Origin of the sequence: Bartonella vinsonii subsp. vinsonii, assembly GCF_902825235.1 — a bacterium.
Classification (GTDB): Bacteria; Pseudomonadota; Alphaproteobacteria; order Rhizobiales; family Rhizobiaceae; genus Bartonella; species Bartonella vinsonii.
Map to the genome: position 1 here is coordinate 54,899 of NZ_CADEAJ010000002.1, position 115,343 is coordinate 170,241.

The window sequence follows — 115,343 nt, forward strand, 5'->3', positions numbered from 1 at the left end:
CCGAGCAGCTCAAATATGTATCTGGAATAAAACAAAACATCCAAAAAGAAATAGAAAATCCGTCCGAAGGTTTTGTTCGTGTTGCTTGTGCGGATGTTTATGAAGGGCGCCTGACTGCTAATGTCTTAGAAATGCTCACAGGTGTTACTAAAAATGCGTTTCGCGAAGTAATATCTGATGCGGTAAAAAGTCGGCTTTCTAGCGCTTTACAAACAACAACTGAAACCGACAAGCAAGATAATATTGCTACATCTATTGGTAATGAACATGCCATAATAACGACCGAAGAGGAAGTTGAAGGCTTCATGATTGTCAAGGCAATTGCGCGTGAAGTTATTTCTGCCGACCGTATTGTTATCAGAGATGCAAAGTCGTACTGCGCCATTTTAATTGACAATAATAACAGAAAGCCGTTGGTTCGACTGCACTTTAACAGAAAACGTAAGCAACTAGCCCTTTTCGATACTGATATTGATGAAAAAGTCGGTATTGAAACGCTAGATAATATTTATGATTTTGCAGACAGAATAAGAGAAACAGCAAAAAAATATTTATAAGATATTCTAACAACCTATGTATGCCCCGCTGAAGCGGGGTTTTTTTGTTCGTCCGCAGTTTTTATAAAAAAACTACGGCGTTATCTACCCATCGATTGGCTCTGTCTGCACACTGCCCCAATTTTTCCTGCATATAAATTTCAAATACAGCTAACTGATTTATTTTTTTACGGGATACTAGGAAGTATCATGCCTCTACACTGAACGCTACAATACCCAAACCGATTCGTAATAAATATTAAAGTTCATTTATAAAAAACCATTTTAGCATAAAATGACTTGACTATAATAATCCTTTACGGTATACTCCTCTATAACAACATATCACGAAGAAGCAAAAGCCGATCTGGTGTAGATTAAATTACATTGACACAAACAATCGCTATTAGGCGTTAGGGAGGGGAAATTATGGATAAGCCAATTCTTATAAATTCTGATGAAATTTTATTAGTTGTCTACAATGATGATCAACACATAGGGCAATCGGGTCCACTTGATGAAAACCAAGCTTTAGCAATTGTTGACGAGGCAGATGATGCTATACAAATCCTTCGCATAAATCCTTCTGAGAACAGTTGCGAAGATATCTCTGAAGATATTGCAGAAGCATATATAAAACAAAACATAGATTTTCTCGATGAGGACAGCAAGGTTGATTATTATATCTATCAAAGCAATGCTTACCATAGGCTTTTAGACGATATCGCAGACGAAAAATATAATGATAAAATGTACGGGACCTATGAACAGCAACACCGTTTGCGTCCTTGTGATGTGCTTTAAATTCTGAGGGCGTTTTCTCAAGCGCCCCTTTCAATCCCATCAATATGAGGTCTATCATGGAAAAGCTTATTCCTACTCAGTACAATATTATTCAACATCAAAAGGTTCAAACTATTAGCGCTCGTGATTTATATACCTTTTTAGAGGTAAAAACCGAGTTTAGAAAGTGGATAACAAACTGTATTAAAGAACTTAGTTTTAGAGAAGATGTCGACTTTGTACTTTCTACTAAAAAATTATCAAACTCCTCACACGGAAATCCTTTTAAAGATTATGCTCTCACTTTAGACACGGCAAAACACATTGCCATTTGTGAACTTGGTCTCAAAGGTAAACAAGTTCGTAAGCATTTTCTCGAATGCGAAAAAAAAGCAAAGCTGCAAATCGATTATTCAAATCCTGAAACATTAGAAGATTTCTTAAGACATCTAAGACAGCAAATTAAGCACAATGACAATGTTGTCACAACGAACGGAGTGAAGCATGCATAATTTTATCACAGCAGCAGAAAATAATTTTAACAATCAAACCGTTCCAACCATGTCAAGTCGTGAAATTGCAGAATTGTGTAGTAAACAACATAAACACGTTATGCGTGATATTAAGCAAATGCTTGAAGAGCTACACTCTAAAAGTACTGAGCCCAAATTTGGGCTGAGTGAATTTGTAGGTTTTTACAAAGATTCAACAGGTCGCACTCTCCCTTGTTATAATCTTCCCAAGCGTGAATGTTTAATTCTTGTCTCAGGTTACAGTATGACATTACGTGCTAGGATTATAGACCGTTGGCAAGAATTGGAAAAGCAAGCAGTAATACCACAAATCGATTATTCAAGTCCTCAGGTTATGCTTGGTGTTTTAACTTATCTCAAAAGTGAAAATGAACAAAAAGATAATATGATTGCTGAATTAAAACCAAAGGCTATGGCTCTTGAAAGCTTGCAACGCAATGAAGGGCTTTTTGGTCTCACTGAAGCCGCTAAAATACTCGAGATGCAACCAAAACAGTTCATTCTCTTCTTACAGAAAAAAGGTTGGGTTTACAGACGAGCAGCAGGTGGAAATTTGCTTCCTTATCAAGACAAAATCCAAAAGCAACTTATGGATTGTCCAACTATCACACTCCAAACCGCAAGTGGAATAGAAAAAAATATTCCTTGCGCAAAAATCACAGCAAAAGGAATTGGTGTGCTTTCTCAAGAGCTTAAACGACAAAGCATGCATTAAGAGCAATAATCATGGAAAAGAAATACGAACTGACTGATGAAAAAACTGAAGCTTATGGACGAACACTTTACCGTATTAAAGCCTTAAGAGACTTTGGATATATCAAAAAAGGGGACCTCGGCGGTTTTATAGAAAAAGGGAGCAACTTAAGCCATAAGGGAAACTGTTGGATTTTTGGCAATGCACAAGTTTACGATAATGCCAAAGTTTATAATGATGCACGGGTTTATGGGGATGCAAAAATTTCTGGAAATGCACAAATTTCTGATTATGCCGAAGTTGATGGTGCTTTTGTTAGAGAGGATGCCAAGGTTTTTGACTATGCGCGGATTTATGGCAATTCTGTTATAGGGGAAAGTGCACACGTTTACGGAAATGCTAAAATCTACAATCAAGCATATATTTGCTGTCGTGTAGACATTGGTGGAGATTGTAAAATTAGTGGATCAACCGTAATCATAGAACGTAAGAAATAGTAATCATGGAAAAGAAATACGAACTTACTGATGAAACAATCGAAATTGGGCGCAAAACGCTCCGCCGTATTCGTGCATTGAAAAACTTCGGTGATATTAAAGTTGGTGATTTAGGTGGTTTTATAGAGCACGAAGGCAACTTATCCCATGAGGGCAATTGTTGGATTTGGTATAAGGCTTGTGTTTTTGGAGATGCACGTATTTATGGCAATGCACTTGTTTTCGATGAAGCAAAAGTTTCCGATAATGCACATGTTTGCGAGAGCGCACACGTTTATGATGAAGCGCGCGTTTACGGTCGTGCAGAAATTTATGGAGAAGCAAAAGTTTACGGTGATGCAGAAGTTTACGGTAGGGCAGAGGTTTACGATTGTGCACTTATTTTCGATGAAGCACGTGTTTACGGTAAGGCAGAGGTTTACGGTTGTGCACGCGTTTACGGTGAGGCATGCGTTTCCCATAATGCAGAGGTTTACGGTTATGCCAAGGTTTTTGGTGAGGCGTTAGTTTTTGGCAATGCACATGTTCATGGGCGTGCAAAAGTTTATGATGATGCACGCGTTTACGATGAAGCACGTGTTTACGATAAGGCAGAAATTTACGGAGAAGCAAAAGTTTACGGTGATGCAGAAGTTTACCGTAGCGCACACGTTGATGACTATAACGCCATATCAACCGGAGAAAAGACCAGATGAAAAAATACGAACGACTAATCTTATAGTATCTCTATAAGCCGTTTCTAATCACACAACCAACTTTTAAAACAAGCGTGATTCACGCCACGGGAGAATTGCGTGCAATGGAGGAAATCAAGATGAGTGAACAAAACACTAACCTAACAGAAATTGAAGAAACACATCATTTAGCAGCCAAACAAACTGCTATGGAACGCATTTTAACCAGAGCCTTAGAAAGTGACGTCGATATGGACCGTCTCGAGCGTCTCATTGCCTTACGAGAAAAAGAAATAGAAAGGCAAAACTACGAAAGATTTGCCAGTGATCTTTCGAATATGCAAACAGAATATCAAAAAATACAAAAAAACTCTACAAACACCCATACCAACAGCCAATATGCAACCCTTGATCAGTACATTGATGCTGTAAAGAATACTCTTGCAAAACACCGGTTTTCTTTGTTTTCTCGTATCAAAGAACAGAGTTCAGACAGTATAATTATAGAAATGACTTTGACACATCCATCTGGGAATAAAATCTCAACAGAGGGAAAGTTTCCTTATGACACTAAAGGATGCAAATCAACTATACAATCGGTTGGTTCTGCAATCACATACGCACGCAGATATCTCTTAGGTATGCTTCTTAATGTCGTGAGTGAAGATGATGATACGGATGGGAACGCACCTATTAAAAAGGCTTTTCCGCAACAGATCAATGAAATCAGAAGACTTATGGTACAAACAAATACAGAAGAAGAAAAAATACTTGCTTATGTCAAAGTCAAAAAGCTTGACGATATGTCTGAAGGACAAGCACAAACGGTGTTACATCTTTTGAAAGATAAACAAAACAAACAAAAGGTAGAAACAGATTCTACTATACAAGACGCCGATATAGTAACACCACACGAACAGGGAACGGCGGTGTGAGATGGAACAAAGGACAGCAGAATGGTTTCAAGCGCGCTTAGGCAAAGTCACTGCATCAAACATTTACAACATACTCAGTAAGACAGCAAAAGGTTTGCCTACAAGCAAATATGAAGACTACAAAATGAAACTCATGACAGAGCGCTTAACAGGAGAAATAAGTCAATCTTATACAACACCTGCTATGCAATGGGGCATTGAACATGAGGATAATGCCTTGAAAGAATATGAACTCATTTATGACACCAATGTTACAAGATGCGGGTTTATCCCACACCCAAAAATGGAAATGGCAGGGGCTAGTCCTGATGGGTTTGTTGGTGATGACGGTTTAATTGAAGTCAAATGTCCACAATCAACGACTCATCTTCGCTTTTTTATGGATAACGAAATCAAGCCTGAATATCACGCGCAGATGCAATTCCAAATGGCATGCACAGGACGCAAATGGTGTCATTTCATGAGCTATAATCCAAACTTTGTAGGCAAATCTACTGGTTTGAGAATGAAAATCAAACGCATCCTCCGTGATGAGAAACACATTGAAGAGATTAACAAAGCAGTTGAAGTCTTTTTAGGGGAAATAGAACAAGAGATGCAAAAGATTTTGACAAAAGCTGCTTAAACTTATGGGGGTGCTCTTCTCCTCCCGAGCATCCCCGCCCATTTAATTAATATAAAAAAGAGAAAGGTAATGAGATGATATTTGATGATGGCGATAGATATGTAACGACACGTGAATGTGCGGAGCTTTTTAGCGTATCCACAACAACGATTCGCAATTGGGTGCTTCAAGGAGAGTTTCCTGAGCCCTATAAACTAGGTAGAGCAGTGAGATGGAGAAAGAAAGAGATTTTGGCATTCACTCCAAAGAAAAATAAGGAGCAAATAAGAACAAATTAGATAAAGTTATATAAACTATAGAAGGTGGTCTAAAAGGTGGTCTAAAAATTACCAATTAAAGAAAAAACTTATATATTTCAATATGTTCAAAGCAAAAAGTGGTGCCCAAAAGAGGACTCGAACCTCCACGCCTTGCGGCACAGGTACCTGAAACCTGCGCGTCTACCAATTCCGCCATCTGGGCTATAAAATTGATCTAAGCTTGTAAAACAACTCTGTCAATAAAATTATAGAATTTATTCTGTAGCGCAAAATGATTGAATTGGATTCTTTGAACTTACCACGATTTTAGAAATTTAAGGTGTGATGATTGTTTTTGCCGCAATTGTTGAATCAGAATGAAATCTATAAATAATAGGAATGCCGGTCGCTAATTCTTGAGAGATAATTTCTTCACTATTTAGACCTTCAAGCGCCATTATAAGAGCACGAAGTGAGTTGCCATGCGCTGCAATCAAAACAGTTTGAGAGCGTAATATATATGGCTGAATATGATGAAGATAATAGGGTAAAACGCGAGCACAAGTATCACGTAGGCTTTCTCCATTTGGGGGCGCAATAGCATAGGAGCGACGCCATATTTGCACTTGCTTTTCTCCCCATTGTTGGCGCACTTCATCTTTATTCAAACCAGAAAGATCACCATAATCTCGTTCATTCAATGCCGGAGTTTTTATCAGTTCTAAATCTGATTGTCCCATTTGGTCTAAAATATGTTGAGCCGTTTTTTGTGCACGCTGTAAGGCAGATGTATAAGCGATATCAAACTTTAAACCAGCTTCTTTAAGTTTTTTTCCTGCTGCACTTGCTTCTGCACATCCCTTTTCTGTCAAATCAGGATCTTTCCAACCGGTAAAAAGATTTTTGAGGTTCCATTCACTTTGTCCATGACGAATGAGTACAAGCGTGCGTTCCATTACGAATTTCCTGAATTACATTGATTGTTGACAACTATCGTCCAGTCCTAAAACATCAAGCATTGAATAAAGACCATTTTTATGGTCTTTTGCCCATAAAGCTGCTTTTAAGGCGCCATTGGCAAAAAGAGAACGTTCTTGTGCTACATGTGAGAGAATAATACGTTCATTTGGACCGGCAAAAGTAACAGTGTGGTCACCAATAACTGTTCCACCTCGTGAACAGGCAAAGCCAATTGTGCCTTTTTCGCGTTTACCTGTATGGCCATCGCGACCACTGACACGCACATTTTGGAGCATAACATTGCGACCTTCGGCTGCGGCTTGCCCAAGAAGAAGAGCTGTTCCAGAAGGGGCATCAACTTTACCAGAGTGATGCATTTCGTAAATCTCAATATCAAAATCATCAGATTCTAATGCTTGTGCAGCCTTTTTTATAAGGTTTGCTAAAAGATTTATTCCAAGGCTCATATTCCCAGATTTGACAATAGTTGTATATTTCGCAAAATCTGCAATTTTTTCTTCTTCTGTTTTACTAAATCCCGTTGTGCCAATAATATGGACAAGACCTTTTTGTGCCGCATAATTGGCATAGAGAAGACTGGCTTCTGGCTGAGAAAAATCTAAAATCCCTTCTGTATGAGAAAACGCGCTTTCGGGATCATCCGTAATGCGAATATCAAGAAAATCTGAACCAATGAGTGTGCTTGCATCTTTGTTTACAAAAGGCGATCCTTTGCGCACAAGGACAGAACTCAGTTCTATGTCTTCTCTACGCTGGATAGCTGTAATGAGCTCGCGTCCCATTTTTCCATTCGCACCAACAACTGTAAGGCGCATATTTCTCTCCTTATGACACTTGACTTTTGTAGTATAGGCAAATTCCTGTCTTCTTTCCAATGGTTCTTTTTCTCTATAAAAGAAAAATTTTGCTTTTTTATTTATGAAATTTCAGTTGATAGAAATGCAGGATGAGAAATCTTTATTTTCATTAGAGAAGTCAAAAATGGGATATTACGCAATATGTTTTTTATATGTATTGGGTAGCATGGATGAACACGCCAGCTCTATTCTTCCTTTTTGGTTCCCATTCACGTTATAAATGATGCATTATCCTTATAAGTTAAGGCTCTCGTGCGGTGTGTAACATCATTGAGATTTTATTGATGAAGAAGCATTTCTCTATAATGTTAAGAGTGCTTCTCCTTGTCAAGAGAGGTGATTAGAAATCAAGATCTGTATAATGAGGACTCGCTACAATTCCTCGTACGCGATCTGTTAAAAGAGAGCGAAAAGAGGGGCGGGATTTAATTCGCATATACCAGTCTTTAGCAGCGGGTGATTGTTCCCAGTCAATTTCTCCCAGAAAATCAAGCACAGAAACAGAAGCTGCGGCTGCTAGATCCGCATACGATAATTCAGAGCCGACTAACCAGTCGCGAGATGCGCAGAGCCAATCGAGATAGTTCATATGAGGAAGAATATTGGCGCGCGCATTGCGCAAAATTTGTGAATCAGGAGCACCACCGCCAATGGCAAGGGGCATTTCACGTTTATAGATTCGTTCCCGTACAATATGGCGTATCGCTTCATTTTCAAATTTATTTAAAAACCAGTCATTAAGACGACGGACTTCGGCACGGCCTAAAGGATTTTCTGGAAAGAACTTATTTTCTTGTCGTAAACTTCCATGTGTTTCATCTAAATATTCATAGATAACAATGGCTCCTGATAATGGGACTTCATGTTCATCAAGAAGAACAGGAACTTGACCCGCTGGATTAAGTGCAAGAAATTCGTGTCTTCTAGCCCATTCATGTTCTTCAATCAGTTGAATGGTTATGCCATATTCTCCAAGAATGAGGCGTATGAAGCGCGAGGAAGAGGATAGGGGAGAGTGAAAAAGTGTCAACATAATCTACACTATCAAATAGAGTTAATGAGAATTCTTTCAAGTGATAGGAAATTTTATAAAGATGCTTTACGAGAAGTACAAGATTATTAACAGAAGCTCACAGTTATGTTTAATAAACCCTTAAGAACAAGAAGATTATACTGCAATCGCTTGCAAAATAGCAGCACGCAATTCTTCTAAACCGAATGCTTTTTCTGAAGATGTTACAAGAAGTTCAGGATAAGCTGCTGGACGTTTGAGAAGCTGTGTTTTTGTGGTTATTGTTAATTTTTCAAGGACATTCGATTTTATTTTATCACTTTTTGTTAAAACAATCTGATAAGAAACGGCAGCTTTATCGAGGAGATCGAGAACATCAGAATCATTCTTTTTGATTCCATGACGTGAATCAATCAAGACATAAACACGTTTTAGAGTTGTACGTCCCCGTAAATAGCTAAAAATCAATTGTGTCCATGCATCAACCAGATTTTTAGGTGCTTTTGCAAAACCATAGCCTGGCATATCTACGAGTGCAATAGGGGGGAGATCTCCTGCTTGGCCACTAAAACCATCAGGTACAAAGTAATTAAGCTCTTGAGTTCGCCCTGGTGTATTTGAGGTGCGCGCTAAGTTTTTTTGTTCGACAAGTGCGTTGATGAGGGAAGATTTCCCAACATTCGAACGTCCTGCAAATGCAATCTCAGGTGGTCCTTCTGGTGGAAGAAAGTGTATTGCAGGCACACCACGAATAAAAATCCAATTGCAAGAAAAAATTCCAGAAAGAGAAGAACATTTTGTCATTCATGTATTTCTTTTTTTTGGTGATTTTTTCCATATGGCTTTAAGATTATCGAAAAGCTCAATTTTGACACCTTGACGTTTCATCATGATACTTTGTTGAATGATCGATAATATATTGTTCCATGCCCAGTAAATGACAAGACCAACAGGGAAGGATGCTAGCATAAAGGTAAAGATGACAGGCATCCACGCGAAGATCATCGCTTGTGTTTGGTCTTGAGGCGTTGGGTTCATACGCATTTGTAAAAACATTGTTATTCCCATGATTAAAGGCCATGCACCAATCATAAGAAATGTTGGAGCTGCGTATGGCAAAAAGCCAAACAGGTTAAAAAAGGACGTTGGATCTGGCGCTGCTAAATCTTTAATCCAGCCAAAGAAAGGGGCATGCCGCATTTCGATGGTAATATACAGAACTTTATAAAGAGCGAAAAATATTGGAAATTGAACCAACATTGGCCAACAACCGGCAAGAGGGTTAATTTTTTGTGTTTTATACAACTCTATGATTGCTTGTTGTTGTTTGGTTCTGTCATCAGGATATTTTTCTTTTATTTCCAGCAACATTGGTTGTATAAGTTTCATACGCGCCATAGATTTGTAGGACTTATTTGCTAGCGGGAAGAGAAGTGTTTTCAAGAGCACTGTGACAAGAAGAATAGCGATACCGAAATTGCTAGTTTGCTTATAAAGAATATCAATGAGGGAGAACATTGGTTTGGTGATAAAATCAAACCAACCCCAATCGATTAAAAGAGCGAATTTCTTAATTTTCAGGTCATTTTGATAGTGGTTAATGATTCCAACTTGTTTTGCACCAGCAAAAAGACGATTTGTAACAGTTTTTGTTTCATTAGGGGCAATCGTTAAAAGCGACCCGAGCAAGTCAGATTGATAATGCGTCTGTAAGCGATCAAAATAAATAAAGCGGCTGGTATATTCTTTATCTTGTTGAGGAATAACCGCTACAGCCCAATATTTATCAGTAATGCCAATCCAGCCTCCTGTTACTTTAGAGAAAGTCATACTTTTTTGACCATTCTCAGGATTGGGATCAAGTTCTGCTAGCGTTTTATATTTCTCAGTTTTAAGTGAAGCACCAGCGATACCTATCATGCCTTCATGAAGTAAATAGGTTGCATTTGTGTGTTCTGGTGGAGCTGCACGTGCAACGCGGGCATAGGACGAGAGATATATCGGTTTATCTCCTTCATTGCTGATAGAATCTTCAATGGTAAACATGTAATGATCATCAACAGAAAGGGTACGGCGGAAGATTTGTCCCTGTCCGTTATTATAAATTAAAGTAACGGGCGTTGAAGGAGTCAGTGTCGTATTATTTCCTTCTATTTGCCATTGGGTATCAGATTGTGGCAAAGCTTCTGCTGACAAAGATGAACTTGTAAAACCAAATTCGGCAAGGTAGGTCGTTGTGAACCCCTTGGGATTCAGTAGAGCAATTTCGGGTGATTCCTTCTCTACTGTCAGACGATATTTTTTGAGGAGAAGATCATCAAATTGTGCACCAACAAGATTAATAGAGCCTTCTAGTTCATTGGTTTTGATGGCAATACGGTTTGTTTGAGCCAACACAACTTTCCGTATTTCAGGAGTCATTTTGTGGTCAATGATAGATGCTGATGGGTGCATTGGTGCAGCATCAGAGGAATTTTGAGTAGGAGTGGAAAGTGCGGATTGTTGTTTAGACAATTGTTGTGCAATGACTTGTTGTTTTTGTAATTCAGCCTGTTTTGGAATAACATGAAGAAACTGCCATGCGATAAGCACGATAAAAGATAATCCAATGGCGATAAAGAAATTGCGGTTATATTCCATTCGTACACCCGTGTTGGCGTTGCTGATGTTTTGTTTTTGGTTTTATTCGTCGGTTTAATTCACTGATCAAAGATGTAAAAGGCGCATGAAGTGCATCAGGACGTGCTACAATAACATAGTCTGTTCCTGCTTCCATGTTATCTGTTAACCCAACTCTCACAGCTTCACGCAGACGTCTTTTAATACGATTGCGTTTGACGGCGTTACCGTTTTTACGTGTTACCGTGAAACCCACACGCGCAACAAGAGGAGATTTCATCTCTGCTGTTTGCTGATGAGACTTAACTTCCAGCAAAAATAAAGGACCACGTCGCTTTTCTCCTGTGCGTACAGACAAAAAATCTGCTCTTTTGCGAATGCGGCAGGGAGGTTTTTTCTTCATAAAGAGCGTTTCGCAATTTTACTAATGCCTGCAAAAGCAGGCACTGGAGGTTCATAACGAAAGTTCCACAACGAAGAAATGATGAACACTCTTCAACTCTTGTGAAAATTTATGGTTAAGTTAAATGCTTAAGCGGATAACCGCTTACGCCCACGAGCACGCCTTGCAGCGATAACTTTACGGCCACCGGCTGTCGCCATACGAGCACGAAACCCATGGCGGCGTTTACGGACCAATTTAGATGGTTGGTAAGTACGTTTCATTTATTTAAATACCGCGGAGTGCGGCCCTTCTTAAATTCTATGGGCAAAACTATGCGCTAGATGAACAGTCTTATCCTATCATACGATTGCTAACCCATAGGCAAAAACATAAAAAAAGTCAATCTCAGTTTCTTTTTCGCTCTTTTTAAAAATACAAAAAAATCCTTCGAGGAAGTGATTTTGTTCGTAATACTTAAAAACAGTTAAGGAAAATAATTGCTGGTTACAATGAGGTATTTTACAATTATTTCTGTTGTAACACAAGTGGATACTCACAACGTTATAGAAAGAGTGGAGAAAAAATCGTGATTTGTTATTGTATAATGATGACGTGTGCTTGTTGTAGATAAGAAGTTTGCGTGAGTTTTGCCTCTTAAAGGCTTTAGAACATTTATAAAGAGAGAGCCTGATAACCATCATTTAAGAGGATTTTATAGTCGAGTTTTTTATTTGAGGTTTGTTTAGTGTTTTAAAAGAGATATAAAGAGAGAGAGTATAAGATAATTTACATTTTGTCATTCTCATAAAGTGAGAAGTTTCAGATGATGAAGTTGAAGTGTTTTTCGTCCTTATTGTCCTATTTTCTGAAATTTATATAGAGAGGAAAGAGTGTGAGTCCTATCACAAGTGAGGCTATTCGCAACGCGTTACATAAAATCAAAGGACCGGATTTTGAAAGTGATATTGTATCCTTGGGGCTTCTTTCAGAAATATTGATTGCTCAGGGAAAAGTTTTCTTCTCCATTACAGTTCCAGATGGGCGTGTGCAAGAATGGGAGCCGTTGCGTCGTGCTGCTGAAGAAGTGGTGTGTGTTATGGAGGGGGTCGAATCTGTTGTTGTCACACTTACGGCAGAAAAAAAACCAACGGTATCTTCTCAGGTTCATAAAGATACAGTTTTTTCTACACCAAAACGGAGAACACATGCATTGCCTGTAAAAATGCCAATAGAAGATGTTCGGCATGTGATTGCCGTTGCTTCTGGAAAGGGGGGCGTTGGCAAATCTACAATGGCAATCAATATCGCTCTTGCTTTACAAGATTCTGGTTTCAAAACGGGGTTGATGGATGCAGATATCTATGGTCCCTCTTTGCCGCGTTTGACAGGGCTTGTTAACCAAAAACCGCAACATATCGAAGGGAAAAAACTTCGACCTCTTGAAAAATTCGGTCTTAAATTGATGTCAATGGGATTTTTGGTTGAGGAAGAAAAGCCGGTGGTCTGGCGTGGTCCCATGGTTATGGCGGCTGTGACACAATTGCTGAGAGATGTTTTATGGGGACCTCTTGATGTTTTGGTGGTTGATATGCCGCCGGGAACAGGGGATGCACAATTGACACTTGCTCAACAAGTGCCATTGACGGGTGCGTTGATTGTTTCTACTCCGCAGGATTTAGCCTTGGTTGATGCACGTAAAGCGATAGAAATGTTTATGAAGGTGGATGTTCCCATTTTAGGACTTATTGAGAATATGAGTTATTTCATTGCTCCTGATACGCGAAAACGCTACGATATTTTTGGTTATGGTGGTACGCGTGCAGAAGCGGAACGCCGAGGGGTGCCTTTCTTAGCAGAAGTGCCGCTTGATGCGGCTTTACGGTCTTCTTCAGATGAGGGCGTGCCAATTTTTGTTGCTAAACCTGGTGAGGAGCACGCTAAGCTTTATCGTGCGATTGTTGATCAAGTGAAAAATAGATTTTTTTAAATTTACATTTTTTTTAAGAGGGGGAGGATACAATATTGAGAAAAATATAAGGGCTTTTTTTCTGAAGGAAAGGAATTGGTTAAAGACTTTGTTCAGGTACGAGGAAGTATTTTTCAATATCAAATTGTTGGATGTTGATTATATCGATGCGAAAACCGTGGAAAATATTCCAAAATAAGATGTGGTAATGCGAACGCTCTCTGTTTATTCAAAAATGGTGCAGTTGTTGTGAGAAAACAGTTCATGTTTGCTTGGAGGATGGTTTTGTCATTGGTAAAAAAGGCTGACTTTAAAATACTGTCTATGAAATCATTTAGAATATTGCGCTCTTAAAAAACGGAATTAGATTAAAATCTAGGCGGATATAAAAATTGCTCGTCACTTCAGGGAAAAGTTTTGCGAGAATTATAGAAGCTTATTGTGCTGTAAGAAGGGGGAATTTATTCTACTGGAAGCTATGATGATCACAAACGCGTTATCACACTCAGAAAATTCGACATTGGTGTAAGCTCTTTTGTTATGGTACGAGTGATTATTGGAGTCATTGCTCTTTTGATGGTGGCAAAAAAATGGCAGAAATGGATGATGTTCACGCGTTTAAGATTTTAGTAAAATCTGATGAAGAAAGGTTCTTTGTCGATGAAAGAAGAGCATGTGTGAAAAAACATATTTTATAGGCACGCATGTTTATTCTGCGCCTGTCATAGAACCAGCGCTTTATCTTGTGTCAACACCTATCGGGAATCTTGGAGATGTTACTCTACGTGCTTTGCAAGTGCTTGCAGGCGTTGATGTTTTAGCTTGTGAGGATACGCGGGTGACGCGTGTTTTGTTGGAACGCTACAGTATTCAGAAAAAATTGTTTCTTTATCATGAACATAATGCACAAAGGGCAGGACCGAAATTATTAGCAGCTTTAGCCGAAAATAAAAGCGTAGCGCTTATCTCAGATGCGGGAACACCGCTTATTTCTGATCCTGGATTTCGATTGGTAGAAGAGGCGCGTAAAGCTGGTTATAAAATCGTTCCGATTCCTGGAGCATCCGCTCTTTTAGCTGCTCTTGTCACGACAGGGCTTCCCACCGATAGTTTTTTCTTTGCAGGTTTTTTAAGTGCGCGTAAGGTTCAGCGTCAAAAGCGTTTAGAACAATTAAAAGCCATTCCTGCCACGTTGGTTTTTTATGAATCACCCCATCGTCTTGTCGAGACTTTACAGGATATGGTTTCTGTTTTTTCGGCTGATCGTCCTGCGGCAATTTGTCGTGAATTAACAAAAAAGTTTGAAACAATAGATGTTTCCAATTTAGGAAATTTATTTGAAAGTTACAGAAAACAGGACCATATTCGGGGGGAAATCGTTGTGCTTGTTGGGGAGGCTCTTTCCTCTTTGGACGTGATGAGCAATCAAGAAATTGATGAAATGTTATTGGAATTGGCGCGTACACATTCTGCAGCTCAAGCTGCTGCTTTAGCGGCTAAGAAAACAGGTTTAAAAAAGCAAGACCTTTTCCAGCGGTTGATTTTTTTGAAAGATGCGTAAAACTTTAAAGGATGCGTAAGTTTATGCAAAAAGAGCGCAGACAAAAGTCTTTTTATCGAGGTGTTCGTGCAGAAAAATGGGCTGCTTGGTGGTTGCGACTTAAAGGATTTCATATTGCTGAAATCCGTTTTAAAACAAAGTGTGGTGAAATTGATTTAATCGCGCGGCGCGGAAATCTTGTTTTAATCGTGGAGGTTAAAGCACGTTCAACCTTGGCTGAAGCAATGGCTGCGGTTTCTCGGATGAATGAGAGGAGAATTGAAGCAGCAGCCGATATTTGGCTCGCACGACAAAAAGATCATGCTCTTTTATGTGTACGCTTTGACCTCATAGCAATTTTGCCGTGGCGTTGGCCCCAGCATATTCCTGCTTTTTTTACATCTGATAAATAAGAGTTCCTACATCATTTTAACCATGGTAGATGAAAAACATTTTGTTTTTATAGACAGATGGGGTAGGAAACAGTGCGTCACAATTTGAGCGTTATGAGGAGCGAGATATGGACGATTATGAAAAATTTGCAACGGGTTTGTTGATTGTTTTTGGAGCGCTAATTATTGGTGGTTTAATGGCAATGCATATTGTCCTTATGAACAAACCAGGTTTTTTATTTGCACTAGCGGCTGCTATCGTTGGTTGGTTTTCTGCTTTTGCGGTTCTCTTTGATAAGCCTAAAGTCTATTTGGGATTGATTATTCTTGCTATGTTGTGTGTTGCTTCTTCAATTACTATTTATGTGAGTTAATGCGTTAAAATGTATGCGTTGTTGGTGGAATCTTCCTTTAGAATGATAAGAGATAAGGAGTAGAAATGAAAATTGGCTTTGTGGGAACAGGTAAAATCAGTTCTTCAATGATTGATGGCTTAATGAAAAGTGCTTTTGATGTTCCTTCTCTTATCATTTCACCACGGAACGCACAAAGTGCAGAGTATCTTTCGCACAAGTATGATAAGGTTATCATTGCTGAAAATAATCAAGCGTTGCTGGATGTGAGTGATTGCGTTTTTCTTTGTTTGCCTAACCAAGTTGCTAAAGAAGTTTTAAGTTCTCTTCGCTTTCATCCCAAACAGCTTGTTGTTTCTGTACTTGCTATGGCAAAAGCAGCAGAAGTTGAAGAGTGGATCAACCATAAGGTTTATCGTGCTGTTCCGCTTCCTTTTGTGGCAGAATGTAAAAATTTGACACCAATTTATCCTGATCATCCCTTTTTACGCCGTTTATTTGATGCGTTGGGAGGCACGTTGGTACTGGATGCAGAAGAGCAGTTTAATCTTTTCATGACGGCTGGCTCACTTATGGGAGTTTATTTTAATTTTATAGAAACAGCACATCAATGGTTTGTAATACAGGGGTTAAAGAAGCAGCAAGCAGCGGATTTTCTTGCTATGATGTTTGGGAACCTTACGGATGAAATGCGCAGAATTACAGCAATGGATGGTCCATCCTCTCTTGATTTTGCATTGCTTGAGAAAGAGTTTTCAACAAAGGGAGGTACAAATGAACTTTTGTCGAACTGTTTTTCTCGCCAAGGGGGAAGGGACGCTTTAATAACAGCTCTCGAGACTACTTTGCAAAAAATGAATGCTTCGTTCTCTCATTAAAATGTTTGATTTGTATTTTTTGATTTTAATGAAAGAGGTATTAGGGCGTGTATTGAGAGTGACGTGAACGCGGTTTTACCGGATCGTCTGCTATAAACATTTTAAAAGCAAGCAGAATTTTTTCTACAGTCATAAGTTGATAGGTAAACAGTCTTTAAGAACAGAATATTATAGTTTTTTTCTGATAAAAATGATGTGGTTGTTGAAAGTATTTTGTTGTGGGAGTGATAATAAAGCGTGTCTTACTTGTGAAGGAAAACATGCATTGAAAGACACAGAAGAGGTTCTGATTGGAGAGGCTCCCTTTGTTGATTGTGTTTTGTACACTCTCATTTTTGTGGAATGAACAATGATCACATGTTCAAATACAAGGGACCCTCGCTGCCTTGCGGACAGGTCCAATGAATATTTTGGTTGGGATCTTTGATATCGCACGTTTTACAGTGTATACAGTTTGAAGCGTTGATAACATAAGTTGTCTGATCATGATGGTTTAGCCATTCATAGACAGCAGCAGGACAATAGCGGGTAGAAGGTCCTGCATAAATTGCGTATTCAGAGTCTTTTTGTTTTTCTAATGAAGATATTTTTAAATGGCATGGTTGATTTTCTTCATGATGCGTATTGGAAAGTGCAACACTGGAAAGGCGATCAAAGGTGACAATACCATCTGGTTTTGGATAAGCAATGGGTTTAAATTTTTCTGCTGGTTCAAGACATGCATAGTCTGCTTTTCCGTGGGAGAGTGTTTTAAATAAAGAAAAGCCAAAAAGTTGTTGCCACCATATATCAAAGCCGGCAAGTTTAATCCCGTATTTTGTACCATATTTTGCCCAAAGTGGTTTGGCATTGCGCACTTTATAAAGATCTTTGCCAATGGGCCCTTTTCGCCAATGTTCTTCGATTTCTTTGACTTCATCATGAGCACGTCCTTGCGCAAGAGCTGTAGCAATCTTCTCGGCTGCTAATATGCCAGATAAGATGGCGTTGTGTGAGCCTTTGATACGAGGAACATTGACAAAACCAGCAGAACAGCCAATAAGCGCTCCTCCAGGAAAGGTCAGTTTTGGTACAGATTGCCACCCTCCTTCGCTAATAACACGTGCCCCATAGGAAAGGCGTTTTGCGCCTTTGAAGATCTCATAGAGTTTGGGATGTGTTTTAAAACGTTGAAATTCTTCAAAGGGAGAGAGATAAGGATTTTTATAATCTAAATGGACAACAAAGCCTACAGAAATTAAATTGTTTTCCTGATGATAAAGAAAGCCTCCACCGCCGGTATCATCCTCTAAGGGCCACCCCGTGAAATGCTGGACTAAACCGGATTTATGTTTTTGGGGATCAATTTCCCAGAGCTCTTTGAATCCGAGACCAAATTTTTGTGGTTCACGGTTTTTGCTAAGATCAAATTTTTGTATCAGTTGTTTGGCAATGGAACCACGTGCGCCTTCTGCAATGAGAATATATTTTGCCAATAAAGTCATACCAGGCATGTAATTTTTCCCAGGAGTTCCATCTTTGTTAACGCCCATATCACCTGTAAGAACACCGATGATGGCTCCTTTATCATTTTGGATGGTCTCTGTGATCGAAAAACCAGGATAGATTTCTACGCCTAGTGCTTCAGCTTTTTTGCTAAGCCAACGGCAAACATCACCGAGCGAAACGATATAGCATCCGTCATTGGATAAGATTTTAGGGTAAAAAATATTGGGAAAGAGTGTGGCGTGTTTTGGCTTTAGAAAAAAAAATTGATCACTGGTGACAGAGGTTTTGAAGGGATGATCCTGTTCATTTCTCCATTCTGGCAAGAGTGTATTAATGCCAATGGGGTCAACAACTGCCCCTGATAGAATATGTGCACCAACTTCGGTCCCTTTTTCAACAATTGTGACAGAAAGTTCGGGATTAATCTGTTTGAGACGAATTGCTGCCGAAAGTCCTGCGGGACCCGCTCCGACAATGACGATGTCAAATTCCATACTCTCACGTTGTTGATGCAAAGCTGCATTCATGGCTTATAAAGCTTTCTCCAGTTCAGGAATAATATGGTGAAGATCGCCTACAAGGGCATAGTCAGCAATTTGCATGATGGGGGCTTCTGCATCTTTATTAATCGCTACGATAATTTGTGCATCCATAATACCGGCTAAATGCTGGATTGCACCGGAAATGCCAACAGCGATATAAAGTTCAGGGGCAACGATTTTTCCTGTTTGTCCAATTTGCCAATCATTGGGAGCATAGCCAGCATCAACGGCTGCACGGCTGGCACCCAGAGCAGCTTCTAGTTTTTTTGCAAGGGGAAGAAGGAGTGCCATGAACTGCTCTTGTGAACCAAGACCGCGTCCGCCTGATATAATAACACGTGCTGAAGTAAGATCAAGGCGATTGCTTTTGTTGGTTTCTGCTTTCACAAAAGAAGAAAGATTGGGGTTGGGCGCTGGTGTTATTGTCTGAATGGGAGCAGAATTATCATTGTGAGAAGCCGTTGGTGTGAAAGCGGCGGTACGAACTGTTATAACTTTTTGATGATCATTGGTGCGTACAGTTTCGAGAGCATTTCCTGCATAAATTGGTCGTTTAAAGGTATCTGGTGCAAGAACTGCGATAATGTCTGAAATTTGCATGAGATCAAGAAGAGCAGCTACACGGGGCATTACATTTTTGCCGATACTGGTAGAGGCAGCCATGATCACATCATAATCTTTTGCTAATTTGACAATTGTATTTGCCATAGGTTCAGCCAGTTGATGGGCTAAATAATCAGCTTCTGCGATAAGCACTTGGCGCACACCAGTGAGTTTTGCATGGCTTTCGGCAATTGCTTGGACGTTTATTCCACAAACCAAAATATCGATTTCGTTATTGATTTCGTTAGCGGCGGTAAGTGCTTTTGCGGTTTGCTCTGTATTTTGTTCGGCCAATAAAAGAATTGCCATACCTTTTTACCTTTTTACGCAGTTTTTCTTTTGATCACTTTGTTCTCAAATATTAAATACAATTTGTTCGTTTTAGAACACTTACAAGTTCTGCTACATGAGCCATTTTAACACCGGGTTGGCGGGGTTTTGGTTCTTCAACGCTTAAGGTTGTTAAGCGTGGTTGCGTATCTATGCCAAGATCAGCAAGTGCTTTTTGTTCGATGGCTTTCTTTTTTGCTTTCATGATGTTGGGTAGAGAAGTATAACGCGGTTCGTTTAAGCGTAGATCAGCGGTCATCACTATAGGAAGGGGGAGGCGAATGGTTTGAGTGCCGTTATCTACTTCGCGGGTAACTGTTGCATGCCCGTTTTCTATGTTGAAATGCGATGCAAAAGTTGCTTGCCCCCAGCCAAGAAGAGCTGCTAGCATTTGTCCGGTTTGGTTGTTATCATCATCAATGGCTTGTTTTCCCAAAAAGACCATATCTGGTTTTTCTTCATGAACAATAGCTTTAAGAATCTTAGCGATTGCTAAGGATTCGAGTGTTTTTTCCGTTGTTACAAGGATGGCACGATCAGCACCCATTGCGAGTCCCGTTCTCAAAGTTTCTTGTGCAGCTTCTGGTCCAATTGAAACGAGAACAACTTCGGAAATTTTGCCGGATTCTTTTTGGCGAATTGCCTCTTCCACGGCAATTTCGTCAAAAGGGTTCATAGACATCTTTACGTGGGATAAATCAACGCCTGTGCTATCAGGTTTGACGCGTATTTTGATATTATAATCAACAACACGTTTGACAGCGACAATTATCTTCATGATGATCCTCTTTGTTTTTTGACTACAACTTTATAGTAATCTTCACAAGAAACCAAATCGTTTAGAATTGAATTTCATTTATCATTGATTTTCCCATTATATAAGCTTTCTTGCATCTGTTTATACCTTTTTCTCAATGTTACGCGTCTCTCATTTTGTTTTTTGTGCACTTTAAATAGTTGTTACCTTTGCTTGAATAAAAAGAAAAAACAATATGCCTTTATTTGAAATAAATGCGTTGGTCATAGTTTATAAGATAGTGTTAAAGAAACTTAAAATAAAAGCGATGGAAAATAGTATCCAAAGAGCAAAATGAAAAGAGTCTTTTTTTGTTCCGCATGTACAGTTTGTGGTGGGATAAGAGTTCTTGAATATAAGGACAAAAGGGTGAAAAAGCTAAAAAGAGGCATGATTTTTCCATTTAGACTTTAGGAAAAGTAAAATCAAATATGGTTTATTTGAATATTTTTAGAAGTTCTTAAAGCTCTATTTACTAAAGTAGAGCACATTTCTCTATCATTTGTGCGATTCTTTGCAAAAAAATAAGAAAGCGTAGCATTTGTAAGGATAATGAGGGAATAGCGTTTTTGAATACCAAGAGTCATACTATAAAGCAGGTTAAGCATGACAACCCTTCTTTTTTTGTTGTTGAACAAAAGGAGGGGAAGGACACGTCTACGGAAGTAACGATGTCGGATATTGCTAAAAAATTACGCTCTGTTTATGCACAAATGCAAATGAAGCACACGCCTCGTCATTCGGTATCGCAAAGTCCTGTGGAAGAGGATTTTAAATCTTACTTGGATGATATTAGTCGGGCAATTTTGGCTGAGTATTCTATGCGCCGTCAAAAAGAAAAAAAGCTTTTTGCGTGTTTAGAGCAGATTAAAACGCTTGTTCAGGGATTGCAGAGCGAAAAGAAAATCTTAGAAGAAGCAGTGATAACACGGCGTATGTCTCGTTCAAAATCATCTGATTCTGTTGTGCAGCACCTGGCTCATATGGCATGTGAAAAAAATCAAGAACGCTCGATGCTTCAAGAGGGAGCAAATTTTTCTGGACAAAACATCATAACGCCAAATCCCAAAAATGTTGAAAATATTTTGCAACAAGGGAATAAAAGCTCTTTACCAAGTGATGTTCTGAAGACTCCTTCAAAAGAGACTGTGAAGCTTGTGGGGCATTCCGCAAGAGAAGAAAGGCGCTCGGATGTTCAAGAATCTGGTCATTGCACTGAGAGTGAATCGTTGTCTTCCTTAAAGGTAGAGCCTCAGAGGCATTTTTCTTTTTTACGTTTTTTTGTAAAAAAAATACTTCCTTGTTTTTTAGTCGTTGCATTTATGGCTGTGATAACGGTATGCTTTTATGACTTTTTAAGAGGGGCTCTTTTAAATTTTATGATTTAGGGTCATTGATATAAGATGTTTTGCACACATGATTTTGCAAAAGCATGGATGGCATCTTAAATTATTTTTTAAAATATGCGACAAAGAGTATTGAAGAAGGGGATTGTTGGAGAGGGGCTCTCTATCTAAAAACCTCAAAAGATCTTGAAGGTTCTGTAAGTGAGTATTTATTTACCAATTGCTGAAATGTCACTCAACATGCTAATCTTGATTGGTATGGGGGGGGTTGCTGGTTTTTTTTCAGGTCTTTTTGGTATTGGCGGCGGGTTTCTCATCACGCCTTTATTGATTTTCTATAATATTCCTCCTGCTATTGCTGTTGGAACAGGAGCCAATCAGATGATTGCATCATCTGTGACAGGGGCCATTACACATTTTAGAAGACGCACTCTTGATATCAAACTTGGTCTTCTTTTAGCAGTGGGAGGGGGAATAGGCTCTGTCATCGGGATACAGATTTTTTCTGTTCTGAAAAAATTGGGGCAATTAGATCTCATGATTTCGCTTCTTTATGTGATTCTTCTTGGAAGCATAGGAAGTTTGATGATTATTGAAAGTTGGTGCGATATGCTGCGCCAGCGCAAGGCACCCAAAATCAATATGCGTCTTGCTAAGAGGCATAATTGGATTCATCGTTTGCCATTCAAAATGCGTTTTCGGACATCTATGATATATGTCAGCATCATTCCAGTTTTAGGGATTGGTCTTATTGTTGGGTTATTGTCTTCTATTATGGGAATTGGCGGGGGATTTTTTATGATACCAGCGTTGATTTACCTTTTGCGTGTTCCAACCAGTGTGGTGATTGGAACTTCACTTTTTCAGATTACATTTGTGTCCTCTTTCACGACCGTTTTACAAAGTGTGAGTAATCAGTCAGTTGATATTGTTTTGGCTTTTTTGCTGATGCTTGGGGGAAGTATTGGGGCACAATATGGAACAAGGGCTGGACGCAAGTTGAAGGCGGAACAATTGCGTATGGCACTTGCATTTTTGGTGTTGATTGTATGTATGCGTCTTGCTTTTCAATTATTTGTACGCCCCGATAATCTTTTCTCTCTGGATATTCTGATGAGATGAAAATGGGTAGATTATTTTCTTTATGCATTTTTACTGGTTGCTTTTTTGTGGTGCCTTTTTCTACGTGGGCAAATGTTGGGGCAAAAGCTGCATTTGTTGATCAATTTGATCACGAAACTATCCAAATTATCGTAACAACTAAGACAATTACGGTTGATGCACATTTTGATGGTCGTGATCTTTATATTGCTGGTGTTTTGGAAAATATCGATCCATTACATTCTCAACAGAGCCGTTATGATGTTGTTGTCAGCCTAGAGGGGCCGGCTCGGACTATGGTGATGCGGGAAAAGAAACGGAATGCTGGTGTTTGGGTTAACACAGATTCCCTCACTTTTAAAAATGTTCCTCTCTTTTATTCTATGGTCACGACGCGTGAGATTGATGAGATTACTAGCGTTGAAGATTATAAACGCTTGGGGTTAGGATTATCTTATTTGTTGTTGCAGACGGATGAACAAGATTTGGGGAAAGTACAAATTTTTCGTGATGAACTTATAAAATTGCAAAAGACCAAAAATCTTTATCATGAGGAAGTGGGTGGTGTGCGTTTTGGTTCTGGTGCGCTTTTTACAGCACATTTTCGGTTGCCGGCTAATACGCCTGTTGGACATTATCAGGTCCGCGCTTATCTTTTTCGCGATGGGCAATTTATTGATCGTGCAACCACAACTCTTGAAATTGTTAAAGCACATATTGCTTATACAATTTTTCACGCTGCCCACAAATATAGTTTCTTATATGGTGTTGTGGCCGTGATTGTAGCTGTTAGTACAGGCTTTTTATGTCGTTTGATTTTTCAAAAAGATTAGAAAAAGGCAAAAGCTAAGGCATTTATTTTTTATGCAAAATGCGTAAAAGAAGAAAAATAGGCACAACAATGATGGCTCCCATCATGGTCATATGGAAAAAGTTTGTAAGAGTTATAAATCCTGTTTCCCACAAAGATTTAAAAAATTCTGTTATTGTTCGCACAAGACTTCGAGGAGTCCATCCGAGAAAATTCAGCACGATACCAACAAGAAGTGAAAGCATGAGCAGCTTGATAGCAACACGCCCTAATGTTCCTCCAAGAAACGCGTGAAAAGAATTGGACATACATATTTTTCCTTTTGTTCATTTGGATATATCTTTAGATATATTGTGTTTTCCTTGCATCATATCATGGAGGACTTATCCTCAATAAGAAATGTTTCTTTTGTTTCTCCTTACTTTCTTTTCGAGCTCGCCGCCTTTTAATACTGGTGTAACCTCTGTGCTGGTTTCTGAAACACGCTCGTGTTCTGTAGGCATTTTTCGAGATATTTTCATAGTATTCCTTTCATTAACTGATGGATATTCTTTTATTTCCATAAATTCGCAAGGGAATTTTATAATGTTTCGACGTTTGGCATGATGATGAATTTTTTAGTGCGTCGAATATTTAATATCTTTATTTTATAATAGATTAATATGTTGTGTACAGAATGTAATTTCAAGACATTCTCTTTTGGAAAGAGACTATTATCCTTAATAAAACTATGATTATATAAGTATTAAGATTAGATATTATAATCTCTATAAATTAAAATACTAAATTTGTTTGTTAAAAAAACAGGCATAACAAGTGTAATAGAGTTGAATGTTTCTAAAAGAGTGGGGGGGAGATTGTAAAATGTATTGTTAAAAAAATTAGTTATGTGCGGGTGTGGGGGAGATATCAGGGTACGACCGTGTTTATACTTCAAGTCCTACTCATTTTTTTCTTAAAAGATGGGGGATATGAAGGGTTGTTATTGGCGTGAAGTTATGGAAAACTAAAATTTCCTTCTGAATGAAGGGTTGGAAATGGTTATTTTAGCAACTTACGCCTTATCCAAACTGTTAAAATATCAAATCATGATTGGGGCTTTTGAAACAACTGGGGGCAATTTAATGATATTTCTAAAAAATTGATGACACTTCTAGAAAATCGCAAAACGAAATTTGAAGAAGAGAATCTGTTTGATGAAGCAAAAAAGGAACCTTTGTTTTCTATATCCTCAGTTATAATGTGACATCATTCATTAAAGTGCTGTCATTCGTAATGTTTTCATCCTGTATCAGATTTGTTTTCATTGCATATTTTGTTTTTTCTCTCTCGTGTTTTGGAGGAAATGCGTGTTTGGCAAGAGGCTGCTGCTCTTGGAGGTTTTGGTATTTTGCCTTTAGGAGATGTGCTTTCTAAGCCTGATTTTATTTGTTTTGCATGTTGTTGCATGGAAAAATTATCCAATAATCTTAAAAGGAAAAGTCTATGAATTTGAAAGGAAAAATATTGAAAGGGAGCAGTTCTTTTGTTGCTGCTGTTATTACACTGGGGATGTTTGTGCAACAGGTTTCAGCAAAAACACCTGCCGATACCCTTGTCATGGCTTGGAATCTCGATCCAATAAGTACATTTGACCCTGCACAACTCAATGATCGCTATGGAATTGAAGTGGTGAACAATATTTGTGATAATTTAGTCGTTTCTGCTACCGATGATGCAGCTAAAATGGTTCCTTCTTTGGCAAAGAGTTGGGATGTTTTAAGTGATGGCCAGAGTACGGTGATTACTTTTCATCTGCGCGATGGTTTAAAGTTTAATGATGGTCGTCCTGCTCTTGCCAATGATCTTGTTTGGGGTATGAGGCGAGTTGTTAAATTGAAATTGTCCAATGCAGCAACATTTAATGAATATGGTATCACAGAGCAAAATGTTGATGAGGCTTTTCAAGCACCAGACGACAAAACGGTGGTGATGAAATTCGATAAGCCTTATCCAGCAGAGCTCATTCTTAGCAATATTTCCACCAACCGCACTGGTGCCTTGCTTGATCGTGAGACAATTATGAAATACGAACAAGATGGAGATATGGGAAACCGGTATTTGGCTAGCCATTCTGCTTGTGTTGGTCCTTATCAGCTAAGCAGTTGGCGTCCTGGAGAAGCTCTTTTATTGCGTGCAAGTTCCAATTATTGGGGGGAAGCACCTAAATTGAAGAAGATTTTAATTCGCCATGTTGCTGAGCCAGGGACTCAACGCTTATTATTGGAAAAACACGATATTGATGTGGCACGTAATCTGATGCCAGAGGATTTGACAGATCTCCAAGCAACAACAGATATTAAGGTTGAAAAAGTGTTGGCACCCTCCGTGATCATATGGGGTTTCAATACGACAAACCCCATTTTTGCCAATGAAAAAGTGCGTTTGGCGATGCGCTATCTTATTGATTATGAAGGTCTTGGAAAGACCCTTCTCAAAGATGTTGGTATTCCGCGTGCAAGCTTTATTCCTCTTGGGACTCTTGGAGCTTTGGATGAAAAAGAAGGACAACCCTTTAAACTTGATCTTCAAAAAGCAAAACAACTTTTAACAGAGGCAGGTTATCCGGATGGTTTTGAGGCCAATATTTTTGCAGGAGCCTCTCCTTACCCGTTTGCTTTGCCCATTGCTCAATCACTCCAAGACAATGCAAAAAAGGTGGGTGTGCGCTTTAAAATTGAACGTTTTGTAGGTACGTTGTTGTTTTCAAAACTTTACGCACGTGGTTTTGATACGATTTTTTTCGGATGGAATAATGACTCTGCAGATCCTTATACAATGGCTTCACGCCTTATTTACAACCCTGATAATCGGTTTGAGGCGAAAAATACAGGCTATCCTAGTTGGTGCCATGGATATTTTGATAAAACTATGAATCAAAAGGTTAAGGACGTGTTGTTTGAAAAAGATCCACAGAAGCGAGCACAAATGTACGCTGATTTGCAGCGTGAATTTATGCAAAAAGGACCTTATGCTTTCATCTATCAGACATATAGTATTGTCGCAATGACACCTGATGTTAAAAAATGGGTTTGGAATAGTGCACCACGTATCTTTTATAGTGCGATTGAAAAATAAGGAGTTTGAAGTATTGTAAAATACAACAAGAGTATCATCATGCTCTCTTCGACGTTTTGTCTATAGTTTAAAGGCTTTACAAAACGTCGAAGTTTAGTGGTAATGGGTTGATATGTTGTGTATAGAATAATATTTCAAGACACTCTCTGTTTAGAGAGACATTTCATTTTCATTAAAGATATGTTTGTGTGAGTGTTAAGATTGATCTTTCAACTTCCGTGAATTGAAAAATGGTAAATTTTTTTGATGAAAAAGCAAGTGCAACGAATGTAGCAGAATTCAGTGTTTCCGAAATAGCAGGGGCTTTGAAGCGCATTGTTGAAGAGAAGTTTGGTTATGTGCGGGTGCGTGGAGAGATATCAGGTTATCGTGGTGCTCATGCTTCAGGGCATGCTTACTTTGCTTTAAAGGATGATAAGGCGCGGTTGGAGGCTGTCATTTGGCGCGGCATTATGGAAAAGCTTAAATTCCCTCCAGAAGAAGGGATGGAAGTGATTGCTGTTGGTAAACTGACAACTTATCCAGGGTCATCGAAATATCAAATTGTTATTGAAGCGCTGGAGCCAACGGGAATTGGGGCTTTGATGACTCTTCTAGAAAATCGCAAGAAAAAGCTTGCGGATGAAGGTTTATTTGACGAAGCCAAAAAGAAACCTTTGCCTTATATGCCCCGAATTATAGGTGTTGTCACATCACCAACAGGCGCTGTTATTCGCGATATTATTCATCGTATATCAGATCGTTTTCCGTTACATATTTTGGTTTGGCCGGTTCGTGTACAGGGGGAAACAAGTGGGAGGGAAGTAGCTGCTGCTGTTGAAGGGTTTAATGCTCTCCCTTTAGAGGGATTTGTGCCAAGACCTGATCTTATTATTGTTGCACGGGGAGGGGGAAGTTTAGAAGATTTGTGGGGATTTAATGATGAAGCCGTTGTTCGTGCTGTTTATGCATCTGCTCTTCCGGTTATCTCTGCTGTTGGGCATGAAACAGATTGGACTTTGGTTGATTATGTTGCTGATTGGCGTGCTCCAACTCCTACGGCAGCAGCAGAAAAAGCTGTTCCTGTCAAGCTTGATCTCGAAGTGTATGTGGCGTCGCTTGGTGCACGTTTGCGTAAGGGACTCGTGCGTTATTTTGATTTTTATCGACAAAAATTGCGTGCTATTATACGGGGGCTTCCGGTTGTTGATCAACTTTTTGCTCTACCACGGCGTGGTTTTGATGAAATTTCAAGTCGATTGCAGCGTGCGCTTTGTGTGAGTTACGATAAAAAACGTTTTTATTTTCATGCACTTGGTATCCGTCTTGCACCGCGTTTGCTCAATACTGAAAAAGCACAACGCAATACAAAAGAATATACTGCGCGTCTTCATCGTGCTTTTATTTGCAATGTAGAAAAACAACGTGCTCGACTAGAGGGCGCGTTTAGACTTTTAAAAAGTACTTCGTATCAAAATATTTTAGAACGTGGATTTGTTTTGGCTTTGGGGCAAGATGATAAGCCCATCAAACGGTTGAGGCAATTTCCCGAAACGGGGCAAATAAACTTACGCTTTTTTGATGGTGAAATTAGCGTTTCAACACATGATCATGCTCTCAACCGATCTTCAAAATCAAAACGGATAAAATCGAAGCAAGATGATCAGGGAACGCTCTTTTAATATGGATAATGGGATGCTTGATGAAGGGCTCCTTATGGGAGAAGATGGAAAAGTTCGTTGTGCGTGGGCAGGAACAGATCCACTTTATTGTGCTTATCATGATCATGAATGGGGAAAACCTGTTTTTGAAGATCGCCGTTTGTTTGAAAAAATTTGTCTTGAAGGTTTTCAGGCAGGGCTTTCTTGGTTCACAATTTTAAAAAAACTCTCTTCTTTTCGAAATGCATTTGATGATTTTGACTTTGAAAAAATTACGCATTACGATGAAAAAAAGGTACAAATATTGATGCAGGATAAAGGCATTGTTCGTCATCAAGGAAAAATTCGGTCGGTGCTTCATAATGCCTTTAGAGCACAGGAAATTATAACAGAGTGGGGGAGTTTGTCCCGTTATTTTTGGTCTTTTCAACCTCCACAATCGGAGCGTTATGAAAAGATAGATTTTCAAACACTGTTGGCTAACCCCATAACACCTGCTTCTCTTCGTCTTTCTAAAGATTTGAAGAAACGCGGCTGGACATTTGTTGGTCCCACAATTTGTTATGCTTTTATGCAGTCTGTAGGGATTGTTAATGATCATCTTGAAGGTTGTTTTTGTCGATAAGTTTGCAAAGCCTCCCTTTGTTTCAAAGAGATAGTTTAAGAAGAAAATAAAAGACTATTCCATAGTCTTTTGATGATTTGCTTGTTGTCTATTGACTCATCATTTCTGGCGTGATGGTATAGTATAGAATGCATTTTAACGGATACAGTGATTTCAGAAAATGTAAATAAAATCAGTGAATTATTTTTCAGGAATAGTTTTTAAAATTTTTATTCCTAAAAATATGATGTGTGCCATCTATATCATTGTTTTTATTAAACTTTGTTTAATGATGTTTGTATGGCGCTTAATAATAATGGCAGTTATTTTATTTATAGTTTTTGATGAAGATAAAGTAGTTTTCAAGTTTTTCGATCTGGAGCTATTATTGTATTGCTCTACTTTTTGAATTTAAGGAAATATATTTATTGAATATAGAGCAATTGAGCATATTTGTATGGTGTTTCATTACCAAATGCTTGTGTTGCGTTTTATTATCTGATAGCTCTCCTTTTTGAGGAGTAATTTTTCTGCGTATGGTTCCAGTTTTTAGGAGGATGTTTAAGCTCGGACGGAGTTGTATCCACTCAATTGCTGAGTTGAATCTCTTAATGTGCCGCTGGAAAGAAGAGTTGCTACGGTATGTTGTTTAGGGCCTTATTTTTAGTGCTTGCACAGTAATGATGGACCTCGAAATTGGAATTTTATAGTCAGTCTGTTTATTCAATCTTTGTTGTTATAAATTTGCCGTGCCATTTGAGAATAATGAATTGATAAAATAACTTTAAAAGGAAAAGTCTATGAACATGAAAAGAAAGATCTTGAAAAGCAGTACTTCTTTTGTTTCTGCTGTTATTGCTCTGGGGATGTTTGTACAACATGTTTCAGCAAAAACACCTGCTGATACTCTCGTGATGGCTTGGAATCTCGATGCAATAAATACATTTGATCCAGCGAAAGTCAATGACGTTTATGGAAATGAAATTGTTCTCAATGTTTGTGATAATTTGGTCAGCACTGCAACAGATGATCCAGCGAAAATTGTTCCTTCTTTGGCAACCCATTGGGATGTTTCAGGTGATGATCACAGTACAGTGCTTACTTTTCATTTACGCGATGGTTTGAAGTTTAATGATGGTCGTTCTGCTCGTGCCAGTGATCTTGTTTGGGGCATGAAACGGATTGTTAAATTAAAAATGGCGAAGGCGGCAACCTTTAATGAATATGGGATTACAGAAAAAAATGTTGATGAGGCTCTGCAAGCGCCGGACGACAAAACGGTGGTGATGAAATTTGATAAGCCTTATCCAGCAGAGCTTATTCTTAACAATGTTGTTGCAGGTCATGCTACTGCTTTGCTTGATCGTGAAACAATCATGAAACATGAGAAAAATGGTGATATGGGAAACCAATATTTGGCCAGTCATGCTGCTTGTGTTGGTCCTTATCAGTTAAGCAGCTGGCGCCCTGGAGAAGCTCTTTTATTGCGTGCAAGTTCCAATTATTGAGGGAAAGCACCTAAATTGAAGAAGATTTTAATTCGCCATGTTGCGGAGCCAGGAACACAACGCTTACTGTTGCAAAAACATGATATTGATGTGGCACGTGATTTGACGCCTGTGGATATCGCAGATCTCCAAGCAAAAACAGATATTAAGGTTGAAAGAGTGTTGGAGCCCTCCATGATGTATTGGGGATTCAATATGACGAACCCTATTTTTGCTAATGAAAAAGTGCGTTTGGCGATGCGCTATCTTGTTGATTATGAAACTCTTGGAAAGACCGTTCTCAAAGGTGATGGTATTGTTCGTGCAAGCTTTATTCCTCTTGGGAACTTTGGAGCTTTGGATGAAAAAGAAGGACAGCCCTTTAAACTTGATCTTCAAAAAGCGAAGCGGCTTTTAACAGAGGCGGGTTATCCGAATGGCTTTGAGGTCAATTTGTTGGTAGGAACATCTCATTATGCTTTGTCCATTGCTCAGACACTCCAAGACAATGCAAAAAAGGTTGGGGTGCATCTTAAAATTGAACGTTTGGCAGGTACGCAGCTGTTTTCAAAACTTTATGCCCGTGCTTTTGATACGATTTTTGTTGGCTGGAATAATGATTCTGCAGATCCTCATTCAATGGCTGCGTACGTTATTTATAATCCTGATAATCGATTTGAGGCTAAAAAAACAGCCTATCCGAGTTGGCAGCATGGATATTTTGATGCAGAGATGAATAAAAAGGTTGAAGATGCATTGTTTGAAAAAGATCCACAGAAGCGGGTACAAATATATGCTGATTTGCAGCGTGAGCTTATGCAAAAAGGACCTTATGCTTTTATCTTTCAGAAATATGCTGTTGTCGCTATGACACCTGATATTAAAAAATGGGTTTGGAATAGCGCACCACGTATTTTTTATAGTGCAATTGAAAAATAAGCGCGTATAAAATATTGTAAAAAACAAAAAGAGCGTGATCATAACGTAAATTATGAAAAAATATCCTCCCGCGTAGAGTCTTTAAAAGCTCTTTAAGCTATGAAACTGTGGGGGGATATGAGTCTATGATTAAGGGCAGTTTATTGGGGATAAGTAATGTTGAATAGTATGAAGTAATATTTCTTGAGATATCTGTTTACTGTGGTATAGTTAGTATGTAGCTCGATTATAGTTTAATGCTTGAAAGAGTATTTTACGGATGTTTGATCAGTGAGAGTTGATGTTTTTATTATGCTGCTCGAGTGATGAAATAAAGAAATCAGAAGTACTTTTTGTAAAAAAGATAAAATAAAATGCAAAAGGAAAGGATAAAATGAGAAAAAAAGCGATGTTGAAAAACTTTTGTATTTTATTAGGCCTTATCGGTTTTTTAAATGGCTCTCTCTCATCGGGTTTAAGTGCATCCTCTAAAGATACATTGATAATGGCATGGAATATTGATTCCATTAGCAGTTTTGATCCAGCGCAAACGGTTGAAGTTGTAACGAGTGAACTCTTGACGAATATTTGCAGTGCGTTAGTGCAATATGATAAGCATGATCCCACAAAAATTCGTCCTGCTATGGCAAAATCTTGGGATGTTTTCGATAATGGGAAAAGAATAGTTTTTCATCTTCGTGATGATTTAAAGTTTGATGATGGAAGGGCTGCAACAGCACAAGATCTCGTGTGGTCAATGCAACGAATTGTGAGATTAGGATTGAACTATGCGCAATCTTTGATGGATTATGGATTTACGAAAGACAATATCGAAACAAATATTCAGGCTCTTGATGATAAAACGTTACAATTAAAATTGGATAAGCCTTATCCTGTCCAACTTATAATGACAGTGATTGGGCAATCTTATGCTTCTGCTTTGCTTGATCGGCAAACAATTGAAGCAAAGAGCGTTGATGGGGATATGGGGAATAAATATCTGGCTACCCATTCGGCTTGTGTTGGACCTTATAAATTGGCACGCTGGTCTCCAGGAGAAAAAGTTGTCTTGCACGCTACCCAACATTATTGGGGAGGGGTGCCTAAAATTAAGCGGATTTTTGTGCAGCATGTTGCTGAATCAGCCAGTCAGAGACTTCTTTTGGAAAAAGGTGATGTGGATATCGCACGTGATCTTTCTTCAGAGGATGTTTTGGATATTGAAAGACGGGGGGGACCTGTCAAAATTAGCCGTGTGTTGCGACCACAGATTATTTATCTCTCTTTGAATAATAAAAAGGCAATTTTTGCTCAGGAAAAAGTCAGATTGGCGTTGCGTTATTTGATTGATTACGAAAGTCTTGGCAACACTGTTTTAAAGGGTATAGGAATTCCACGTGCGACTTATATGTCGTTAGGAATCCCAGGCGCTTTGGATGAAAAAGAGGGATTGCCGTTTAAGCTAGATTTAAAAAAGGCAAAACAGTTGATCAGTGAGGCGGGTTATCCTGATGGTTTTAAAGCTAATCTTTTAGTTGGTAGTCTTAGTTATATGTCATCTGTTGCGCAGTCTATTCAAGCCAATGCGCGCAAAATTGGTGTTGAGCTTACAATTGAAAAAATGGCACAAAATCAATTGTTGAATCGTGTGCGTGGTGGAAATTATGATACTGCTCTTATGGGGTGGGGGAGTGCTGATCCTGATGGGCATCCTGCTTCATTAAATCATGTTTTTAATCCTGATCCAACATTTACAAAAAAGCACAATATGTATTTGGCTTGGCGTGCTGGATATTATGATGAAAATATCAATAAAATGGTGATGGATGCTTTGTTTGAACAAGATCAAAAAAAGCGTATTTCACAATATCGTGCTTTACAGCATTATGTGTTTGAACATGGACCTATGGTTTATTTGTTTCAGACATATTATACCGTCGGTATGAGCGCTGCAGTAAAAAAATGGGTTTGGAATAGTTTTAGACTCTACTACAATGATGCAGAAAAATAGAGCCGAGCATGTTCATGTAGAGCATGTTTTATGAGGATTTTCTTAATTATATAAAAAGGTGTTAGCTTTATGTTTGGTCGCTATGGAGGGGGATATTATAATGGTTTTGCCATTTCCAGAATCTGAAAGAGCAGTATCACAAAAGCAGAAAAGAATGTTTGTATGGGACTTTTTTTTCAAGGGATTAAAATTGCTTCTTTCCGTTTTTATCACATTGCTTGGTTTAGTGACGATCACTTTTTTTATTGGTCATTTGCTCCCTTTAGATCCTGTCCTTGCTATTCTTGGTGATAATATCAGTCAAGAAGCTTATGATGCAATGTTTTATAAGTTGGGTCTTGATAAGCCATTGATTGTTCAATACTGGAATTATCTTCACAAGATATTTTTGTTTGACTTTGGAGATGCTTTAACTTCAGGGCGTCCTGTCTTGAAAGATATTATGCGCGTCTTTCCTGCAACGTTAGAGCTTTCCACAGTTGCTATTATTATTGGTACGAGTCTTGGTATTCCGTTTGGTGTTTTTGCCGCGATGTATCGTGATTCATTTATTGATTATTTTGTCCGTACTTTTACACTTCTCAGCTATTCTACTCCGACTTTCTGGCTTGGACTAATGGCGTTATTGGTATTTTATGCCAAGCTTAGCTGGATTGGTGGTCCAGGACGTATTGATTTTATTTATGAATATTCTTTTGAACCCAAAACAGGATTTTTTCTTTGGGATACTGCTCGTCAGGGTCAGTGGGAGGCTTTTGGAAATGTCTTCAGTCACATCATTATGCCTGCTTTAATTTTAGCATTTGGTGCTATGGCTTATATTAGTCGTATGACTCGTGGGTTTATGATTGAACAACTCAATCAGGAATATATCATTACGGCGCGTGTGAAGGGATTATCGTTAGCGCGAACGGTTTGGGGGCATGCTTTTCGTAATGCTGCTGTTCAGATTATCACTGTGGTTGCGCTGTCTTATGCTTTTTTATTAGAAGGTGCTGTATTAACAGAAACGGTTTTTGCTTGGCCTGGTTTTGGGCATTACTTGACAAATGCTCTTTTGGCTGGAGATATGAATGCAGTTGTTGGATGTACTCTACTTGTAGGTTTTTTCTTTGTTATCATTAATTTATTTTCTGATTTGCTTTATCGAATCTTTGATCCAAGGACACGTTGAATATGACAATAATGAATCATCATAAATCGCAATCGTCATTTTCTTTGGGCGGTTGGTTAAATGAAGCTGTTCCGCGATCAATGTTTCAAGCTAATGTGCAAAGATTTTTTCACGCATTCATAAAGTTTTCGCATAATTTTTCGGCAGTAGTCGGACTGATGATTATTCTTGTTATTGTCTTGTGTGCACTTTTTGCGCCTTGGATTGCTACCAATGATTTTGTGAGTAATGACTTAGCACATCGATTGCAGCCACCCTCTATGTTGCATTATTTTGGGACAGATGAGTTAGGGCGTGATATTTTTAGTCGTCTCATTTTTGGTGCACGTATTACTCTTTATATTGTTTTTCTCACTACAATTATTGTGGGACCAATAGGACTCATTGTTGGAACTGTTTCTGGCTATATAGGAGGATGGGTTGATACTGTATTCATGCGCATTGTTGATATTTTTCTCGCTTTTCCAAGTTTGATTTTGGCTCTTGCTTTTTCAGCAGCATTGGGACCAGGTATTGAAAATGCATCTATTGCAATTTCAATTGCAGCGTGGCCGCCAATAGCGCGTTTAGCGCGTGCTGAAACTTTAACGATACGCTCTTCTGATTATGTTTCTGCTGTTCGCTTGCAGGGAGCTTCTACTTTGCGAATTATTTTGTTTCATGTTGCACCAATGTGTATTCCTTCAGTGATTGTCCGGTTAACGTTAGATATGTCTGGAATTATTTTAACGGCTGCTGGTCTCGGCTTTTTGGGGCTAGGAGCTCAACTTCCAAGTCCTGAATGGGGTGCAATGCTCTCATCTGGGCGTGAATTTATGATGACAAATTGGTGGTTAGCGGCAATACCAGGTTGTGCAATATTGTTAGCAAGCCTTGCTTTCAATCTTTTGGGTGATGGGCTTCGTGATTTATTGGATCCACGTAATGGCTAAAAAATTATTAGAGATAGAAGATTTACGTATTTCTTTTCCTACGACACTCGGTCTTTCAGAAGTTGTGCGTGGTGTTAGTTTTTCTGTGGGAAGGGAAAAAATTGGCATTGTTGGCGAATCTGGGTCTGGAAAATCAATGACTGGGCGCGCAATACTCAAGTTGAGTCCAAGAGCAGCAATTGTCAAAGCTAAAAAAATGCGCTTTGATGGTATCGATTTATTGCGTGCAAGTGAACCTCAGATGCGAACTATTCGGGGTAAGCGTATTTCAATGATTTTACAGGATCCGAAATATTCACTTAATCCGTTAATACGGATTGGGCAGCAAATTATGGAGGCTTACCGTATTCATTACCGTGTTTCAAAAGCTGATGCACGGAAAAAGACAATTTCTATGTTGGAATCTGTTCATATTCGTGATCCTGAACATGTGATGCGTCTTTTTCCTCATGAAATATCAGGTGGTATGGGACAGCGTGTAATGATTGCTATGATGCTTATTCCTAAACCTGATCTCATTATTGCAGATGAGCCAACTTCTGCACTTGATATTACAGTAAGGCGTCAAGTCTTATCAGTGCTGGATGAACTTGTGACTAAATCTGGAACGGGACTTATTTTTATTAGTCATGATTTGAATATGATTGCTGATTTTTGTGATCGTGTTTTGGTTATGTATGCGGGGCGTGTGTTAGAAGAATTGCCTGCGCGTGATTTGTCTCGCGCTTGTCATCCTTATACTAAAGCTCTGCTAGCAAGTTTGCCACGGCTTGATAATCCTGTTGATGTCTTGGCTGTTCCTGAACGTGATCCTGATTGGTTGCATAATCCTACAATTGTTAATGGTGTTGAAGGAGTTGCTCCATGACCCATTGTGCGAATATACTTGATGTGTCTAATTTATCTGTAACCTTTGGGCATAGACATAAGTCCGTAACGGTTGTTAAAAATGTTAATTTTCATATTAAGCGTGGTGAAGCTTATGGGTTGATTGGTGAGTCAGGATGTGGAAAATCAACTATTTTGAATACATTGGTTGGACTTATTTCAGACTATAGTGGGCGTTTTATTTTTGATGGAAAAGAGGTAGAAAAAAAAAGGAATAAGGAGTCTCTACGCCGAATTCAAATGGTATTTCAAGATCCTTATGCTTCGCTGCATCCAAGAAAAATGGTTCATACTGTTCTTTCTGAATCTCTCAAAATCCATGGTATGGATAATCCAAGAGAGCGAGTACGTGATGCTTTAAATTCTGTTGGTTTAAATTCGTCATTTCTTTATCGTTATCCGCATGAATTATCTGGAGGACAACGTCAACGTATTGCTCTTGCGCGTGCTTTGATTATTGAACCAGAGGTTTTGCTGCTTGATGAGCCGACATCTGCTTTGGATGTATCGGTACAGGCCGAAATTTTAAACTTATTGAAATCATTACGAGAGGAAAAAAAGCTCACTTATTTGATGGTATCCCATGATCTTGCTGTTGTTGCACACATCTGTGAACGTGTTGGGATTATGCATAAAGGGGTTATTCTTGAAGAGCTTAGCAATGATGATTTGCGTAATTTGCACGCACAACATCACTATACAAAGATGTTTTTTGAAGCAAGTATTGAACCTATTATTCATTAGAGAAGAAAGAGTATGAGAGCTTCTACAGAAGAGAAAATACATTGCTTTCTATTTTAGTTTCTGGAGATGTTCTATATCGTTGTTGGAATATAGGTTTTTGTATTCTGTTCTTATATTATAGGATTTTTATCAGTGATAAATTTTCTGAGAGAGTTTTCGCTATATATTTTGATACTCTGAGGTGTAGCGTGTTGTAAGACATACAGATGACTTATAGCCTGTATGATTTTTCTGATATGATGGCACTGTTTTTTCTTATAAATTTCTATTCATAAACTTTTATTGTATTAAAATAAGTATTTATCATAATAAATAACAATTTATATTTATTAAATATATTTTTTATAAAATTATAAGGTCATTATTATAGTATAAATTTATTTTCTCTTTATTAAAAATTGATATTTTATTTATCAAGTAAGGAAAAGTTTTTTGAAAAAGAAACTTATTAATCATTGTATTAATGATTAATAACAGTTGTTAAAATATGCTGGCTGAGTTCACATTTTAAAAGTGAGAAGAGCTTTTTAAAAGAAAGAAAAATAAGTTTTATAAACAAAGGGCAGCACATTGTGCTGCCCTTTGTGATAAAGAAATAACAAGAGGTTTGTTGTTACAGTCTTACTTTAAAACTGATAACGTATTCCTTCGGAAAAACTTGCTCCAGATATACCGGTTTTTTTGAAGCTTTTGTTGATAATTGACATCACCATGAAGAGAGAAATTATGGGAGAGTTGCGCATTAATGCCAACGCTGCCTTCAATTGCAGTTCCCATAGGATCAAGGTCAAGGTCTCTGCCAATCTGGATGGTACCATCATCACCAAATGTTTTGAGTAAGTTGACTTTTCCATAGAAAGACATCGGACGGTTGTTTTCAGTGGAAAGGGTTTTGGTCAAACATCCGCCAACACGGATCATCCATTGATGAGGGTTGTTCATATCAATGGTGAAATTATTGACATCGGTGATGGTGTCAAACATCAAATGTTGATAGGCAAGCTGTGCTTGTGGTTCAAATGTTAAACCTTCCGTTCCGGTGGCAAATTGTTTGCCAACAGTGGTGGAAATACTCAACATCTTGGCATTTTTCAATTTTGCTGTTTTGCCTTTTAACTCGATCATGCTGTCTGTGTCATCAGCTTTTGCCCCACAGTGCCCATGTCATACGTTATGAAAGCAGCATCTATGACATCAATTTGTCCACCTTTTTCTGCTAATAATGCAGCTTTTTTCCCAATTATGGTTTTTCCTGTCATTGTGATCTTAGATTCTGAATCCTCTGCATGGAGTCCATTGCTATCAGATGAGGAAAATGTCGTATTGTCTTCTAAAATAATGGTGCCGCCGTTTTGAACATATACCCCATCAGTTTTCCCCTCAAACGATCCTCGAAAGGTTGTTATTGTGGAATCATTATCTGCAAATATGCTTGTTTCTGCTTGTGTGATGGTTACATTGTTTAAAGTCACAATGCTTTTGTCGGCACTTATCCCCTTATCCATCAAGGACTCATCTTTACCGCTCGATATTTTCATATTTTCCAGCGTGTTCATACCATTCTTGCTAGAACTGAAAGAAGCATCAATTTCAGAAGCCGTAATGGAGCCACCAGTCATGTTGATTATGCCGCCATTTTGGGTCTCAAGTCCTTTTTTGAATTTTTCAATGGTTGTTGTGTCCTTTAAATTAATTTCACTACCAGAATTATTCGACCCTACAGCAGTGGTGTTTTTTCGGGATCAGAAGAAGTTATTTTTTAAACCTTGGCCGTTGATTTTTCTACCGTTTGTTGCCTTAATTGCATCATAGAATTATAGGATTTTCCAGATTCATTTTTTACTTCTCCACTATCAGCATTAAGAATTTCGGCATATGCGTTGAAATGAATGCCAAGCAGTATGACAGCTATAGCAGCTGTACAGAATAAAAGAGATTTATTATACATTGATATTTTCCTTACTTATAATCCCCATACATTTTTCCCTCCGCTTACAAAAAGGATATCAAATGAATGCTTATCTTCGTATGACATAGATTGTTTTAATTTTTATGTCAAAGTATAATAATAACTTTATATTAAAATATAGAATGTTTTATTTAACTTTATAATTTATTATATTTTGATTAATATTGATTCTATATTTAAAATATGAATTAAATTATTTTATAATATTTATTATTATTGTGATATTTTTATTAATGGGAGGTATCTTTTTGTATTAATCTTCATTTAGCTAAAATTAAGAGAGAAAATAATTAGTGAACATAACGGTATTTGCGTGACTGTAACCGTGCAAATGAAAGATTTTTGATGTTGCCATTTCAAAATCAGATGGGAAAAGATTTTTGAAGAATTCTTACAAAAATATCAGGAGGTTTAAAGTGATCTTTGCCCCCCTTTGAGAGCCTCTTGAAAATTCTTTGAAAAAACAAATTAATATAATATTTCGTATTAAAATGTACAAAGCCTAATGACAAACTCTATACAGCCGACAAGCTACAAAAAACTTTTTGAAAAATAAAATGGTAGCGGAGGAGGGATTTGAACCCCCGACACAAGGATTATGATTCCTCTGCTCTAACCTACTGAGCTACTCCGCCAAATCTGCAACTCATTTCACTTTTGCGGATATAAGAGGTAGAATAGTAAGATGTCAAGCATCGTTTTTAAGCTTTTCTCTTGTCATTCTATTTCATCCCCGATATGGAATGAAGAGAAATATATTTTTTTATTGATGGGCAGGGGTAAAGCATAAAAATGGTGCCACGTGTAGCGGTTTTAGGATGCGGTCATTGGGGTGGGAATCATATACGAACACTCCAACAACTTGGGGCTTTAGCAGCAGTTTCTGATATGAATGTGGAGCGTGCTGAAAGCTTTGCTTGCATGTATGGGGTTGAAGCCATTGCGCCTGAAGATCTTTTTATTCGTAAAGATATTGATGCATTGGTTCTGGCTTTGCCTCCACAATTTCATACAGAAAATGCCCTGTGTGCTCTCAAAAATGGTAAGGATGTTCTGGTTGAAAAACCAATTGCATTAAATGTAGCAGATGCTGAACATCAAGTCCAAGTTGCTGGTGAATATGAGCGAATTTTTATGGTTGGCCATATTTTACGGTTTCACCCTGCTTTTGAAAAAATGTGTGAATTGATAGCAAAGGAAGAATTGGGAGATATCCGTTATATTTATTCTCACCGGTTAGGTTTTGGAAAATTTCATACACAAAGTGATGCCTTATGGGATCTTGCTCCTCATGATCTCTCAATGATTTTGGCTTTGACAGGATGTGAACCTTCTGAGGTTCGTGGCGAGGGGACTGGTGTCATTGATCAGCATTCTGACTTTGCTCATATTCATATGACTTTTCCAAATGGTATAGGGAGTCATCTTTTTACTTCACGTTTTAGTCCCTATCGTGAAAGGCGCTTAACGGTTGTTGGCACAAAAGCTATGCTCGTTTTTGATGATATGGAACCATGGAACCGTAAATTAGCCTTGCACCCTTTTGCTGTTTGGAAAGAGAATCAAGAGTGGGCTTTTAGCACTGATGCGTTGAATTACATTGATGTTTGTGAAGGCTTGCCACTTACTTGCGAATTGCAACATTTCCTTGATTGTGTTGAAACGCGTCAATTGCCTCGCACAAATGGCGATGATGCTATTGCTGTTTTACGGATTTTAACTGCTGCTAGTGTCAATTCTTGTTAAAGAAAGTATCAATTCTTATTAAAATAGAAGAGAAGTAATGCTCGTACATTATTGTGATGATCAATGGAGTTAATATGCAATTCATCGACCTTGGAGCGCAACGTGTGCGCATTGAAGATAAAATTAATTCTGCAATTGCGCATGTGGTCGCTAGTGGACAGTATATTTTAGGGCCAAAAGTCACAGAGTTTGAAGAGCGATTAGCAGATTATCTTGGGGTTAAACATGTGGTTGCATGCGCTAATGGAACCGATGCATTGAAAATGCCTCTTATGGCTCATAATATCGGTCTAGGGGATGCTGTTTTTTGTCCTAGTTTCACGTTTTCCGCAACCGCTGAAGTTGTTGCTTTAGTCGGAGCAGAGCCTGTTTTTGTGGATGTTTTGCCTGATACATTCAATATGGATGTTGAAAAACTTTGTGAAGCAATCAAAATGATTAAAGAAGAGGGGCGCCTTCAACCAAAGGCAATTATTGCTGTTGATTTATTTGGGCTTCCTGCTGATTATGCGCAAATTGCTAAAGTCGCGGTAAAGGAAAATCTTTTTGTTATTGAAGATGCTGCTCAATCGATGGGGGGAAGAAGCGATAATATTATGTGCGGAGCTTTTGGTAATGTTGCCGCGACAAGCTTTTATCCTGCAAAACCATTGGGGTGTTATGGCGATGGAGGCGCTATGATGACCAATGATGATAACTTGGCAGCACTTTTACGTTCTATTTTGTTTCATGGTAAAGGTGAAACGCAATATGATAATGTGCGTATCGGTATGAATTCACGTCTGGATACTCTTCAGGCTGCAATTTTGCTAGAAAAACTTGAGATCTTTGAAGATGAGATGGAAAGGCGAGTGGCAATTGCTCGACGTTATTCCGAGGGGTTAAGAGATATTGTCACAGTTCCAGAAGTGGGAGAAAATGTGCGGTGTGCCTATGCACAATATACGATTAAGGTGGAAGAACGTGATAAATTGAAGGACTATTTACAGAAAGAATCTATTCCTACAATGGTTTATTATAAAACTCCATTGCACCAACAGCCCGCTTATAAACACTTTTCTTCTGTAAAAAATTCTCTTTCTGTTTCAGAGTCTTTAGGGAATTGCGTTTTAAGTTTACCGATGCATCCTTATTTAACGCAAACTGATCAGGATATGGTTATCCAGAAAATAAGAGATTTTTATTATTCTTGAGAGGATATTTTATTTTTAAAGGTCGTTTAAGAGTGGGTTTTGGTTTTGTCCCATCTTGAAAAGTATTTTTGATTTGTAATTAAAAAAAAGTCAGAATGAGTAGCTCTTTTGCTAAGAGAATAGCTTACCTCTCTGTATGAAACCATTAGTGTTTATCATTCTCGATCTTCACTTAAGGAGTTTTAAAAGACAATTTAAAGAGGTGTTTTTTTGCTGGAGGCTATTTTTTTCTGAATATGTGAGGCTAGGTCATTTTTACTTTTAGAATTTTGGGTCAATATGTTGATGGGAGATGATTCACCCTCTTGTAATGCTATTTGAGCAGCTAATGTTGCTGCTAATTCCTTTGTTTCTTCACGCAATTCATTTAGGAGTTTTTGGTTCTTTGTGCTGTCAAGTTCGTTGGTTTGAATTTTTTCTAAACATTTCTGATAATGTGCAATTTTTTCATGCATAGTTTTTAGTTCCATTATAAAAGTATTTGTTGCATCAGAATTTTGTTCGATTGCGGATGCTTTTTGGGGGGAGGAAGAGGGGGCTTGTGTGGAAAGACATAATCGATAAAGCTGCTCTGTTAGTTGGCTAAGCTGCATTTTTTGTTGAGCATATTTTTTTTGCAAAGAATCGTATTTTTGTTCGTTGTGTACTTGTTCCACAGCATGTTGTGCACGAAGAAAATCGTAGTTTGCTTGCATCTCAGTGTGTGATAACGGGATTTGTGCAGAAACATATTTCTGCGCAAAATGAATAGCTCTGCGCCAAATAAGAGGAGCAAAAAGCACGAGTAACCAAGAGGTAAAAGCGACACCAAAAATAAAAAAAAGAAACGATTGGATAAGCATAAAACCTCTTTATTAGTAAAAGTTCGTTTAAAACGGGTTCCATGTTGGTTTGGGCGTTAATTTTAAATATCCCACATTAATGCCAAGACGTGCGCCAATTCCTGTACGTACTGGAACTAATAAAACATTGTGGCGTTTAAGAACATGAAAGCCAACACCTGCAATTAAATAGGCCGAACCTGAAATACCGCCATAGCGTCCCCATAAATTATTTATAGTATTAAGATTGTAAACTAATATCATTAAACGAGAACCTTGTCCGCCAAGATCCCATCCCACAGAGGGACCTTGCCAAAAAACTTTATGTTGACCATAGTTTTTGGTAAAAAGTTTTCCTTCACCATAGGTTAAGCCAGCAAAAAAAGCACCAGAAGCTTCTTCCCCTAATATATAGGCATTGGGATAACCGTATTGTGAAAAGATATTTTGAATTGCTACAGCTATACTGCTGGCAGTTTTTCCAAAAAAAGTATGACCGGAATCGATAATTTCTTGCAGCGAATAATGGGGTTCATTTCGTTCTATTGGTCGGAGTTGAGCATTTGCAGTGTTTATGATGACGAATAAAAGGAAGATGATAGATACAATATTTTTGTTCCAGCGCATGAGAAGAGAGAGATTCATAGAGTTTTTCCCTTTTATTAGTTACAAACAAAAAGATAATATTAGGATTTTTATTCTATTCAAATAAAAAATAAGATATAAATTTGTTTCAATTCTTGAATTTGTTTCTGAAAAAAATGATCCTGATTGTTAAAGTTCCTTGTATATATGCATTGGATGTTAAGAGTTTTTCTTTAAAATGAAGTTTATTTTTAAATCTAGGAGTTCTCAATAATTATGACGTTAGCTGTTTCTTTGAAGCCTACCGATCTTGCTGCTTTGCTCTGTAGTCGTATTTGCCATGATTTGATTTCACCTGTTGGCGCTATTCAAAATGCGATGGAGCTCTATGATGAAGGAGGAGCTGAAGAAGATGCTTTGCAATTGGTGCGTTTGTCTGTTTCAAGCGCTTCTGCACGTCTACAATTTGCGCGATTGGCTTTTGGTTTTGCAGGAGCAAGTGGGGGACAAATAGATACACGTTCTGCTGAGCAAGTCGCACAACAATATATGAAGGAAGAAAAAGCAATTTTAAAATGGAAGGCACCTTCTCTGCTTTTACCAAAAAATGATGTTAAGCTTTTGCTTAATTTATTATTGATTGCAAATGCAACAGTTTCTCGTGAAGGAGAAATCGTTGTTATGATTTTGCAGGATGAAAAGAAGCTTTCTTTTCGATTTGAGATTTCCGGTAAAATTTTACGTATTCCGTCTCATTTTATTGCGTTATATAAAGGAGACATTCAAGAAGAATTTGTTGATGCTCATGCCATCCAATTTTATTACACACTGCTTCTTGCTGAGATAACAGATATGCAAATAAATATCGAGGAAACAGAAGGCTGTATTATTTTGGAAAGTGTAAAAGAGAAGCACTAATGCTCTCCCTTTAGGGGGAGTTGTGCCAAGATCTGAGCTTATTATTGTGGCACGAGGAGGAGGAAGTTTAGAAGATAAGCCATGTAAGGAAAAGAGGGCTTAGATTGTATCTGCAAACCGGATGTCTGGACTATTAAAGCCTTAAGCATTTTCTATACACAAGAGATTATTTGTGTGCGAGCCGTTCCTTGTAACAGAGAAAAAATCTCGGCCCGCTACACTCCGAGATTTTACAATGTGCATTTCACTGCTTAAGCGGTTTTACGGACGTTCTCTTCAATCGGATCACGTAACACATAACCACGTCCCCAAACGGTATCAATGTAGTTTACATGAGAAGAGATTGCTTCCAGTTTCTTCCGCAGTTTACAGATAAAGACATCAATAATTTTAAGTTCTGGTTCATCCATTCCACCGTAAAGATGATTGAGAAACATTTCCTTGGTGAGTGTAGTACCTTTGCGTAGAGACAGAAGCTCTAGCATTTGATACTCTTTACCAGTTAAATGAACAGGATGCCCAGCAACTTCTACGGTTTTTGCGTCAAGGTTAATGGTGAGATCGCCAGTAACAATGACCGATTGCGCATGCCCTTTAGAGCGACGAACAACCGCATGAATACGCGCAATAAGCTCATCTTTATGGAATGGCTTCGTCATATAATCATCTGCACCAAAGCCAAAACCACGGACCTTATCTTCAATGGCATTCATACCAGAAAGAATGAGGACAGGGGTTTTTATTTTTGCCAATCTTAGGGTTCTCAAGACATCATAGCCTGATATATCAGGGAGATTTAGATCAAGCAAAATAATATCATAGTCATAAAGCTTACCTAAATCGACTCCTTCTTCACCTAGATCAGTGATATAAACATTAAAGTTCGCTGACTTTAGCATTAACTCAATGCTTTGAGTCATCGCTTTATCATCTTCAATTAATAATACGCGCATTTTAGATCCCTCACTTTAACTCCTTCGAATCAAAAGGAGCATTTTTTTATCAATAGCATTTTTACCAGCCGTGATAAAAAATAATCCATGAAATCAAACACTTACAACATAAAGTGTCTATGAATATTTCAGTAGTACGCGTAACAATCACCACTGAATTTCCCACTATCTATGATAGTGGTTAACAAAATATTTTTATTTTTGAAAGAGGTTACAAAATTATTTTAGAAATAACCGCATATCTTTTCATTCCATGAAAAATGAAGCACTTTTTCACTTAATTTTTAACTTAAAAAAGATCTTATAAGAGATCATTTTAAATTACTTTTTTACAATTTCAGTTTTTATTTACTGAGCTTTAAACCTCTTCATTCTATAGTGCAGGTGAAAAGTAAAGAAAGAGTTATATCTTTTTAAAGCAGGTTGTGTTCACCGATGCTTTAAGGATGTCGAGAAATTATAGTTTTAAATTACAAAAAGGACTGTTTTCGTTAGAAAGAGTATAACGAGAAGTTCATGTAAGAATGCGAAGACGCGTTTTGAGTTGGCGCAATCGAGGAGTAGTGAGTATGAAGCCACGGGAAAGTATGGTGCGATTAAGGATGTTTCAAGTGCGTGGAAAGCGTCGTGAAATTGCACAGCTTGAGATGATGATCGCAGAATTTGAGCGAATGGTGTTAGAACTGGAAGCACAAATTATTAATGAAGAGCGCAAATCTGGAAATAATGATGTAAACCATTTTGCTTATTCTGCTCTTGCTCGTGCGGCGCGGAAAAGGCGCGATAATCTTATAAATTCGATTCGTGATTTGCAGATTCAAAAAACAAATGCTGAAATTGCGCTCCATGAAATCAATACAGAGTTGCAACATGCACAGCTTCTTGAGGCACGGGAAAAGAAAGCAATTGTGGATGATGATTCAATTCATTCTCACTCAATGACTGGATGATAAAAGTGAGTTTTTGAAAATAAGTTCTTTGAGATGCTTATATACTGAAAACACAAAAAAACAGCCAAACTTGTTAAAAGGTTGGCTGTTTTAAAGTGTTTTTGAGCCGCTATTAAATCATTATCAATGGCAGCTAGTACCTGTAATGTTGGATTCTGGTCGTTCGTAATCCAGCTAAACCGTGTTCATCAATTAAACTTTGCCATGAAAGAAATTCTTCTACGGTCAAAGTATAGCGTTGACACGCTTCATCAAGACTTAACAACCCACCTCTCACAGCTGCAACAACTTCAGCTTTGCGACGGATTACCCAGCGCCTTGTTGTTTTCGGCGGTAGATCGGCGATTGTAAGTGGACTTCCATCTGGCCCAATAACATATTTCATTTGTGTTTTTATCAAATTGGTCATTGTATCCTCTACTTTGAGTCAAGGACTTGATTCGTTTTTAAAACATGAAATTTAAAAAAGAGCTAAACACGTCGAAAGAAAAAATTAATAAAGTAAGCTAGTGCATAAAAATAGGATGCCAAATGACGTGCGTAGAAGAGCCTATTGCAATGTTTTTATCGGATTTTTTAAAAGAGCAAAAAGGATTTTCATTGTGCCTTATTTCTATCATTCTTTTTTTGTTTGCAGGCTCTTTTAGGAAAATGATACTCTTGGTTGTGGAAAGGGTAAAAAAACAATATAAAAGAATAATGAAAAGCGCCCATAAGAACATGAAGCAATGGGTATCCATTAATAGAGAATGAATATATGTTTTTAAACAGTCTTGATTTACCAGGACAACCTGAGAATTCTCGCGTTGTTGTAGCAATGTCGGGGGGGGTTGATTCATCCGTTGTTGCAGGCCTTTTGAAAAAGGAAGGGTATGATGTCATTGGGATTACGTTACAGCTTTATGATCATGGTGCTGCAACGCATCGGGTGGGGGCGTGTTGTGCTGGGCAAGATATTGAAGATGCCCGCCGCGTAGCAGAGACATTGGGGATACCCCATTATGTTCTTGATTATGAAAAGCGATTTCGTGAAGCGGTGATTGATCCTTTTGCAGAAAGTTATGCACACGGTGAGACACCAGTACCCTGTGTCGCGTGCAATCAGACGGTTAAATTTGCTGATTTGTTAGCGACAGCGCGCGAATTGGGTGCAGATGCTTTGGCAACGGGACATTATATTCGTTCGCGCCCCCATGGTGTGCATCGGGCACTCTTTCGTCCTCTCGATAATGATCGTGATCAGAGTTATTTTCTTTTTGCAACGACACAAGAGCAGATTGATTATTTGCGTTTCCCACTGGGGGATCTTCCGAAAGCGCGTGTTCGTGAAATAGCCGCGGAAATGGGCTTTGTTGTTGCTCATAAACATGACAGCCAAGATATTTGCTTTGTCCCGCAGGGCAAATATTCAGATGTTATCACAAAATTGCGTCCAGAAGCCGCCAATCCTGGAGTTATTGTGCATATTGATGGGCAGGTTTTAGGAAAACATTCGGGGATTGTTAATTATACTGTTGGTCAACGTCGCGGTATTGGTGTTGCAACGGGGGAGCCACTTTATGTGGTTTATCTCGATGTAGAAAATGCGCGTGTTATTGTTGGTCCGCGTGAAATGTTGGAAACACATAAGCTTTTTTTGCGTGATGTAAATTGGCTTGGCGATGAGCGGTTGGATAATTTCCCTCCTGAGGGTGTTGAGGTGGCTGTAAAAGTTCGTTCAACGCGTCCTCCACATCTTGCCCGCTTACATTATCAAGAGGGGGTTTTTTCCGTTGACTTGTTGGAACGTGAGAATGGTGTAGCACCAGGTCAAGCTTGTGTTCTTTATGATGGAAATGGTGATGCAGCACGTGTTCTTGGGGGTGGGTTTGTGACACATTCGCAACGTGCTGCTGATACTGAAGTGATGTTGAAGCGCATTTTGTGCAATCTGGAAACAAAAACAGCTGTTGCTTTCCAAACTTAAACCGCTTTTTATGAAGAGAAGTGGTATGATTGGGGGATATTTTCCTCCACTTGAACTGTTATCATGATTAGTGAAGTTTAGCAAAATCACAAAAATGGGCGAATCCAATAGCTGAGGCTGTCGCAACATTGAGGCTATCGAAACCGCAAGCCATGGGAATACGTAAAGTTTCTGATTTTTCTAGTACATGGGATGGCAAGCCATCACCTTCTGTTCCCAAAATAAGCGCGGTTCTTTTGGGTGTTTTTGCTTGCTTGAGAGTGCATGACGCAGACGGGGGAAAGTGCATAAGTATGAAAATTTGTATTATGGAGAGTTTCTAGAATGTTACTCATATCAGCACCTCGTGTATAGGGTACCTTTAGAGCAGTGCCAGCAGAAACTCTGATTGATTTACGGTAAAGGGGATCGCATGAGGTTTTGTCAACTATAATGCCATTATTGGCAAAGGTTGCTGTGTTGCGAAAAATTGCGCCCATATTATCATGATTAGAGATACCGCATAAAACGAGAATCAAAGCTTCTTTTGATAAATCTTGTAAAAAATTTTGTAATGACGGTAACATTTTGCGTTTACCTATACCGGATATACCACGATGAATATGGAACCCTACAATATTGTCCATAATTTTTTGCGAAACGCAATAAATGGGACATGTTGGTTGTGTTTGCTCCAAAAGAGGCATAAGTTCAGGAAGGCGTTCTGTTACTATTAGCAGGAAGAGAGCAGAAAATTCTTTTGAATGCAGTAATGCTGACAATATAACCTTACCTTCAGCAATAAATTGCTGTTGCCAACCAACAAGATCTTTTTCGTGGATGTTCTGATAGTCTCTCAAACGTATATCATCAGTTTCGGAGATTGTTGTAATATTCAAATGTATAGGCGGATTTTAGTGCTTTTTTTAAAATTGCTAGATTTTAAATGTTTGCTTTATTTTGAAGAGAGAGAGACGAAAAAAATATTATTATAAACCTATGGTAGAATTTGTGTTGACAAAATACAACCATTGGTATATTAAGAAGATACCGAGTGCGATACAATTAGTTTTGTTCTCGTGTCGGGTGCAGGGTCTTGGGTCCCCGCTATTTCCTAAGCTCTGCATACCCTTAAATTTCTAAGGGAAAAGAATCTGGGTCCCCAATGCCCAGATTCTTTTTGGGGAGTCATTGTCTTTCTTTTTTTCTGAAAATAGTTTTTTAAATTGTTTTAGCAGTCATATTTTTCTGACATGTTGAGGTGTAAGATTGCAGCAGAATGCTAAGCGATCTTTTTTGCTGATGCGCAATTATGCTGCTCTCTCAATGCGTTTGATATGCGTAAAAGTTTGATAAACGGCATATGAAATACAATAAGGTTGAGAAAAGATAACAGATGTTTTTGCGATTATAGGAACTTAGCGGTATTAAGCGACTCAAGAATTTATTGATCATGGAGGTAATGGGGGTGGTCTCTTTTGAGAGAATTCTTTTTTCTTGTTTGAGTCATATCCACATGATTCTATGTGTTATGTTATATCCTATAGCTTGGCTGTTGTTGCAAGACAATGATGCGCTCTGGGAGATGTTTATTGTATAATAAGCTTTTGTGATATTGAGAAAATATTGGTGACATGTCAAAAATATCATAGGGCATGTGGTTGAAAGTGTTCTTTCTTATTGAGTGAAGAAGAGGGTATGGTTATGAATGTAAAAACCAATATACAAAGCTTAACTTTATACTCTATTTTCGTTGCTTGTATCGTTTTTGCTTTGAAATATTGGGCGTATCACATTACTGGTTCGGTTGCGCTTTATTCTGATGCATTGGAATCAATCGTCAATATACTTGCTACATTCGCAGCGTGGTGGGCTGTGAAAGTCAGTATGAAGCCTGCGGATCATGATCATCCTTTCGGACATCATAAGGCGGAATATTTTTCTGCGATTCTTGAAGGAATTCTGATCATTATTGCAGCAGTTATCATTTTAAGAGAAGCATGGATAGCTCTTTCGACCGTTAAGTTATTACAAAAACCCGGTATATGGTTGGTGATTCATCTTGTTGCAAGTATCATCAATTACGTGTGGGGTTTTGTTCTTATTCGACAGGGGAATATTCACCGTTCACCGGCTCTTAAAGCTGATGGGGTGCATTTCATAACGGATGTTTTTACTTCTGTTGCCATTTTAATTGGTTTGGTTGCTGGTTTTATGGGGGGATGGAGTATTTTAGATCCGATTCTAGCAATCATTGTTGCTGTTAATATTCTTTTGCAGGGTTGGAAGGTGATTAGCAGTGCCGTTCAAGGGCTCATGGATGTTGGTGTTGAATTGAATGAAACTATGCGGATTCGTGAACTTATTTCTGCAAATGCACAGGGTGCGCTTGAAGTCCATGATTTGCTTACGCGTGTTTCTGGGAGAGTCACTTTTATAGAGTTTCATTTGGTTGTACCAGCTGTAATGTCTGTAGGAGAGGCACATCAGATTTGTGACAAAATTGAAGCTGTTCTGCAAAAAGAATTTGATAATGTGCGTATTTCTATTCATGTTGAGCCTGAAAATGAGGCTAAGTTGCCTCTCGGTACAACGGTTGTTCCTTTTATATAAAAAAATTCCCTCATTGTTTATAGTATCGTAGAATATTGTGTTTCAGGAGAGTTATAAGGATGCATCATATGTAAATAATGGTTGTTTGTATCTCATTTTCGTTTTCTTTTGCATCAAGTAAACATAAAAAAATAATGTTAAACGGAATATTTAAGGAGGGATTCACTCGTAGAGCTTGTGGAGTGAATACAGCATTCTCATTAAGTGATCAGAAGATGAAATACACCTCAAGAGAAAGCAATCTATCATCAGATTGGTGGTTTACCTTAGAAGTGAGGAGGAGAGACTTAATAAAGGGATATGACGCAAAAATATTTTTGTTTTTTGCTTGTTTTAGCAACTTTGGGAGTGTTTTTGTAAAGTGTTTAAAGATTCATTATTTCAGTGCAGGCTATTTCATTGTTTTGATTGATAAGACTATAACGTTGCAATTGGCAGCTCCATTGTTGGTGAGAGCCTTCAATAGCAAATAAATTGAAGCCTGCGGGTGGTTTTTTATCACCAAAAGCTTGCGATGCAGAAGCGACACCAACAACAGGAATTGTTCCCCTTATTCCTTTAAGAGTATGCAATGTGGGAAGATGGGTATGACCGTGAAGAACGAGTTCGCAACCGTGGTGTTTGATAACATCTAGGAAACGATCAATGCCCCATAATTTTTTATGCCAAGAGGTTGCATGATGAAAGGGAGGATGATGTATCATGACAACCCGAAAAAGATTGCGTGTTGCAGCTTCGTTTAAAAGTTTTGATAAAGCTTGCGCTTGCCTTTTGCCAAAATAACCAGAAGCTTGAAAAGGGGGGGTAGCGATGGCTGAGGAAGTTCCTATAATGGCGACATTCTTGCGAACGCGCATATAAGGAAAGGGAGGGTTTTGAGGGAAATCACCTGTCATCCACGGTTGAAAGAAAGTACAGGCTTTTTGGAATGCTCCACGGACATAGGCGTCATGATTGCCAAAAATTATAGAAATATTTTGAGGCTGGCCTTGGGTAAGCAACCAATTGCGTGCTTGTTCAAATTCTTTATCCAGAGCAAGATTAACAAGATCACCAGAGATTACAAGGTGATCAGGATTTGTTTGTTTTAAGGTATCCATTAAAGTTTCTAGAACATTTGTAGCCATTTTGTGCTTGCGTTTTTTTTGCCAATTAAGATAGCCGGTAAGACGTTTCCCACAAAGTTCAAATAAAGAAGGTTGTGGCAGAGGTGAAAGGTGCACATCTGATATATGGGCAAGGTAAAACATAGACGATAGCATAACGTTGAAAACGATTTAGGCAATAAAAATATAAGACAAATGAGAATATTTTTGAAGCAAGAGAGGCTTGCAAAATGAAAAACAATTTATTGAAAATGTAAAAAAGCTTGCGGGAAATTGATTGGTTTTGCAATAATAAAAAGATGACATCCTATATCATGTTTTTCGTTATCTTATCAGGGCGTAATTTTCCGTAAGATATGCTATATTATAAGATTATAGCATAAATTCTTAAGGCTTCTTAACGGCTTTCACGATACCACATGCTGTTCAAGAATAGAAGACAACAAATGAGCGCAAAAAAACCAGAAAAGATCGCAAAATAGAAACGATCGATTAAACGGCTTTCCGTTGCGTCTTTTAGAACAATTGAATGAGCGGGAGAAAATGTTCGATCTGTTTGTGATTGAATAATTTTAAGTGGAGGAAGATGAAAGTCATCTTTTTCTTTGTTGTGTAAACGCACGGTATATCCTCCCGTGTGTTTACTGATGGGAGCGAGTTTTTCTTGTGTGGAAATTAAATCAAACAATTCGAGATTATCAACTATCCCGACAGAAGAAAGTACTGTTAACTCACCATTTTGGATGGTAAAAATTCCTGTTTCATCCGTATGAAGAGTTGCTGTAAAGACGCCTTCCTGCTCTTTTGTAAGGATGATATTTTCTTTTTTTCCAGAAGGAAAAGTTATTTCAGCTGGCTCTGGATGATCTTTGAGTGTTTGGCGGCGAATTGCTAAGAGATTATGGTTGCTGGTAGCAGTTAATTTTTCCTCTTCAAGTTCTGGCTCTTTCATAAGCCAATGGGCAATGCGGCGATAAAGAGCTGCATAAGGGCCACCACCTTCGAAACCTCTTGCCCAAAGCCAGCTTTCATCGGAAAGCAGCATGCCTACACGCCCTTTCCCAACATGGGAAAGAAGTAAGAGTGGTTGTTCGTCAGCGCCTTTCATGAGAGCAGTGCCTTTGTGTGGGTTTTGAATGGCGATTTGTCGTAGCCATTGTCCCCACTGAGAAGCTGGATAAGCAGGAGTTGCAAGATCTCTTGTAACGGGATGACGTTCCCCCTCTTTGGTTAATTGAGGGCGAAAAGACTTTTGGAGAATAACACCATTCGGTAATGCGGGGAGGACACTGATTAAAGGTGTTTTCGCCAGCGAGTTTTCTTTGGTAAATTCGGGTCCTGTTACTATCAGCAAAGCACCGCCCTTTTGGACATATTGGGCAATATAATCATAATAGATTAATGGGAGAACGCTAGAATGTTGGTAGCCATCAAGAATGACGAGATCAAAATTATCAATCTCTTCAACAAAAAGCTTTCTTGTGGGAAAGATCACAAGGGACAATTGGCTTGATGGTGTATTGTCTGCTTTGTTGGGGGGGCGCAAAATAGTAAAATGAATAAGATCGATATTGGAGTCACCTTTCAAAAGATCACGCCATGTCCTTTCACCATTGTAAGGCGCGCCTGAGATAAGAAGGACACGTAAGTTTTCTCTGATTCCCTCAATAATCGCTACGGCGCGGTTGTTTTCAAAGCTTAATTCACCTTTATGTACATCAGTAGCAACTTGAATGATATTTTTTTCAGCATGAGAAAGAGTGATTTCAGTTTGAAAAATAATACCAGGGGTTACAGAATAATGGCCCACTTCTTGTCCATTGATGCTTACAGTAACATTTGCTTGCGCTGGTAGAGATTCTTGAGGGTGCCCTTTATCTTCTACCAAAATGGAGAGCATTTGTGGTTTATTGACAAGGGCAAAGCGAGGAGGAGAAATGATTTTGATTTGGCGGTCAAATTCATTTGCTCTTCCTGTTATAAGAGCATTGACAGGTGCTTTATGATGAAGGTCTGAAATTTGAGAAATGTCATGCACTTGTCCATCGGTGATCAAAATTGTTCCTGCATAACGTGTCGGTGGGACGTCAGAGATAGCTTGTGTTAAAGCATGAAACAAATTTGTTGAGGGGGCGTATTGATGATCGGCAAGTTGTCCAGCTTCAATAAAGCGTGGTTCAAATTGTGGATAATGTGCCAATGCATTGGTTAATTGTGTGCGTGCTTTATCAGTATCGTTTGTACGTGTACCAAATGTTTGGCTTTTGCTGCGATCAATGACAATGCCTACGGTGCTTTTAAGTGGTTCACGCTGCTCTTTTATAATCATTGGATTCAGCAAAGCAAGGATGAGTGATGCCAATGCCATGAGGCGTAATAAAGATCCTTGACGCTGTGTAACGAGACCAATGATGACAAAAAGGGTAGATATCCCCCCTAAGAAAAGAATCCAAGAGAGAGGTAAAAAAGGCTGCAAAGTGAAAAATGGTATCATTGCCTTCTTTCTCTTTTAAAACGTTCTAAGAGAGCTGGAACATGAACTTGGTCAGCTTTATAGTTTCCTGTAAGCACGTAGATAACAATATTTAATCCTGCACGAAATGCCCATAGGCGCTGCATGGGGTCATTGGGAACAAGGGGGTATTTCCACATGCCTTTTTCGTCTAGAGCCCAAGCCGCCGCAAAATTATTTGCGGTAATCAGGAGAGAACTTACATTATCACCGAAGCCGAGAGAATTTTTTTCTTTTTTGTTGGTTGATGATGATTCAACCCACAAAGGTGAACCACGGTAGAGACCGGGAAAATCCGGCATAATATAAAAAGAGCGTGCAACAACATGGTCCGTTGATGCTGGTTCAAGGGCTGGAATATTTAATCCCTTTAAAATGATCCGTAATCTTTGTGTGGCTGGGGGGGCTGCTCCTTCAAGATTAAGGTTGCTCTTTATCTGATCGCGTGTGTCGAATAAAATAGTGCCTCCATTTTTCATAAAGCTATTTATTTTTTCAAGGCTCTTTTGTGTTGGGAGAGGACTGTTCGCATCAATGGGCCAGTAAATCAGAGGATAGAAAGCAAGTTCATCTTTATCGAGATCAAGTGCTTTCACAGAGCTGGGCGAAAGCATTGTCCGTTCCGCGATAAATTGACTGAGGGCTTCTAGACCATTCTTGCTCGTTGTATCAATTTCACGATTATGCGTTACAACGTAAGCAAGATGCGTCGCGCCCGCTGCTTGAATTATGTCCTCATTATGATTTTCTGTGTCTTTTGCATAAACTCTTGGAGTATGGAGAAAAAAGGCAAGGAAACCTATTGTAAGGGGGAGAAAAAGGAGCATATTGCGCTGTCGGTTAAGAAAAAAAGCGCCTCCCATCCATAAAGTCAGAAAATTGTCAAAGGCAAATAATAAGATGGCTAATCCTAAAAGTGGACCAATAAGATGTTTTTCTTTTGTGTCATAAGATAAAGGATTTCCACTTAAGGAGGGGGACAATAGTGATTGTTTCACCAAGTGCGATGGATGATTGAGGAGATTGAGTGCATAAAAATTATTTTTGACGCCGTAGAGTCCAGGTGGAGTATGATAGGAGGGACGAGGTGGATTTTGGGCATCAAGGATCAGTGGAACAACAGAAGAGGGAGGTGTTTGTAATTGTCCATCAGTGGTTATTGTTCGCCAAGGGTTTTTTATTGTTGTTTCTTTTTTTATGGGTGTTGGATTGGTGTTTTGATAGGCACTCAATGTGATCAATTTTTGCAACATTTGTGCAAAAAAACCAGAGAGTGGAAGATTGGACCATGTGGGATCGGGAGCAATGTGAATAAGGATGAGTGTTCCTTTTCCACGTCCAGTTGCTGTAATGAGGGGGGTTCCATCAGAGAGACTAAGCCACGTTTTTTCAAAAAGATCTGGGCTTGGTTCTGCTAAAATTTGGCGTGAGACAGTGACTTCTTCTGGAAAAGGAAGATCAGAGAATATGCTAGTCTTTGCAAATGGTGCTAGTTTTTGCGGTTTTGTCCAAGACATAATACTACCAAGTGAACGTTTACCATAACGCAGTGGCACCGGAAGCAGACTATCATAGTGTTGTGCGGTACTCAGGTTTTCTCCTGCAAAGCGGATGAGTGTTCCCCCTTTATTCACAAAATCAGACAGTTTTTTTTCTGCTTCTTCTGACATGTTTATAATGTCACCTATAATGATAGCAGAAGGATTTTGTTTGAGTAAATGATCGAGATCCGTTGAAAGTTCTCCTCCTCCAGCTGTTATAAGCTGTGTATAGCCTTCTAACGCTTTGATAATATAGTAAAATGGAGAAAGCAAAGGTTGTGCCATTTCACGCGTATTGGGTGAAAGGAGAGCAACACGACTCATCTTATTGTGGCTGTCCACTAAGAAGGTCGCAGCAGCATGGTTTTGGTTGTTAATTTTTATCCAAGCAATGTCGTTGCGTAGTTCAAGTGGTACATTAAACGGAACAAGCGTTGTTGTTTCTCCTTCAAGGAATTTTGTTGTAAAATGATCAAGAAGTTGATTATTTGCATCATAAAGATTTAGTGTGATGGGAGTCTCGTTGTGTGTCGTTGAACGGATGGCGCGTGCTACCATGTTTCCATTGTTATTTTCTATGGCTGTTATGGCGGTTAAATCGGAAATATCAGGTGAGTACCATAAGAATGTTTTGGGGTTTAATTGTTCAATCAGCGCAAAAGTTTCATCATTTTCGTGTGTTTGTAACCCATCACTTAAATATGCAATATCAAGAGGTTTTCCTTTGGCTCTTTCCATCAGTTTTTTTAATGCGTCCATACGATTGACAGACCAAGGACGGGGTTGCAAATGCATTAAATGTTGTTTTATGGTTTTCGCAGGGAGAGGACCTATATTGGCAGTATCATTTTCAGCTGTGGCAAGAAAATAAATATCTTTTTGGTGCTTTTCTGCTTGCGTAAGGAGGGATTCGGCAACAGAGAGGCGTTTTTTCCATTCTTTCACTGATGCCCATCCGTTATCAATAATGAGTGCAAGTGGTTGAGAGCTGGAAAGTGTTATTGGTTTTTGATTCCAAGTGGGGCGTGCCAAAGCGATGATAATGAGCGCTGCTATGGTTAAGCGTAATAACAGTAACCACCAAGGTGTATGTTTTGCGCTTTCTTGTTGATGCGTTGGTTTTGGTAGAAAGCGCAAAGGAGGAAAGGGTTCTTTATGCGGGGATGGAGGTGTTATCCGTAACAACCACCAAATGACGGGTAGCGATAAAAGTCCTAGTAAAAGAAACGGAGCAGCAAAACTCAAGACAACCTCCTAGAGTGAGATGGAGTGCTCCCCATTTTGTTTGCAAGATGCAAAATGGTTTCTGTGAAGGGTTGATTTGTTCTACTCACGTGATAGGTCCATCCTTGGCGTGCGCAAAAATTTGCTAATTCTTGTCGTCTTGCTTGATACAGTTTGCAATAGTGTTTACGAAGATTTTCTGCTTTTCCAAAAATATGCTTTTCTTTTGTTTCAGGATCAAAAAATTCTGTATGACCTGTGTAGGGAAAATTTTCTTCTGCGGGATCAGCAATTTCAATTAAATGAGCAGTGATCTGTTTTGTGGATAAAAGGGTTAAATGTTTGATGATTTTTTCAGGATGATCGAGAAAGTCACTTACTAGAATGGCGTGTGAAAAACGCGTAAGAGTTGAAAAATTTGCAAATGGATTTTCACTGTGATGATTTGCTAATGCTAGCGCTACGCGTTCTAATATATTGGATGCTCTCGTGGGGGGCATTAAAGTAGGGATAGCAATATGTTCGCCGCTATGTGTAAGTAGGGATGCCAATATGAGGGTAAGAATGATGGCATAATCACCCTTAGAGATTTTGGAAAAGCGTGAACAATAATGCATGGAGGCACTTTGATCAGGGCAAAGCCAAACTGTCTGTGTCACTTGCCATTCATTTTCGCGTAGGTAAGTATGTTCATCACGTGCTGAGCGACGCCAATCAATGCGTGTAATGGATTCCCCTTCAACATAAGGTCGAAATTGCCAAAAATTTTCCCCGTTACCCCGTTTACGTTGTCCATGCCATCCAGTTATCAATGTATTTGCAATGCGACGTGCTTGTAGAAGAAAAGACGGCATCTTCGCAACATCTTCATGCAGTTTAGCCGCAAGTGACATGGGGGGCTTTGGGGAAACTTTTTTGCCAATAGCCATTTAGAGAACGTCTTTCATGAGATTATGAATAATATCTTTTACGCTGATATCTTCAGCATGTGCAGAAAAATTAAGTGCCATGCGGTGTTGTAATACAGGAAGAGCTAATGCTTCAACATCATCAAGAGAAGGCGCTAAACGCCCATAATAAAGTGCACGCGCACGCACACAAAGTGAAAGTGCTTGTGAAGCGCGTGGGCCAGGCCCCCAAGCAACATAAGTATTTGCAAGAGTGTTGTCTTTATGAGGACGGGCCAAACGGACAATCTTTAAAATGGCCTCTACAACATTTTCTGAAAGGGACATTTTACGAACGATCTTTTGAATTTTTTGTAGTTTTTCTGTTGACAAAATCGGTTTTGCGTTTTGTTTTTTTTCTTTTGTTGTTTCTAAAATAATCCGTCGTTCTGTTGTTAGATCAGGATAGTCAATATCAATTTGCATCAAAAAGCGATCGAGCTGTGCTTCAGGAAGTGGATAGGTCCCTTCCTGCTCGAGAGGATTTTGGGTTGCAAGCACATGAAAAGGTTGTGGCAAATCGTAACGGGTCCCAGCAACGGTGACATGGTATTCTTGCATGGCTTGTAAAAGAGCTGATTGCGTTCGAGGAGAGGCACGATTAATCTCATCTGCCATAAGAAGTTGGGTAAAAATAGGACCTTTAACGTAGCGGAAGGAACGTTTACCACTTTTATCCGAATCCATAATTTCAGAACCGATAATGTCTGAAGGCATTAAATCTGGAGTAAATTGGATGCGTTTTTCATCAAGTCCCAATACTGTTCCCAAAGTTTGAACAAGACGTGTTTTAGCAAGTCCTGGAGCACCAACAAGAAGAGCATGTCCACCGGCAAAAATAGCTATTAAAGCATATTCAATCACATGATTTTGTCCAAAAATGACTTTGTCAATTTCTTGTTGTAAAATGTTCAATTCTTTATGTGCTGCATCAATATCATCAATGATCGCTTGGGCTTCATCCTTGATATTGACCTTTTTAAGAGAATTGGATGATGTATCACATTGGCTCATATTGCTTCCTTAAGGCGTTTGTCGCAAAATCGGTAATTTTTTCTGCATGATAATAAATATTTTATAATTTGTAGCAGAAAATGAGAAGAAAAGAAGTGTAATATATTGTTTTTTCGTATTCTCTACATACAGATCATTTTTGGGGGGAAATAAACAGATATATTGAGGACTTTCTTAGAAAATTCTCATGAGAATATCTGTTTAAGGCAATGAGAGCAATTTTTTGAAAGGTTAAAGGGTGAATATAAGACAAAATTTCAAACACGTTAAATGGTTACAGCATAGTGATATCCAAACACTTCTTCGTGTTTTGTCTTTGGGTGATGAAGAGGCCCGTATTGTCGGTGGTGCTGTACGCAATCAGCTGTTAGGGCAGCCTATTAGTGATATTGATATTGCCACAACCTGTTTGCCACAACAGATTGTAATGCGTGTAGAAGAAGCAGGATTTAAGGCTATTCCTACAGGGATTGCATTTGGTACTGTAACAGTGGTTTCTCCTTCATGTTCTTATGAGGTAACAACGCTTCGCTGTGATATTGAAACGGATGGTCGTCATGCAAAAGTGGCATTTGGTCGTGATTGGCAAAAAGATGCGGAACGGCGGGATTTTACGATTAATGCACTTTATTGTGATGCTGCTGGCCGCCTTTATGATGATGTGGGAGGTTTGAATGATATTGCCAGCCGAACAGTACGTTTTATAGGTATTGCAGAAAATCGTATTCGTGAAGATTATTTACGTATTTTGCGGTTTTTTCGCTTTTTTGCTTGGTATGGTGCAGGACGTCCTGATGTGCAAGGATTAAAAGCATGTGTGAGTTTAAAAGAGGGGCTACAAAAACTTTCCTCTGAGCGTATTTGGGCAGAGATGAAAAAACTTCTCACTGCTTCAGATCCAACACGTGCTCTTTTATGGATGAGGCAAAGTGGAGTTTTAACACGCATTTTTCCGGAAACAGAAAAATGGGGCATTGATGCAATTCACTCATTGGTAAAAGCAGAAAAAGCTCTTGGTTGGAAAATCGATCCATTGTTACGGTTGGAAAGTCTTCTTCCTCCTGATCCTATACGCCTTCATGAAATGGCGCAGCGTTTGCGTCTCTCTCATAAGGAAACAACGCGATTAAAGGAATGGGCAGAGTTAAAAATGATTCACCAAAACTGTGCAGAGGGAGAGGTGCAAAAACTGATTTATTTTCATGGTCGTCAGCCAGTTTTAGATCAATTATCCTTGCGGATGGCAGCAGCGCATGTCGATGTTCTAGAAGGAGAGGAGGCTTTGCAAAAAGCAGAAAAGTATACGAAGCTTTATTATCTTGCTCAAAAATGGCAGATTCCTACTTTTCCTGTTAATGGCAAGGATTTGATGGAGAAAGGTTTGTCTAAAGGGGTGCTTTTGGGGAAAAAGCTCAAAGAGCTGGAAGGGATATGGATTGAAAGTGGATTTTTATTGGATCGTAATGCATTGTTAGAAAAAATTAATGTGTAATATGGGTTTTTATAAAGAAGCTTTTGTTATTTTTAGAGGAGGGGGATTTGTCGCGTCTTGAGTATTGGTAGTGGAAATGGTGCGATGAAGTATTCTAAGCCCATTATATTCTTCATAGTTTTTCTGATGATTTATAAAAGCGTTCTGTTGTTATTCTAGAAGCATAATTGAGAAGTGTAAGATTTTCATGCTCTTTTCAAATTCTAAAAATATGATGATTTCACTCTTTTAAAAACCGTTTATTATCCACAGAATATTGATATTTTTATCAATATATTGAATCACGCAATAAGATTTTTGTCCTTTTTATAAAGTTTCTCTTTTTTCGTAATAACCAATTTGGCGAAGTGCTTCCCCTGTCGTTATGGCTACGCTCATTGCAAGATTTAAAGAGCGCGCATGAGGTTGCATGGGAATTTTCAATGCACCATCAACAGCTTCATGAACATAATCTGGAACTCCTGCTGACTCACGACCAAAAAGTAAAACATCATTTTTCTGGTAGCATATTTGTGTATAGCATGTTTGTGCTTTTGTGCTTAAAAGCAAAAGACGACGGTTACAGTATTTCATGCTATGCATAAAATGTTGCCAATCCATGTGTCTTTCTAGCGAAGCGTATTCGAGATAATCCAACCCTGCGCGCTTAAGGTTGCGATCCGACAAATTAAAGCCGGCTGGTTCAATAATATGTACATGTAAACCAAAGCAAGCGCTAAGGCGCAAAATTGTTCCCGTGTTACCAGCAATATCAGGTTGAAAAAGAGCGATGTGAAGTGTCATATGCTCTATGGTATGATTTTTTCTTTATGTTTGTAAAGAAGCTCTGTTGCTTATTCAAAATATAATTCAGAAGCATGGTTTTTGGGCGTGTAATGATCATTTTATTCTGGATTTTAGGAAAAAGTTACGTTCCCAAGTTTATGATGAGATGTGCAGAATGGTTATCAATGAAGGATAACGACAAGTAATACATTTCGATAGGGATATGAATCATTACAAGAACGCGTTCTCTTTAAAAGTATTCAGGGCTATTTTCTTTGTATAACTTTATTGGTCATTAAAATAACGTGTGGGGGAATAGCGCTTAAAAATAAGCATTCGTCTTTATCCGTACCAATGGAACCCAAACTCTATGATTTCGACAAAGCATTATATTGAATGTAAAATTTAGGTCTTGTTTGTAGAAGTTTGGTAGTGAAAGGGGAGTATAATTGTTTCCTATGAACAAAAACTTTTGAGTTGAGAATGGATGGTTGGAACGTGGTTTGAGTTGAAAGAATTTCTAGTCTTCATAATCAGTGTGGTAGTAGAGAATATATTTGATTATTCTTTTATATTTGAGGGAAATGAAGACGGAAGGTAGAAAAAACAGGGCAGAGTAAGCAGCATTTTTGCGAATGGGCGTCATAATTTTTTTCTAAGAGAAGACAGATCACAAAAATAGTAGAAAGTTTTTAAGGGATTTTTTCATGGGTTAGGGAACTGAATGATCAGGGATTGTGCAATGGAGGAGGGTGTAGTAAAAGAGTATTTTGAAGAAAGAGCTCTTTTGTTAAGGTAATGAGTGAGCAAACAAGGCGCGATTTTTTGTTTTTGCTAACAGGTCTTACAGGGGCGGTTGGATTGGGTGCCGTTGCATGGCCTTTTATTCGTCAGCTGTCTCCAGATGAGGCCGTTTTGGCTTCTTCTTCTGTTGAGGTGGATCTTTCGGGGATTGAAGAGGGCATGTCGGTGACGGTTAAGTGGCGTGGACAGCCTGTCGTCATCCGCAATCGCACTGCAAAAGAAATTGCTGAAGCGCGTAATACCGAATTGAGTATTCTGAGAGATCGTCAAGCACGCAATCCTAATCTTGAAAGTGAAGAAGACGCGACGGATTTCGCGCGTTCAGCAGGTGAGGGACATGAGAATTGGCTTATTATTATTAATCTTTGTACGCATCTAGGTTGTGTAACACTTGGACAATCAGGGAAATTTGGAGGGTGGTTGTGTCCATGTCATGGATCTGTTTATGATACAGCTGGAAGAGTGCGCTCAGGGCCAGCTAACTATAATTTAGCTATTCCACCTTATCGATTTCTTTCTGATACCTTGCTGAAAATAGGATAAGGTAATGACCAAATTTTCTCCCTATATTCCCAAAAATGCTGTTGCCCGTTGGTTTGATAAGCGTTTACCTGTTCCCCGTTTTTTTTATAATGCATTTGTTATTTTTCCGGTACCCCGTAACCTGAATTATTTTTATACATTTGGCGGTATTTTGACCGTTATGCTTTTATCACAGCTTTTGACCGGTATTGTCTTGGCGCTGCATTATGTGCCAGATGTTCATTTGGCTTTTGAAACGGGTGAACGATTTAGACGTGAGGGGCAGTTTGGTTGGCTTTTTCGTCCATGGCATTGTGTAGGATCTTCGTTCTTTTTTATTGCTGTTTATATCCATTTAGCACGTAGCCTTTATTATGGTTCATATAAAAATATGCGAGAAATGGTTTGGATCACGGGCATTTGTATCTATATAGTCATGATGGCAACAGCATTTTTTGGTTATGTGCTGGTTTGGGGGATGGTGTCTGTTTCTGCGGCTTCAGTGGTTGCTGGACTTGTAAAAGCTATTCCTTTGGTGGGGACATGGTTGCATGAGGCATTTCTTGGTGGTTATAGCGTAGGACAACCGACGTTGAACCGTTTTTATGTTTTTCATTATTTTTTGTCATTTGTTTTGCTTTTTCTCGTTGGGCTGCATATTTGGGCACTTCACCAAGTTGGACAGAGTAATCCGGCCGGTCTTGCAATACAATCAGAGAAGGAAATTGTTCCTTTTGCACCTTATGCGCTTATCAAAGATATTTTTGCCATCATAGTTTTTTTAATCTTTTTTTCTTGGTTTTTGTTTTATATGCCCGATTATATGGGACAGGCTGAAAATTATAGTGTTGCTGATCCTTTAAGGGCTCCTCTTCGTGTGGTACCAGAGTGGTATTTTTTGCCTTTTTATGCAATGCTGCGTGCTATAACTTTTAGTATTGGTGCTCTTTCATCAACTTTTTTGGGCGTTGTGATATTAGCTGGTTCAGTTTTCGTTTTGATTTTTGTTCCATGGTTAGATCGCTCTAAAATATGCTCTGCAAGATATAGGCCTCTTTATAAGATTTTCTTTTGGGCATTCATTATTGATGTCGTTTTTCTTGGTTGGCTTGGGTCAAGAGAAATCAGTGACAGCACTCTTTTATGGACGCAATTGGCCACAGTTTATTATTTTACATTCTTTTTGATTGTTTTGCCAATTCTACCGACTTTTGAAAAGGGACATTCTCTTCCTTCTTCAATTACTGAAGATATGAAACAGAGAAAAAATAAATTATGGTGAATGCTTTTATTGGGTTGATTTTTATCGCAATGATAAGTTTTTATTTTCAGAGTGTTGCGAGTCATACCTCTGATAAGAAAGAAGAGTTTGTTTCCTTTCCTTTACAGGTTCCTAAAAAACAAGAATGGAGTTTTTCAGGACCATTTGGAGTTTATGATAAGGCACAGCTGCGGCGTGGGTTAAAGGTTTATAAACAGGTTTGCTCCAGTTGCCATGGACTGAAATATGTGGCTTTTCGTGATTTAAAAGTGCTAGGCTATGATCAGAAACAGATTCAGACTTTTGCTAAACAATATGAAGTGAGCGATGGCCCTAATCGAGAAGGGAGATTTGTTAAACGCGCTGGTGTTGCAACAGATAGTTTTCCTTCTCCCTTTGTTAATGAAGAAGAAGCAAGATTTATTCTTCATGGTGCTTATCCTCCAGATTTATCACTCATGGCACGTGCGCGCGCCATATCTTTGCCATTTCCTGCTGTTATCTCTGATGTGCTGACTCATTATAATACTGCTGGTCCAGATTATATTACAGCTCTTTTAACAGGATATCAGAAGGCGCCAGAGAACACAAAAGTTACTGAGGGTTATTGGTATAATCCTTATTTCATTGCAGGGAGTTCTTTAGCTATGGCACCTGCATTGAGTGATGGTATTGTTTCTTATGAGGATGGAACACCAGAAACGGTTGAACATTATGCGCGCGATGTCTCTGCTTTTTTAATGTGGGCTGCTGATCCCCATATGGAAATTCGGAAAAAAACCGGTTTTCGTGTCATCTTATTTCTCATCATTCTGGGAGGGCTTGTTTATATTTTAAAAGTCCGTATCTGGCGTGGTTTAGAAGAAAAATTGGGAGAGAGGACAAAAGACTGAAAAGGAGAAAAGGCTAGAGATACTGATCTTGAAAGAGCGTAGGGAACAAATCTGTTTATGATGCATTGAGTTTTATAAAATAAAAGCAAAGTGAAAACGGAGATGTTAAAATGAAGAAAATTGCATGTACTACTCTTATGTCAGTTTTGATGGTTTCTAGTGCATATGCCCAGTCTTTCGCAGTACCTTCTGAACCAGAAATGATTTCTGCGACGGGCATCGTACAGGTGGGGTCAGATATGTCTGCGCGTTATGTTACACCTCTAGCAACTGATTTTGTTGCTTCAAGCCTTATTGGTGCGAATATATACAATATAGAAAATGAAAATATTGGTGAAGTAAAAGATATTATTTTGCGTGAAAACAACATTGCGGGATTTGTTATTGCTGTTGGTGGTTTCCTCGGGATAGGAGAAAGTTATGTGGTAATTTCTCCAGAAACAATCCAGATGATAAATGATTATGGTAAATGGAAGCTTATTACCAATGCAACAAAGGATTCTTTAAAAGAAGCTCCAACATTTAAGTACGAAGGACGTTGGACGCGTTAATTTTGTATTTCCATTCTCTCGTGACAGAACAGTGCTGCCATAATATGACGGCACTGTTTTTTTATGGTCATACAACAAGTTTTCCCTATGAAATTGTTATATTCTTCAAGATGAAATATTAAAACGAGGTGGGGTTTAAGTATTATGTTTAAACAGCATGATATCGCCGTCTTGTACAATGTATTCTTTACCTTCATCGCGGGCTTTTCCAGCTTCTTTTGCGCCGTTTTCTCCACCCAGAGCAATATAATCCTCATAGCTGATAGTTTGGGCGCGAATAAAGCCACGTTCAAAGTCTGAATGGATCACACCAGCTGCTTGAGGAGCTTTAGTACCACGCGTAATTGTCCAGGCTCGTGTTTCTTTAGGTCCACAGGTGAAATAAGTAATCAGGTCAAGCAAAGAATAGCCAGCGCGAATGAGGCGATTGAGGCTCGGTTCAAAGAGCTCTAGAGCATGAAGATATTCTGAGGCTTCTGCATCATTAAGTTGGGTGATTTCAGCTTCGATAGCAGCAGAAATGATAATGCTTTGAGCATTTTGCTCTATTGCCATTTTTTCAACCATTTTGGTAAAACTATTTCCATGAGCAGCGTCATTTTCGCTCACATTGCAGACATAAAGTACGGGTTTGGAAGTTAAAAGATTCAAATTATCGAGGATGCGACGTTCATCGGGAGAGATTTCTTTGAGGAGTAACCGGACAGGGCTTCCTTTCTGCAATAGATTTAATGCTGCTTCCATCATAGGGAGAATTGTGAGAGCTTCCTTATCTTTTCCCGTTGCACGTTTACGAATTTGTATAATTCGTCGCTCTAAGCTTTCAAGATCTGCAAGCATAAGTTCTGTGTCAACAGTTGTGGCATCAGAAACAGGATCAATGCGTCCTTCTACATGGGTAATATCATCATCTTGGAAACAGCGTAAAACGTGGATAATAGCATCAACTTCACGGATATTGGCTAAAAATTTATTGCCTAAACCTTCGCCTTTTGAAGCGCCACGTACAAGTCCAGCAATATCAACAAAACTGATGCGTGTGGGAATGATTTCTTTTGAACCAGCGATAGATGCAATTTTTTCCATTCGCGAATCTGGAACAGCGACTTCACCGGTATTGGGTTCGATTGTACAAAAAGGATAATTAGCAGCTTGTGCTGTAGCTGTTTTCGTTAATGCATTAAAAAGAGTTGATTTACCAACATTAGGTAATCCCACAATACCGCATTTAAAACCCATGAGTGTCTTCTTTTCTATTCATTTTATGATCAAGATTTTTATTGATTTTATGGTCAAGATAAAGTGTCTTTGACGTTTTTATAGCACATTTTAAGAAGAGTCATAGTCTCCTGTTGCTGTAGATAAGAAAAAAGTCTACGTTAAAGAGGGCGTTTGCCTTTTTTGATCATGTTTAAAGGCTTTTTCTCTCATAATAAGGGATTTTCAAATTAACGTTAATAATACGCTAAGTTTTTCATAGTATGCCAATCCGCATAAAGAATTAATTGGAGAAAATATAAGAGTGTTATCTCGTTGTGCTTTTTTAATTGCAGTGCCTTTGGCTTTGGTTGGATGTGCTACACGTCATTCAGATATGTCGGTTGTTCCTTCTCAACAAGTTCGATATGTTCCAGCAGAAATGCAGGCTTTGTACGGACCTGTAACCAATGAGCCTTACTTATTACCTGCTATCGATCTTTCGACTATTGATCCGAAGTTTTGGCGCCAAGAAGTGCTTTATTATACGTCTTATCCACCTGGGACATTGGTTATAGATACTCAGGAGTGTTTCCTTTACCTTATTGGTCAAAATGGAAAAGCTTTGCGTTACGGTATTGGGGTTGGTAAAGAAGGACTAGCATTTGAAGGTGAGGGGGTTGTGCAGCGCAAGCGCCGGTGGCCAAATTGGGCTCCTACGGCAGCAATGATGGCGCGAGAACCAGAACGTTATGGTCATTTGGGGAAAGGAATGCCACCAGGAGCTGAAAATCCATTGGGTGCACGAGCGCTTTATCTTTTCAAAAATGGACAGGATACACTTTTCCGTATTCATGGTTCACATGAGTCATGGTCAATTGGTCGTGCTATTTCAAGCGGATGTATTCGTTTGCTTAATCAAGATATCATTGATCTTTATGATCGTGTTCCTGTTGGCGCGCGCGTGGTGGTATTGCAACGCAATGACTCTGCATCCAGAGTTTTAAGTCAACAATCAAATATGTATGATCCGCTACAGTCTACTATTAATCCAGATGGATTTTTTTAATTCCAAGCAGGATGCGTAACATCATTTAATGGTTTTTGTTTTTTTGCGCTATGCTCTTCTTTTCAAAAAAAGAGAGCATTCTGCACAAGAATTGTATGACGTGTGATTTATTTTGTCTCTCAGAGAATGGATTATGAGAGCAGATCTTTGTTTTTTATTGCTTGTGCGATTTCATTCATAAAAAGACATTGATCACCTTTTATGAGAAGCGTAATGTTTTTTGCAATTGCCTCTAAAAGAGGGGACAGCCATTGTTGATCGGATTTTGTAAAATTTCCCAAAACATGCTGATGAACAAGTTCTTTGGAATTGGGGCGTCCAATCCCTAAGCGTATACGGCAATAATCAGTACCACAATGGGCATCAATGGATTTTATACCGTTATGTCCATTATTGCCTCCACCAATTTTTACACGTACTTTTCCTGGTGGTAAGTCTAACTCGTCATAAATGATAATCAAATTCTTTAAATCTAATTTATAAAACCGCAAGGCTTCACCAATGGCTTGGCCAGAGAGATTCATGAAAGTTTGAGGTTTTATAAGAAAAGTTTTTTCATCATTTATAAAACCATTGGAGATTTCGGCTTGAAATTTTTTTGACCATGGAGAAAAAGAGAAGGTCTGATAAATGGCATCAACAGCCATGAAACCGATATTATGGCGGTTATTTTGATATTGTGAACTAGGATTGCCAAGACCAGCAATAAGCCACATGTGCACCTTCAATAAAGAGTGAGGGATTAATAAATGTCTTATAAGTTAAGGCGGGAAAATTCCCGCCTGCTAAAATGATCAATTTTTTTCGTTGTTTTCTTCATTCTCTTGTTCGGGAGCTTCATCAGCGATTTCCAGACCAGCAGGAGCTGCGATAGTTGCAATGGTAAAATCTCGATCTTGGATGACTGGAGTAACCCCTTTTGGCAGCTGAACCGCTGAAATATGGATAGAATCACCAATAGAATAGCTGGCGAGATCAATCTCAATCGCTTCAGGAATAGCATTTGCTGGAGCGGTACATTCAATTTCGTGGCGGACAATATTGAGAACGCCTCCCTTTTTAAGTCCGGGAGCTGTGTCTTCATTGAGAAAGTGTACAGGAATATTCACTTCCACAACAGATTGCGCTGAAATACGTAAGAAATCTACGTGTAAGGGAAAGTCACGGACTGGATCGAGTTGGTAATCTTTTGGTAATACCGTAATTTTTTGTTTGCCAATGACAAGAGTTGCAATGGTAGTACGAAAGCCACCAGCATGAATTTTGTAGAAAATTTCTTTATAGGGAACTGTGATTGCCAAAGGGGGCTGCTTTTCACCATAAATGATAGCAGGAATAAGACCGTTACGACGAAGTTCACGGGAGGACCCCTTACCAACCCGTTCGCGTATTTCGGCCTTAAGAGTATAGCTTTTGCTCATAATTTAAGTCCTTTTATGTGATTGGAGATCCATCAAAAACCAACAGTAGTCTTTGTATGAATATGAAGATATACGCTGTTAAGTAGCGATTGCTCCATCCTGCGCTGCCTCCAAGGGTGTCTACGCAGAATTTTTTCTATAATTCAAACTCTTCACAGATGCAAGAGTTGTGGGAAAAATTGATGTTTTCTATCGTTGGATAAGAGGAAATGTTACAAGCATGGTTGTGATGGAGAATAAAATAAATCCTAGCTGATATATTCAAAATCAAATACTGGAGATGTTATGAAGGTTGAGATTGCCTTGGGTGAGACGGCAGAATGTAGAGCTTTGCATAAATCAGAGCCGGCATTTGTCGATTTGGAAGAATTATTGGCGACGCGTCTTCTTGTGCAAGGCAATTCTGGTTCAGGAAAATCACATCTTCTTCGTCGTCTTCTTGAACAAAGCGCTTCATGGGTGCAACATTGTGTGATTGATCCAGAGGGTGATTTTGTAACTTTAGCAGATAAATTTGGTCATGTTGTCGTTGAAGCGCAACGCAGCGAACTCGAATTGACACGTATTGCTCATCGCATTCGCCAACATCGGGTTTCGGTGGTGTTCAATCTTGAAGGTTTGGAGACTGAACAACAGATGCGCGCTGTGGGTGCTTTTCTTGGTGCACTGTTTGATGTGGAACGTGATTATTGGTATCCCATGCTTGTTGTTGTTGATGAAGCACAATTGTTTGCTCCAACTGCGGCAGGAGAGGTTTCTGATGAAGCACGTAAGATTTCGCTTAGTGCTATGACCAATCTTATGTGTCGAGGGCGCAAACGTGGTCTTGCCGGTGTCATTGCGACTCAGCGTTTAGCTAAGCTTGCCAAAAACGTAGCTGCTGAAGCATCAAATTTTTTAATAGGGCGGACTTTTTTAGATATTGATATGGTTCGGGCTGCTGATCTTTTGGGAATGGAGCGTCGCCAAGCGGAAATGTTTAGAGATCTTGAGCGAGGGCATTTTATAGCTTTGGGTCCCGCTTTATCACGACGTCCTTTATCGATTATCATTGGTCCTGTTGAAACATTGGCACGGTCTTCTAGCCCCAAATTAATGCCCCTTCCAACAGAGCGGGTTGATGCAAAGGAACTCGTTTTTACTGCTTCGCCGGAAGAAGTTTTAATTCCCTTTAAGCAATCACGAGAGCCGGTGAGAGAAAAATCAATTCATGAGATGTTAGAAGAGGCAGTGCATAAAAAACAAGAATCGTTAGAAGAGGAACCAAGCTTATTTCCTGAACTTTCTGTTGTTGATCGTGATATCCAAGCAGAACGTGTTATTCGAGAAATTCTTGATGATCCTGAAGCTTTTTATCGTTCAACAGCGGTGCTTTATCAAGATTTCTTGGTTCGTTGCCGTATTCATGGTCACTCAGGGGATCTTTTGAATCTTTCGCAATTTCGGCGTAAGTTGGCTATTGCTCAGGCTTTCGTTGATGAAGAAACCGCGGTAAGTGAAAATTGGAAACGCATTTTGCATCTCTCAGAAAGTTTGGAAGATGATGTTCAAGGCGTTTTTTTGCATGTAGCACAGGCTGCTTTAGGTGGAAAACCATGCCCATCAGATGCATTTTTGGCACGCCTTTATGGGACACATTCTTTAAGCCGTGCTCGCCGACTTTTAACTTACTTTGAAGAACGCGGATTCATTGTTATTCATACACATTTCAACGGTCAGCGCATTATAGCTTTTCCTGAACTTGGTGTAGAAACAGCACCAGGGGATCCCAAGGGACCAGCTTAACCAAATAAGCTTGAGACAGATTGTTCTGCTGCTGTTCTTGCAATTGCTTCTCCAATGAGGTCGGCAATTGGTAAAACACGAATATTATACGCATTTTCAATTGCTTTTGTTGGCATAATTGAATCTGTAATAACCAATTCTTTCATTTCTGAGTTGGTAATGCGTTCGATAGCACTTCCAGAAAGAACACCGTGTGTAATGTAAGCTGTAACACTATTGGCACCATGCTTAAGGAGAGCGCTTGCTGCATTACAGAGAGTTCCACCTGAGTCAACAATATCATCAAGCAAAAGACAATCTTTTCCGGATACATCTCCAATGATATTCATAACTTCTGATTCACCAGGACGTTCACGACGTTTATCAACAATGGCTAGCAAACTGTTCAAACGTTTGGCAAGCGAGCGTGCGCGTACGACACCACCAACATCAGGAGAAACAACAATAACATTTTCAAGAGAGTAATGCATTTTGACATCCCGTGCAATAACCGGAACAGCATAGAGATTATCCGTTGGAATATCGAAGAAACCTTGAATTTGTCCTGCATGGAGATCCAATGTTAAAACGCGGTGTGCTCCTGCTTCAGTAATGAGATTGGCAACAAGTTTTGCGGAAATGGGGGTCCGTGGTCCAGGTTTACGATCTTGGCGGGCGTAACCAAAATAGGGTATAACAGCCGTGATACGGCGTGCCGAAGAACGGCGAAGCGCATCAATCATGATGAGCAATTCCATCAGGTGATCGTTTGCAGGATAAGATGTGGATTGCAAAACAAACACATCTTGTCCGCGTACATTTTCATGCAATTCTACAAAGATTTCTTGATCAGCAAAGCGTTTCACAGTCGCTTTGCCTAAGGGAATATTTAAATAATTTGTAACATCTTCAGCAAGGCGTGGATTGGAATTGCCGCAGAAAAGTTTCATAGTAGAACCTCTGAATGATCACGGTAGAGACGGTTTTTAATTTCTTGTTACCAAAGCTAAGGAAACAATTACAAAAGCATTACAATTTTATCTCTCATTGTTAAAGAGTTATACGTTTGGTTTTCGCTTTTTCCAAAATTTTTGTTACTTTTAAAGAAAAGTTTTTTGACTGTGAGGTAAGGAAATACGTCTTCATGAAGCTTTTTTACTTTATAAAAGAACGGTTTCAATATGTGTACTGTCTTAAAATATATGAAATGTTTTGTGTTTCCTCACAACCAACTCTTGAAAATAATCCGAGCAAAAGCGTTCGTATCCTGTAAGTTAAGGGACCATTTTTTGATAAAAAGGTACAGTATAAGAAAGCTTCTTGTTTTATTGAGATAAGCAAATTTTTGGGTAGTTTTGCTATTCTTTTTAGTCAAAAAAGACGTTTATCTATCATTTTTCAGTATAATAGCAGAAATTTGCCGTCCATAATCAGGTTCGTTGCGGTGTATTGCACGACGATAGGAGAAAAAGCGCTGTTCATCTTGATAGGTACAAAGCTCTACACAAGAAGCATGGATTCCTGCTTCTTTTAATTGCTCCATAATGAATGCCCATAGGTTAAAGCGAAGATGATTGACGTTATCTGTTTTTAAAAAATATTTTTCAAACTTGCTGTGGCAATCAATAAATTGGTTGTAAAATTCGCTTGTTACTTCGTAGTGACAAGGACCAATACAAGGTCCAAGGACTGCAGTGATTGATTGTCTTTTTGCTCCTTGTTCTTCCATAACCGAAATTGTTTTTTCTATAATTCCATTTAAACTTCCTCGCCAGCCAGCATGTGCTGCGGCGATGACACCTGCTTGTGGATCAGCAAAGAGAACTGGACCACAATCTGCTGTAAGAATGCCAATGAGGAGTCCTTGTGTGGTGGTAACAAGAGCATCTGCTTTAGGAGGAACATCAATAAAAGCTTGATCAACGACGATAACATCACAGGAGTGTATTTGATTGACAGTAACTAAATCTTGCACGTCAACACCAAAATAATCAGCAATTAAAAGACGATTTTGTGCAATATGTTCAGGTTGATCATTGGAACTTTTGCCAACATTAAGACTTTGATAGAAGCTTTGTGAAACACCACCTTGACGTGTAAAAAAACCATGCTTTATCCCTTGCGGGTGTAAAGCAGAAAGCTCTTTTGCAAGGATAGGAACAGGGACGGAATTCATAAAAGTTCCTTAAGTAGGGTCATTGTTTTCAAAATAAGAATGGTGTGTGTGCTGCATTTGTCAATAAGCATTATTGCTGGTCATTAAAATCGAGGAGGTAAAGGTATATTTTTATCACTCACATATAAGACTTTAAATAATTTGCCCATTTGATCTGGACCGGCTAATCGTTCAATATGTTGGCAGATCTTGTCTTGCTGTGTAGCACTTTTACCTGCTCCAAGCTGTTTTGCGCGTTCCAGTAGCCCCATTTTTAAAAGAAATTCTCCTTGTTCTAGAATTTCAGCAAAACAGCCTTGTTCAAGGGCTATTTTTTTTAAAAAAGAAAACCCAACATGGGATGTTAAATCATGTTCGCCTGGAGCTTCAAAAATATCACGGAATTTATGTTTTGAGACAGCTTGTAGCGTATCGCCAAAGGCAAGATCAGAAGCGCCGTAATCGATAAGCAAAGCAGAACCTTTTACTTGGACTAAGTGGTGACTTATCTGTTGCATTAATTGATGTCGTGCAGGCGCATGTTCAAAAATTGTTCCGTCAGGTATTTCAGAACAATAGGACTGTAAGCAAGAAGAAGGAAGTTTATCTGGAACAGCAATAAAGATGAAGTTTCCATCTTGATTCATTGAAATACGACGTTCTTTCCATTTTCCCTTGATTTTAATATATTGGTTGATGGGGAGTGTATCGAAAAACTCATTGGCAATTAAGAAGAGAGGCTTTGAGGGGATTTGATCAAAGCTTTGAATATTATAGATTTTTTTTTGATATGAAGAAAGACATTTTTTTTGTTCTTCGATGAGCTTTTTGCTTATTTCAATAAGAAAAATTTCAGCCGCATGAAATGCTGCTGTCGATAATTTTTGAATAGTACGCAGAACATCATCCATGAGTGTTCCACGTCCTGGCCCCATTTCAGCGAGAATGAAAGGTTTAGGACAACCTTGGGCTTTCCAGCTTGCGAGAGTCCAAATTCCAATCATTTCTCCAAATAATTGGCTTATTTCAGGTGCGGTAATGAAATCACCGGTACGTCCAAAAGGTGTTTGTGTTTGATAATAACCAAATTGAGGATCGGTAAGTGCCAACGTCATATATTGGCTAACAGTGATTGGTCCATTAAGGGCAATAATTTCTTTAATCTTTTCTTTTAGATTGGCCATTTTCTGTCGATTTATATTTAAAGGCGTGGAGAAGAAGATAAAACCCTAAAAGAAGCATAGGAAGAGATAAAGCCATGCCATAGGTAAAACCAGTAGAATGGAAAAGGGTAGAAAACCATTCTGGATCTTCTTGAGGCGCCCGGTAAACTTCTGAAATGCTGCGTGCTATTGCGTAGCCTATAATAAATGTTCCTGCAACAGCTCCAGGGCGTTTTAACGCTTTGAAAGCAAAAATAATAAAGGATAAAATGATAAAGAGAACAAACCCTTCCATGAATGCTTCGTAAAGTTGGCTTGGATGGCGCGGTAAATAATAGGGATCTAGTGGAAAACAAACCGCCCAAGGCATTGTGGTCGCGTTGCCCCATAATTCTTGGTTAATGAAGTTACATATTCTTACAATGCTGATACCAATAGGAGCACCTGCAGCAATGATATCAAACATTGCTCGTATCTTGATATTGTTTTTGCGGGCAAACCAGATCATTGCAATAATGATGCCTATCAGTCCTCCATGAAAGGACATTCCTCCATCCCATACTGCAATGATGGCACTAGGATGGTTAAAATAATAAACGGGATCCCATACAAGCACTTGTCCTAAGCGACCACCAACAACGACACTGATGGCAGACCAGACAACAAAGTCCCCTATTTTTTCTTCATTCATAGGAGCATGATTTGCATACCATAGGGATTGTTTTCTTAATAATTTTTGTGCATACCACCAAGCAAAAAGAATGCCCACTACGTAGCCAAGTCCGTACCAATGAAGTGATACGGGGCCTAACTGTATAATTACGGGATCGAGAAAAGATGGAAAAGCAATGGCTGGACAAGAAAGATTGTTCATGGAGTTAAGCATTTCACATTATATAGGGTTATAGATAATGGTCAGAAATAACACAGGAATGACAGATGAATGCGCAATGGTCAAGCTAGGAGAGTGGTGGGTTTCCACTGGTTTTAGAGCTAAAACTTGATGATGGTAAAAGAAGTATAAAAAAACTTTAAGTAAAATCAGCGTGGTGAAATAAAATCCGTAGGATAGAAGGAACAAAAATCATATCTAAATGTTATGAAAATACGCTATAATGCGTGTGTTAGTCATTTCAATTAAAGGAAAATCTCATGCGTAATGGATCAAATCGTATTCTTGATGAATTAGCAAAATTAGCAACGGATGCAGCTGGTGTTGCACAAGGTATACGGCGGGAAGCAGGAACAGCTTTTCGTTCGCAAGCTGAAAAAATAGCCAATAAACTTGATCTTGTGTCACGTGAAGAGTTTGAGACTTTTAAGGAAATGGTACTGAAAATGCATGCCGATAATGCTGATTTGAAAAAACGTCTTGACGCATTAGAAAAAACAAAGACACAAAAGAAATAACAGTCTTAGAAAAAATATCCCCAATTTTCCCCTCAATTTTTCAATGTGGTGCGTGAACTAAAAAATGCTTAATCCTGAGTCTGTTAGAGCAGATTGCCTCTTTATTTTTTGATTTGTTTTTTGTAGAAAACATTTTTTTTCAATTAGGGGGGCTGGTACTCTGAGATTGTATCAATACACTGGAAGAGCTTGATGATTCGTTTTGTTATTATCGAGCTGCCGCGAGAAGCATTCTTGTGTTCTGGGTAGTGCGTACTGTCGATTGTTTTTAATGTGTATTTGTTTGGTGTAAAAGCTTTGATTGTAGCAAGATGTTGTTACAATTTAGGTGGTTTATGTTCTGTTGACAATGTTTTAATATAATAATTGAGGGTTTATGATGAGGCTTGCATTTTGCGCCACAGAAAGGGAAGAGCATCCTGTTGACTTTATTGAACAGATTGCCTGTAAATATGATTGGTCATTTGAGCGCGATGCACAAGATGAGATCAGTGTTTGTGTGGAAGGGAAGCGGACAAATTATCGCCTCGCTTTTTCATGGATGGAAGAGCAGGAGGCTCTTCATTTAGCTTGTGCTTTTGATCTTGCTATTGAGAGTGCTCGAACAACAGAAATGCATTGCTTATTGCTGGCAATTAATGAAAAATTGTTGCTCGGACATTTTGATTACTGGCAAGGGAATAATTCGGTTATTTATCGGCAGGGGCTTCTTCTGGCTGGTGGGGTGCATCCATCTCATGTACAGGTTGAAACATTGTTGATACATGCACTTAAAATCTGTGAAAGCTATTATGTTGCATTTCAGATGGTTGCTTTGTGCGGGGAAAGTGCTTGTAAGGCACTGCAATACACTTTGTTTGAAACTGTAGGGAATGCCTAAATTATCAAGTTTATTTTACAGTTTTTTGATAGATAATTTGTATAATATTTTAGAGGGGGATATCAAGAATAGCGTGCAATCCCCCTAGAGGGCTATCATTTAATTGAATGTTGCTTCCATGGCTACGTGCTATATCTTGAGCAATAGAAAGGCCAAGACCCGTTCTACTTGCATCTTGATTGCGTGCTTTGTCGAGTCTAAAAAATGGCTTAAAAACTTCTGTACGCATATTTTCATGAATTCTAGGACCATCATCGTCGATAGTCATGATGAGGGATTTTTGTTTGGATATGGTTGTTAGGTGGATAGTGTTCGCATAACAAAATGCATTTGATACAAGATTATTAATGAGGTGGGTGAAGGCACGAGGGCGGACTTGTATGTGTGTAGGACTTTCAACACTATAGGAAAATTGACGTTTGTGAAGATGGGCATCGGCGGGAATTTTTGCATAAGAGCATTTAAATCAAAAGTCTTGACACTTTCACTTCCTTCACCATGGGCAAAAGCAAGATAATCTTCTAACATATTTTGCATGTCACTTACATCTTGCTCAAGCGGTTTAATATCAAAGTCAGTATTTGCTAATGCTAGCTGAAGTTTAAAGCGTGTAAGAATGGTTCTTAAATCATGACTTACACCTGAGAGCATCATAGTGCGTTGTTTGATTTGGCGTTCAATACGTTTACGCATGCGTAAAAAAGCAATGCCAGCACGACGAACTTCATCAGCTCCTTGTGGTTGAAATTCTTTTGGTAAAGGACGACCGCGTCCAAAGCTTTCTGCTGCTTCAGCCAATTGTTGAATAGGTTTGATTTGATTGCGCAAGAAGTAAATTGCTATCAGCAATAAAACGAGAGCTGTTCCTACCATCCAGCTTAAAAAAAATAGCCGTATTGGAAGCGTAGGCTTGGCTGCGTGGAGCAAAGACACGCAAGATATTATGACCAAGGTGGATACGGATTTCAACAAGATCAGAATCTCCTACGGTATCGATCCAGAAGGGACGGTTAATTTGGCGGGTAATTTCTTCACTTAAAAAATAGTCAAGAATGGCAAAAAATGGCTTAGGTCCTAGAGGGGGAAGAGGAGTTGGGGGTAGGATAGAAATGTTTAATCCCATGTGCTGTTGTGCAATACGCTTAATCTCTTCATAGTTCTCTTGTTGCGGATAGGTTTCAATAATATCAATAATTGCAGAAATATCATGCACGACAGCCATTGAAAGACGCTTGGTTACCATTTGCCAATGGCGTTTCATAAAGACATAAGCAATGACTGTTTGCAGAAGTACCATGGGAGCGATAATAATGATCAAAGAGCGAGCATAAAGCCGTTTAGGTATTTTTTTCGTTAACCATCGAAGAAAAAATCTTAAAGATTTGATCATTCTTGTGCCTATTCAATAGAGAGTTTGTACCCTATTCCTCGCACGGTTTGGAGCCATATAGGCAGTGCTGGGTTTTTTTCGATTTTACGACGAAGGCGGTTGATCTGTACATCAATGGCACGTTCACTTATATTGCTGTCATCGGTCGCGAATTTATGGCGTGGAATTGTATCGCCTGCATTTTCAGCAAAAATGACCATCATTTCTTGTTCTTTATCTGTTAATTTAATAATTTCTCCCCCTTTTTTGAGTTCGCGCCGTGAAATTGAAAATATATAAGGTCCAAAAACGATCTGCTCAATTTTGGGTTGGTGAGGGGGAAACCACGTCGTAAAATGGCATTGATACGAAGGAGAAGCTCACGAGGGTCAAAAGGCTTAGCAAGATAATCATCTGCACCCGCTTCTAAGCCATGGATACGATTGTCTATTTCTGATAAAGCTGTGAGCATGAAGATAGGAACATCCTTTGTTTGGCGGAGTGAATGAGTAAGATCAATACCGTTTTTACCAAGCATCATGACATCAACAATAAGAAGATCAAAATCTAAACTTGCCAACAGTCGTCTTGCTTCATTAGTATTGGCTGAAACTGAAACACGAAATCCATTTTTAATGAGAAACTGAAATAAAAGATTGCGGATACGAGTGTCGTCATCAATCACAAGAAGGTGAGGTGCGTCATCACACAAAACTTGAACATGATCGGACATTCTTAAAAACCTTGACAAAAATTTAGTTTACATAAAATGCAAGTTTACATAAGTTGTATAAAGCTGTTGAGCATCACCTTTACCTTAAAGGAGAGAGAATAAATTTAAAAAAGTTATTTTTGAAAAGGATATTATGGGTAGTCTTAATATACATATTATTCCAGTTACGACATTCCAACAAAATTGCACTTTGCTTTTTGATAGTGAATGTAAAACGGGGGTTCTCGTTGATCCTGGTGGTGATTGGCCGCGGATTCAAGACGTAATCGAAAAGAATGGCGTTATCGTTGAGGCTATTTGGATAACACATGGTCATTTTGATCATGTGGGAGCAGCAATGCAAGCGAAAGAAGCGCTTAATGTAAAAATTATCGGTTCACATCGCGATGATAAGCCTGTGATGGATGCCGTGAGCGAAAGCGCAAAAAATTACGGCATCACTGATGCTTGCACCTGTATTCCTGACCAATGGTTAGAAGATGGTGAGTGCGTTCATTTTGCTGGACATGTGTTTAAGGTTTTTCACACCCCAGGACATTCTCCTGGTCATGTTATTTATTTCAATGAAAAAGAACGCTTAGCTCTCTTGGGTGATGTGCTTTTTCGTGGTTTTATTGGACGCACTGATTTCCCCTTCTGTTCTCATGAAAAATTGATGCAATCTCTTCGAGAAAAAGTTTTACCCTTAGGCGATGATGTTTGTTTTATCTGTGGGCATGGTCCCAAAAGTAGCATAGGCTATGAGCGCCAAAATAATCCTTTTCTTCAAGATTTTAATATATGAGCAAACAAAAAAACGCTTTGAAGCGTTTTTTTGTGCCATTTAAGACTTTTTTAGTAGAACAGAAGTTAATTTATTGGGGCATAACAAATGTGTTCCACACCATTACGGTCTCGAAAAGTCCCTGTTTTAGGGTTGAAGGAACGGTATTTTTTCTTGCAATAATTGAGCCAATCAGATTCTAATGATTGCTGGAGTGGCTCATATTCCACCGTTTGCTGCACTTGATAAACTCTTTGATTTTGCGGAACCTTTTGATAGATCACCTGATTTTGTGGTACTATTTGATAAACCACTTGTGGCTGTTTTGGTTTTTTTAAAATTGTACCAAGAATACCCACTGCTAAAGCATCTCCTGAATTGTCTATATGATTATTACTGTGTTTTGTCTTTTTGCTCTCGACGTAATGATATGTTTTGTTTTCAACATGATGATGATGATGATGATGATGATGATGATGATGATGATGGTGTTGTTGTTGTTGTTTCTTGCTTTTGTCGTTTTTATTAAAACGGTGCTTGAAATCATCAATAAACTTTTGGAAATCAGCAGAATGACAGAACTCTTTGCTATCAGAACAATGGGAGGTAGAAAAACGGGAACGCCAGATATCATCAATTTTCTTATCAATTTCCCTTGTCGCATCATCTCTTTCTTTACGCATCTTCCTCTTCATATCATCTATTTCTCTCGTGAGAGGGTGAGTAAGGTCCCATGCCATATCCGCAAGCGTTGCATTTAGCGGCATGAAAACGGTTGCAGTTGACATTGCTGATAATACCGCTAACCTAATCACTTTTTTCATAATGATGCTCCTTGTGTAAATTCGTATTTTTCACATCCTACACGTTTCAAACTGAATAGAGCCTGAATAATTTTGGACTTTATTGTGGCAAAACAAATGAAAATTCATTTAGTTAAACCTATCCTAGATACAGTAAAGTAAAATCATGACAGAATTTTGATTTCAATTAATGTACTCTGCTTGAGGTTAATTAATAAGTTTGTATTGAGAGTCCCAGATTTTTTACTATGGAATATAAACTCTTTATTTAGGGATATTTTTTGTATCACTTGATACAATATAAATTGAATAATAGATACATGAATAAAAGTTATCATTTTTTATCATAAGCTTATGGTACTATGATAAAGTCTTGTTTTACTTTATTTGTGTTATAGAACAGTGTCCTATTTAAATATTCTCTTGTGATGATAAGTAATATTTGAGTTCGATATCAGAGTATAACTGTATAAAGATAATACATTTTATGATTTTTTTGATATATATATAAAACATTCTCTTTAAATTTGTCTGCTTTTTTAGAGTTTAGAATTTTTTTACATTTTTAGGGATTTTTTATAACGCGGTTTAACAAGAAAAATTGCTTAAAAAGTCAATAAAGTTTAGGCATTTTTTGTAAAATGTTCTCTCTCATGGTGTTTTAGATAAATTGGAGCACCCTTGATGTTTGAGGTTGTCTGTTTTGCGGATAACGCTGTTTGCTTTTGAGCTTTAGTCGTTTTTTTAGAAGAGCTGAAGATTATTTTAGGCGGTTTGAAATTTTTTGCTCCTTTGTTGATTGCGTTTTTTTCCGTTTTATTGTTGCTTGATTAGGGGTGTTTTTACCAGATTTTCCTTTTCGATTTTCCAAAATACCAGTGTCCGTGGTTGGTCCCATATGTGCAAGGTCTGGTTTGGAGAAAAGACTTGGTTGTAACACGGGCTCATGGGTGGATTGTTCGCTATGATGTGTTAAGGGGTTCTCAGCGATTTCTAGTTCTATCTTTTGTAATTGTTTGATTTCATCGTGAAGTCGCGCTGCTTCTTCAAAGTTGAGATCAGCAGCCGCTTCATGCATTAATTTTTCAAGGTGTTTAATATGAGATGCTAAATTGTTGCCAATCATATTTTCTCTCTCGATGACATCAGAGATATTTGTGCGAATATGGTTGTTTTCATAGCCTGAATTGAGAATATCTCCGATATTTTTTTTGATACTTTTGGGTGTGATATGGTGTTCTTCATTATAGGCGATTTGTTTTTGTCGACGTCTTTGTGTTTCCTGTAAGGCTCGTTCTATGGAGCCTGTGATTGTATCTGCGTAGAGGATGACACGGCCATCTACGTTACGTGCTGCACGTCCGATTGTTTGTATGAGGGAAGTTTCAGAGCGCAGAAACCCCTCCTTATCGGCATCTAGAATGGCGACAAAACCACATTCTGGAATATCTAAGCCTTCTCGAAGCAGGTTGATACCGATGAGGACATCGAAGGTGCCAATTCGCAGATCGCATAGAATTTCAATGCGTTCTAATGTATCAATATCAGAATGCATATAGCGTACGCGGATACCTTGTTCGTGGAGATATTCTGTCAAATCTTCGGCCATACGCTTTGTGAGAACAGTTACCAATGTACGGTAGCTTTTATGAGTTGTTTTGCAAATTTCGTTCACAACATCATCAACCTGATTGCGCGCTGGGCGAACCTCTGTTGAGGGATCAATAAGGCCTGTTGGACGAATAATTTGTTCAGCAAAAGTGCCTTGAGATTCTTCCATTTCCCAGCGTCTAGGTGTTGCGGAGACAGCAATAGTTTGTGGGCGCATGGCATCCCGTTCTGTTCCTATGAAAAATTGATGCAATCTCTTCGAGAAAAAGTTTTGCCTTTAGGTGATGATGTTTGTTTCATTTGCGGCCATGGTCTAGGAAGCCGCATAGGCTATGAGCGCCAAAACAATCTTTTTCTGCGAGGGATTTCAGAGAGAGAGATGTATAAAAACCCGCTTTAGAGCGGGCTTTTTTATAATGTTATTTTAATTTACCAAGTTAATTCAATTTACTGGAGCATAGCAGCGATGATCTACGCCATCACTGCCTCGAAAAGTTCCTGTTTGAGGGTTGAATGAACGGTATTTTTTCTTGCAATATTGAAGCCACTTAGCTTTCAAAGATTGGTTGAGTGGCGGATTTTGCACTGGTGGTTGTACTTTATAAACCACCTGTTTTTGCGGACCTTTTTGATAAATTATCTGATTTTGTGGTGAGGCTTGATAGATAATTTGAGGCTGTTCTGATTTTTTGAGCATTTTACTCAAAACTGCAGCTGCCACAAGACCTAAAACACCTACAACTAAAACACCTCCTTGAATATTACTGTGTTTTGTCTTTTTATGTTCGGCATAATGATATGTTTTGCTTTCAACATGATGATGTTGTTGTTCACTCCAGCTACGGCTAAAATAATGACGCTTGTGGGGATCATCAAAAGAGTGATGTTTACTATAAAAAGAATGGGAGCTAAAATTGCGAGACGGTAAACCAGTCTCCCTCTTCATTTCACTCATTGTATTATTACTATGATACCATGCTATATCCGCAAGCGTTGTATTTAGCGGCATGAAAACGATTGCAGTTGACATTGCTGATAATACTGCTAGCTTGATCACCTTTTTCATAATGATGCTCCTTGTGTAAATTCGTATTTTTCACATCCTACACGTATCAAACTGAATAGAGCCTGAACAATTTTAGGCTTTATTGTGGCAAAACGAATAAAAAGCTATTGAGTTGAGTATGTCTTACTAAGATCATAGAATAATATCGTGACAAAAATTTGTTTTTAAAAAATATAGTCTGCTCAGATTAATTTATAAATTCTTATGGATAGCAGATGTTTTTTATCATGAGAAAAAAACTCTGCATGGAACTTTATTTATATCATTTTGGCAAATAGAGACTGGAAAAAAAGATGTGTGAACAAAGGGTATCGGTTTTATCAACATAGACTTATAGAATGGTCATAAAATCTTCTTTTATCTTATGTTTCTCCAAAATGATGGTGTTTGTGTTTCAACCTACCTGATCAAGATCTTTCTTAGAAAAATATTTTTGGGCAAAAAAACTTTATCGTATCACGTAGGTTCATGGATGGATTGTTGACTATGATGTGTTAAGGGATCATCCGCAATTGCCAATTCTATCTTTTGTAATTGTTTGATTTCATCACGAAGGCGTGCTGCTTCTTCAAAATTAAGGTCGGCTGCTGCTTCACGCATTGATTTTTCGAGGTGTTGAATATGAAGTGCTAAATTGTTGCCGATCCTATTATTTTGCATCATAAAATTAGGAATATTTTTAGGAGTATGATCGTTTTCACCCCCTAAATTAAGAATATCGCTGATATTTTTTTTGATACTTTTGGGTGTGATATGGTGTTCTTCATTATAGGCGATTTGTTTTTGTCGACGTCTTTGTGTTTCCTGTAAGGCTCGTTCTATGGAGCCTGTCATTGTATCTGCATAGAGGATGACACGGCCATCTACGTTACGTGCTGCACGTCCGATTGTTTGTATGAGGGAAGTTTCAGAGCGCAGAAACCCCTCCTTATCAGCATCTAGAATGGCGACAAAACCACATTCTGGAATATCTAAGCCTTCTCGAAGCAGGTTGATACCGATGAGGACATCGAAGGTGCCAATTCGCAGATCGCGTAGAATTTCAATGCGTTCTAATGTATCAATATCAGAATGCATATAGCGTACGCGGATACCTTGTTCGTGGAGATATTCTGTCAAATCTTCGGCCATACGCTTTGTGAGAACAGTTACCAATGTACGGTAGCCTTTATGAGTTGTTTTGCGAATTTCGTTCACAACATCATCAACCTGATTGCGCGCTGGGCGAACCTCTGTTGAGGGATCAATAAGGCCTGTTGGACGAATAATTTGTTCAGCAAAAATGCCTTGAGATTCTTCCATTTCCCAGCGTCCAGGTGTTGCGGAGACAGCAATAGTTTGTGGGCGCATGGCATCCCATTCTTCAAAACGCAAAGGGCGATTGTCCATACAGGAAGGGAGGCGAAATCCATATTCTGCTAGGGTTGCTTTTCTTCGAAAGTCACCTCGGTACATGCCTCCAATTTGGGGAATGGTTACATGGCTTTCATCGATAAAAACAAGAGCATCGTTTGGAATATATTCAAACAAGGTTGGTGGTGGTTCACCGGGTTTTCTTCCTGTTAAATAGCGTGAATAGTTTTCAATTCCGGGGCAGGAGCCGGTGGTTTCCAACATTTCCAAATCAAAAATTGTACGTTGTTCTAAACGTTGTGCCTCTAAAAGACGTCCAGCTGCGTTCAATTCCTCGAGGCGTTGAACGAGTTCCATTTTGATCGATTTCATCGCTTGATTTAATGTTGGTCGCGGTGTTACGTAGTGTGAATTGGCATAAATTTTGATCGATTGAAGGTTATCTGTTTTTTGTCCTGTGAGCGGATCAAATTCCGTAATTGTTTCTACTTCATCGCCAAAGAGCGAAATACGCCAAGCACGATCTTCAAGGTGGGCAGGGAAAATTTCAATTGTATCCCCTCGGACACGAAAGGAACCACGAATGAAATTAATATCTTGTCGATGATAGTGTTGGGCAACTAAATCGGTCAATAATTTTCGTTGATTGAGTTTGTCACCTTTTTCTATTTTGAAGGTCATCGCAGTATAGGTTTCTACCGAACCAATCCCGTAAATACAGGATACAGATGCAACAATAATGACATCATCACGTTCAAGGACAGCGCGTGTTGCGGCATGGCGCATACGGTCAATTTGTTCATTAATGGAGGATTCTTTTTCAATATAAGTGTCAGAGCGAGCAACATAGGCTTCCGGCTGATAATAGTCGTAATAGGAAACAAAATATTCTACGGCATTTTTGGGAAAAAAGTTTTTAAATTCTCCGTAAAGCTGTGCTGCTAGAGTTTTATTGGGTGCTAAGATCAAAGCTGGACGTTGCGTTTTTTCAATGATTTTAGCCATTGTATAGGTTTTTCCTGATCCAGTAACACCCAAAAGCACTTGCGTGCGTTCATTCTTTTCAATTCCCTCAACCAGAGTTTTGATTGCTGTAGGTTGATCCCCTGCTGGTTCAAAGGGTGTTTTGAGTTGAAATGGAATACCACCTTCAGATTTTTCGGGGCGAACAGGGCGGTGAGGTGTCCATAAGACTCCATTTTTAAAAAGAGGATTACCCGAGGCAATCAGTGCGGAAAGAGCTTCAACTGTTGCAGTAACACCATTTTTCATTCATTCTTCCTTGATATAGAAATATATGTGTTTTTAAAATATCCCATTCACCAGTTTGAGTAAAAGAACGATAAAGCGTTATTTAGCAGTTTTGTTTCGGCTTATTGAAACTTTCATAGGATATTTGATTACTTCTCTGAAGAGTTTCTTTTAACGTTTTTAGTATGATAACAGCTGCTTTTGTTTATACCATAAAAATGTTCACTATGCTGATTATGGATATTAAGGCCATACATATTGCAAGTTGTTTCTGGAAACATCGCATACGTATGATAAAGGTCATTTCCCTCTTTAAATGCGAGGTAACGAGATGATACCCAACCTGTTTGAGTGTTGTATCTGATATGGCACCAGTTTCCTTCACAGGTTTGGACAAAGACCAATTTTCCTGCGGGAATGAGTCCACGAAGGGCATGTTGCGTGCTTGGTCCTACTCTAAGATTAAGATTGCTTACAACAAAAGCATCTGCGGCTCTAGATACCGTTGTGTTTAGAAAGAGAAAGTTAAACACAAAAAAAAATATTAAATTTTTCATTTTTCCACAGAGGGTCCCTTCAGAGATTTCTCTTCACTTCTTATAAGATCTCCTTCACTATATTATTATAAAGAAGAAAAAATACAATTGTTTCTTCTTTAAGCTTTTGATTATAAGAGCTTAGGTGAATATTTTAACGCACCAATATTGGAACTATTTAAACAAAATGTGGTGAGTGTTTTGTCTTCCTTTTTATTTTTATATGGAAAATAAGGATGCTGTACTATATAATTATAAATTGTGGTTTTCGGGTTCCAAAAGTGATTTTGGAAGCCGTTTTTTATGTTTTTATTGAGCCTTCCGTGTAACAGAAAGGGACGGATTATGAAAAAAGTTCCGATGACTACAGCTGGTTTTGAAAGTCTTAAAGAAGAGTTGCGTTGGCGTCAACAACAGGAACGTCCACGGATTATTGAAGCAATTTCTGAGGCGCGTGCGCATGGGGATCTTTCAGAAAATGCCGAATATCATGCCGCTAAAGAAGCACAAAGTCATAATGAGGGGCGTATCAATGAGCTTGAAGATTATATTGCGCGGGCGGAAGTTATTAATGTCTCGCGTCTTTCAGGTGACAAAATCAAATTTGGAGCCACTATCAAGCTTTTGGACGAGGATACTGAAGAAAAAAAGGTTTATCAAATTGTTGGTGATCAAGAAGCTGACGTAAAAACGGGCAAAATCTCTATTTCCTCACCTATTGCACGTGCACTTATTGGAAAGCAAGAGGGTGATGTGATTGAGGTGAATGCACCTGGTGGAGCGCATAATTATGAAATTATTGAAGTTCAGTATATCTAAACTGTTATGCGTGTGTCTTTAAAAGAGACTGATATTATTGCTCCTCATTTTAAAAAGCGGTTATCAGGCGTAACATCTACAGTTATTCAGCTTATTCCATTACAGCGCACGCAAGGTGTGCGTATATCCACTTTTGGTTTTGGATTACCTAAAAATTTGCCCGCTCTTGCCTTTAAAGATCTTTTCGGGCTTTGGAAAAGTCCGATAGGAAGGCCCTTTCGTATTTGGCATGCACGACGCAATATTGAAATGCTTTGTGGAGTCTTTTTACGCGATGTTTTGCGGATGAAGCTAAGGCTCATCTTTACATCGGCTTCTCGACGTCATCATAAGCCTTTTACCAAATGGTTGTTGCGCCGTATGGATAAGGTTATTGCTACCAGTGCATGCACGGGGACTTACTTAGAGGTGCCTCATCAGGTTATTATGCATGGGGTGGATGTTAGGCGTTTTTCTCCACCACAAACTGTTGAAGATTATTTTGCTTCGTCAGGGTTTCCTGGAAAATATGCGGTGGGGTGTTTTGGGCGTGTGCGTTATTTAAAGGGCGTCGATTTGTTTGTGGATGCAATGATAGCATTATTACCACGCTATCCTGAATGGACAGCACTTATTGCTGGTCGTACGACAGAACAACATTATCATTTTGAAAAAAAATTACGCCAGAAGGTTACTGAAGCCGGTTTGGATGATCGTATTATTTTTCTTGGTGAGGTGCTGAATACACCGGTGTGGTATCGTCGCTTGTCGCTTTATGTAGCGCCTTCTCGTATGGAGGGTTTTGGTTTAACTCCATTGGAGGCAATGGCGTCACAAACAGCTGTTGTGACCAGTGATGTGGGAATTTTTAAAGAATTGGTAGGTAGAGGGGACAGGAACGGTTGTGAAAGTAGGAGATGGAGATGCTTTAACAGAAGCTATTGAACCTTATCTTGCTGATTTAGAAAAAACCTTAGCAGCAGGGCAAAAAGCGTTAACCCATGTTCGTACACATTTTCCTTTGGAAAAGGAGGCGGCAGCAATCGGAAGTGTTTACGAGGAACTATTTGCGGAGAAAACACTTTAAATATATCCGGAAATTTTCTTGAGAAGTGGAAAAAATGGCCTTCTTTAAACATCTCAAGGGAACAGTTCAATAATCAAATATTATGTCACAAAATTGAGATGTGTTTTTAAAGTGATGTAACAACAGACTCTCAGAGTTTTTCATAAAAGAATTGAAATTTTATGTTTTCAGAATGATGGAGATCACAGGTAAAAGGGTGATTATTTCTTACTTTTGTAATGTTTTTTTTAAGAGAGTATGCTGTTCTTTATTATGGATCTGAACTCTTGAAGCTGTTTTTATTGCTCCTTGAGAGGAGAGGTTGTGCGTTTTTCAATAATAAAAATTCTATTAAGTGCACCACAGTAGAAAAAAGTATTTGTGAAGGATTGATTATTTTCTAAAAGAAAAATCATTGTTAAAATAACTTAGCTGAAGTGCGTGAAGTTTTTAAAGATTCTTTAATAGATTGAATTAAAGTTCAATTTTATGCATATATTATTGAGCCTATAAATTTCTTATCATTACAAAATTAAATGCCATTTATTAAAATTGTTCACGCCAAAAGGCGGGAATAAAAAGAACGAATATGGTTATAATCTCAAGACGTCCTGCGAGCATGAGAAAACTCAAAATCCACAGTGCGTTATCATTAATTGTGGAAAAATTACCAGCAGGACCGATAATATCTCCAAAACCTGGACCAATATTTGAAAGGGCGGTTAAAACTCCGGTAAATGCAGATGTAAAATCAAGTCCAGTTGTGAGCAAAAGTGCAGTGCCGATAACAAGACAGAACATATAAAGACATACAAAAAACAAAACTGCTTTGGCAACGTCGCTCGATATATTTGAGTGATCATAGTGTGTTTTTATAATAACATTAGGCGAAAGAAGTTTTGCTATATTGGTTTGTGTAATACGCCAAAGAATAATGAGGCGATTAATTTTCATACCACCAGAGGTAGAGCCTGCACATCCCCCCGTAAAAGAAATAATGAAAAAAATTCCAAGTGCAAAAGGTCCCCAAAGTTGGTAATCTTCTGCGCTATAGCCCGTGGTGCTTATAATAGATGAAAGGTGAAAAATAACATCGAGGAAAATCCAGTGAAAGGTGCGATGATCATGAAGACGTAACCATGCTGCTAAGGCAAAGCTAAAGAAGAAAACAATATTGAGAAAAACAATTACTTGTGGATCAATGAAGCGTTTGGAGTGACCTGGAAGCACTAATTTAACATAAAGCACAAAGGGTAAGGCAGAGAGCAACATAAAGATTGTTGAAACAATCAAGATAGCTGGTTTACCAGAAAAATAGCCAAAAGAGGCGTCGTGGGTTGAGAAACCAGCTGTCGCGACTGTGCTCATTGCGTGGTTGATGGCATCAAATAAACTCATGCCTGAAGCAAAATAGGAGAGCATACAAGCCAATGTTAGTCCAACATAAGCTATGATAATTCCGTTAGCAATTTGGTTGATGCGGGGCAATATTTTTTCAGATTTATCTGATGATTCCATATGAAATAGTCGCACTCCACCAACACGCAGTGAAGGCAAAAGCAATAAGGCTAAACCGATAAAGCCAATACCTCCAATCCAACATATGAGGGAACGCCATAACAAAATACTTCGTGACAAATTGTCAAGACCAGTGAGCACTGTGGAGCCTGTCGTTGTAATACCAGAGACGGATTCAAAGATTGCTCCTGCTAGCGAAATTGGTAGAGGAGAAAGATAAAGGGGAAGGGCGCCCACGACACTTCCTGTTAGCCAAAGACAAACAGTGAGCATAAAGCCAAGCCGTGCCGAAAAACGACAGGTCGCACCACTCGTTGCTAAAAGAATCAGCGTTGCTAGCATGGTGGTTATGGCGCAAGAGTAGAGAAAGATTATCCAATTATGATTGTTGTCGTGCAAATCCACAAAAATTGGCAGAAGCATTGCTCCTCCCATGATTAATGCAAAACGTGCACAGACATTGATAATAAACTGAAAAATGACCGTTACCTATCTTTGTATGACTTTTTGTTACAATTTTATGCTCATAAGAATTTACGTTTTTTTCTTTATAGGATAAAGATTAATTTCTATATTATGCGTGCCTTGATGGAATTGACGATGATCTTTTTATTAAACTTGAAAAGAATTACATATACACAATAATTTAAATTGTTGAATTTTTTTTTAAAAAAGGCTCCATTTCATTCTAATTTATAGAATAATTAAGTAAGAAAAAATAAAGGGGATTCGATGGTACAGTCGCATATTCGTTTGCTTATTATTGGCTCAGGTCCAGCTGGTTATACAGCGGCGATTTATGCAGCGAGAGCAATGCTCAAACCCGTTTTGGTTACTGGCATGCAGCAGGGGGGACAGTTGACGATTACAACTGATGTTGAGAATTATCCAGGTTTTGCTGATTCGATTCAAGGACCATGGTTGATGGAACAAATGGCAAAACAAGCTGAAAATATGGGTACAAAAATTGTCTATGATACTATTACAAAGGCTGAATTATTAAAGTACCCTTTTATCTTACATGGAGATTTAGGAACGCAATATTGTTGCGATGCCCTCATTATTGCAACAGGGGCTAAGGCACGTTGGCTTGGTTTGGAAAGTGAACAGACTTTTATGGGAGGTGGTGTTTCTGCTTGCGCTACGTGTGATGGATTTTTTTATCGTGATAAGGATGTCATTGTTGTGGGAGGGGGAAATACAGCCGTTGAAGAAGCGCTTTATTTATCACATTTGGCAAAGAGTGTAAGCGTGGTTCATCGGCGAGATTATTTTCGGGCAGAGAAAATTTTGCAAGATAGATTGCTTGCTCGTGATAATGTGCGTGTTCTTTGGGATCATGTTGTAGAAGAAATTGTTGGTTTGCCAGCTCAAGATTCAAGGGGAGCTATCGTGACAGGTGCACGTCTTAAAAATGTTAAGACTGGTCAAGAAATGAAGGTGAATGCCGAGGGAATATTTATCGCTATTGGTCATGACCCTGCTGTTTCTTTGTTTGAAGGACAACTGAAACAAAAAACAGGAGGCTATTTATGGACTGCACCAGATTCAACAGCAACAAGCATTTCCGGTGTTTTTGCTGCAGGGGATGTCGCAGATGAAGTGTTCCGTCAAGCTGTAACAGCGGCAGGAAGAGGATGTATGGCAGCGTTGGAAGCGGAACGTTTTTTAGATCTGCAAGCGTAAAAATAGGAGGTTAAATTGTGACATCACCGTTGGATTGGGATAAATTAAGGATTTTTCATGCTGTGGCAGAGGCTGGTTCTTTTACCCATGCAGCCCAAAAGCTTTATTTATCTCAATCAGCGATTTCACGGCAGGTTTCAGCTTTAGAGCAGGAGGTTGGTGTATCCTTGTTTCAGCGGCATGCTCGTGGGTTAATCTTAACCGAGCAGGGTGAAATTCTTTATCGTACAACCCATGAAGTTTTGATGAAGCTTGAGAGTGCACGTTCGCAATTAAGTGAAAGTTGTGAAAAGCCAACAGGGAGTTTACGTGTTACATCGACCTTTGGAGTGGGGGCAGGATGGCTTGTGGAGCGTATGCCAGAATTTCTTAGGCTTTATCCGGATATACAGGTTCAACTCTTGTTTGATGATAAAGAACTTGATTTGACAATGCGCCACGCAGACTGTGCTGTTCGTTTACATCAGCCCCAACAGCCTGATCTTATACAAAGAAAACTCTTTACAATTCATATGCATGTTTATGCTTCTGAGAATTATATTGTGAATTATGGCAAACCAGAAACACTGTCTGAGCTGGATGCACATCGTATTATTTCATTTGGGGAACCTGTTCCACCTTATTTATCTGGTTTAAATTGGTTGGAAAAGGCTGGTAGAAATGACGGATCTTTGCGCCTTTCAGTATTACGAATCAACAATATTATCTCAATCAAGAATGCAATTATGTGTGATCTTGGTATTGCGGTGCTTCCTGATTATATTGTGAATAATGATGAACGACTCGTACGTCTTTTTCCTGATATAATTGATATTCCTTCCTTTGATACTTTTTTTTGTTATCCTTACGCTTTAAAGAATTTGGCTAAGTTGAAAGCTTTTCGAGATTATATTTTTTTAAAAGCGCGTCAGTGGTCTTTTTAATGGTGTAAAATTTTAAGCTATGTGTTGATTGCATAGCAGATACGCTGAAGTCTTTATTGTACTTTTCCTTATAAAATGACATAGAGTATTATCTCTTGATTATGTTGCCTCCCATTGCATTTTCTTGAGTGTTCCCTTATGAAAGTCTATCAGATTGATTTTATCTCTGAAGATTTTCCAAATTTGCCGAGCAATTTGCTCGGCTTTTTTTTGACTCTTAGGGTAGTCTCCAAAAATGCAGATATCTTGGCAGGTGATAAAAAATTATAACTTTTATGGATATCCAACATTTTTTAGGTATATCAAGGTATGATAAGAAGCTTTGAAGATCATTTTGGTTATGATGGCCATTGCGGAATATGTCAGGTTTGACAGAGAGGCATAGTATTTGTAAGTGATCAAAGTTCCTCTAGCCATACAAATTTAATGAAGATGTATGGACTTTACGAGTCATAAAAGCTTTTTGAGTGATAATCATTTAATATGATTCTAGAATTCTGAAAGAATTGTTTCTTGATCACCACATTTTAAATACTTAATGATACAGGTTTAAATGTGGAAGAGAAAGAAGAAAGAGAACCTTATATAAAGAGACTCCTTTTTAAAGTTTCTTGTTTTTTACAGGGCGGAATAGACACTCTATTTTTTTCTGTTTTCAATTGATATCTCATTTCACTGAGACCATTTTCTGAGAAAAGCCCATTTATTTTTATGCCGTAATTTTACAGCTGGAAATCTCTCAGATACACTAATCTCCGACAAAATATAACAGGAGATGATGCTCAAAGTTTTTAAAGTAAATTATTACAAAAGCGCTGGATACGTAAGCAAGCTTCTTCAAGTAATTTTTCTGATGTTGCATAAGAAATACGAAAAGCTGGTCCGAGTCCAAAAGCAGATCCATGAACGACAGCAATTGATTCTGCTTCCAGAAGCTCTATTACAAAGTCTTCATCATGAGAGATTACTTTACCTTCAGGTGTTTTTTTTCCAATGAGTTCTGCACAGGAAGGATAAACATAAAAAGCGCCTTCAGGTGTTGGACAATGAATGCCGGGAGCTTGGTTTAACATGGAAACGACGAGATCACGGCGTGCTTGGAAGATACTTTTATTTTGAGTAATAAAATCTTGGGGACCATTGAGCGCTTCGACAGCCGCCCATTGTGATATAGAACTTGTACCAGATGTTTGTTGGCCTTGAATGGTATCCATGGCTTTAATTAATTCTTGCGGTCCGCCTGCGTAACCAATACGCCAACCCGTCATGGCATAAGCTTTAGAAACACCGTTCATTGTGAGTGTGCGGTCATAGAGTTTTGGTTCTACTTCTGCTGGAGTGACGAAAGTAAAACCTTCGTATGTGAGATGTTCATATATATCATCGGTGAGAATATAAATATGAGGATATTCTACTAAAACATCTGTCAGTTTTTTTAATTCGTCATGCGTATAAGCCGCACCTGATGGATTTGAAGGAGAGTTAAAGATGAACCACTTGGTTTTGGGGGTAATAGCAGCTTCCAGTTCTTGCGGTTGCAGTTTATAAGAAAATTCGGCTTTGGTTTCTGCAAAGACAGGTCTTCCACCATTGAGAGTAACCATTTCTGGATAACTGACCCAATAAGGAGAGGGAATTATAACTTCATCTCCTTTATTTAAAGTTGCCATCAGTGCATTAAAGAGGATTTGCTTACCCCCGGTACCAACAATAATTTGCTCTGGTTGATAGATGAGATTATTTTCTCTTTTAAATTTTGCTGCAATTGCTTGGCGCAATTCTGGAATACCAGATATAGGGGTATATTTTGTTTCTCCACGTCGAATAGCTTCAATGGCAGCATTTTTGATATTGTCTGGTGTATCAAAATCCGGTTCTCCAGCACTTAAAGCAATAACATCACGCCCTAATGCTTTCAAATTACGTGCTTTTTGGGAAACAGCAATTGTTGCAGAAGGCTTGATATGGGAAAGCCGGTCGGCGATAAAAGCCATAGTTTCAATCCTTGTATATATCAGAAAATAATTATTGATTTGAGAGTATTCTATAAGAGATTACGTTGTATGCAATAAAAAATTGCAGAAAATTTCTTAAGCTTTTTGCTCTTTAGTAAAATCTGAGAGAAAGGTGAATGGGCGATATATTCCATTTATAGACAATAGGAGCGATAGCAGAGAGAATTTTATCTCAAGAGTAGAGATATTGACAGGGGGATATGATTCTATTGAGAAAAACTTCTGGAATTTGTGTGAAGACTGAAAACTTTCTTGGTTGTTTTGTTGGAGCTGTTCATTTTATTTTTAAAATAAGAGCTCAATGGTAAAATTTTTTCCTTTGCTCGGCATATGGTAGTCTCAGTACATGATAGAGGACTAGAGGGCTGATATCAGATTGAGAAAAAGTTACCGAGGGTTGTGAGCGTGAAACTATAATGTTTAATATTCTTTTTTCCTGTGCCCATTTCTAGCATTTTTCTCGCTCAAATGAAAAACAGTGCATAATGACAATGAATACATTCACAAAGAAGAATATTTCATCGGATATTTGTGCAAAAAGATCAAACAGGTCAAACCATATTTTCTATGGATTTGATAAAAAAGCTTTTTCTTTGGTGAGGTTTCTGAATGATGCCTTAGTCTTCCTTTGGCTTAGAGTAATAGGTGGGAGAACTGAGGAATTTTTATTTCAAATAGGCTTGTGTACTGTAGTTTTTTGAAGTTTTACAGGGAAGAGTCAATCGCGGTGATTATGGAAGATTGAAGGGGGAAAAAGCATTATAGAGAATTCGTTTTTTATTTTATAAAGGTAAATTACGCTTCATAAAAAGCAAAAAACCTTCGTCCGTAAAGATGAAGATTTTTTAAAATTATTGCAGAATTAAAAGATTAAAGTGCTGCAAGGTTGCTAGCGGCAAATTTTCCAGAACGACGATCTTGAAGAACGTCATAAGAAATTTTCTGCCCTTCATTAAGGTTGTTTAAACCAGAACGCTCAACAGCGGAAATATGCACAAATACATCTGCACTGCCATCACTAGGCTGAATAAATCCAAAACCTTTTGTTGTATTAAACCACTTAACTGTTCCTGTAGACATAGGAGATTCCTTTAAATATATAATTGTATTGTGTACTGGAACTAAAAAGCTCTCAATACGGTTTTAGATCGAAATTAGGTGGGAGAAGTTTCGTCGAGAGTGCATGTCGCACAGAAAAGAAAGTCACATAACCGAAAGTCCGATAGAGCTCGTATAAAAGTCTTTAGAATAAAAAGCAAGCCTTAATTTATATTTTATATAAAGAAAAAATTGAGAAAAAATATAAAGAGTGTGTGTGCATTGTACCATGGCGAGAAACTCACGTGAAATAGCTTTGCAGTGAGCGCACTTCAAGACACTTTTTTTTGAGGGCTTTGATTGCTTCTACGACAGCTTCAGCTCCAGCTATTGTTGTATAATAGGGGACTTTTTGCATAAGTGCTGCTTGGCGTAATGATTTGGAATCTGAGATGGCGCTGGCAGTGCTGGTTGTATTGAAAATCAATTGAATTTGACGATTACGAATAGCGTCCTCAATATGAGGATGCCCCTCTAAGACTTTGTTAATTTTTTTTGCCTCAACATTATGTTCGGTAAGAAATTTTTGTGTCCCACTTGTTGCTAAAACAGTAAAGCCAAGCTCAGTTAAACATTTTACGGGGTTTAAGATACGCTTTTTATCTTCATCCCTCACAGAAACGAACAAAGTTCCCTCTTTTGGGAGTTCAACACCAGCTCCAAGTTGCGCTTTAGCGAAAGCAAGGGCAAATTCATAATCAAGTCCCATAACCTCACCGGTTGAGCGCATTTCTGGACCAAGAAGTGTATCGACACCCGAAAAACGAGCAAAAGGAAAAACTGCTTCTTTGACAGCAATATGTTGTTTTTGCTGCAGAGAGGGTAAACCACCATAAGCTTGAAGCGTTTTTTGAAGCGTTTCTCCTGCCATAATACGTGCGGCTATTTTAGCAATAGGGCGACCAATTGTTTTTGCAACGAAGGGGATAGTACGCGAAGCACGCGGATTGACCTCTAAGACATAAATCGTGCCATCCTTAATGGCATATTGCACATTCATCAAGCCACGAACATGAAGTGCTTGTGCTAATGCTTTGGTTTGATGTTCTAATTCAGCGACTATGTTATGAGAGAGCGTATGGACTGGTAAAGAACATGCTGAATCACCAGAGTGAATGCCGGCTTCTTCAATATGTTCCATAATACCAACAACGAGTGTCTCTTCTCCATCGCAAAGACAATCAACATCAACTTCAATTGCTTCTGTCAAATAGGTATCAAATAAAAGCGGATTTTTACCAAGCAATGTATTGATTTGTTCTGTTTTGTCGTTGGGATAACGGGCTTTGATATCTTCTGAAACCAATTCAGGGACACTCTCAAGCAAATAATTTTGCAAGCTGCGTTCATCACGGATAATTTGCATCGCACGTCCTCCTAAAACATAAGAAGGGCGCACAACCAATGGAAAGCCTAATTCATGGGCGATGAGGTGTGCTTGTTCGATTGAATGAGCAATACCGTTTTGAGGCTGGGTTAAATTAAGTTTGAACAATAATTTTTGAAAGCGATCTCTATCTTCTGCTAAATCAATGGCTTCAGGTGAAGTGCCTAGGATGGGGATATTATGTTTTTCTAGTGCACTTGCCAATTTCAGTGGCGTTTGTCCACCAAATTGAACAATGACTCCAACCAATTCGCCTTTTTGTTGTTCTGTTTCTAGAATAGCAATAACATCTTCCGTTGTTAAAGATTCAAAATAAAGACGATCAGAGGTATCATAGTCTGTTGAGACAGTTTCAGGATTGCAGTTGATCATAATGGCTTCAAAGCCTGCTTCACGGAGTGCAAAAGCAGCGTGGCAGCAACAATAGTCAAATTCAATGCCTTGTCCAATGCGGTTTGGTCCCCCGCCTAAAATAGCAATTTTTTTGCGTTCAGAAACTTGTGCTTCTGAGTGTTCTATCCCAGCAAAGGGAGCTTCATATGTTGAATACATATAGGCTGTAGGTGAAGAAAATTCAGCTGCGCACGAGTCAATTCGTTTGAAAACCTGCTTAACATTCAGTGCTTTGCGCAAAGCAGCAACATCATCAGGCTTTTGCCCCGTAAGGGTGGCTAAACGCGCATCCGAAAAGCCCATCGCTTTTAACATGCGTAGATTATCTGCGTCTTGGGGCAATCCATGGATGCGGATGTATTGTTCCATTTCAATAATTGAGGCTATTTGTTCCAAAAACCACGGATCAATTTTGCTGATTTGATGAATTTCATTTAAAGGTAAGCCCGCACGCATTGCTTGGGCAATGTAGCGCAGGCGATCAGGACTTGGGATTGCAATGGCGGAGCGTATAGAGCTCTTTTCATCACCTTCAGCATGTTCAGGAATGATAATTTCATCAAGACCGGTAAGACCTGTTTCAAGTCCACGGAGTGCTTTTTGCAGCGATTCTTGAAACGTACGGCCTATTGCCATTACTTCTCCTACAGATTTCATCGCTGTTGTGAGGACGGGTGATGAACCTGGAAATTTTTCGAAGGCAAAACGGGGAATCTTGGTGACAATATAGTCAATAGAAGGTTCAAATGATGCTGGTGTCACACCGCCTGTAATATCATTTTTTAATTCATCAAGTGTGTAGCCAACAGCCAGTTTAGCCGCTACTTTTGCAATGGGAAAACCTGTTGCTTTTGAGGCAAGTGCTGAAGAGCGGGAAACACGCGGGTTCATTTCAATAACAATAAGACGACCGTTTTCAGGATTAACAGCAAACTGTACATTAGACCCACCAGTTTCAACACCAATTTCACGCAGTACAGCAATGGAGGCATTGCGCATACATTGATATTCTTTGTCCGTTAAGGTGAGGGCAGGGGCTACAGTGATTGAATCACCGGTATGAATACCCATAGGGTCAATGTTTTCAATGGAACAAACAATGATACAGTTGTCGTTCTTATCGCGAACAACTTCCATTTCATATTCTTTCCACCCCAAAACACTTTCTTCAATCAAAACTTCTGTTGTAGGTGAAGCTTCAAGTCCTCGTTCAATGATTTCATAAAATTCAGAGCGATTATAGGCAATTCCTCCGCCGGTTCCACCAAGGGTGAAAGAGGGACGGATAATCGCTGGAAGACCAATAACATCAAGAGCTTGAACCGCTTTTGCTGTAGCATGTGCGATATAATGTTGTTTACGGTCAGATTCTGTGTGACGCCAGTTTCGTTCAAGCTTTTCTAGGGCTTGATCAAGAGCATCACCGGAAAGTTTTGCTTTCAGTTCATCGCGTTTTTTTGCATGTTGTCGGCGATTTTTTTCTTTAAGTTCTGTTGCGTTGGCTAGCATAGAACGTGGTGTTTCCAAACCGATTTTTGCCATCGCTTTGCGAAATAAAGCACGATCTTCAGCTTTATCAATCGCATCAGCATTTGCACCTATCATTTCAACGTGATAGCGGTCTAAAATTCCCATACGCTTTAAGGATAAGGCTGTATTAAGGGCTGTTTGCCCTCCCATGGTGGGTAAAAGTGCGTCGGGACGTTCACGAGCAATAATTTGTGCAACTATTTCAGGGGTAATAGGTTCAATATAAGTTGCATCAGCTAAATCTGGGTCTGTCATAATAGTGGCAGGATTAGAGTTAACCAAAATAATTCGGTAACCTTCTTCTTTTAATGCTTTACAAGCTTGTGTGCCTGAATAGTCAAACTCACATGCCTGACCAATAACAATAGGTCCTGCTCCAATGATAAGAATAGATTTTATATCTGTGCGTTTTGGCATGGTTTTTTCCTATGACAAACATCTGTGCGCGATTGCGTCAGGCAAAATATTTAAATTTTTAAGGCTAAAACTGTTTTATAGGTTAAGTGATAAAGAAAGTAAGCCATAAAATGCCTTTTCCATGTTTTTTTTTATAGCATTGAAGATCAGTGTCTTTTTTGTATTGACCAAATTTATGTCGTTGCATGAATATAACTTTTAAGAGAAAAAATACCTCTTATATAGAGTGGAGGGCTCATGTCCTTACCATTATTACATTATTGTGATGTTTGTCATTCTCAATTTTAAAGCTATGTTTTTTGCATTTTCTCTTTTGTGATAATGCTAAATTAATCGAACTCATGAACAGCATTCTTTGATAAAAAATGGAGAATGGCAAAAAATATTATAAGCTGGTTTTTTTATTTAAGGTGTAAGGCTAGAGTAAGATTCTCTGTTATTCCTCTTCAAAATATCAACAAAGATGTTGTCTGTGTATAGATGACATGAGTTTGAATGTTTAGTTTGATAATTTGAGGGTTTATTCGAATATATATTGTTAATTATAGGGGACATTTCTGTCCCCCATATGGATTATTTTAGGGCTCTTAAAACAATAATTCCTGGTGTTTTTGCTACATAATCCATAAAAGGAGAGTCCACAACTTTTTCATTTTCTTTTCGTGAAGAAGCATTTCGTAACATTGGACCATTATCTGTTTTGATGAAGAAACCCACATGGGTTACATCCAAACCATCAAGTTTGGTATATATACCAATGAAATCACCAGATTGTAGTTGGCTTATGACGTCTTCATTAATAAAGTTAGTTGGAATATAAGTTATATTACGCTTCACAATTGGTAATCCAGGAAGGTAATTTCCACCATCAGCTTTTTTATTGAGATATTTTTCGACATTTACCGCATTGGGGCTGATTTGTGCTGTGATATCATCGGCAAGTTTATATTCTTTATAAGCCCAGTCAGTGAAAAAATGCTTTCGATTCAAAAAGCTTATACTACCGTCAATATAACGCGTTTGGATCACGTTATTTATAAATTCTGTTTGCGAAGTTGATTTCCGTAATGCTTCAACATAATCAAGATAAGTGAAGCAATCTAAACCTCTAAAGTCGATTATGAGTTCTTCTGGTACATTCTCTGAACCCTGTAACATATTTGCTTTGTAAGGTGTTCCTAAGAAAGCACCAGAGAGAAAGTTGATTATTTTTTCTTTCTCATGGTCATTGATTTTCGAGCGCTTTTTAAGAAGAACATTGAGTTTCTTTAAAGTATAGGGATCTAGATTCACTTGTTGTTCTTGCTGTATTTCCGTTTTATGCTCAGAAGTCTCTTTATTTTCATCAGAATTCTGAAAGTCACATCCTGTAATCAATGCTGAAATTAAAATGAATTGGAATATTTTTCGCATTTTTTCACCATTTTTGAATTTAATAATGAGTGGTACTTTTCTGCGTTAATCAGATTATCTTGCACTCACTATAACATATCATAAATATAGTATAAAGAGGTATATGGAGGGTTTTATGATAGGAGATGCTGATTTTGTATGATGTAAATACTTTTAAATAGAATTATATATTTTTTATTGTTATAAAAATTGGTTTTTAGAATAAATATTTAATAATAAAATATAAACTTTTTAATATAATTTTATAGTAAAGCAATTTATAATTAATTGAAATTATATTAAAATATTTATTGTTTTATTTAAAATATAAATTTCTATTTGAAGTTAGTATATTTTAATTAATTCTATTTTTCTTAGAAGAAAATTATAGGCGAATTGTGATGTTTAAATTTGAATTTATTTACTTCATTGAAAATGATTTATTAAAGATGATGATTTTTATAGAAATTTGTGCAGTGTTATGTGTCTTATCAAATAATAATTTGTGATATTTTCTGTTTTTGAAAATTTTTACTTCAATTATCGTTTTTATAAGAACAAGTTATATTATGTCATAGTTCTTAATAGCAGGTAGGGTTTGAAAGATTGTATGGAAAGCAATTTACATGCTATGAGTAGCCAAAAGCTCAATCAAAAATTTATCCATCATGGGCTTATTTTAGTTTTTATTACTTTATTACTGGATATTATTGGTATCGCAATCATTAGTCCTATTTTGCCTGAATATTTTGCTCAGTTGACGGGGAAGAATATTAACGAAGCTTCTGTAAAAGGGGGAGGATTATTTGTAGCTTATTCAGCAATGCAATTTTTATTTGCTCCGGTCATTGGCAATCTCTCTGATCGTTATGGCCGCCGTCCTATTTTGCTTATTTCTATTATCAGTTTTGCTCTTTATAATCTAATATGTGCTATAGCGTGGAGCTATTCTATGTTGTTTATTGGGCGCCTTTTGTCAGGGATGAGTAGTGCTAGTTTTGCAATTTGTACGGCTTATCTTGCCGATATCTCTGATCAGAGGACTCGTACGCGCAATTTTGGTCTGTTAGGAATTGCATCTGGGTTGGGATTTATTTTAGGCTCATTCATTGGAGGCTTTTTAGGGCAATTTGGTCCGCGTATTCCGTTTTATTTTGCTGCTGGTTTTTCACTCATGAATTTTATTTTTGCGTGGATTATGCTTCCAGAAACGCTTCCTATGTGGAATAGACGCTCTTTTGATATTAAACGTGCCAATCCTTTAGGTGCTCTTTTACAGCTTAGACAATATCCAAAAGTTCTCTGGATGTTATTAGTCTTTTTTCTTTATTGGCTTGCGGAATCTATATGGCCGAGCATTTGGCCATTTGTTGCTAAAGAACGCTACGATTGGGGCACGTTGTCTATTGGATTGTCTTATAGTGTTTTTGGCATAGGACAGATTATTGTGGTAGCGCTTATTCTGCCTTATTTTTCTAAACGATGGAGCAATTGGCGTATTGTCATGTTGGGTCTTCTGTTTGCATTGGCTGCTATGTTTGGTTACACATTTGCGACCCAAGGCTGGATGGTTTATGCAGTTTTTTCATGTACTATGCTTGAGTATCTTGTTCATGCACCTATGCGCGCTATTGTTTCAGAACAGGTCCCAGCGAATGCACAAGGAGAATTGCAGGGAGCGATGACATCTGTTGTTTCATTGAGCTTAATATTCGGTCCTATTTTTTATATGCTTCTCTTCGAATATTTTACCCATGAAGGCGCGATGTTTTATTTTTCTGGTGCTCCTTTTGTGGGGAGCTTTTGTGTGCTTGTCGTGACGACGATAGTTTTTGCTTTACGGGTACGCTAATTTTTGCGTTTCTGATTAATAAGAATATTTTCTCAGGATCTATAAAATACAATTTACGCTTTCTGAAAAAGAGTGGATTTTTGTGCGGTAAAAGCGTGCGATTTAAGAGAGAAAATCTAAAAGAAAAGCACTTTAATTAAGCTATTTTTTTATAATCCATAATAAGATCACAGAAATGTTGAAAGAGGTAGTGGCTATCTTGTGGTCCAGGGGAAGCTTCGGGGTGATGTTGAACAGAAAAGACTGGTTTTCCAATAATTCGAATTCCACAGTTTGAACCATCAAAGAGGGAAATATGTGTTTCTTGGACATGCTGTGGTAAAGAGGTAGCGTCTACGGCAAAACCATGGTTCATTGATACAATCTCAACTTTTCCGGTGTTAAGGTCTTGAACAGGATGATTAGCGCCATGATGTCCTTGGTGCATTTTTATGGTTTTTGCACCCAGTGTGAGAGCTAAAAGTTGATGACCAAGGCATATACCGAAAAGTGGCAAATTATGATCAATCAATGTTTTAATAGTTGGAACGGCATATTGCGCTGTTGCTGCTGGATCACCTGGACCGTTAGAAAGAAAAATACCATCAGGGTTCATTGCTAAAATTTCTTCTGCACCTGTATGTGCAGGCACGATAGTAATGCGCGCATTTTGTGTAGCCATCAGACGAAGAATATTACGCTTAATACCATAGTCGATTGCAATGATATGAAGATTGTGCACACTGTTTGTATGATATCCTTTATTCCATACCCATGGCTTTTCATTCCATTGCCCTAATGCTTTAGAGGTGACTTCTTTCGCAAGGTCAAGATTGATAAGACCCGGCCATTTTTGTGCACGCTTCTGTAGAGAAGGGATATCAAAACGCCCATGAGGATCATGTGTAATGATAGCATTTTGTGCACCTTTTTCTCGAATAAGAATGGTGAGTGCGCGTGTATCAATACCGCAAAGTGCGATAATTTTACGTACTTTGAGCCATTGATGTAGGTTTTCATTTGCACGATAGTTGGAGGGACGTGTAATGTCTGCTTTGAAAAGAGCTCCGACGGCACCATGACAGTCGAGGGGAGTGAGGTCTTCAATATCTTCACTATTTGTCCCTACATTTCCTATGTGAGGAAAAGTAAAATTAACAATTTGTTGTGTATATGATGGATCTGTAAGAATTTCCTCATAGCCTGTTATGGCGGTGTTGAAACACACTTCACCTTCAGCAATGCCTGTAGCACCCACTCCTTTACCTTCAATAACTGTTCCATCAGCTAATACTAAGAGAGCTGTAGGTTTTTTTACACTCCAAGGATCGCGAGATGGGGTAGTTTGTGTCATAATGTGCATCCACAATTTATTTCTGAAAGGTATGATAACCAACACCGCGCAAAAGCATAACAGCTTTTGTGTATATTGTTTACAATGTTTCGCTTGAGATAGAGAGTATAGGTATATTCTATAAGGAGGTAAAGTCCTGTTTTTGAATTTTTCTAAAATCTCGGATTAATTATTTTTTACATATTGTAAGACGTAGAAGAATTGCTGAAAAAGCAGTTTTTCTCATTGGATAGAATGAGAAAAATTTATGTTTTCTGATCAAATTGGCGGGGCGCTTAATATTGCTTGAAGGCGCAGGATAGCGCCATTCTTGTGGCACTTTAGTTAAAATAATAAAATAGCATAAGGAGTTTATGGGCGTTTATACGAATCTGCTTGCTTACAATTGAGAAAAACAAGAGAAAATAATAGTCTTTCACGAATTCTTTTCTTATCAGTTTGATAAAGGGGAAGGTGGGGAGTTGCTTGGTAAAGTCTTAGTGAAAGAAGAAACTGGATTCTTCAGTGATATTGGTAAGAGATTATAGTATGTTCAAGAAATGCTCTATTGAGAAAATAAATTTTTCTAAGGTTAGCAAGAGACTTTGTAAAAAATTGCAGTAAATTTTAATCGAGTGACACAGTGTTTGAAAGTATTTTATCATCAGTGTTTTTTTCACAAAGAGATAGGGGCTAATAAGCAACAGTTTTCGAAAGAATCACCACAAAAGGCGCATTTTAAAGTAAACAGATGAGTGGTTCTTTTATTAATGAGTTCATAAAACATCTGTCATCTATTTTATGTTATACTCTTCTTTAAGATAGTCTTTTTTCATTTACGTAAGATTTGTCGTGTAAAGCGGTGAAGCTGCTAAAAACAGTTCGGTTAGCAACAATGGTTTGTTTGTTAATCGCAAACGGGAACGGCGCGCCCACAGTGTATCTTGTTGGCCAATATGAATGTAATCGCGGGTTAATTTGCCACTATTAAATAGATAGTGTCCCAATGGTATAGTGCCCAAATGCATGAGTGCTTGATTATGTCCCAAGAGAGTTTCTTGCGGGATTACAGTGCGTCCAAGAAGCCAAGGTTGATTGTCTCCCATCAGTATGACTTCGCGTAACCAGTAACGTGAACTAACAGGGAGATGTTCAGCTTCTTCTTTTAGTTTATCCCGCGTAATGAAACATTCTCGTTGTGGCTCGACATGTATGCAGGTACAATATTTTTTCAATCGGAGCGTCATAGAGTTTTCTTCCATGAGCCAATCACGAACGTTCTCTGGTATTGAGGAGTCTTGATTAGATAGCCATTTGAGAGGGGGCAAGATGGAGTCTTTTGATTTAGAAGTCATTTCACTCCATATCTAAAACCATATTCCGTACGCCATGTTAGGTGATAAAAACAGATACTTTCATTATAATATAGAAATGCAAAGGCAGCAAGATTTTAAATAAAAAGATATAAAGGGAAAATGGTATGAGAACTCTTTAAAAGAGGAGATGTGAAAATTATATGATGGGTCGTATTTTCATGAGAAAAGGTAAAATATAAAGTATTACGATTTGTCTAAAGCTTTTTCACACAATGCACTGTGGAATTTTCTTAATAGCAACAGGGGATTGGGAAAAACATTTTAGGGACTTAAAATTCGTTTGTAATGCATATAAAAAAGAGATGCAGAATTCATTTACGTTAGAAAATCAATGAAATATTAAGAGTAAAAAGTATTTTGTTTGCTGCTTTAGAAAATGAAGAAAAAGCCTTCAGATCCTTTGAATCTAGATTTAGAAAGTGACAGAGTTATTTATAATCCAAAAACGCTAAATGATTTAGAAAATCTTATCATTGATAAAAAACAGAAATAAGAAAGGTGGTAAGAAAAATGGGGTGGGTGTTATCTTTAGCATCTTGCTCTTAGCAGGATTTTGAGTACAGGAAGAGTGTTGGAGCAACCAACTATTAAAGTTCTTGAACGCGAATTGTAAAAAATGAAACGAGTATAGTATTGCAATAAAATAACAGCATCATCTCTACTCATATAAATGCTTATAGCTATTGATAGGAGGTGGTAAATCGCTAGTCTTTACCATTTCTCATTTAACGACACAATAATAGTAGTCCTCAAAATAGTGGTCCCAAGAAGACGAGATGATGCCCAAAAAAGATGGTGATGCGAAAAGATTGCTGCTTAAGCATCTAAGCATCACCCCACCAATAGCTATAATTTAAAACTATGGTGGAAATACTTCAATTATTTATTGAGCACCAAACGATGCTTTTAGAAAAATGAACAAATATTTATGGGCGAATTTTTCTTCCTATCCATATAAGAATGCAGGCTCCTATAAAACCTGAAATAAGATAGCCAAGCCAACCAGCAAAACTCACGCCTAAAAGGCCAAAAACAAAACTCGCTAATGCGGCTCCAATAATTCCTAAGATAATGTTTAGAAATACCCCTGTCTGGCTTTTCATAAGATACTGTGCAGCCCAACCTGCAATACCACCGATAATAATAGCTGCAATCCAGCCAATGTTTGCGTCTTCCATTTATATTCTCCTTTGCCTGAATCTAAACTGTTAGTTCTAACTAGGGTAAGCTTTGTAGAGGTCAAGGCTCTCTTTCCCCAGAGAAAGGATACTGCTGTTGGAAACTTTATTTTTACTTCGCTGTTTTTTCAACTCATGCGAATATCTTATGTGTGCAGTATTATATCCATAAAATTACAAATACATATCACTGTCTCAATAATACAAAAGAACATTGAAGTGTGCAACTATTTTATGTAAAAAAATATCTTTAAAAGTACTTTTATAGTATAGGCTGATAGTACAAAAAGTGTATTTATAATTATATTTTTGATAATTATTATAACAAGCTTTGGAAAAATGAAAATGATATGCCTAAAATAATGAAAAAACGGATATCCAAAAAGTTTTTAAAAGCCTGCTAATAGGATATCAATGATGCTTGAAATGATGTTACAAAGTGGTATTGTTTAATTCTTTACAAAATCTTGTATAGATAAACATTGCCATTATTGTAATCTGATTGATATTTCTATTTCTCATGGTGTGTTTTTTCCTTGATGTTATGAAAAGGTGCACTTTTGATAAGAGTATTTGAGTAAGACATTTGAATTTTAAATATCATGATCGATATGGTTCGTTATCTTTTAAATATCCTCAAAGTGAAGATTTAGCCGTTTGCTGTTCAGCAGGATTGCGTAAGCGGGAACTTTGGAGAAGTCCCTGTGCTTCTAAGATTGGGTAGATCATTGAGGTTAAAAGGGAATTGATCTGTTTCAAATCGCGTACAGTATCAAGATGAAGGCTTGACGACTCTATATTTGTGAGATTACCTTCACGAAGGCGTTTAAAATGCTTCAAACTCATCTCTTTTTCTAAATTTCGAAGCTGATCTTTTTTCTGCACCAATAAATGTGCGGTGTGTGTATCACGTGAGACAAGAACATTAAATGCGATATGCGCATTGGCTAGAACAATAGCGTGGAAACGAAGAAGGTCATTCCATCCCTCGCTGCTAAATTGTAATTTTTTTTGTTGTTTCTTTTTAACCAGCATAAGCATATTATGAATGATAATATCTCCTGCTTGATCCAATTTTATACAAGCACCTAAAAGTTCTTGTGTTTGAAGAGCTTCTTCATCAGACAATTTTTGTCCAGCTAACCGTGCGAGATAAAGTTTGATTGCTATATGTTTTTTATCCAATATGGTATTCAGCTGGTTGAGTTCACGGATGATGTCGGGATCAGGTTTCTCATAAAGTCCCATGATTTTTTCTAGCATAATATCCACAAGGTCACAAATATGGATGACCTCACGCCTGACATTAGAAAGTGCTAAAGTTGGGCGTTCGAGAACGCTATCATCAAGGGCTGTTTGATCAGATAAATTAAGAGTTTTATCACTTTGTGTTTTTTTTGTATTTAGCTGAATAATTTTAGTGGTTAGTTTTAAAACCCATTTGGAGAGTGGTATTCCAGCAAGGAGAATGAAAACATTAAAAATGATATGGGCATTGATAACTTGAGTAGAGGGATCATTACCAAACCATGTAATTGGTGGTTGAAAGGAAAGAAATAAGATAAGAACAAGAATTGAACCGGCGCCCCGCATAAGTAAATTCCCCAAGGGAACAAGGCGGGTATTAGGGGAGGTATTGCGTGTTAAAAGCGGTGCTATAAGAGAAGAACCAAAATTAACGCCAAGAACCATGATAACACAGAGTTGAGCATGGATGAGGTCATAGTTGGCAAAATTGATTAGCAAAATAATTCCAGCAATGGATGAATGCAAGAGATAAGTTAATGCGGCTGCCAACAAAAAGGTAGAAACAGGATCGGTTGAAAGATAACGAATGATGCTAGGCAAAATAGCGCTATCACGTAAAGGTTTTGTCGCTTCACTTATCATTTGTAAAGATAAAATCAAAAGGCCAATACCAATGACAATACGTCCTATTTGACGCCAGTCCCGTTTTTCAGTTGTCATGAAAATACAGGTGCCAATTAAAAGACACAGTGGCACAACGATAGTGAGGTCATAGGAGAGAATTTTAACAACGAGTGCCGATCCTAATTCTCCCCCACGCACAGCCATAAACCCTGCTAATCCAGAGACAAAACCAGATTCGACAAAAGAACCAACAAGGAGCGTTATTGCTGTAGAGCTTTGTAAAATCATTGCTGTAAAAAGTCCAAAACTTACAGCAAATAATGGTCGGGAAATAACGTGGCGCATTTTGTATTTAAGCCTGTCACCATAGGCACGTTCAACACCTGTACGTATCATGCGTGTAGCCCAAAGAAGTAAAGAAATAGCACCTGCAAGATGAAGGAGTACCAGTGAACCATTCATGATACTTTTTCTTTCTTTGTTGTTATAAATAGGGTTGATCTAAAAAATTGATGAATTGAAGTTTATCATTTTACTTTTCTTTCGCTTCTAAGACATGACGAAAATCATAACCACTTGGATTTTGAAAAATTTTTAGACCAAAACTAGGAAGAATGGAATAAAGGTGGTCAAAAATATCAGCTTGAATTTGTTCATATTCTAGCCAAGCAGTTGTATTGGTAAAGCAATAGATTTCCAAGGGTAAGCCATTTGGTGTAGGGGGGAGTTGTCGTGCCATTAGGGTCATGTTTTGTTCGATGTTTAAATGCTTTTTTAGATATGCAAAAACATAAGCACGGAAAGTTCCAATATTGGTTAAACGGCGCCTATTGGCTAAGACGTCGTGATTTTTATCTAATTGTGTGTTCCATTCATTGATTTCTGGTATTTTTTGTATGAAATAGTTTTCTAATAGATTAAAGCGGGAAAGATATTTTTGTTCTTCTTCTGTATGGAAACGGATGCTTGATTGGTCAATAAAGAGGGAACGTTTAATGCGTCTTCCTCCTGCTTCTTCCATTCCACGCCAATTCTTAAAAGGGTCAGTCACTAATTTACGGATAGGCACGGTCGTAATTGTTTTATCAAAATTTTGAACTTTAACGGTATGGAGTGCAATTTCAGTGACATCTCCATCTACATCGAGACTGGGGATTTGAATCCAATCACCGACACGTACCATATCGGTAGATGAAATTTGGATTCCTGCAATGAGAGAAAGCAGTGTATCTTGGAAAATCAGCATGAGAACAGCAGCCATTGCACCAAGACTGGATAAAAGAATAAGAGGTGATCGGTCAATTAATGTGGCTACCATGAGAATCGCAGCCACAGTAAAAAGCGCAATTTTGGCGATTTGAATGTAGCCTTTTATTGGTTTTAACCGCGCTGTTGGCTGTTGTTCATAGAGGATATTAATAACATTAAGGAGAGAAGAAATTGCGAGGACAGCAAAAAGAATAATGAAGGCATTAGCAACATTTTCTATAGTGGTGCTAAATGTATCAGGGAGTGTCGGAATAAAATTAATACCGATTGAGAGAATAAAGGCTGCAACAATGTTTGCTATGTATCCAATGGCGTATTCAATATCAACACTGGTATTTGTAGGAAGAAAAGAAGAAAGCCGTTTTGCTCCATGAGAGAGGAGGTTTCGTGCTAAAAAATTGACTAAAAGTGCAATAATGATAAGAATAATAAGCCAAACAATAGATTCTAGCAAAGGATATTGAATAAGAAATTTGATCACTTTTTCACTCTCCGTTTCTGAAAAATATGTGATTGAACTTTTAATTTTTTTAAAACCGCTTAAGAGGAAGTATTAGAATTATGCTTCAAAGTCGTTAAATATGCAAAAAAGAATTTTAAAACTCTGTGAGAGATAATGCGCTTTCCGCCTGATTTCCTGGATGATCTTCGCACCAAATTACCAATTTCAACGGTTATTGGTCAAAGGGTGGTATTCGATCCCCAAAAAAGCAAGTCTTCGCGAGGAGATTTTTGGTGTTGTTGCCCATTTCATGGTGAGAAAACCCCAAGTTTTCATTGTGATGATCGTAAAGGTCGCTATTATTGTTTTGGCTGTGGGGTGAGTGGTGATATTTTTACTTTTCTTTGTGAGCTTGATGGATTGCACTTTTCAGAAAGTGTAGAGCGTTTGGCTGATCTTGCAGGGATAAAATTACCTCTTTTTGATCCACAAAGTCATAAACGTCAGATGGAAAAGGCTGATCTTTATGATGTTATGAGAATGGCCACGGATTTTTTTCAACAGAGTTTACACGATAAAGGTGGTGTGCAGGCGCGTCGTTATCTTGATGCACGTGGTGTGACGCTAGAGCTTGCAAAGCGTTTTCGAATTGGCTTTGCTCCAATGAGACGTACAGCTTTGAGAGAAGCTTTAAGTGCACGTGGTATTTCAATGAAACAAATGGAAGATTGTGGACTTCTCAAACTGGGTGAGGATGAAACGGTTTCCTATGATCGTTTTAGAAATCGTATTATGTTTCCGATTGAAGATTTACGCGGACGCGTGGTAGCTTTTGGAGGGCGTGCGTTAGAGAAAGATACACCTGTAAAATATCTCAATAGTCCTGAAACAGTGTTGTTTCATAAAGGAAGTATACTTTATAATGCAGCTACTGCTCGCAAAAATAGCCGTTTGATTGGTGATGAAAAAAATCATTCACTCTTAGTTGTTGAAGGTTATATGGATGTGATTGCGTTGACTAAAGCTGGCTTTGAGGGAGTGGTAGCCCCTTTGGGGACAGCATTAACGGAGGCGCAAATTGGGCTTTTATGGCAAATGGGGACTGATCCCATTTTATGTTTTGATGGAGATGATGCTGGTTTAAAAGCTGCTTTTCGTGTTGCTGATCGTGTGCTTCCTCTTTTAAAGGCTGGGGTTTCTGTGCGCTTTGTTTTGTTGCCACAAGGTAAAGATCCAGATGAAATTATTTCTGCTGGTGGTGCACAACTTTTTTCTTCTTTTTTGCAAAAAGCAATTCCGTTGATTGAGCTTTTGTGGTGGCGTGCTGCTTACGGAAAGAATTTTGAAACCCCAGAAGCACGAGCGGCACTAGAAAAACAACTGAAACAGCAAATTTTTACTATTAAAGATGAAGATATACGCCGCTATTATTTGCAGGATATAAAAAAACGGCTTTTTGATTTGTTTCGTCCTTCTTTTTCGAAAAAAAAAGGTGCAGGGAGACACCATCAGTTCTCCCAAAATAAGATATTTAAGGATCAATCTTTTTCTGTTTTGGCAAACTCTGATATAGTGCGCAATTCTTCGCAATCTATTCCTCTGCGTGAAGCAGTTATTTTATTGATTTTAGCTTACTATCCTGAGTTATGGTATGAAAATTTTGAAGTTCTTGCTGAGTTGGAGTTAAAAAATACACAATTAGTATGCTTTCATCAATCCATGTTAGAAATTCTTGGAAATCAACAGCTTCATGATAAAGAGACAATGGTTGCGCTCTTAGAAGAAAAAGGGCAAAAAGCTCTGTTAGAGCGTATGAAACATCTTGTACAACATGTTGGTATGCGTACTGTCTTTATCGGAGCTCCTATAGAAGATGCTCGTGCTATATTAAAACAGGCCATCTACTTGCATCTTCAAGAACACCACCTACATAAGAGATTACAAGATATTGAAGAGCAACTCGTAGAAAATCCTAAGAGTGAGGTTTTTGATCTGCTTCGTGAGATACAAAGTGAGCTGCAACAGATGCAAGCAACAGAAGCATTAATTAAAGGGTTTGGAAGTTGGTTGGATGAAAAAAGAGACGGGAATAATCAAGAGACGATAAAATGATTCGCTTTTTTGATGCGAATCTGTCACCTAAGGCTTAAGATGAGGAAGTTTATGTAGAGCGACATTTTTGTAAAGAATGACGACGGAATTTTAGGAAAAGCGGGAAATTGGTTCTTACTATATGCTACTATATGCTGCAGAGATTATCTCAGAAAAGCTGAGAGGTGTCGGGGAGACTTCTGGAGTTTTCCCGCGTTTTTGTGTGAATGAAGCGCGTATACAAAATGTATTCTTTCCAATAGTAATCTCCTTTAAGAGGAAGTATATATAAGAAACTGTTGATACGTTAGGTGAGAACGCAAAAAGCTGGTCACGTGGAAGCTGTGGAGTGATCAAGTGGAGTTACGGTATGGCAACAAAGGTTAAACAGAAAGATAATGTGGAAGTAATAAGCCAAGCGAGTTTGGATAGCCCTCTTCTTGATTTTTCTGATGATGCCATCAAGAAAATGGTTAAACTTGCCAAAAAAAATGGTTATGTGACGATGGATGAATTGAATGCAGTTCTTCCTTCTGAAGAGGTTACCTCCGAACAAATTGAAGATATCTTGGCGATGTTTTCCGAGATGGGTATTAATGTTGTGGACGATGAGGATGAGGTCGATTCTGAACACGACGAGGAAGAAATTACGGTGGAGGGAGGAGATTTAGTAGAGGCCTCCAGCCATGCGATTGCAACGACAACCAATAAGCGTGAAGTAACAGATCGTACGGATGATCCCGTGCGTATGTATTTGCGTGAGATGGGAGCTGTTGAGCTGCTTTCACGGGAAGGCGAGATTGCTATTGCTAAGCGTATTGAAGCAGGGCGTGAGACAATGATTGCTGGTCTTTGTGAGAGTCCTTTGACTTTTCAAGCCCTCATTATTTGGCGTGAGGAACTGAAAGAGCAGCGTATTCTTCTTCGTGAAATTATTGATCTTGAAATGACTTATGCTGGTCCAGAGGCGAAGCAGGCTCCTATTGTTGAACGAAGTGAAGTTGATAAGATAAGAGAGGAAAAGACCTCTTCTGCTATGCGTAATATGGAGGGGATTGCGGGAGAGAGGGGTGTTGAGGATGATGAAGAAGATGATGACGAAGTTAACTTGTCGCTTGCTGCAATGGAAAATGAACTTTGTCCTCAAGTCATGGAAACATTGGATTTTATTGCGCAAACCTATGTAAAATTACGGAAATTACAAGATCAACACGTTGAAAGCAGTTTGGCAGAGCGTAAAGAGGGCGCTCTTTCACCTTCTCAGAAGAAAAAATATATTCAATTAAAGGGTGAGTTGATTCAAGCAGTAAAATCCCTTTCTTTGAACCAAAATCGTATCGAATCTTTGGTTGAACAGCTTTATGACATCAATAAGAGACTGATTCATAATGAGGGTAAGCTGAAACGGATTGCCAATAGTTATGGCGTTGGTCATGAGGATTTTTTAAAAGAATATCAAGGGCGTGAGTTGGATGCTGATTGGATAAATTATATTGCGACTTTGCCAGGATCTGGTTGGAAAGAATTTTCTAGGCGTGAAGCGAAAGAAATTCAAAGACTGCGTAGCGAAATACAAAATCTTGCACAAGAAACAGCTATTTCGATTGGCGAATTTCGTCGTATTGTTACCCAAGTACAGAAAGGTGAACGCGAATCAACAATTGCTAAAAAAGAAATGGTAGAGGCTAATCTCCGTCTTGTGATTTCAATTGCAAAAAAATATACCAATCGTGGTTTGCAGTTTCTTGATCTTATCCAAGAAGGCAATATCGGTTTGATGAAAGCTGTCGATAAGTTTGAATATCGGCGTGGGTACAAGTTTTCAACTTATGCAACGTGGTGGATTCGTCAGGCAATTACCCGTTCAATTGCTGATCAGGCGCGCACTATTCGTATCCCTGTTCATATGATTGAAACAATTAATAAAATTGTTCGTACCTCGCGTCAGATTCTCCATGAAATTGGACGTGAGCCCACACCAGAAGAACTGTCGAGCAAACTTTCTATGCCATTGGAAAAAGTGCGAAAAGTTCTTAAAATTGCAAAAGAACCTATTTCACTTGAAACACCTGTTGGTGATGAAGATGATTCTCATTTGGGTGATTTTATTGAGGATAGAAATGCATTATTGCCGATTGATGCAGCTATTCAGGCTAATCTGCGAGATACAACAACGCGCGTTCTTGCTTCATTAACACCTCGTGAAGAGCGCGTTTTGCGAATGCGTTTTGGTATAGGAATGAATACTGATCATACGTTGGAAGAAGTTGGTCAACAATTTTCAGTGACAAGGGAGCGTATTCGTCAGATTGAAGCAAAGGCTCTTCGTAAATTAAAGCATCCTAGCCGTTCACGTAAATTGCGTAGTTTCCTCGATTCTTAAGAAGAGGGGGCATTTTCAAAGATGTATCTTTTCGTGATGAATATAAATGAAACGCATATTGTATAGTTGTCCGGTTTTTTTAGAAAGGTGAAAATTAGTTGCTGAGCAATCTATAAAAAATTCTCAGTGTTCAATATTTCTTTGGGCTTTGATATTTGTGCCGTAATCTATAAAAACAACAGATACGTGGTGTGGGGTTATAGAGTAATTTCTCAAAGGAATGAACAGTATTTTTGTATATTTCTGCGTGTAGCCAATAAGTTTTTTTAAGGAAAAATTGATGAAATTATAGGGATTCAATTTTATTTCTTTTACTTTTGATAGATTTTTTTCTTTCAAAAAGATATGACCGATTTATATGAGTAAAAAAACTCCCTTTTGGAAAGTAAAAAAATTAGAAGAAATTTCCATTTCTGAGTGGGAAAGTCTCTGCGATGGCTGTGGGCGTTGTTGTTTACACAAAGTAGAAGATGATGATACTGGAGATATCTATGCAACCAGTGTCGCTTGTCGTCTTTTAGATGGGGAGACTTGTCGGTGCCGAAACTATGTTCACCGTAAATCAATCGTTCCAGATTGTATATCGTTAGATGTTGCAACGGTTAAAACAGCACGTTGGCTTCCAAAAAGTTGTGCGTATCGCCTGATTAATGAAGGAAAAGATCTTCAATGGTGGCATCCATTGGTGTCAGGAAATTGGCAGACAGTACATCAAACACGGTTTTCTGCACGTGGACAAATAAAAACCTTCGACGATGAATTATCATCTGAAGAAGATTATCTTCACCATATCACTGGTCTTCTTTGTGAAGGCGAGTGATATGATTGTTTCATGCAATAGTCTATGCCATTTTATGATTTAATCTATAGAAAATACAACGTTAACACTGACATTATAGCCCAATTCACCCCCTGAAAAATTTGTATCGTCATAGCTCGCATGTGCTGCACTACGCATCAGGTATGGCTTTGGGTAATAGTTGTCATTATTTTCATTGATTTGAATGATTTTTCCTAATTTTAAATTTGCTGCCTGCGCTATAGTTTCAGCTTTTTCAATAGCTTCAGTGATAGCTTTTTTACGTGCTTCTTGATAAAATGGCTTTGTATCGGCATTGGTAAAGGTGATGCCATTTACTGAGTTAACGCCCAAGGCCATTGCTTGATCAAATATTTTACCAGCATTGGCAAGGTCACGAATACGTACTGTTAAAGAATTTGAAACATGATAGAGTTTTTCATGATTCTTTTTGTCATGAGGTTTATCGGGGTTATATTGATAAATGGACAAGCCTGATGTTTGCAAATCATTTGCTTGGATTCCATTGTTCTTAAAAGTGTTTACAATATCATTCATAGATTTATTATTGGCAGCTAATGCTTTTTGTGCAGTTTTGTCCTCTGTAACAACGGCTAGATTGATAATTGCCATATCTGGTTCTGCT

Annotated in this window: 94 protein-coding genes, 2 tRNA genes and 8 pseudogenes (2 of these 104 running past the window's edge); 52 read left to right on the plus strand and 52 right to left on the minus strand. The window is 38.4% G+C overall.

All coding sequences use genetic code 11. The features are described 5' to 3' along the window. The 9 genes from J7R12_RS02710 to J7R12_RS02750 all read left to right on the plus strand — a co-directional run. A protein-coding gene (locus J7R12_RS02710) for a type I restriction endonuclease (RefSeq protein WP_126603683.1) crosses the window boundary here: on the plus strand, nucleotides 1–557 show its 3' portion. It extends 499 nt beyond the left edge of the window; the window shows 557 of its 1,056 coding nt (coding positions 500–1,056); its start codon lies off the left edge, out of view; its stop codon occupies nucleotides 555–557. 408 nt (nucleotides 558–965) lie between these two features. Then, a complete protein-coding gene (locus tag J7R12_RS02715) occupies nucleotides 966–1,340 on the plus strand; it encodes a hypothetical protein (RefSeq protein WP_126603682.1) in 375 nt (124 codons plus the stop codon). A 56-nt stretch (nucleotides 1,341–1,396) separates the two neighbouring features. Then, nucleotides 1,397–1,831, plus strand: a complete 435-nt coding sequence (locus J7R12_RS02720; RefSeq protein ID WP_126603681.1) for an antA/AntB antirepressor family protein — start codon at nucleotides 1,397–1,399, stop codon at nucleotides 1,829–1,831. Continuing rightward, entirely contained in the window at nucleotides 1,824–2,567 is a 744-nt protein-coding gene (locus J7R12_RS02725) for a Rha family transcriptional regulator (RefSeq protein WP_126603680.1), read from the plus strand. The genes J7R12_RS02720 and J7R12_RS02725 overlap by 8 nt, the downstream gene beginning before the upstream one ends. 11 nt (nucleotides 2,568–2,578) lie before the next feature. Beyond that, nucleotides 2,579–3,043, plus strand: coding sequence for a hypothetical protein (locus J7R12_RS02730; RefSeq protein ID WP_126603679.1), 465 nt, complete (start codon nucleotides 2,579–2,581; stop codon nucleotides 3,041–3,043). A gap of 5 nt (nucleotides 3,044–3,048) precedes the next feature. Next, nucleotides 3,049–3,738, plus strand: a complete 690-nt coding sequence (locus J7R12_RS02735; protein ID WP_126603678.1) for a hypothetical protein — start codon at nucleotides 3,049–3,051, stop codon at nucleotides 3,736–3,738. Nucleotides 3,739–3,857: 119 nt separating this feature from the next. Then, entirely contained in the window at nucleotides 3,858–4,652 is a 795-nt protein-coding gene (locus J7R12_RS02740; RefSeq protein WP_126603677.1) for an ERF family protein, read from the plus strand. 1 nt (nucleotide 4,653) lies between these two features. After that, nucleotides 4,654–5,277 carry a lambda exonuclease family protein gene (locus J7R12_RS02745; protein WP_126603676.1) on the plus strand — a complete coding sequence of 208 codons (624 nt, stop codon included), beginning with the start codon at nucleotides 4,654–4,656 and terminating at the stop codon, nucleotides 5,275–5,277. Nucleotides 5,278–5,351: 74 nt separating this feature from the next. Then, on the plus strand, nucleotides 5,352–5,555 hold the full coding sequence (locus J7R12_RS02750; RefSeq protein ID WP_015399033.1) for a helix-turn-helix transcriptional regulator: 204 nt from the start codon (nucleotides 5,352–5,354) through the stop codon (nucleotides 5,553–5,555). 99 nt (nucleotides 5,556–5,654) lie between these two features. Here J7R12_RS02750 and J7R12_RS02755 read toward each other — a convergent pair. From J7R12_RS02755 to rpmH, 8 genes are all read right to left on the minus strand, one after another. Next, nucleotides 5,655–5,739 (minus strand) — tRNA-Leu (locus J7R12_RS02755). A 112-nt stretch (nucleotides 5,740–5,851) separates the two neighbouring features. Then, nucleotides 5,852–6,472 carry a 2,3-bisphosphoglycerate-dependent phosphoglycerate mutase gene (locus J7R12_RS02760; protein ID WP_126603675.1) on the minus strand — a complete coding sequence of 207 codons (621 nt, stop codon included), beginning with the start codon at nucleotides 6,470–6,472 and terminating at the stop codon, nucleotides 5,852–5,854. A gap of 15 nt (nucleotides 6,473–6,487) precedes the next feature. Continuing rightward, nucleotides 6,488–7,312 carry a 4-hydroxy-tetrahydrodipicolinate reductase gene (gene dapB / locus J7R12_RS02765; RefSeq protein ID WP_126603674.1) on the minus strand — a complete coding sequence of 275 codons (825 nt, stop codon included), beginning with the start codon at nucleotides 7,310–7,312 and terminating at the stop codon, nucleotides 6,488–6,490. Between the two features lie 382 nt (nucleotides 7,313–7,694). Next, the gene (locus J7R12_RS02770; protein WP_126603673.1) at nucleotides 7,695–8,387 is read right to left on the minus strand and encodes a glutathione S-transferase family protein; all 693 of its coding nucleotides are present in this window, start codon (nucleotides 8,385–8,387) and stop codon (nucleotides 7,695–7,697) included. 135 nt (nucleotides 8,388–8,522) lie between these two features. Beyond that, the gene (gene yihA, locus J7R12_RS02775) at nucleotides 8,523–9,170 is read right to left on the minus strand and encodes a ribosome biogenesis GTP-binding protein YihA/YsxC (protein WP_126603672.1); all 648 of its coding nucleotides are present in this window, start codon (nucleotides 9,168–9,170) and stop codon (nucleotides 8,523–8,525) included. Continuing rightward, complete coding sequence (gene yidC, locus J7R12_RS02780; RefSeq protein WP_126603671.1) at nucleotides 9,171–11,006, minus strand: membrane protein insertase YidC; 1,836 nt, start codon at nucleotides 11,004–11,006, stop codon at nucleotides 9,171–9,173. It lies immediately after the preceding gene. Then, nucleotides 10,996–11,388: a ribonuclease P protein component gene (gene rnpA, locus J7R12_RS02785; RefSeq protein WP_126603670.1), complete on the minus strand. Its 393-nt coding sequence runs from the start codon at nucleotides 11,386–11,388 to the stop codon at nucleotides 10,996–10,998. Before rnpA ends, yidC begins: the two co-directional genes overlap by 11 nt. Nucleotides 11,389–11,516: 128 nt before the next feature. Further along, nucleotides 11,517–11,651: a 50S ribosomal protein L34 gene (gene rpmH / locus J7R12_RS02790; RefSeq protein WP_005864709.1), complete on the minus strand. Its 135-nt coding sequence runs from the start codon at nucleotides 11,649–11,651 to the stop codon at nucleotides 11,517–11,519. 611 nt (nucleotides 11,652–12,262) lie between these two features. Here rpmH and J7R12_RS02795 point away from each other — a divergent pair. The 5 genes from J7R12_RS02795 (at nucleotide 12,263) to J7R12_RS02815 (ending at nucleotide 16,499) form a co-directional block, all read left to right on the plus strand. After that, nucleotides 12,263–13,357 carry an Mrp/NBP35 family ATP-binding protein gene (locus J7R12_RS02795; protein ID WP_126603669.1) on the plus strand — a complete coding sequence of 365 codons (1,095 nt, stop codon included), beginning with the start codon at nucleotides 12,263–12,265 and terminating at the stop codon, nucleotides 13,355–13,357. Between the two features lie 652 nt (nucleotides 13,358–14,009). Continuing rightward, nucleotides 14,010–14,897 carry a 16S rRNA (cytidine(1402)-2'-O)-methyltransferase gene (rsmI, locus tag J7R12_RS02800; RefSeq protein ID WP_126603668.1) on the plus strand — a complete coding sequence of 296 codons (888 nt, stop codon included), beginning with the start codon at nucleotides 14,010–14,012 and terminating at the stop codon, nucleotides 14,895–14,897. Between the two features lie 23 nt (nucleotides 14,898–14,920). Further along, on the plus strand, nucleotides 14,921–15,289 hold the full coding sequence (locus tag J7R12_RS02805) for a YraN family protein (protein WP_183228392.1): 369 nt from the start codon (nucleotides 14,921–14,923) through the stop codon (nucleotides 15,287–15,289). A 107-nt stretch (nucleotides 15,290–15,396) separates the two neighbouring features. Then, on the plus strand, nucleotides 15,397–15,642 hold the full coding sequence (locus J7R12_RS02810) for a hypothetical protein (protein ID WP_126603666.1): 246 nt from the start codon (nucleotides 15,397–15,399) through the stop codon (nucleotides 15,640–15,642). A 65-nt stretch (nucleotides 15,643–15,707) separates the two neighbouring features. After that, on the plus strand, nucleotides 15,708–16,499 hold the full coding sequence (locus J7R12_RS02815; RefSeq protein ID WP_126603665.1) for a pyrroline-5-carboxylate reductase: 792 nt from the start codon (nucleotides 15,708–15,710) through the stop codon (nucleotides 16,497–16,499). 353 nt (nucleotides 16,500–16,852) lie between these two features. Here the strand turns inward: J7R12_RS02815 and J7R12_RS02820 are convergent, their stop codons facing one another. The 3 genes from J7R12_RS02820 to J7R12_RS02830 are packed head-to-tail and all read right to left on the minus strand — an operon-like array spanning nucleotide 16,853 to nucleotide 20,240. Then, the gene (locus J7R12_RS02820; protein WP_126603664.1) at nucleotides 16,853–18,514 is read right to left on the minus strand and encodes an electron transfer flavoprotein-ubiquinone oxidoreductase; all 1,662 of its coding nucleotides are present in this window, start codon (nucleotides 18,512–18,514) and stop codon (nucleotides 16,853–16,855) included. Nucleotides 18,515–18,517: 3 nt separating this feature from the next. Beyond that, nucleotides 18,518–19,441 carry an electron transfer flavoprotein subunit alpha/FixB family protein gene (locus tag J7R12_RS02825; RefSeq protein ID WP_126603663.1) on the minus strand — a complete coding sequence of 308 codons (924 nt, stop codon included), beginning with the start codon at nucleotides 19,439–19,441 and terminating at the stop codon, nucleotides 18,518–18,520. Between the two features lie 52 nt (nucleotides 19,442–19,493). Next, on the minus strand, nucleotides 19,494–20,240 hold the full coding sequence (locus J7R12_RS02830) for an electron transfer flavoprotein subunit beta/FixA family protein (protein WP_126603662.1): 747 nt from the start codon (nucleotides 20,238–20,240) through the stop codon (nucleotides 19,494–19,496). 587 nt (nucleotides 20,241–20,827) lie between these two features. On the opposite strand from J7R12_RS02830, the gene J7R12_RS02835 reads away from it, so the two are divergent. From J7R12_RS02835 to J7R12_RS02845, 3 genes are all read left to right on the plus strand, one after another. Further along, a complete protein-coding gene (locus J7R12_RS02835; RefSeq protein ID WP_126603661.1) occupies nucleotides 20,828–21,646 on the plus strand; it encodes a hypothetical protein in 819 nt (272 codons plus the stop codon). Nucleotides 21,647–21,805: 159 nt separating this feature from the next. Then, a complete protein-coding gene (locus J7R12_RS02840; protein ID WP_126603660.1) occupies nucleotides 21,806–22,726 on the plus strand; it encodes a sulfite exporter TauE/SafE family protein in 921 nt (306 codons plus the stop codon). A gap of 2 nt (nucleotides 22,727–22,728) precedes the next feature. Continuing rightward, nucleotides 22,729–23,538, plus strand: a complete 810-nt coding sequence (locus tag J7R12_RS02845; protein ID WP_126603659.1) for a TIGR02186 family protein — start codon at nucleotides 22,729–22,731, stop codon at nucleotides 23,536–23,538. Between the two features lie 22 nt (nucleotides 23,539–23,560). Here J7R12_RS02845 and J7R12_RS02850 read toward each other — a convergent pair whose 3' ends face one another. Beyond that, nucleotides 23,561–23,824, minus strand: a complete 264-nt coding sequence (locus tag J7R12_RS02850) for a DUF6460 domain-containing protein (protein ID WP_126603658.1) — start codon at nucleotides 23,822–23,824, stop codon at nucleotides 23,561–23,563. A 1,037-nt stretch (nucleotides 23,825–24,861) separates the two neighbouring features. Between J7R12_RS02850 and J7R12_RS02855 the strand changes: the two genes are divergently transcribed. The 10 genes and pseudogenes from J7R12_RS02855 (at nucleotide 24,862) to J7R12_RS02900 (ending at nucleotide 37,031) form a co-directional block, all read left to right on the plus strand. Next, nucleotides 24,862–25,005: a hypothetical protein gene (locus J7R12_RS02855; RefSeq protein WP_164713735.1), complete on the plus strand. Its 144-nt coding sequence runs from the start codon at nucleotides 24,862–24,864 to the stop codon at nucleotides 25,003–25,005. Then, nucleotides 25,002–26,633, plus strand: coding sequence for an ABC transporter substrate-binding protein (locus J7R12_RS02860; RefSeq protein ID WP_126603657.1), 1,632 nt, complete (start codon nucleotides 25,002–25,004; stop codon nucleotides 26,631–26,633). Before J7R12_RS02855 ends, J7R12_RS02860 begins: the two co-directional genes overlap by 4 nt. A gap of 230 nt (nucleotides 26,634–26,863) precedes the next feature. After that, complete coding sequence (gene xseA / locus J7R12_RS02865) at nucleotides 26,864–28,294, plus strand: exodeoxyribonuclease VII large subunit (RefSeq protein ID WP_126603656.1); 1,431 nt, start codon at nucleotides 26,864–26,866, stop codon at nucleotides 28,292–28,294. After that, nucleotides 28,272–28,898 (plus strand): DNA-3-methyladenine glycosylase I, encoded by a 627-nt coding sequence (locus J7R12_RS02870; protein ID WP_126603655.1) that lies wholly within the window; start codon nucleotides 28,272–28,274, stop codon nucleotides 28,896–28,898. Before xseA ends, J7R12_RS02870 begins: the two co-directional genes overlap by 23 nt. Nucleotides 28,899–29,677: 779 nt before the next feature. Further along, nucleotides 29,678–31,303: pseudogene (locus J7R12_RS02875) on the plus strand (ABC transporter substrate-binding protein). Nucleotides 31,304–31,676: 373 nt separating this feature from the next. Beyond that, nucleotides 31,677–33,293 (plus strand): ABC transporter substrate-binding protein, encoded by a 1,617-nt coding sequence (locus J7R12_RS02880; protein WP_126603653.1) that lies wholly within the window; start codon nucleotides 31,677–31,679, stop codon nucleotides 33,291–33,293. A gap of 100 nt (nucleotides 33,294–33,393) precedes the next feature. Continuing rightward, entirely contained in the window at nucleotides 33,394–34,467 is a 1,074-nt protein-coding gene (locus J7R12_RS02885; RefSeq protein WP_126603652.1) for an ABC transporter permease, read from the plus strand. Nucleotides 34,468–34,469: 2 nt separating this feature from the next. Continuing rightward, the gene (locus J7R12_RS02890) at nucleotides 34,470–35,399 is read left to right on the plus strand and encodes an ABC transporter permease (RefSeq protein ID WP_126603651.1); all 930 of its coding nucleotides are present in this window, start codon (nucleotides 34,470–34,472) and stop codon (nucleotides 35,397–35,399) included. Continuing rightward, nucleotides 35,392–36,267, plus strand: coding sequence for an ABC transporter ATP-binding protein (locus tag J7R12_RS02895; protein WP_126603650.1), 876 nt, complete (start codon nucleotides 35,392–35,394; stop codon nucleotides 36,265–36,267). Before J7R12_RS02890 ends, J7R12_RS02895 begins: the two co-directional genes overlap by 8 nt. Next, nucleotides 36,264–37,031 carry an ABC transporter ATP-binding protein gene (locus J7R12_RS02900; protein ID WP_126603649.1) on the plus strand — a complete coding sequence of 256 codons (768 nt, stop codon included), beginning with the start codon at nucleotides 36,264–36,266 and terminating at the stop codon, nucleotides 37,029–37,031. The genes J7R12_RS02895 and J7R12_RS02900 overlap by 4 nt, the downstream gene beginning before the upstream one ends. A gap of 626 nt (nucleotides 37,032–37,657) precedes the next feature. On the opposite strand, the pseudogene J7R12_RS02905 reads toward J7R12_RS02900, so the two are convergent. The 4 genes and pseudogenes from J7R12_RS02905 to J7R12_RS02920 all read right to left on the minus strand — a co-directional run. Further along, a pseudogene (locus J7R12_RS02905) lies at nucleotides 37,658–38,141 on the minus strand (autotransporter outer membrane beta-barrel domain-containing protein); the annotation flags it as partial. Nucleotides 38,142–38,152: 11 nt separating this feature from the next. Next, a complete protein-coding gene (locus tag J7R12_RS02910) occupies nucleotides 38,153–38,650 on the minus strand; it encodes a hypothetical protein (protein ID WP_126603648.1) in 498 nt (165 codons plus the stop codon). A 140-nt stretch (nucleotides 38,651–38,790) separates the two neighbouring features. Continuing rightward, nucleotides 38,791–38,979, minus strand: coding sequence for a hypothetical protein (locus tag J7R12_RS02915; RefSeq protein WP_126603647.1), 189 nt, complete (start codon nucleotides 38,977–38,979; stop codon nucleotides 38,791–38,793). 579 nt (nucleotides 38,980–39,558) lie between these two features. Next, nucleotides 39,559–39,635: transfer RNA gene (locus J7R12_RS02920), tRNA-Met, on the minus strand. A gap of 157 nt (nucleotides 39,636–39,792) precedes the next feature. On the opposite strand from J7R12_RS02920, the gene J7R12_RS02925 reads away from it, so the two are divergent. Further along, nucleotides 39,793–40,746 carry a Gfo/Idh/MocA family protein gene (locus J7R12_RS02925; RefSeq protein WP_126603646.1) on the plus strand — a complete coding sequence of 318 codons (954 nt, stop codon included), beginning with the start codon at nucleotides 39,793–39,795 and terminating at the stop codon, nucleotides 40,744–40,746. A gap of 74 nt (nucleotides 40,747–40,820) precedes the next feature. After that, nucleotides 40,821–41,939: a DegT/DnrJ/EryC1/StrS family aminotransferase gene (locus tag J7R12_RS02930; protein WP_126603645.1), complete on the plus strand. Its 1,119-nt coding sequence runs from the start codon at nucleotides 40,821–40,823 to the stop codon at nucleotides 41,937–41,939. A 194-nt stretch (nucleotides 41,940–42,133) separates the two neighbouring features. Here the strand turns inward: J7R12_RS02930 and J7R12_RS02935 are convergent, their stop codons facing one another. After that, entirely contained in the window at nucleotides 42,134–42,781 is a 648-nt protein-coding gene (locus J7R12_RS02935) for a hypothetical protein (RefSeq protein WP_126603644.1), read from the minus strand. Nucleotides 42,782–42,808: 27 nt separating this feature from the next. After that, the gene (locus tag J7R12_RS02940; protein WP_126603643.1) at nucleotides 42,809–43,405 is read right to left on the minus strand and encodes a DUF1134 domain-containing protein; all 597 of its coding nucleotides are present in this window, start codon (nucleotides 43,403–43,405) and stop codon (nucleotides 42,809–42,811) included. Between the two features lie 216 nt (nucleotides 43,406–43,621). On the opposite strand from J7R12_RS02940, the gene chpT reads away from it, so the two are divergent. Next, nucleotides 43,622–44,263, plus strand: a complete 642-nt coding sequence (gene chpT / locus J7R12_RS02945) for a histidine phosphotransferase ChpT (RefSeq protein ID WP_126603642.1) — start codon at nucleotides 43,622–43,624, stop codon at nucleotides 44,261–44,263. 251 nt (nucleotides 44,264–44,514) lie between these two features. On the opposite strand, the gene ctrA is transcribed toward chpT, so the two are convergent. After that, nucleotides 44,515–45,216, minus strand: coding sequence for a response regulator transcription factor CtrA (gene ctrA / locus J7R12_RS02950; protein ID WP_126603641.1), 702 nt, complete (start codon nucleotides 45,214–45,216; stop codon nucleotides 44,515–44,517). Between the two features lie 569 nt (nucleotides 45,217–45,785). Here ctrA and J7R12_RS02955 point away from each other — a divergent pair. Next, nucleotides 45,786–46,166, plus strand: a complete 381-nt coding sequence (locus J7R12_RS02955) for a flagellar export protein FliJ (protein ID WP_126603640.1) — start codon at nucleotides 45,786–45,788, stop codon at nucleotides 46,164–46,166. A gap of 133 nt (nucleotides 46,167–46,299) precedes the next feature. Here the strand turns inward: J7R12_RS02955 and sciP are convergent, their stop codons facing one another. Beyond that, nucleotides 46,300–46,575, minus strand: coding sequence for a CtrA inhibitor SciP (gene sciP / locus J7R12_RS02960; RefSeq protein ID WP_126603639.1), 276 nt, complete (start codon nucleotides 46,573–46,575; stop codon nucleotides 46,300–46,302). 348 nt (nucleotides 46,576–46,923) lie between these two features. Between sciP and mnmA the strand changes: the two genes are divergently transcribed. Then, the gene (mnmA, locus tag J7R12_RS02965) at nucleotides 46,924–48,132 is read left to right on the plus strand and encodes a tRNA 2-thiouridine(34) synthase MnmA (RefSeq protein ID WP_126603638.1); all 1,209 of its coding nucleotides are present in this window, start codon (nucleotides 46,924–46,926) and stop codon (nucleotides 48,130–48,132) included. 67 nt (nucleotides 48,133–48,199) lie between these two features. Here the strand turns inward: mnmA and J7R12_RS09140 are convergent. Next, nucleotides 48,200–49,016, minus strand: a pseudogene (locus tag J7R12_RS09140) (TrmH family RNA methyltransferase). 799 nt (nucleotides 49,017–49,815) lie between these two features. Between J7R12_RS09140 and J7R12_RS02975 the strand changes: the two are divergent. After that, entirely contained in the window at nucleotides 49,816–50,724 is a 909-nt protein-coding gene (locus tag J7R12_RS02975) for a cation diffusion facilitator family transporter (protein WP_126603637.1), read from the plus strand. A gap of 365 nt (nucleotides 50,725–51,089) precedes the next feature. On the opposite strand, the gene J7R12_RS02980 is transcribed toward J7R12_RS02975, so the two are convergent. The 5 genes from J7R12_RS02980 to J7R12_RS03000 form a co-directional block, all read right to left on the minus strand. Beyond that, entirely contained in the window at nucleotides 51,090–51,986 is an 897-nt protein-coding gene (locus tag J7R12_RS02980) for a metallophosphoesterase family protein (RefSeq protein ID WP_126603636.1), read from the minus strand. 241 nt (nucleotides 51,987–52,227) lie between these two features. After that, nucleotides 52,228–54,324: a hypothetical protein gene (locus tag J7R12_RS02985; RefSeq protein ID WP_126603635.1), complete on the minus strand. Its 2,097-nt coding sequence runs from the start codon at nucleotides 54,322–54,324 to the stop codon at nucleotides 52,228–52,230. Continuing rightward, nucleotides 54,321–57,128 carry a DUF4159 domain-containing protein gene (locus J7R12_RS02990; protein ID WP_126603634.1) on the minus strand — a complete coding sequence of 936 codons (2,808 nt, stop codon included), beginning with the start codon at nucleotides 57,126–57,128 and terminating at the stop codon, nucleotides 54,321–54,323. The genes J7R12_RS02985 and J7R12_RS02990 overlap by 4 nt, the downstream gene beginning before the upstream one ends. Beyond that, nucleotides 57,125–58,036 carry a DUF58 domain-containing protein gene (locus J7R12_RS02995; RefSeq protein WP_126603633.1) on the minus strand — a complete coding sequence of 304 codons (912 nt, stop codon included), beginning with the start codon at nucleotides 58,034–58,036 and terminating at the stop codon, nucleotides 57,125–57,127. Before J7R12_RS02995 ends, J7R12_RS02990 begins: the two co-directional genes overlap by 4 nt. Further along, nucleotides 58,037–59,068 (minus strand): AAA family ATPase, encoded by a 1,032-nt coding sequence (locus J7R12_RS03000; RefSeq protein ID WP_126603632.1) that lies wholly within the window; start codon nucleotides 59,066–59,068, stop codon nucleotides 58,037–58,039. It abuts the gene before it with no gap. A gap of 238 nt (nucleotides 59,069–59,306) precedes the next feature. On the opposite strand from J7R12_RS03000, the gene J7R12_RS03005 reads away from it, so the two are divergent. Next, complete coding sequence (locus tag J7R12_RS03005; RefSeq protein ID WP_126603631.1) at nucleotides 59,307–60,560, plus strand: CCA tRNA nucleotidyltransferase; 1,254 nt, start codon at nucleotides 59,307–59,309, stop codon at nucleotides 60,558–60,560. A gap of 306 nt (nucleotides 60,561–60,866) precedes the next feature. Here the strand turns inward: J7R12_RS03005 and J7R12_RS03010 are convergent, their stop codons facing one another. Beyond that, complete coding sequence (locus tag J7R12_RS03010) at nucleotides 60,867–61,343, minus strand: tRNA (cytidine(34)-2'-O)-methyltransferase (RefSeq protein ID WP_126603630.1); 477 nt, start codon at nucleotides 61,341–61,343, stop codon at nucleotides 60,867–60,869. A 780-nt stretch (nucleotides 61,344–62,123) separates the two neighbouring features. Here J7R12_RS03010 and petA point away from each other — a divergent pair. The 4 genes from petA (at nucleotide 62,124) to J7R12_RS03030 (ending at nucleotide 65,356) form a co-directional block, all read left to right on the plus strand. After that, nucleotides 62,124–62,672 (plus strand): ubiquinol-cytochrome c reductase iron-sulfur subunit, encoded by a 549-nt coding sequence (gene petA, locus J7R12_RS03015; RefSeq protein ID WP_126603629.1) that lies wholly within the window; start codon nucleotides 62,124–62,126, stop codon nucleotides 62,670–62,672. Between the two features lie 4 nt (nucleotides 62,673–62,676). Further along, nucleotides 62,677–63,933, plus strand: a complete 1,257-nt coding sequence (locus J7R12_RS03020) for a cytochrome b (protein ID WP_126603628.1) — start codon at nucleotides 62,677–62,679, stop codon at nucleotides 63,931–63,933. Then, a complete protein-coding gene (locus J7R12_RS03025; protein WP_126603627.1) occupies nucleotides 63,927–64,805 on the plus strand; it encodes a cytochrome c1 in 879 nt (292 codons plus the stop codon). The genes J7R12_RS03020 and J7R12_RS03025 overlap by 7 nt, the downstream gene beginning before the upstream one ends. A 110-nt stretch (nucleotides 64,806–64,915) precedes the next feature. Continuing rightward, nucleotides 64,916–65,356, plus strand: coding sequence for a PRC-barrel domain-containing protein (locus tag J7R12_RS03030; protein WP_126603626.1), 441 nt, complete (start codon nucleotides 64,916–64,918; stop codon nucleotides 65,354–65,356). Between the two features lie 135 nt (nucleotides 65,357–65,491). Here J7R12_RS03030 and ychF read toward each other — a convergent pair whose 3' ends face one another. Continuing rightward, nucleotides 65,492–66,595 carry a redox-regulated ATPase YchF gene (ychF, locus tag J7R12_RS03035; protein ID WP_126603625.1) on the minus strand — a complete coding sequence of 368 codons (1,104 nt, stop codon included), beginning with the start codon at nucleotides 66,593–66,595 and terminating at the stop codon, nucleotides 65,492–65,494. A gap of 283 nt (nucleotides 66,596–66,878) precedes the next feature. On the opposite strand from ychF, the gene J7R12_RS03040 reads away from it, so the two are divergent. Beyond that, complete coding sequence (locus J7R12_RS03040; RefSeq protein WP_126603624.1) at nucleotides 66,879–67,622, plus strand: L,D-transpeptidase; 744 nt, start codon at nucleotides 66,879–66,881, stop codon at nucleotides 67,620–67,622. Between the two features lie 131 nt (nucleotides 67,623–67,753). Here J7R12_RS03040 and pth read toward each other — a convergent pair whose 3' ends face one another. Then, the gene (gene pth / locus J7R12_RS03045; protein ID WP_126603623.1) at nucleotides 67,754–68,338 is read right to left on the minus strand and encodes an aminoacyl-tRNA hydrolase; all 585 of its coding nucleotides are present in this window, start codon (nucleotides 68,336–68,338) and stop codon (nucleotides 67,754–67,756) included. Between the two features lie 78 nt (nucleotides 68,339–68,416). After that, the gene (locus tag J7R12_RS03050; RefSeq protein WP_126603622.1) at nucleotides 68,417–69,043 is read right to left on the minus strand and encodes a 50S ribosomal protein L25/general stress protein Ctc; all 627 of its coding nucleotides are present in this window, start codon (nucleotides 69,041–69,043) and stop codon (nucleotides 68,417–68,419) included. A gap of 285 nt (nucleotides 69,044–69,328) precedes the next feature. On the opposite strand from J7R12_RS03050, the gene J7R12_RS03055 reads away from it, so the two are divergent. After that, complete coding sequence (locus J7R12_RS03055; protein ID WP_126603621.1) at nucleotides 69,329–70,828, plus strand: ATP-binding protein; 1,500 nt, start codon at nucleotides 69,329–69,331, stop codon at nucleotides 70,826–70,828. On the opposite strand, the gene J7R12_RS03060 is transcribed toward J7R12_RS03055, so the two are convergent. The 4 genes from J7R12_RS03060 to lgt all read right to left on the minus strand — a co-directional run bounded on the left by J7R12_RS03060 (nucleotide 70,825) and on the right by lgt (nucleotide 74,999). Beyond that, complete coding sequence (locus J7R12_RS03060) at nucleotides 70,825–71,757, minus strand: ribose-phosphate pyrophosphokinase (RefSeq protein WP_126603620.1); 933 nt, start codon at nucleotides 71,755–71,757, stop codon at nucleotides 70,825–70,827. The genes J7R12_RS03055 and J7R12_RS03060 overlap by 4 nt on opposite strands. A gap of 434 nt (nucleotides 71,758–72,191) precedes the next feature. Then, nucleotides 72,192–72,983 carry a peptidoglycan editing factor PgeF gene (gene pgeF / locus J7R12_RS03065; RefSeq protein ID WP_126603619.1) on the minus strand — a complete coding sequence of 264 codons (792 nt, stop codon included), beginning with the start codon at nucleotides 72,981–72,983 and terminating at the stop codon, nucleotides 72,192–72,194. 83 nt (nucleotides 72,984–73,066) lie between these two features. Beyond that, nucleotides 73,067–74,146 (minus strand): class I SAM-dependent methyltransferase, encoded by a 1,080-nt coding sequence (locus J7R12_RS03070; protein ID WP_126603618.1) that lies wholly within the window; start codon nucleotides 74,144–74,146, stop codon nucleotides 73,067–73,069. Beyond that, entirely contained in the window at nucleotides 74,121–74,999 is an 879-nt protein-coding gene (gene lgt / locus J7R12_RS03075; protein ID WP_126603617.1) for a prolipoprotein diacylglyceryl transferase, read from the minus strand. The genes J7R12_RS03070 and lgt overlap by 26 nt, the downstream gene beginning before the upstream one ends. 278 nt (nucleotides 75,000–75,277) lie before the next feature. Here lgt and J7R12_RS03080 point away from each other — a divergent pair, with 278 nt between their 5' ends. Both J7R12_RS03080 and J7R12_RS03085 read left to right on the plus strand, forming a co-directional pair. Continuing rightward, nucleotides 75,278–75,535 (plus strand): accessory factor UbiK family protein, encoded by a 258-nt coding sequence (locus J7R12_RS03080; protein WP_126603616.1) that lies wholly within the window; start codon nucleotides 75,278–75,280, stop codon nucleotides 75,533–75,535. Between the two features lie 379 nt (nucleotides 75,536–75,914). Next, complete coding sequence (locus tag J7R12_RS03085) at nucleotides 75,915–76,415, plus strand: type III secretion system chaperone family protein (protein WP_126604049.1); 501 nt, start codon at nucleotides 75,915–75,917, stop codon at nucleotides 76,413–76,415. Nucleotides 76,416–76,464: 49 nt separating this feature from the next. Here J7R12_RS03085 and J7R12_RS03090 read toward each other — a convergent pair. Together J7R12_RS03090 and J7R12_RS03095 are read right to left on the minus strand one after the other, a co-directional pair. After that, nucleotides 76,465–77,805, minus strand: a pseudogene (locus J7R12_RS03090) (ATP-binding protein). An 8-nt stretch (nucleotides 77,806–77,813) separates the two neighbouring features. Next, a pseudogene (locus J7R12_RS03095) lies at nucleotides 77,814–78,517 on the minus strand (response regulator). A 133-nt stretch (nucleotides 78,518–78,650) separates the two neighbouring features. Here J7R12_RS03095 and J7R12_RS03100 point away from each other — a divergent pair. Continuing rightward, nucleotides 78,651–79,301 (plus strand): MBL fold metallo-hydrolase, encoded by a 651-nt coding sequence (locus J7R12_RS03100; protein ID WP_126603615.1) that lies wholly within the window; start codon nucleotides 78,651–78,653, stop codon nucleotides 79,299–79,301. Nucleotides 79,302–79,366: 65 nt separating this feature from the next. Here the strand turns inward: J7R12_RS03100 and J7R12_RS03105 are convergent, their stop codons facing one another. Both J7R12_RS03105 and J7R12_RS03110 read right to left on the minus strand, forming a co-directional pair. Next, nucleotides 79,367–80,104: a BA14K family protein gene (locus tag J7R12_RS03105; protein WP_126603614.1), complete on the minus strand. Its 738-nt coding sequence runs from the start codon at nucleotides 80,102–80,104 to the stop codon at nucleotides 79,367–79,369. Nucleotides 80,105–80,843: 739 nt separating this feature from the next. After that, a pseudogene (locus J7R12_RS03110) lies at nucleotides 80,844–81,923 on the minus strand (helicase-related protein); the annotation flags it as partial. Between J7R12_RS03110 and J7R12_RS08925 the strand changes: the two are divergent. Next, nucleotides 81,918–82,094: pseudogene (locus J7R12_RS08925) on the plus strand (MBL fold metallo-hydrolase); the annotation flags it as partial. The pseudogenes J7R12_RS03110 and J7R12_RS08925 overlap by 6 nt on opposite strands. Nucleotides 82,095–82,136: 42 nt before the next feature. Here J7R12_RS08925 and J7R12_RS03115 read toward each other — a convergent pair. The 3 genes from J7R12_RS03115 to J7R12_RS03125 all read right to left on the minus strand — a co-directional run bounded on the left by J7R12_RS03115 (nucleotide 82,137) and on the right by J7R12_RS03125 (nucleotide 85,921). After that, nucleotides 82,137–82,760 carry a BA14K family protein gene (locus J7R12_RS03115; protein ID WP_126603613.1) on the minus strand — a complete coding sequence of 208 codons (624 nt, stop codon included), beginning with the start codon at nucleotides 82,758–82,760 and terminating at the stop codon, nucleotides 82,137–82,139. A 456-nt stretch (nucleotides 82,761–83,216) separates the two neighbouring features. Continuing rightward, entirely contained in the window at nucleotides 83,217–85,385 is a 2,169-nt protein-coding gene (uvrB, locus tag J7R12_RS03120; protein ID WP_126603612.1) for an excinuclease ABC subunit UvrB, read from the minus strand. A gap of 128 nt (nucleotides 85,386–85,513) precedes the next feature. Further along, a complete protein-coding gene (locus tag J7R12_RS03125) occupies nucleotides 85,514–85,921 on the minus strand; it encodes an SH3 domain-containing protein (protein WP_126603611.1) in 408 nt (135 codons plus the stop codon). Nucleotides 85,922–86,245: 324 nt separating this feature from the next. On the opposite strand from J7R12_RS03125, the gene greA reads away from it, so the two are divergent. Together greA and J7R12_RS03135 are read left to right on the plus strand one after the other, a co-directional pair. Next, nucleotides 86,246–86,719, plus strand: a complete 474-nt coding sequence (gene greA, locus J7R12_RS03130) for a transcription elongation factor GreA (RefSeq protein ID WP_035009226.1) — start codon at nucleotides 86,246–86,248, stop codon at nucleotides 86,717–86,719. A gap of 6 nt (nucleotides 86,720–86,725) precedes the next feature. Beyond that, nucleotides 86,726–87,785, plus strand: a pseudogene (locus J7R12_RS03135) (glycosyltransferase family 4 protein). Nucleotides 87,786–88,310: 525 nt separating this feature from the next. Here J7R12_RS03135 and J7R12_RS03140 read toward each other — a convergent pair. Further along, nucleotides 88,311–89,705 (minus strand): TrkH family potassium uptake protein, encoded by a 1,395-nt coding sequence (locus tag J7R12_RS03140; RefSeq protein WP_126603610.1) that lies wholly within the window; start codon nucleotides 89,703–89,705, stop codon nucleotides 88,311–88,313. Nucleotides 89,706–90,014: 309 nt separating this feature from the next. Here J7R12_RS03140 and trxB point away from each other — a divergent pair, with 309 nt between their 5' ends. Then, nucleotides 90,015–90,968, plus strand: a complete 954-nt coding sequence (gene trxB, locus J7R12_RS03145) for a thioredoxin-disulfide reductase (RefSeq protein ID WP_126603609.1) — start codon at nucleotides 90,015–90,017, stop codon at nucleotides 90,966–90,968. A 17-nt stretch (nucleotides 90,969–90,985) separates the two neighbouring features. Further along, nucleotides 90,986–91,891, plus strand: coding sequence for a LysR family transcriptional regulator (locus J7R12_RS03150; RefSeq protein ID WP_126603608.1), 906 nt, complete (start codon nucleotides 90,986–90,988; stop codon nucleotides 91,889–91,891). Between the two features lie 791 nt (nucleotides 91,892–92,682). On the opposite strand, the gene J7R12_RS03155 is transcribed toward J7R12_RS03150, so the two are convergent. The 4 genes from J7R12_RS03155 to J7R12_RS03170 form a co-directional block, all read right to left on the minus strand. Further along, entirely contained in the window at nucleotides 92,683–93,885 is a 1,203-nt protein-coding gene (locus tag J7R12_RS03155; protein ID WP_126603607.1) for a pyridoxal phosphate-dependent aminotransferase, read from the minus strand. Nucleotides 93,886–94,776: 891 nt separating this feature from the next. Further along, complete coding sequence (locus J7R12_RS03160; protein WP_004863356.1) at nucleotides 94,777–94,986, minus strand: cold-shock protein; 210 nt, start codon at nucleotides 94,984–94,986, stop codon at nucleotides 94,777–94,779. 259 nt (nucleotides 94,987–95,245) lie between these two features. Next, nucleotides 95,246–98,731: a carbamoyl-phosphate synthase large subunit gene (gene carB, locus J7R12_RS03165; RefSeq protein ID WP_126603606.1), complete on the minus strand. Its 3,486-nt coding sequence runs from the start codon at nucleotides 98,729–98,731 to the stop codon at nucleotides 95,246–95,248. Between the two features lie 573 nt (nucleotides 98,732–99,304). Next, nucleotides 99,305–100,144 carry a DUF1460 domain-containing protein gene (locus tag J7R12_RS03170; protein ID WP_126603605.1) on the minus strand — a complete coding sequence of 280 codons (840 nt, stop codon included), beginning with the start codon at nucleotides 100,142–100,144 and terminating at the stop codon, nucleotides 99,305–99,307. 589 nt (nucleotides 100,145–100,733) lie between these two features. Between J7R12_RS03170 and J7R12_RS03175 the strand changes: the two genes are divergently transcribed. Next, nucleotides 100,734–101,975 (plus strand): MFS transporter, encoded by a 1,242-nt coding sequence (locus J7R12_RS03175; protein WP_370866378.1) that lies wholly within the window; start codon nucleotides 100,734–100,736, stop codon nucleotides 101,973–101,975. A gap of 136 nt (nucleotides 101,976–102,111) precedes the next feature. Here the strand turns inward: J7R12_RS03175 and carA are convergent, their stop codons facing one another. The 5 genes from carA to J7R12_RS03200 form a co-directional block, all read right to left on the minus strand. Then, complete coding sequence (gene carA, locus J7R12_RS03180) at nucleotides 102,112–103,308, minus strand: glutamine-hydrolyzing carbamoyl-phosphate synthase small subunit (RefSeq protein WP_126603604.1); 1,197 nt, start codon at nucleotides 103,306–103,308, stop codon at nucleotides 102,112–102,114. Between the two features lie 815 nt (nucleotides 103,309–104,123). Continuing rightward, nucleotides 104,124–104,642, minus strand: a complete 519-nt coding sequence (gene ubiC / locus J7R12_RS03185) for a chorismate lyase (protein ID WP_126603603.1) — start codon at nucleotides 104,640–104,642, stop codon at nucleotides 104,124–104,126. Nucleotides 104,643–105,589: 947 nt separating this feature from the next. Continuing rightward, nucleotides 105,590–105,841 (minus strand): GlsB/YeaQ/YmgE family stress response membrane protein, encoded by a 252-nt coding sequence (locus J7R12_RS03190; RefSeq protein WP_126603602.1) that lies wholly within the window; start codon nucleotides 105,839–105,841, stop codon nucleotides 105,590–105,592. Nucleotides 105,842–106,477: 636 nt separating this feature from the next. Next, nucleotides 106,478–108,175: a Na/Pi cotransporter family protein gene (locus tag J7R12_RS03195; RefSeq protein ID WP_126603601.1), complete on the minus strand. Its 1,698-nt coding sequence runs from the start codon at nucleotides 108,173–108,175 to the stop codon at nucleotides 106,478–106,480. A 70-nt stretch (nucleotides 108,176–108,245) separates the two neighbouring features. Beyond that, nucleotides 108,246–109,463 (minus strand): mechanosensitive ion channel family protein, encoded by a 1,218-nt coding sequence (locus J7R12_RS03200; protein WP_126603600.1) that lies wholly within the window; start codon nucleotides 109,461–109,463, stop codon nucleotides 108,246–108,248. 135 nt (nucleotides 109,464–109,598) lie between these two features. On the opposite strand from J7R12_RS03200, the gene dnaG reads away from it, so the two are divergent. The 3 genes from dnaG to J7R12_RS03215 all read left to right on the plus strand — a co-directional run bounded on the left by dnaG (nucleotide 109,599) and on the right by J7R12_RS03215 (nucleotide 114,718). Continuing rightward, entirely contained in the window at nucleotides 109,599–111,536 is a 1,938-nt protein-coding gene (gene dnaG / locus J7R12_RS03205) for a DNA primase (RefSeq protein WP_126603599.1), read from the plus strand. A gap of 349 nt (nucleotides 111,537–111,885) precedes the next feature. After that, on the plus strand, nucleotides 111,886–113,898 hold the full coding sequence (rpoD, locus tag J7R12_RS03210) for an RNA polymerase sigma factor RpoD (RefSeq protein ID WP_126603598.1): 2,013 nt from the start codon (nucleotides 111,886–111,888) through the stop codon (nucleotides 113,896–113,898). Nucleotides 113,899–114,256: 358 nt separating this feature from the next. After that, complete coding sequence (locus J7R12_RS03215) at nucleotides 114,257–114,718, plus strand: YcgN family cysteine cluster protein (protein ID WP_126603597.1); 462 nt, start codon at nucleotides 114,257–114,259, stop codon at nucleotides 114,716–114,718. Between the two features lie 39 nt (nucleotides 114,719–114,757). Here the strand turns inward: J7R12_RS03215 and J7R12_RS03220 are convergent, their stop codons facing one another. Further along, nucleotides 114,758–115,343 carry the 3' portion of an SIMPL domain-containing protein gene (locus J7R12_RS03220; protein WP_126603596.1) on the minus strand. It continues 152 nt past the right edge of the window, so only the last 586 of its 738 coding nucleotides appear in the window; its start codon lies off the right edge, out of view; it ends in the stop codon at nucleotides 114,758–114,760.

Bases quoted from the DNA above. Each gene is read 5' to 3' on its own strand.
- J7R12_RS03170 (WP_126603605.1), bottom strand. From the start codon at position 100,144: ATGCGAAAAATATTCCAATTCATTTTAATTTCAGCATTGATTACAGGA.
- ctrA (WP_126603641.1), bottom strand. From the start codon at position 45,216: ATGCGCGTATTATTAATTGAAGATGATAAAGCGATGACTCAAAGCATT.
- J7R12_RS03105 (WP_126603614.1), bottom strand. From the start codon at position 80,104: ATGAAAAAAGTGATTAGGTTAGCGGTATTATCAGCAATGTCAACTGCA.
- J7R12_RS03125 (WP_126603611.1), bottom strand. From the start codon at position 85,921: ATGAAAAATTTAATATTTTTTTTTGTGTTTAACTTTCTCTTTCTAAAC.
- J7R12_RS02995 (WP_126603633.1), bottom strand. From the start codon at position 58,036: ATGGCTATTGGCAAAAAAGTTTCCCCAAAGCCCCCCATGTCACTTGCG.
- rpoD (WP_126603598.1), top strand. From the start codon at position 111,886: ATGGCAACAAAGGTTAAACAGAAAGATAATGTGGAAGTAATAAGCCAA.
- J7R12_RS03160 (WP_004863356.1), bottom strand. From the start codon at position 94,986: ATGTCTACAGGAACAGTTAAGTGGTTTAATACAACAAAAGGTTTTGGA.
- carA (WP_126603604.1), bottom strand. From the start codon at position 103,308: ATGACACAAACTACCCCATCTCGCGATCCTTGGAGTGTAAAAAAACCT.
- J7R12_RS02925 (WP_126603646.1), top strand. From the start codon at position 39,793: ATGGTGCCACGTGTAGCGGTTTTAGGATGCGGTCATTGGGGTGGGAAT.
- J7R12_RS03115 (WP_126603613.1), bottom strand. From the start codon at position 82,760: ATGAAAAAGGTGATCAAGCTAGCAGTATTATCAGCAATGTCAACTGCA.
- J7R12_RS02895 (WP_126603650.1), top strand. From the start codon at position 35,392: ATGGCTAAAAAATTATTAGAGATAGAAGATTTACGTATTTCTTTTCCT.
- J7R12_RS03025 (WP_126603627.1), top strand. From the start codon at position 63,927: ATGGTGAATGCTTTTATTGGGTTGATTTTTATCGCAATGATAAGTTTT.
- J7R12_RS03175 (WP_370866378.1), top strand. From the start codon at position 100,734: ATGGAAAGCAATTTACATGCTATGAGTAGCCAAAAGCTCAATCAAAAA.
- J7R12_RS02890 (WP_126603651.1), top strand. From the start codon at position 34,470: ATGACAATAATGAATCATCATAAATCGCAATCGTCATTTTCTTTGGGC.
- J7R12_RS02715 (WP_126603682.1), top strand. From the start codon at position 966: ATGGATAAGCCAATTCTTATAAATTCTGATGAAATTTTATTAGTTGTC.
- J7R12_RS02740 (WP_126603677.1), top strand. From the start codon at position 3,858: ATGAGTGAACAAAACACTAACCTAACAGAAATTGAAGAAACACATCAT.
- J7R12_RS02760 (WP_126603675.1), bottom strand. From the start codon at position 6,472: ATGGAACGCACGCTTGTACTCATTCGTCATGGACAAAGTGAATGGAAC.
- rpmH (WP_005864709.1), bottom strand. From the start codon at position 11,651: ATGAAACGTACTTACCAACCATCTAAATTGGTCCGTAAACGCCGCCAT.
- J7R12_RS02815 (WP_126603665.1), top strand. From the start codon at position 15,708: ATGAAAATTGGCTTTGTGGGAACAGGTAAAATCAGTTCTTCAATGATT.
- ychF (WP_126603625.1), bottom strand. From the start codon at position 66,595: ATGGGTTTTAAATGCGGTATTGTGGGATTACCTAATGTTGGTAAATCA.
- J7R12_RS03080 (WP_126603616.1), top strand. From the start codon at position 75,278: ATGCGTAATGGATCAAATCGTATTCTTGATGAATTAGCAAAATTAGCA.
- J7R12_RS02900 (WP_126603649.1), top strand. From the start codon at position 36,264: ATGACCCATTGTGCGAATATACTTGATGTGTCTAATTTATCTGTAACC.
- J7R12_RS02730 (WP_126603679.1), top strand. From the start codon at position 2,579: ATGGAAAAGAAATACGAACTGACTGATGAAAAAACTGAAGCTTATGGA.
- J7R12_RS02955 (WP_126603640.1), top strand. From the start codon at position 45,786: ATGAAGCCACGGGAAAGTATGGTGCGATTAAGGATGTTTCAAGTGCGT.
- J7R12_RS02910 (WP_126603648.1), bottom strand. From the start codon at position 38,650: ATGACTGGTGGCTCCATTACGGCTTCTGAAATTGATGCTTCTTTCAGT.
- dnaG (WP_126603599.1), top strand. From the start codon at position 109,599: ATGCGCTTTCCGCCTGATTTCCTGGATGATCTTCGCACCAAATTACCA.
- mnmA (WP_126603638.1), top strand. From the start codon at position 46,924: ATGTTTTTAAACAGTCTTGATTTACCAGGACAACCTGAGAATTCTCGC.
- J7R12_RS02850 (WP_126603658.1), bottom strand. From the start codon at position 23,824: ATGTCCAATTCTTTTCACGCGTTTCTTGGAGGAACATTAGGGCGTGTT.
- J7R12_RS03215 (WP_126603597.1), top strand. From the start codon at position 114,257: ATGAGTAAAAAAACTCCCTTTTGGAAAGTAAAAAAATTAGAAGAAATT.
- chpT (WP_126603642.1), top strand. From the start codon at position 43,622: ATGACGTTAGCTGTTTCTTTGAAGCCTACCGATCTTGCTGCTTTGCTC.
- lgt (WP_126603617.1), bottom strand. From the start codon at position 74,999: ATGAACAATCTTTCTTGTCCAGCCATTGCTTTTCCATCTTTTCTCGAT.
- J7R12_RS02870 (WP_126603655.1), top strand. From the start codon at position 28,272: ATGATCAGGGAACGCTCTTTTAATATGGATAATGGGATGCTTGATGAA.
- J7R12_RS03155 (WP_126603607.1), bottom strand. From the start codon at position 93,885: ATGGCTTTTATCGCCGACCGGCTTTCCCATATCAAGCCTTCTGCAACA.
- dapB (WP_126603674.1), bottom strand. From the start codon at position 7,312: ATGCGCCTTACAGTTGTTGGTGCGAATGGAAAAATGGGACGCGAGCTC.
- J7R12_RS03060 (WP_126603620.1), bottom strand. From the start codon at position 71,757: ATGAAACTTTTCTGCGGCAATTCCAATCCACGCCTTGCTGAAGATGTT.
- J7R12_RS03030 (WP_126603626.1), top strand. From the start codon at position 64,916: ATGAAGAAAATTGCATGTACTACTCTTATGTCAGTTTTGATGGTTTCT.
- J7R12_RS02750 (WP_015399033.1), top strand. From the start codon at position 5,352: ATGATATTTGATGATGGCGATAGATATGTAACGACACGTGAATGTGCG.
- J7R12_RS02825 (WP_126603663.1), bottom strand. From the start codon at position 19,441: ATGGCAATTCTTTTATTGGCCGAACAAAATACAGAGCAAACCGCAAAA.
- pgeF (WP_126603619.1), bottom strand. From the start codon at position 72,983: ATGAATTCCGTCCCTGTTCCTATCCTTGCAAAAGAGCTTTCTGCTTTA.
- J7R12_RS02985 (WP_126603635.1), bottom strand. From the start codon at position 54,324: ATGATACCATTTTTCACTTTGCAGCCTTTTTTACCTCTCTCTTGGATT.
- greA (WP_035009226.1), top strand. From the start codon at position 86,246: ATGAAAAAAGTTCCGATGACTACAGCTGGTTTTGAAAGTCTTAAAGAA.
- pth (WP_126603623.1), bottom strand. From the start codon at position 68,338: ATGTGGCTTATTGCTGGTCTTGGCAATCCTAGTTCACAATATCAAAAT.
- J7R12_RS02980 (WP_126603636.1), bottom strand. From the start codon at position 51,986: ATGCTATCGTCTATGTTTTACCTTGCCCATATATCAGATGTGCACCTT.
- J7R12_RS03020 (WP_126603628.1), top strand. From the start codon at position 62,677: ATGACCAAATTTTCTCCCTATATTCCCAAAAATGCTGTTGCCCGTTGG.
- J7R12_RS02935 (WP_126603644.1), bottom strand. From the start codon at position 42,781: ATGCTTATCCAATCGTTTCTTTTTTTTATTTTTGGTGTCGCTTTTACC.
- J7R12_RS02810 (WP_126603666.1), top strand. From the start codon at position 15,397: ATGGACGATTATGAAAAATTTGCAACGGGTTTGTTGATTGTTTTTGGA.
- J7R12_RS02845 (WP_126603659.1), top strand. From the start codon at position 22,729: ATGGGTAGATTATTTTCTTTATGCATTTTTACTGGTTGCTTTTTTGTG.
- J7R12_RS03010 (WP_126603630.1), bottom strand. From the start codon at position 61,343: ATGACACTTCACATCGCTCTTTTTCAACCTGATATTGCTGGTAACACG.
- J7R12_RS03190 (WP_126603602.1), bottom strand. From the start codon at position 105,841: ATGGAAGACGCAAACATTGGCTGGATTGCAGCTATTATTATCGGTGGT.
- J7R12_RS03050 (WP_126603622.1), bottom strand. From the start codon at position 69,043: ATGAGCAAAAGCTATACTCTTAAGGCCGAAATACGCGAACGGGTTGGT.
- petA (WP_126603629.1), top strand. From the start codon at position 62,124: ATGAGTGAGCAAACAAGGCGCGATTTTTTGTTTTTGCTAACAGGTCTT.
- J7R12_RS02930 (WP_126603645.1), top strand. From the start codon at position 40,821: ATGCAATTCATCGACCTTGGAGCGCAACGTGTGCGCATTGAAGATAAA.
- J7R12_RS02735 (WP_126603678.1), top strand. From the start codon at position 3,049: ATGGAAAAGAAATACGAACTTACTGATGAAACAATCGAAATTGGGCGC.
- J7R12_RS03140 (WP_126603610.1), bottom strand. From the start codon at position 89,705: ATGCTTCTGCCAATTTTTGTGGATTTGCACGACAACAATCATAATTGG.
- J7R12_RS02745 (WP_126603676.1), top strand. From the start codon at position 4,654: ATGGAACAAAGGACAGCAGAATGGTTTCAAGCGCGCTTAGGCAAAGTC.
- trxB (WP_126603609.1), top strand. From the start codon at position 90,015: ATGGTACAGTCGCATATTCGTTTGCTTATTATTGGCTCAGGTCCAGCT.
- J7R12_RS02885 (WP_126603652.1), top strand. From the start codon at position 33,394: ATGGTTTTGCCATTTCCAGAATCTGAAAGAGCAGTATCACAAAAGCAG.
- J7R12_RS02830 (WP_126603662.1), bottom strand. From the start codon at position 20,240: ATGAAGATAATTGTCGCTGTCAAACGTGTTGTTGATTATAATATCAAA.
- J7R12_RS02770 (WP_126603673.1), bottom strand. From the start codon at position 8,387: ATGTTGACACTTTTTCACTCTCCCCTATCCTCTTCCTCGCGCTTCATA.
- J7R12_RS03100 (WP_126603615.1), top strand. From the start codon at position 78,651: ATGGGTAGTCTTAATATACATATTATTCCAGTTACGACATTCCAACAA.
- J7R12_RS02725 (WP_126603680.1), top strand. From the start codon at position 1,824: ATGCATAATTTTATCACAGCAGCAGAAAATAATTTTAACAATCAAACC.
- carB (WP_126603606.1), bottom strand. From the start codon at position 98,731: ATGCCAAAACGCACAGATATAAAATCTATTCTTATCATTGGAGCAGGA.
- J7R12_RS03000 (WP_126603632.1), bottom strand. From the start codon at position 59,068: ATGAGCCAATGTGATACATCATCCAATTCTCTTAAAAAGGTCAATATC.
- J7R12_RS03070 (WP_126603618.1), bottom strand. From the start codon at position 74,146: ATGGCCAATCTAAAAGAAAAGATTAAAGAAATTATTGCCCTTAATGGA.
- J7R12_RS02720 (WP_126603681.1), top strand. From the start codon at position 1,397: ATGGAAAAGCTTATTCCTACTCAGTACAATATTATTCAACATCAAAAG.
- J7R12_RS02975 (WP_126603637.1), top strand. From the start codon at position 49,816: ATGAATGTAAAAACCAATATACAAAGCTTAACTTTATACTCTATTTTC.
- J7R12_RS02805 (WP_183228392.1), top strand. From the start codon at position 14,921: ATGCAAAAAGAGCGCAGACAAAAGTCTTTTTATCGAGGTGTTCGTGCA.
- rnpA (WP_126603670.1), bottom strand. From the start codon at position 11,388: ATGAAGAAAAAACCTCCCTGCCGCATTCGCAAAAGAGCAGATTTTTTG.
- uvrB (WP_126603612.1), bottom strand. From the start codon at position 85,385: ATGAAAAATGGTGTTACTGCAACAGTTGAAGCTCTTTCCGCACTGATT.
- xseA (WP_126603656.1), top strand. From the start codon at position 26,864: ATGGTAAATTTTTTTGATGAAAAAGCAAGTGCAACGAATGTAGCAGAA.
- sciP (WP_126603639.1), bottom strand. From the start codon at position 46,575: ATGACCAATTTGATAAAAACACAAATGAAATATGTTATTGGGCCAGAT.
- yidC (WP_126603671.1), bottom strand. From the start codon at position 11,006: ATGGAATATAACCGCAATTTCTTTATCGCCATTGGATTATCTTTTATC.
- J7R12_RS02915 (WP_126603647.1), bottom strand. From the start codon at position 38,979: ATGTATAATAAATCTCTTTTATTCTGTACAGCTGCTATAGCTGTCATA.
- J7R12_RS02855 (WP_164713735.1), top strand. From the start codon at position 24,862: ATGCGTGTTTGGCAAGAGGCTGCTGCTCTTGGAGGTTTTGGTATTTTG.
- J7R12_RS02880 (WP_126603653.1), top strand. From the start codon at position 31,677: ATGAGAAAAAAAGCGATGTTGAAAAACTTTTGTATTTTATTAGGCCTT.
- yihA (WP_126603672.1), bottom strand. From the start codon at position 9,170: ATGACAAAATGTTCTTCTCTTTCTGGAATTTTTTCTTGCAATTGGATT.
- ubiC (WP_126603603.1), bottom strand. From the start codon at position 104,642: ATGACTTCTAAATCAAAAGACTCCATCTTGCCCCCTCTCAAATGGCTA.
- J7R12_RS03055 (WP_126603621.1), top strand. From the start codon at position 69,329: ATGAAGGTTGAGATTGCCTTGGGTGAGACGGCAGAATGTAGAGCTTTG.
- J7R12_RS02820 (WP_126603664.1), bottom strand. From the start codon at position 18,514: ATGAATGCAGCTTTGCATCAACAACGTGAGAGTATGGAATTTGACATC.
- J7R12_RS03085 (WP_126604049.1), top strand. From the start codon at position 75,915: ATGAGGCTTGCATTTTGCGCCACAGAAAGGGAAGAGCATCCTGTTGAC.
- J7R12_RS02860 (WP_126603657.1), top strand. From the start codon at position 25,002: ATGAATTTGAAAGGAAAAATATTGAAAGGGAGCAGTTCTTTTGTTGCT.
- J7R12_RS03195 (WP_126603601.1), bottom strand. From the start codon at position 108,175: ATGAATGGTTCACTGGTACTCCTTCATCTTGCAGGTGCTATTTCTTTA.
- J7R12_RS02940 (WP_126603643.1), bottom strand. From the start codon at position 43,405: ATGAATCTCTCTCTTCTCATGCGCTGGAACAAAAATATTGTATCTATC.
- rsmI (WP_126603668.1), top strand. From the start codon at position 14,010: ATGTGTGAAAAAACATATTTTATAGGCACGCATGTTTATTCTGCGCCT.